This window comes from Delftia sp. HK171, from assembly GCF_001886655.1.
Lineage (GTDB): Bacteria > Pseudomonadota > Gammaproteobacteria > Burkholderiales > Burkholderiaceae_C > Comamonas > Comamonas acidovorans.
In genome coordinates this window covers 974,104-1,084,969 of the sequence record NZ_CP018101.1, presented here as the reverse complement: position 1 = coordinate 1,084,969, position 110,866 = coordinate 974,104, and the positions used below count along the sequence as shown (strand labels likewise).

Below are 110,866 nucleotides of genomic sequence, written 5' to 3'. Positions count from 1 at the left end.
GGTGGCCGACTTGCCGCCCAGCTCCAGCGACACCGGCATCATCTTGTCGGCCGCGATGTGGGCGATGTGCTTGCCCGTGGACGTGCCGCCCGTGAACGACACGCGCTTGACCAGCGGATGCTTGGTGATGGCATCGCCGATCACCGAGCCCCGGCCCGGCAGCACGCTGACCAGGCCCTTGGGCACGCCGGCCTCTTCGCAGATCCTGGCCAGCTCCAGCGCCAGCAGCGGCGTGGCCTCGGCGGGCTTGACGACCACGGCGTTGCCGGCGGCCAGCGCGGGCGCCAGCTTTTGCGCCTCGCTGGCGATCGGCGAGTTCCACGGCGTGATGGCCGCCACCACGCCCATGGGCTCGTACACGCTCATGGTCATGAAGTCGCCGCGCGAGGGCGTGATGGTTTCCTCCATGGTCTCGCAGGCGGCTGCAAAGAACTGGAAGGTGGCGGCGGCGCTGGCCACCAGCATGCGTGTTTCCTTGATGGGCTTGCCGTTGTCCAGGCGCTGCAGCTGGGCCAGGGGCTCGGCGCGCTCGCGGATCAGCTGGGCCACGCGGTGCAGCACGGCCGCGCGCTCATGGGGCTTTTTCTGGGCCCAGCCGCTGGTGCGGAAGGCGTGGTCGGCCTTCTGGATGGCCTCCTCCACATCCTCCAGGCTGGGCGCGCGCAGGCGGCCCACCACTTCGCCGGTGGCGGGATAGAGCGTGGTGGATTCGCCGCCGCCGCCCAGGCGCCATTCGCCGGCGATATTGATGGGGAGCAGTTCCAGGTTCGACATGGTGAGCCTCTCTCGTTCGTTCGAATCCAGCCGCCTCAGGCGGCCTTGGTGGCCGTGCTGGTGGCCGGGATCTGGTCCAGCTTGTTCACGGGCGGGCCCGAGAACGTGGCCTTGAAATTGCCGATGGCGCGCATGTCGATCTCCAGCAGGAAGGGGCCCTTCTTCGGCCAGGCCGAGGCCAGCACGGCGGGCAGCTCGTCAAGGTTCTGCACGCGGGCATGGGGCAGCTGGATGGAAGCGCACAGCTGCGCGTAGTCGGGCGTGTGCAGTTCCACATAGCAGCGGCGGCCGCCGTAGGAGGCGTCCTGGATGTTCTGGATCACGCCGTAGCGCTGGTCGTTCATCAGCACGATCAGGGTGTCGCACTCTTCCTGCACCAGCGTGGCCAGCTCGCCCAGGTTCAGGATGAAGCCGCCATCGCCCGCCAGGCCCAGCGTCTTGCGGCCCGAGCCGCTGACCGCCGCGCCCACGGCCGCGCCGATGGCCATGGGCATGCCCATGCCGATGCCGCCGCCCGTGGCGTGCACGCCCGCGTTGGGCTCGAAAAAGCGCAGCTCGCGGTTGCCCCAGGTGCTGTTGGAGACGGTCACGTCACGCACCCAGTTGAAGTTGCGGCCCACGGCCTTTTGCAGCTCCTGCACCAGCACGCTGTACGGGCCCAGGCCGTCGCGCATGGTGGCCACGGCCTCGTCGTGCACCTGGCGCAGATCGGCCAGCAGCTCGGGGTCGGCCTTGTAGCCGCGTGCCTCCAGCCGGTCGGCCAGGCCCGTCAGCGCCAGGGCCGAGTCGCCGCAGACAAAGCCGTCATCGGCATAGCAGCGGCCCTGCTGGGCGGCGTCCACATCGATGCGCAGCAGCGGGCGCGGCAGCTTCAGTTCGTACTTCAGCGTCTCATTGCTGCGCAGGCGCGTGCCCACGGCCAGCATGGCGTCGCAGCGCTGGTAGAAGGCCTCCACGGGCTTTTGGATGTTGTAGGCGCCCAGCGAGGCCGGATCGTCCTCGGCCACGATGCCGCGGCCCTGGCCCGTGCTGACGATGCCGAAGCCCAGCGCCTTCAGACGCTGCACGGCAGCGACTGCGTGGCGTGCGCCGCCACCCAGCCACAGCAGCGGGCGGCGTGCCTTGGCCAGCGTGTCGGCCAGCGCATCCAGCGATGCCTCGCTGGGTGCCAGCACGGCCACCGGCAGCGGCGACAGGTCGGCCGGCATGTCGATCACGGTCTGCTGGATGTCGATGGGAATCTCCACGCTCACCGGGCCCGTGGGCGCGGTCATGGCGGCCTGCACGGCGGCCTTCAGGGTGGACAGGCAGGTCTCGGCGCTGCGCACGCGGAACGCCGCCTTGGACACGGCGCCCAGCATGGTCAGCTGGTCGGGCGCCTCGTGGATGTACGACAGCTTCTGGTCCAGGTACTGCGTCTCGATCTGGCCCGTGATGTGCAGCAGCGGCGTGCCGGCCGTATAGGCCTCCACCAGGCTGCCCGCAATGTTGCCGGCGGCCGGGCCGGTGCTGGTGATGCACACGCCCAGGCTGGAGGTGGAACGCGCGCAGGCATCGGCCATGTTGCCGGCGCCGGCCTCGCCGCGCGCCATCACGAAGCGGACATGGCCGCGCGCATTCATCGCGTCCAGGATGGGCATGTTGTGGATGGAGATCACCCCGAACGCGGCCTGCACGCCGCAGTGTTCGAGGAACTGGGCCACAACGGCGCCGACGGTGATTTTGGATGCGGAAGAAGTCATGTTCTGCTTTGAATCGGGTGAAGGGGCTGGAGCACTACGCTTGCCGTGCAAGACCACCGGAGACGTCGATGTGGCTGCCGGTCGTGTAGGAGGACAGGGGCGTGGCGAGATAGAAGATGGCGCGCGCGGCCTCGTCGGGCGAGCCCAGGCGGCCCAGCGGAATGGACTTCTTGCGGGCGAGGTCGGCGCTCCAGGCGTTCCAGTCCTGGCTGCGGTCCTCGCGCGCCTCGAAGCGGCGGCGCCACTGGCCGGACTCGATCAGGCCGACCAGGATGCCGTTGACGCGCACGCCCTTGGGCGCGAACTCGGTGGCCATGGAGCGCACCAGGTTCTTGAGGCCGGCGCGCGCGGCCGAGGTGGCCACCATGTGCGGCTCGGGCTGCGAGGCCAGCAGCGAATTGACGCAGACGATGGCCGGCTGCGCCGTGCGCTCGAGCTGCGGCAAAAAGGCGCGCGTGGGATGCAGCACCGAGAAGAACTTCAGGTGCAGCTCCTCGGTCCAGGCCGCATCGTCGGTGCTGGCAAACGTCGAGACCCGGCCCTGGCCCGCGTTGTTCACGAGGATGGAGGCCGGACCCAGCGCAGCCTCGCTGTCGCGCGCGAATTGCTGCACCTGGGCGGCGTCGAGCACGTCGCAGGCCTGGGCGAACAGGCGGGCCTCGGGATGGCGCCCGCGCAGCTGCTGCACGGCCTGCTCCAGGCGTTCGGCGCTGCGGCCGCACAGGGCGACACGCGCGCCCTGCGACAGCAGCAGATCGACCGTGGCCAGGCCAATGCCCGAAGAGCCGCCGGTGACGACGGCCGTGGTGTCCTTAAGTTGGGAATCAAACATGGCCGCCTCCTGCGCGCCGGGAATTGAGGGAAAGCAGCTGTGCCGTCTGCGTTTGCGTTTGCGTTTGCGGGCGGTAGTTCAGCAGCTCGGACAGCTCGGCCGCCGCGTCGCAGACGCCGGCGATCAGGGTCTCGGCACGGCCCTCCTCCACATGGGGCGCGGGGACCGTCGTGCCCAGCGCCGCCACCACGCGGCCGCTGTGGTCGCGCACGGGGGCGGCGATGGTGCAGATGGAGCTTTCGTAGAAGCCTTCGCTGAACACATGGCCGCGCTCGCGGTCGGCCTCGACCAGGTTGAACAGGTCCAGCACCGTGCGCGGCGTCTTGGGCGTGTGCGCTTCCAGGTGCTCTTCGGGATAGAGCGCGCGCAGCTCGGGCAGGGACAGATCGGCCAGCAGCACGCGGCCCAGGGCCGTGGCATGGGCGGGCAGGCGCGTGCCCACGCGTACCGAACTGGTCAGCGGCGTGGGCGGCGTGACCTTGGCCACGTAGACGATGGAGCGGCCGTCGCGCACCACGATGTTGCAGGGATAGCGGATCTCGCCGCACAGCCGCGCGATCACGGGCTGGCCCAGCTCGGTCAGGTCCATGGACGACAGGAACTCGAAGCCCAGGCGCAGCACGGACAGGCCCAGCCGGTAGTCATTGCTGCCCTCGGCACGCTGCAGAAAGCCCATGGCCTCCAGCGTGTTGAGCATGCGGAAAATCGTGGCGCGCGGCAGCTGCAGGCGGCGGGCCAGCTCGGGCGCGCCCAGCGTGGCATTGCCGCGCCCGAACTCCTGCAGCAGGCGCAGGCCGCGCTCCAGCGCGGGCACCATGTACTTGTCGGCGCCGTTGTCCGCGCTCTCGGCGCTCTCGGCATTCCCGGAAGGGGTGGTGTCGTTCATGGCGAAACCCCTTCAATTCATGACGAAGCCGCCGTTGACGGGCAGCACCTGCCCCGTCACGAAGCGCGCGCCATCGGACAGCGCATAGGCCACGGCGCCCGACACATCCTCGGGCCGCTGCTCGCGCTGCAGCGCACGCTGGTCGATGTACAGGCGGTGGCGGTGCTCGGGCACGTATTCCGTGGCCTCCACCAGCACCAGGCCCGGCGCCACGGCGTTGATGGTGATGCCGTCGGCCCCCAGCTCGCGTGCCATGGAACGCGTCATGGCCATCACAGCGCCCTTGCTGGCCACATAGGCCATCAGGTTCGGGGCGCCCCACATCGCGGTGTCGGACGCCAGGTTGACGATGGCGCCCCGGCCGCTGTCGCGCAGCGCGGCGCGGCAGGCGCGCGTCATCAGCCACACGCCGCGCACGTTCACGTTCATCACCTGGTCCCACTTGTCCAGATCGATGTCGTCCATGCCCTTGCCGCCCGAATCGGTCACGGCCGCGTTGTTGACCAGGCCGTCCAGCCCGCCCAGCGCCTGCACGGCCTGCTGCGCGCAGCGCTCTATCGACTCCGGATTGCCGGCATCCAGCCCGAAGCCATGGGCCTCGAAGCCCTGCGCACGCAGCCGGGCCACGGACTCGGCCAGCAGCTCCTCGCGCAGATCGGCCATGGCGACACTCGCGCCCTGCTCGCAAAAGGCCTTGGCGAACGCAAAGCCCAGGCCGCGCGCCGAGCCTGTGACGAGGATGCGGCGGCCGGCAAGCTGGCCTGTGGAGGGCGTGGTGTTCATGGCGTACCTCAATCGAAGGGGGTTTGTGTCTGTTTCAAATTTGAAATGACACTTTTTTCTTGAAACAAGCGTGAGTTTAGGACTGATGGTTCGGGGTGGGATTGGGGAAAACACGGAGACGTGTGGGAAATGGATGACAGAGGTGTGTCTGGGTGTGTGTTTTTCGGGGTCTTTTTTGATGCTTCCTTGATGCTTCCTTGGTCTGCTTTGGACGCATGCCCGGCCTGCGGGCAGAGGCCGGGTTTCGGCCCGGCGGCCGACCGACTTTCTTGCCGCGCGGCAAGAAAGTCGGCAAAGAAACGCGCCCAAATGCCCGCGACCCCTGCGCTTCGCTCCGGGGCAACCTGCGTCGTGGCGGTTGCGGGGTTCGCTGCGGAACTCGCTGCGTTCACTGCGTGAACTCCGCTCAGACAACCGCAGCGAGTCAGTTGACGAAGCAGTCCTGTCCTTCGGCAGGACTGCAACCCCGCAACCACCACGCCGCAGGCGCGTTCATACGGGGAGTGGATACGGGCCGTCGCTTCGCTCGGCCTGGGGTTTGAGGCGGGGTTGTGGAATGCCTCTATGATTTCGGTGGCCCCCTGTTCCGGGGCTGGTGCTTCAAAACACCTTTTCTCAAAGCGGTGCGGCCTCTCCGTTAACGAGGCCTTGTCACGTCTGAATCACTGGACAGTGGGCGCATGCCCACGTCCCTGCGGTTACGGGCGGGATGGGGCTACCCGTAAGGGCGTCCGCACGGCTTTGAGCGTGTTTTGAACATCCCGTCCACCTTCTTCGTGCGTCAAAACGCGGATTTGGTGGTTTCACGTCTCTCTCAAAGGAGCACGGAAACATGAGCGATCAACAGCATCCTCTGCCCGCCCACGCCAGCATCGAGCAACTGGCCCGCACCCTCACCGAAACCAACAGCTGGGTCCGCGAGGCCTGCAATGAGATAGGGGCTCTGGCCCAACTGGCCCTGGCCAGCCTGCATGCGCCGGAGGACTACCAACGCCCGCAAGCCCTGGCCCACGCCCTGCGCACCATCCGCGACGCCGCCGAGTCCCTGACCGACTACGTGCAAGGCGAAGCCAGAGCCGCAGGCTGCGACGCCACGTACCGCGCCAGCACATAGCCAGGCCGAGCGCAGCGAAGGCCCGAGCAAACTCCCCGTATGTCAGCGCCTGCGTCGGGCCGCCTGCGGGGTTGACCTGCAGCGCAGCGAAGGGGTCGCGGGCATTCGGTTGCCGTCTTTGACCTGACCTTTCTTGGCGAATCAAGACGGGCCATCGGCTGCCGGGCCAGGAACCAGGCATCAAAACCAAGCAATCGCAGTGGCAGGAATTCGCCTCGCGTCCAGCGTCAAGGCTTTGGCCTCCGATGACACACGGGCTACACGGTCATCAGTAACGACACGCAGCAAAATAGTACTTTTTTAGATACACTTTTCCGATGGAAGAGCCCATTCTTTCCGTTGTCTTCTACCGATCCGATGCCGGCAAGGAGCCCGTGCGTGACTGGCTTCGTGAACTTACGGTGGAAGACCGCAAAGCCATCGGCGCCGATATCAAGACAGTCCAGTACAACTGGCCTCTGGGCATGCCGGTAGTACGCAAGATGGAGCCAGGACTGTGGGAGGTGCGGTGCAGCATTGCCGATGGCATCGCACGTGTCCTATTCACGGCCCAGAATGGAAAAATGGTTCTGCTGCATGGCTTCATCAAAAAGTCGGCCAACACCCCCGGGCCGGATCTGACAACTGCCAGAAACCGGCTCAAGAAGCTGAGGAATACCCCATGAACAAACATCTAGGCAGCAATTTCGATGACTTCCTCGAAGAAGAAGGCCTGCTTGAGGAGGCCACAGCTATCGCAGTGAAGCGGGTGATTTCCTGGCAATTCGCACAGGCGATGAAAGCCCAGAAAGTCAGCAAGACCGAGATGGCGACACGCATGCGCACCAGCCGCATGGTGGTGAACCGCCTGCTGGACGAAAACGACACCGGCGTCACCCTGGCCACGTTGGCCCGCGCCAGCGTGGCGCTTGGCACGGCTTTGCACTTTGAACTGGACGATGCGACGGTTCTCCAGGCATCAGCGGCATAAAAGCACTACCGCTCAGCGCTGCGCCGACAGCCGCCGCAAAAATCCATCCACCACCCGCAACGCATACCGACTAGCCACCACCCTCACAAACTCCGCAAAGTCCAAATGCGCACTGTCATCCGCCCGATCGGAAACAGTCCGCATCGCAGCAAACGGCACGCCATAGTCCAGGCAGGCCTGCGCCACCGCAGCCCCTTCCATCTCCACCGCCAGCACCTCATGCCCTGCAGCACGCAGGCCCTGCGCCAGGGCGCAAGAGGCGCCCGCCGTACCCACGAACTGGTCACCGCTGGCAATCAGCCCCTGGTGCGCGCGCGGCGCCGTGGTGGCGTGGGCGGCGCGCAGGTCTTCGCCCGCCTCGGCCACGCAGGCCTGGGCGGCCGCCAGCAGCGCGGCGGTCATTTCGGGGTCGCAGGGCAGGCGCGTGCGGCCGTAGCCAGGCATTTCCCAGCGCGGGAAGATGGGCGAGGCGTCCAGGTCGTGCTGCAGGTATTCGTCGGCCACGACGACATCGCCCACGCGCACGCCTTCGCCCAGGCCACCGGCCACGCCGGTGAAGGCGATGCGGCGCACGCCGAAGCGCTCGATCAGTGCCGTGGCCGTGGTGGCCGCCGCCACCTTGCCTATGCCCGACAGCGCGCAGACCACGTCGTGCCCATGCAGGCGCCCGCGCCAGAACATGCGGCCGGCGTGGGCCGTGCCCTGGGCGTCGGACATGGCATGGACCAGGCCTTCCTGTTCCTGCGGCAGGGCACTGAGGATGGCGATGGTCATGGTGGCTTCTCTTTCAACGTTTCAACGGCACAGGCAAAAAGCAAAGGCGGCCCGGAGGCCGCCTGCGGGGCGAAAGCGCCCATTGTGCCGCGAGCCTGTGCCCGGTGCGGCTCAGATGGCGATGGCCGTGGCCTGGTTGAGCACGGCGCGCACCACGCTGTAGACGGTGAGGGCCGAGGTCTTGGGGTTGGCCTCCAGCGGCTTGCCGCGCATGGTCAATTCCATGGAACCGAAGGCGCCGCGCGCGGCCACATGGTGCACGTTTTCGTCCACTGCCGGGTCGGCGTACAGGCGCACCGTGGTGCGGTCCAGGCCCATGCCGGCCAGCGACAGGGTGGCGGCCACGTTGGCGTTCTTGGGGTAGAGCTGGGCGGCCTCGCGCGCGCTGCCTTCGAAGATGCAGAAGGCTTCCTTGAGGCTGGCGAGGTCGCAGCGCTGTTCTGCGGGCGTGCCGGTCCAGGCCAGGGGCGGCTTGCGGCCGGTGTAGACCACTTCGTCCAGGCCGCCGATGCGGGCTGCGGCCAGCGCATCCACGCCGCCGATGGCGCCCGACAGCAATTGCACCTGGGTGTCTCCGGCCTCGGCCGCCGCCTGCACGGCCTCGGCCATGCCCGGGGCGCTGAGTGCGCCGATGGAGGCCACGACGGCAGGAATGCCGCGCCGCAGGGCGGGCAGCACATGCTCTTCGATGGCGGCATGGCCCGCGCACTCCACGATGAGGTCGGGCCGGTCTTCGGCCGCCAGCGCAGGCAGTGCGCGCGCCTGGGGCGCATGCCGGGCCAGGGTGGCGCGCACGGCGTCCGTCACTTCGGGCACAAGCACCCAGCCCACCTGCACCGCGGCATGGCCCTTGAGCAGTTCGAGCACGCTGGCGCCAATCGCACCGCAGCCAATCACAGCAATATTCATCGTCATTTCTTTCTGAGCAAGAACGCGCTGAAGGCCGGTGGGGGCACCGTCTCCTCAGCGCAGAAAACCAGGATGCTGGGTGCGCAGGTGGCCCGTCAGTTCGACGGCGGCCTCGCGCACCTGTTCCACCCAGTGCGCCATGCGCCCGGGTGCGATTTCGGTAAAGGCCACGGCCATGCCCAGGCCCGCGATGATGCGGCCCTGCGCATCGCGCACGGGTGCGGCAATGCTGGAGACGCCGGGCTCGTAGAAGCCCTCGCCCATGGCGTAGCCGCGCTCGCGGTCCTGCAGCAGCAGCTGCTGCAGTTGCTGCACGTCGCGCGGGGTGCTTTCCGAGAATTGCGGCAACTCGCTGCCGCCGAAGAGTTCGCGCAGCTGGTCTGCGTCCATGTCCTGCAGCAGGGCGCGGCCCAGCACGGTGGCATGGGCCGGCAGGCGCGAGCCCACGCGCACGGCGCCCTGGAAGGCGCCGGCCGGCGCAATGCGCGCCACGTAGACCACGGAGGTGCCGTCCAGCAGCGCCAGGTTGGTGGTGAAGCCCAGGCGCTCGCACAGCGCCTGCAGCACGGGCTCGGCCAGCTGGGCCAGCGGCTGGGTGGACAGGTAGTCGTAGCCCAGGCGCAGCACGGACAGGCCCAGCCGGTACTCGGTGCCCGAGCGTTGCAGATACCCCATGTTCTCCAGCGTCGTCAGCATCCGGAACACCGTGGAACGCGGCAGCGCCAGGGTGCGCGCCAGGTCGGGCGCGCTCCACACGGGCTGCGAAGGCGTGAAGCAGGCCAGCAGGCGCAGGCCGCGCTCCAGCGCGGGGACGGTGTAGCGGTCGTTGTCGTTCGAGAGGGTTTCGGAGGTGTCGCTCATCGCAATTCGGGCCGGTAGGCCATCAGGTCAGCAGGGTGGCCAGCCTCTGTGCGACATCCGCAGGTTGTTCGACGACAGAGGCATGGCCGGCTGCCGCAAGCGTAACGTACCGCGCGCCCAGCCTTGCGGCCCAGGCCGCGCAGGCAGCGGGCGGCGTGACCACGTCGTGCTCGCCCACCCAGACCTCGACCGGCATGGCCAGTTGCCCCGCCGCCTGCCCCAGGTCACTGCCGCACAGCAGCTCCACGGCCTGGGCGTAGCCGGCAGCATGCAGGCGCGCCGTGTTCCAGCGCACCCATTGGCGCACGGGCTCGGGCGCGGCGGGCGAGACCAGGCGCTGGTCGATGGCGGCGGCCAGGCCTTCGATGCCTTTTTCCTGCAGGGCCGCAAGACGGCCCTGGCGTACCTTGGCCTGCTGCTCGCCCATGCCGGGTGCGCCATAGCCGCCAGCGGGGCTGATCAGCACCAGTTGCTGCACGCGCCCGGCACCGGCCTGCACCGCCCAGGGCGTGCCCATGAGCGCACCCAGCGAGTGGCCCACCAGCAGGCAGCGGCGCACGCCCAGCGCCTGCAGCGACTGCTCCAGCACGCGGGCGTAGTCGGCGCCCGTGGGCACGGCGGGTGCCAGCGGCGTGGAGCGGCCATAGCCGGGCGCGTCCCAGGCCAGCACGCGCGTGCGCGGCGCCAGCGCCAGGGCCACGTCCATCCAGGAGGCGGCGCCCGAGCTGATGCCGTGCAGCATCACCACGGCAAAGTCCGAGGCCGTGTCGCCGGCCTCGCGCCAGGCGGCCTGAGCGCCACCGGGCAGGGCGATGAGGTGTTCGGGGAACTGCGCCTGAAGGCGCTGTTCCATGCGCTGCAGCGTCTGCGCGGTCATGGCAGGCCCGCTACTCAACGTTTGATTTTTGCCAGAGGGTGCTCGGGCGGGTATGTGGGCGTGATGGGCTTCTTGGCGCCCAGCATCACGCACATCAGCGCGTCTTCGTCGCCGATGTTGATCTCCTCGCGGTACACGCCGGGCGGCACGGAGACCACGTCGCGGTCGGTGAGGATGGTCTCGAAGCGCTGGCCGTCCTTCTCCAGCACGAGCTTGAGCTTGCCGCGGATCAGGAAGAAGACTTCCTCCACATCGGTGTGCAGGTGCGAGGGGCCTTCATTGCCAGCTGGGATGACCATGGTGGAGAAGGTGAAGTTCTCGGACGGGATGGTGTTGCTGTCCGCAGCCACGCCCGTGCCGCCCGTGCCGATGTAGCGCATCTGGCCACGGCGGTACTTGGGGTCGAAGTCGGCCTGGAACTTCAGCGCGTCGAAGTCGTACTTGCGCGTGGAAAACCGCGCCACGCGCGACTCCATCCATTGTTCGAAGCTGGAGCCTTCGGGCTGGTCCCAGGTGCGGGGCGTGTTCTGAGCGGATTCGGACATGTGTCTCTCCATCAACGTCGGTGGACATGGCGGGGAAGGTGCCATTTGTTTTATCCATGAATCACAGTTCATGGGGTAAAACAATTATAGGAAGATTGATCGCACGCAACAAGGGCCACATGCGCAGCGGCATGTGGCCCCTTTGCTGCCCAGTCTGTTGAGGGAACAGCGATGCGGGTGCCTCAGGCAGCCATGCTGCGCCGCCCAGGCCGAAAGCCCGCCTGGCTGGCCGGCCAGACCACGGACAGGCAGGCCAGTGCCAACACCGCCAGCGCCCAGGGCAAGGCGCGGGCACCCAGCCAGCCCAGCAGCAGTCCACCCGCCACGCCGCCGCTCGCCACGGCCAGGTTGAAGACCGTCACCAGCATGGACTGGGCGACGTCGGCGCCCTCGCCTGCCGCATCGGCCAGCGCGGTCTGAAGCAGCGTGGGTGCGCCGCCAAAGCTCAGCCCCCAGGCCGCAACCCCGATCAGAACGGCCACGGCCGACTGCCCGGCCAGCCCCAGCACCAGCGCAGACACGGCGAACAAGGCCAGGCTCAACACGGTGAGCGCGCGCAACCAGCGGTCCACCAGCAGGCCCGTGAGCCAGATGCCGGCAATGGCCGCAAGGCCGAACAGCAGCAGCACCACATCCACCCTTTGCCCCAGCCCTGCAGAGACCAGGAAAGGCGCGATGAAGGTGTAGAGCATGTTGTGGGCCAGCATCCAGCCGAACAGCGCCAGCAGCACGGGACGCACGCCGGGCACGAGCAGGATGCGCGCCACGGGCTGGCGTTGGTGCGCCGTCTGCCCGGCGTAATCCGGCACACCCAGCCGCACCCAGGCCAGCAGCAGCAGGCACAGCGCCGACAGCGCCCAGAACACGCCGCGCCAGTCGAACAGGCTGCCCAGCCAGGCGCCCAGCGGCACGCCGGCCGCCAGGGCCAGCGGCTGGCCCACGCCCGCCACGGCCAGTGCACGCCCCTGCAGATGCGGCGGCACCATGCGCCGCGCATAGCCGGCCACCAGCCCCCAGATCACGCCCGCAGCCATGCCTGCGGCAAAGCGGGCGACCAGGGTCAGGCCGTAGTGGCCGGACAGCGCGGTGAGGCTGTTGAAAAGCAGCAGCCCGCCCACCGCCGCCATGAACAGCGGCCGGCGCCTGAGGCCGCGCGTGGCGGCCACGACGGGAATGGCGGCCAGTACCGAACCCAGCGCGTACAGCGTGACCATCTGGCCGGCCATGGCTTCGGACACTGCCAGTCCCGTGCCGATCTGCGGCAGCAGGCCGGCCGGCAGGGTCTCGGTCATGATGGCCAGAAAGCCTGCCATCGCCAGGGCCAGCAGCCTGCCCAGCGGCAGGCCCGTGTCGCCGGAGGTGTCCATGGGCTGGTTCATTGCCTTGTCCTCGCTGCGCATCTCAGGCATGGGAGGCTGGATGGGATGCCAGGTGGGATGCCGCCATGTCCTTGTCGCCATGCCCGGCGGCCAGCGCGCGCTCGAAGCGGCGCAGCCCGGCCTGGGCGCCATCCAGCAGCAGGCCTGCGCCGGCTGCGGCATCGGCCACCAGTTGAGCGTCCTTGACGGCATTGGCCACGGTGAAGCTGGCGTCGTAGCGGCCTGACAGCATGGCAGCGGCCTTGGCCTGGAAGAAGCCGCTGTCCATGGGCCCGTCCGTGACGGCATCGACCACCAGGGCCGGCTCTATGTCCAGCCCCTTGGCCAACGCCAGGCTTTCGGCCAGGCCATGCGTGAGTGCGAAGGCCCAGTGGTTGAGCGCCAGCTTGAGCCGGCTGGCGGCGCCTGCCTGCTGCGCAATCCACAGGCTGCGTTTGCCAATGGCATCGAACACCGGCTGCACCTGGCCGCGCTGCGCCAGCGGGCCTGCGGCCAGGATGACCAGCTGGCCCTGCTCGGCCGGCTGGCGCGTGCCCTGCACGGGGCAGTCGTAGAAAACCAGGCCATGCCGATCGGCGAACTGCGCCAGCGGCGCGATGGCGTCCACACCCACCGTGCTCAGTTGCAGCCACAGTGTGCCCGGCTGCAATGCGGGCGCTGCAGCCTGCATGGCCTGCAGCACGGCCGGCCCGTCCTTGAGCACAGTGACGACGATGCGGGCGCCACGCACGGCGTCGGCCGCATCGCCACAGGCCTGAACGCCGTCGGCCGCAAGGGCCTGGGCCTTGGCGGCCGTCCGGTTCCAGGCGCGGACGGTGAAGCCCTTGCGTTGCAGGTTGCGCGCGACGGGCGCACCGATCAGGCCCGTGCCGAGCACGGCAATGGTGGTTTGAAGGTTTGAATGCATGGGAACTCCAGGGTGATGAGAGAGTGAAACAGACACGGAAAACCGAAAGCCGGATTACTGGAACGATCATTCCAATTCAAGGAAAATAAAAACCCGCAACGGCACGAAATGCGCGCGGCGGGTGACGGGTGGCCGGCTACTGCGCCTGCAGCGCCATGTCGACCACGTCGACCACATCCATCAGGCACTGGCGGCGCTGCGGCGCGCTGCTGCCCTTGCCCAGCACGCGCAGGCCCTGTACGGTGTTCAGGACGAAGCGCGCCAGGGCGCGCGGCTTTTTGCTGTCGGTGATGTCGCCTTCCTGCTGGCCGCGCAGGATGAGCTTTTCCAGCGCCTTTTGCAGGCGCTGGAAGTTGCCGGCCACCCTCTCGGCCACGGCCTCGTCATGGCCGGCCAGCTCCAGCGCGGCATTGGCGACCAGGCAGCCACGGCGCCCGGCATCGCTCAATTCGTCCTGCACGATGCGCAGCAGCAGCTGCCGCACCAGGTCCCGGGCGCGCCCCGGGCCGGACAGCAGTTCCACGTTGGAGGTGGTCACGGCCTCATAGCGGCGCAGCGCATGCTGGAACAGCCCCTGCTTGTTCTCGAAGGTGCCGTACAGGCTGCTGCGCGACAGGCCCGTGCCGTCCACCAGGTCCTGCACCGAGGTGGCCGCGTAGCCGCGCTGCCAGAACACCTGCATGGCGGCGTCTGCGATGTCATCGGGGTCGAAGTCCTTGGTGCGCATGGTGGCTCATTGAATTGGAACGATCATTCCACTCAATGTAGGCGGCCGTGTCACGGCTGTCAAGATTGCGCCAAAGGGCCTTCACTCGCAGGGAATTTCCAGCCCGACCTTCACGCGGTCCAGCGCCACGATGGTCTTGAACCATTTGACGTTGGGGTTCTCGGCAAACAGGCGCCGCGCCAGGGCCTCGTACTCCTGCATGGTGGCCACGGTGAGCACGAGCACGAAGTCCACCTCGCCCGTGACGTAGTAGCACTGCTGGACCTCGGGCACGGCGAAGTGCGACTTCATGGCGTTGAGCGCGTCGATGCTGGTGCGCTCGGTCATGACCTCCACGATGATCGTGATGGGCCGGCCCACGCGCGTGGGGTCCACGGTGGCGGCCTGGCCGGTGATCACGCCTTCGGCCTGCATGCGCTTGAGGCGGCGCTGCACGGCGGCCGTGGACAGGTTGACCTGCTCGGCCAGCAGGCGCAGCGGCACCGTGCTGTCGCGCTGGACGATGGCCAGGATGGCGCGGTCGAAGCCGTCCAGGTCGGCCAGGTGAGCAGGGTGGGCGGTGTGCTTGGTCATGGGAAGCGAGGACTTTTGGAGGGTGAGAAATTTTCTCGCAAACACCCCCAATTCAGAGACCAAAAAACAGGTTCCGCGAAATAGTATTTCTTCGTTTTCCGCATCCAACGCATGCGGACCCGCCTGCCGAGAAAGCCCATCCCATGGCCACCCTGCTCCACCTGTCTCCCGTGTTTCTTGTGATGTCCATGCTCATGGTCTTGCGCCGCCCGCCTGTGCAGGCGGCCATGGCCGGGGCGGCGCTGGTCGCCCTGCTGTGGCTGGTCGATGCCTGGATGGCGACGGGCACCGCCGCTTCCGGCGCCGCCCTGGCCGCAGCGCGCGACACGGGCGTGCTGTTCCTCAGCACGGCCTTCGTGATCGTGCCGGGCCTGGGCTTTGTGATCCTCATCGAACGCATGGGCGTGAACCAGGCGCTGAGCCAGTGGGTGCGCTCGCTGGGCCTGGGGCCGGCCGATCAGGTGGTGTTCATCGTGCTGGGCCTGGCCCCGCTGCTGGAGGCGATGACGGGCTTTGGCGTGTCGCTGATCGCCACCGTGCCGCTGCTGCTGAGCCTGTTCGAGCGGCGCGCCGCACTGCGCATGGCGCTGGCGGGCATGGCCATCATGCCCTGGGGCACGCTGGGCCTGGCCACGGTGATCGGTGCCTCGCTGGCCCATGTGGACGCGGCAGCGCTGGCCGCTGTGTCCTCGCTGACCAGCGCGCCGGTGTTCCTGATACTGGGCGCCCTGTCCCTGCACTTGGCCGGCGAGCGCGGTGCGCGGGCCTGGCTGCTGCTGGGCGGCTTTGGCCTGCTGTTCGTGGGCGTGCTGCATGGCATCAGCCGCTGGCTGGGTCCCGAGGTGGCGGGCGTGGGCGCAGGCCTTGCGGTGGCGCTGGGCATGCTGGTGCGCGCACTGCGCATGCGCGGCCGTGCCCAGGCGGCACCCGGCTGGCCGCGACAGGCCTGGCCGTATCTGGCGCTGGCCCTTGCCATCGTGCTGCTCAAGCTGCTGGCCCTGGCCACGCAGTGGGACCAGCGCTGGATCTTGCAGGGCGCCCAGGTGGCCTGGAAGCCGCTGGCCTCGCCCGGCGTGGCGCTGACCCTGGTGCTGGCCCTGCTGCTGGCGCGCGGGGCCGGCCGTGGCGTTGCCCTGGCTGGTGCTCTGGCCACCCGCGCCAAGCGCCCGCTGCTGACCATCTTCTTCTTTCTGGCCATGTCCCAGATGATGGTCAAGGCTGGTTTCCTGTCCGGCCTGGTGCAGCTGCTGGCCGAGCTGGCGCCCGCTGCCCTGGCGCCCATCGTGGCGGCCTTCGGCGCGCTGGCCGGCTACATGACGGGCTCCAACGTGGGCGGCAACGCGATCTTCATGCCCGCCATCGCCCTGCTGCCCGAATCCTCGCGCCTGCTGCTGGCCGCCGTGCACAACAGCGCCGCCGGGCATGCGGCACTGGGCTCCCTGTCCATCGTGATGCTGGTGCTGGGCCTGGCACGGACCAATGCCCAGGAAGAAGGCGAGCTGGTGCGCTTCGGCTTTGCGCTGGCGTGTGCCAATGCGGCTTTGGTGGCGTTGGCGGCCTTGGTTGTGGGTGGGGTGGGGGTGGTTTGATACTCGTTAAACAGTATTTTTCCGTCAATAAATTCAATAATTTTGAGAATTTGCGTCAATTCTGTCTGTTCATTTGCACAAGCTTCCAGTTTTCCGACAAGCCTTGTGCCTCGCCAATGCATGGATTATTGAAGTTTTGCGACATTTATTTAAGTAAATGCAATAATTTCCGTCAATCATCCAAGCGCTGGTCCACCAAACCATGAAGAAAACGTCAATCCTCGATGACACGCTTTTGCTCAACGCGGAGCTCACGGCTGCGCAGCAGCGAACGGTGCAGCGCCGGGTGGCAAACGGCGAGCTATTCCGGATTCGCGCGGGCGTGGCCACCTCCATCGGCAAAGAGTCGGAATGGCCTGCGCTGCTGAGCCGCAACCTCACGCGGATCGTGGCGGCATTTGCACCTCAAAGCGTGCTCAGCTTCAACACTTGGTTCACTGGCGGCCGCACGGTCCGTGGGGAAGTCCACCTGGTGGGAGAAGCGCGCAAGACGGTGAGGCTGCCCGGCCTGACCCTTCAGGTCTGGCAAGGGGCGCCTTGCCAACCCGGCGATGTGCCCATGAGCGGCCGCCCTGTCTACTTCGCTTCGCAAGAACGAGGGCTGCTGGAGAACCTGTGGCGCAATGTGGGTTCCAGGGCTGCGGGCAAGGCCGGAGTGGAAGAGAAGCTTCTGGAAATCTGCGATGCGCGGGGCGAGAAAGCGCTGAACCAGCTGCGAGACCAAGCTCGCGCGATTGCGCCTGCGCTGGGTCGCCAGGCAGAGATGGCAACGCTGGAGAACCTCATCGGAGCGATTTTGAGCACACGGTCACCCGCCCATCTTCTGACGGACAAGGCCAAGGCGCGCCGGGCAGTCCCGCCTTACGACAGCGACCGCATGGGCCTGTTCGAGACTCTGGCTGCGCATCTGCGCAGCACGGAATTTCCCCGCATCCCTTCGGTCGCACGCAGCGATGCCGCAAAACGCCATTTCGCCTTCCTGGAGAGCTACTTTTCCAACTTCATCGAAGGCACCGAGTTCGAAGTCTCTGAAGCACGCGGCTTCGTGCTGCAGGGCGTTCCCATCGAGCACAGGCCCCAGGACTCTCACGACATCATCGGGGTCTACGAGCAATGCCTGAGCCCCAGCTGGTCGACCCTGACCTTGCCGGCCGGCGAGCCCGTGCTGCAGCAATTGCAGGATCGCCATGCCTTGCAGATGAAGTACCGCCCCGAGGTCGCCCCAGGCGCTTTCAAGCTCAAGGCAAACCAGGCCGGCAACTCTGCCTTTGTGCTGCCCGGGCTCGTGCGCGGGACCCTGATCGAGGGCAGCAAGCTGCTTGCCAGCATTCCGGAAGGCTTGGCGCGTGCGCTGTTTTCCATGTTCCTGGTGGCCGAGGTCCACCCCTTCGACGACGGCAATGGCCGGCTGGCGCGTCTGGTCATGAACGCTGCGCTGACCCTGGTCGATGAATGCCGGATCATCATCCCGACGCTGTACCGGGAAACCTATCTGGACTGCCTGCGCCGCCTGACCAGAGAGGCCGACCCTGTGCCGTTCGTGAAGGCCATGACGCACATCCAAAGCTGGACCAGCCGCTTCGACTATGAAGACTTGGACCAGGTCATCGCGGCGATGCAGTCGTGCAACGCCTTCGAGCGTTCGCTGACGCAATACAAGCTCAACATGCCTGCGTCACGCGAGTAAGAACTCCCAATGAAAAGAGGCGCCGCAGCGCCTCTTTGCAAACACGGCAAGCCGCCCGCGTTACTTGCTGTCGCGCAGCTCCCGGCGCAGGATCTTGCCGACCGGGGTCTTGGGCAGCTCGGTGCGGAACTCGATCACGCGGGGCCGCTTGTAGCCCGTGAGGTTGTCGTGGCAGAAGTCGCGCACGGCCTGTTCGGTGAGGCTGTCGTCCCTGCGCACGATGACCAGCTTGACGGCCTCGCCGGTCTTCTCGTCGGGCACGCCGACCACGGCGCATTCGAGCACGCCGGGGCAGTTGGAGACCACGTCTTCCACTTCATTGGGATAGACGTTGAAGCCGCTGACCAGGACCATGTCCTTCTTGCGGTCCACGATCTTGAAGTAGCCGCGCTCGTCCATGGTGCCGATGTCGCCGGTGCGGAAATATCCGTCGGCGGTGAAGACCTTGGCGGTTTCGTCGGGGCGCTGCCAGTAGGCGGCCATGACCTGCGGGCCCTTGATGGCGACCTCGCCGCGCTCGCCGATGGTGGTCACGTCGTTTCCTTCGTCATCGACGAGCTTCATCCAGGTGCTGGGCAGGGGCACGCCGATGGTGCCCGAGAACTCGGTGGAGTTGACGGGGTTGCAGCTGACCGAGGGACTGGTCTCCGACAGGCCGTAGCCCTCGCAGATGGGGCAGCCGGTCTTTTGCAGCCACAGCTGGGCCACGGCGCTTTGCACCGCCATGCCGCCGCCGACCGAGACCTTCAGGTGCGACCAGTCCACGGTATTGAAGTCCGGGTGGTTGGCCAGGCCGTTGAACAGCGTGCTCACGGCCGGGAAGCTGTGAAAGCGCTGCGTGGACAGTTCCTTGAGCGTGGCCTTGAGGTCGCGCGGATTGGGAATCAGGATGGTTTTGCCGCCCGTGCGCATGGACAGCATCATGTTCACCGTGAAGGCGAAGATGTGGTACAGCGGCAGCGCGCAGATGCTGGTGGGCTGCTCGCCGGCCGGCACCTTGCCCATGGCGGGCTGGTTCCAGGCCTCGGACTGCAGCACGTTGGCGATGATGTTGCTGTGCAGCAGCACCGCGCCCTTGCTCACGCCCGTGGTACCGCCCGTGTACTGCAGCAGGGCCATGTCGGAGGCCTGCAGCTGCGGCGCCTGGAAGGGCGAGCGCATGCCCTTGGACAGCGCGTCGTTGAAGCGCACGGCCCCCGGCAGCGAGAACGGCGGCACCAGCTTCTTGACCTTGCGCACCACGTAATTGACGATGGCGCCCTTGAGCATGCCCAGCTGGTCGCCCATGGTGCACAGCACCATGTGCTGCACGGGCGTGGCGGCCTTGCAGGCCTGCAGCGTGTGGGCGAAGTTCTCGATGATGACGATGGCCTTGGCTCCCGAGTCCTTGAGCTGGTGCTCCAGCTCGCGCGCTGTGTACAGCGGGTTGACGTTGACCACGACGAAGCCCGCACGCAGCACGGCGGCCACGGCCACGGGGTACTGGGGAATGTTGGGCATCATCAGCGCCACGCGGTCGCCGCGGGCCAGGCCCAGGCTCTGCAGATAGGCGGCGAAGGCGCGGCTTTGCGCATCGACCTGCGAGTAGGTCAGCTCCTTGCCCATGAAGGAATAGGCCACGCGGTCCGCGTAGCGGCTGAAGGCCTCCTCCATCAGGGCCACCAGCGAGGGGTATTGGGAGGGATCGATGTCGGCGGGCACACCTGCCGGATAGGCACCCAGCCATGGGCGGTCACTCATGCTGCTCGTCTCCTGGTTTCTCGATTGAACGTGCATTCTCATAAAAAGCACGGTCGTTCGATACTGTGATAACCCTAGTACTACCCCTAGGGTCACCATTGCGTTGCTCCAGGTCAAAGCCCGCCGGGCCGCGCAGGCCCCCGATCCCAGCCCCGTTCAATCCCAGGCGGGAGCCAGGCCGTCAGGGCTGACCTGGCGGTCGCCGCATTCCAGCGCGGCGATGCGCTGCATGTCTTCGGCGCCCAGCACCAGCTGGCAGCTGTCCAGGTTGGCCTGCAGGTGGGCGCGCTGGGTGGACGAGGGAATGACGGCATAGCCCATGGCCATGGCCCAGGCCAGCGCCACCTGGGCGGGCGTGGCGCCGTGGGCGGCGGCGATATCGGCCAGCACGGGATCGGCCAGCAGCTTGCCGTAGCCCAGCGTCATGTACGAGGTGGTGTGAATGCCCTGCTGGCGTGCGAAGTCGGTGACGGCGCGGTTTTGCAGATAGGGGCTCAGTTCGATCTGGTTGGTGGCGATGTTCGCGGCGCCCACGGCGGCAATGGATTGCTGCAGCAGCGCGATGTTGAAGTTGGACACGCCGATGTGGCGCGTCAGCCCCTGCTCCCTGGCGCGCATGAGCGCGCCCAGGCTGTCCTCCAGCGGCACGCTGCGCGAGGGCCAGTGGATCAGCGTCAGCTCCACATGGTCGGTGCGCAGGGCTTCAAGGCTGCGCTCCAGGCTGGGGATCAGCGCGTCGGCGGACAGGTTCTCGGTCCAGATCTTGGTGGTGAGAAAGAGCTGATCGCGCGGCACGGCGCTGGCGGCGATGGCGGCACCCACATCGGCCTCGTTGCCGTAGATCTGGGCGGTGTCGATGGCGCGGTAGCCCACCTCCAGGGCCTGGCCCACGGAGTGGCGCACCACCTCATCCTTGAGGCGGAAGGTGCCCAGGCCGAACGCGGGCACCACGGAAGCGAGAGAGGCAGTCGATGTCATGCAGGTCTTTCAAAAAAGCAAACAAGGCGCGGAACCACGCCCCGAAGACTGCAGTCTGGCGGGTTAACGCTTGCAGATAAAGCCTGGTATCAGCAGAAAATATTTGACGCTGCAGCAACAATTGCGCCAAGCTGGCGCCCCATGAAAACCACCCTGGACGAGTTGCAGGCCTTTCGCGCCGTGATCGACTGCGGCAGCATCACGGCGGCGGCCGAGCAGTTGGGACAGACCACCTCGGGCATCAGCCGCAGCCTGTCGCGCCTGGAGAAAAAGCTGGCCACCACACTGGTGCGGCGCACCACGCGCAGCCTGGAACTGACCGAGGAAGGCGAGCGCTTCCTGGCCCGCGCGCGCGAGGTGCTGCAGGCCCTGGACGCGGCCGAGGAGGAACTGGCCGCGCGGCGCCAGGCGCCGGCCGGGCTGCTGCGCGTCAACGCGGCCTCGCCCTTCATGCTGCATGCCATCGTGCCGCTGGTGGGTGAGTTCCGCGCGCTCTATCCGCTGATCACGCTGGAGCTGAACACCGATGACCTGCACATCGACCTGCTGGCCCAGCGCACCGACATCGCCATCCGCATCGGCGAGCTGCGCGACTCCACGCTGCATGCGCGACTGCTGTGCCACAGCCTGCTGCGCGTGCTGGCCAGCCCCGCCTACCTGCAGGCCCATGGCCCCGTGGCGAGCGTGGCCGCGCTGGCGCGCCACCAGCGCATTGGCAACAGCCAGGTGCCGGGCCTGAACCACTGGCCGCTGCGCACGCCCGATGGCGGCGACCGCTGGGATGCCGCGCCCCAGCTCACGGCCTCCAGCGGCGAGACCATGCGCCAGCTGGCCCTGGCCGGCCAGGGTGTGGTCTGCCTGGCCGACTTCATGACCGTGCGCGACCGCGCCCAGGGCGAGCTGGTGCAGGTGCTGGCGCGCGAGACCGTGCAGCAGCGCCAGCCCATCCACGCCGTCTACTACCGCAACACGGCGCTGGCCGCGCGCATCACGGCCTTCCTGGACTTTCTCGCGCAGCGCATGGCGCAGTCCTGAGGGCCGTGTGACGTCCGCCTGAACGGCTTGATCGGCCCGTTCGGCTTGTGCATGCAGGGCGCATGCATATGCGTTTTGCTTCGTTGCCGCAGGGCTGGCGGTTTTACAGAATCCGGGATTCGCCGCAGCAGGCATGGGCCGGCTGCGGCCGGAGACCGCCTTGCCCCACCTGATCGAAAGCTTTGCCGACATGGCGCCCTTCGTGGCCCTGCGGCGCGACCTGCATGCCCACCCCGAGCTGGGCTTCGAGGAACACCGCACCTCGGCCATCGTGGCCGAACGCCTGGCCTCCTGGGGCGTGGAGGTGCACACCGGCCTGGCCGGCACGGGCGTGGTGGGCGTGGTGCGCGGCAGGCATACGGACGCACGCCACGGCACGCGCACCATCGGCCTGCGCGCCGACCTGGATGCGCTGCCGCTGCAGGAAGAAAACCGGTTCGCCCACCGCTCGCAGCACGCAGGCCGCATGCATGCCTGCGGCCATGACGGCCACACCACCATGCTGCTGGCCGCGGCCTGGCATCTGGCGCGCACGCGCGACTTCGCGGGCACGGTGCACCTGATCTTTCAGCCGGCCGAAGAGATGGGCAAGGCCGGCGCACGCAGGATGATCGACGAAGGCCTGTTCGAGCGCTTCCCCTGCGATGCGGTCTTCGCACTGCACAACTTCGCGCTGGACCGCGTGGGCAGCTTCGCGCTCAACCCGGGCGCGCTCATGGCCTCCAGCAACACCTTCCGCATCGTGCTGCACGGGCAGGGCACGCATGCCTCGCTGCCGCACACGGGCACCGATCCGGTGGCCGCCACCATTGACCTGGCCCAGCAGCTGCAGACCCTGGTCGCGCGCCATGTGGATTCGCGCGAACGCGCGCTGCTGGCGGTCACGCAGATCCAGGGCTCGGACGCGCCCAACGTGATTCCCGACAGCGCCTGGGTGGGCGGCACGGTGCGCACCTTCTCCGTGGCGGCGCTGGACATCCTCGAAGCCGCCCTGCGCCGCCAGGCCGAGCACACGGCCCTGGCCCATGGCTGCAGGGCCGAGATCCATTTCCGGCGCGCCTCGCCGCCGCTGGTCAACCACGCGGCCGAGGCCGCCTTCGCCGCCGCCGTGATGCGCGAGGTCGCGGGCGACGGCGCCGTGGACACGCAGTTCCCCGGCGTGTTGGCGGCCGAGGACTTCGCCCACATGCTGCAGGCGCGGCCCGGCTGCTACGCCTTCATCGGCAACGGCCAGGGCGATCACCGACTGCCCGGCCATGGCGACGGCCCCTGCCTGATCCACAACCGCTCCTACGACTTCAACGACGACATCCTTGCCATCGGCGCCAGCTACTTCGTGCGGCTGGTGGAGCGGTGGCTTGCCGTCACCCAGGACACTTCCCCATGAAAACCTCTCATCCTTCTCCCGTCACCCGCCGCGTTCTGCTGGCAGCAGCCCTGGCCCTGGGACTGGCACCGGCCGTGCATGCCGAACGCGTGATCCGCATCGTCGTGCCCTTCGGCGCAGGCGCCACGCAGGACACGGTGGCACGCACTTTCAGCAATGAACTGGGCCAGGCCCTGGGCGCCACCGTGGTGGTGGAAAACCGGGCGGGCGCGGGTGGCAGCGTGGGCACGGCCCAGGTGGCCAAGTCCGCGCCGGACGGCAACACCCTGGTGCTGGCTGCGGCCAGCCACAACCTGGCCGGCCATCTGTACGCGAAGCTGCCCTATGACCCGCTCAAGGACTTCGTTGGCGTTTCCTTCCTGGGCCGCACGGGCTATGTGGTGGGCGTGCCGGCCGCCTCGGGCGTGCAGACCCTGGGCGAGCTGCTGCAGCGCGCCAGGGCCCAGCCGGGCCAGCTCAACTATGCGTCGGCCGGCAATGGCAGCGCCTCGCACCTGGCCTCGGCCTCGCTGGCCGCGCAGGCGGGCATCAAGCTGCAGCACATCCCCATGAAATCCACGGGCGATGCCACGACCGAGCTGCTGGCCGGCCGCGTGCAGCTGGTCACGGGCGCCACCATCGGCATGCTGGCCTTCCAGAAGGATCCACGCGTCAAACTGCTGGCCTACTCGGGCCAGCAACGGTCGCGCTTCCTGCCCGATCTGCCCACGGTGGCGGAGTCCGGCGTGCCCGGCTATGCCTTCGACTCCTGGCTGGGCCTGCTGGCCCCGGCCGGCACGCCGCCCGCCGAAGTGGAGCGCATCAACACCGCAGTGCGCAAGGTGCTGGCCGAGCCCGTGGTCCAGGAGCGCCTGGCCCGCGTGGGCGTGGAAGCCGCCACCCTGCCGGCCGCCGAATTCCAGCGCCTGCTCAAGGACGACTGGGAAGCGTCCGGGCGCATCGTCAAAGCGGCCGACGTGCGCATCGAATAGTCACCCAGGCCAATAGTCACCCAGGCCGTCACAGCAGCTTGGTGCCCAGCGGCACCTCGCGGTCTGGCACGCACAGCGCCACCTCGCCGTTCTCGTTGTGGAATCCCGTGACCAGGCATTCCGAGCGCATGGGACCGATCTGCTTGCTGGGAAAGTTCAGCACGGCCACCACCTGGCGGCCTATCAGTTCCTCGGGCCGGTACAGCGCCGTGATCTGGGCGCTGGATTTGCGCAGGCCCAGTTCGGGGCCGAAATCGACCTGCAGCACATAGGCGGGGCGGCGCGCCTCCTTGAACACCTGGGCGTCCACGATGCGGCCCACGCGCAGCTCCACCTTGAGGAAGTCGTCAAAGCCAATGGTCTCGTGCAATGCGGATGAAATAGTCATGCGGCCATGATGCCGCGCCGCCGGTGCCGGCTCTGTCGAGCAACGCTTGCAGTGCGGAACAGTGGCGGGCTCACGAACGCGCGCAGGCATGCGCCAGCCGTGCCATCGCTTCCTGCTGCGGCAAATGCGTGAGGGCCTTCGCCGCCGGCAGGTGCACAGAGCAGAAATAGGCCAGTCCCCGCGGATGGGACAGCATGCCGGCCTGCTCGGCGCAATGGTCGGCAAAGCACAGCCAGTCTCCGTGCAGCGGACCGGGTTCCTGCGTCGGGTCCTTGTTGCAGACGCTGCAAAGGGCGGGTTGCATGGCGGTCGAATCACGGGAGTTGAACAGGCCGCCAGTGTCGCAGCCTCCATGAAAAAGGCCGGCATCGCGTCCGATGCCGGCCTGATGCGGGGCCCTTCGACAGGCCCCGCAGCGGTTCGCGCCAGGATTACTTGGCGGCGACCACGCGCACCATTTCCAGGCACTTGTTCGAGTAGCCCCACTCGTTGTCGTACCAGGACACGACCTTCACGAAGGTCTTGTCCAGGGCGATGCCGGCTTCGGCATCGAACACCGAGGTGCAGGACTCGCCGCGGAAGTCCGTGGCCACGACCTTGTCTTCGGTGTAGCCCAGCACGCCCTTGAGCGCGCCTTGCGACTGGGCCTTCATTTCGGCGCAGATCTCTTCGTAGCTGGCTTCGCTGTTCAGCTCCACCGTCAGGTCCACCACCGACACGTCGGAGGTGGGCACGCGGAAGGACATGCCGGTCAGCTTCTTGTTGAGCTCAGGAATCACCACGCCCACGGCCTTGGCTGCGCCCGTGCTGGAGGGAATGATGTTTTCCAGGATGCCGCGGCCGCCGCGCCAGTCTTTGTTGCTGGGGCCGTCCACGGTCTTTTGCGTGGCGGTGGCAGCGTGCACGGTGGTCATCAGGCCGCGCTTGATGCCCCACTTGTCGTTGAGCACCTTGGCCACGGGAGCCAAGCAGTTGGTGGTGCAGGAGGCGTTGGAGATCACGTCCTGGCCGGCGTAGGTCTTGCAGTTCACGCCGAAGACGAACATCGGGGTGCTGTCCTTGGAAGGCGCGGACATGATGACCTTCTTGGCGCCGGCAGCCAGGTGCTTGCGTGCGGTCTCGTCGGTCAGGAACAGGCCGGTGGCCTCGATCACGATGTCGGCGCCGACTTCGTTCCACTTCAGGTTGGCGGGGTCGCGCTCCTGCGTCAGGCGGATGGTCTTGCCGTTGACGATCAGGTTGGAGCCCTCCACCGAGACCTCGCCCTTGAAACGGCCGTGCACGCTGTCGTACTTGAGCATGTAGGCCAGGTAGTCGGGCTCGAGCAGGTCGTTGATGCCCACGACTTCGATGTCGCTGAAGTTCTGCACGGCAGCGCGGAACACCATGCGGCCGATGCGGCCGAAGCCGTTGATACCGATCTTGATCGTCATATTTGCCTCTTGGATTGACGGATTGCGAAAAACGGAAAAACTGAAACGGTGAGGGCCAGGCCGGGCCTGGCGGGCGGCAAAAAGGGGCCACAGGCCCCTTCTCGCAGCTTTACTTGCCGGCGCGCTGCAGCGCAGCCTGCACGGTGTCGGCCACGTTCTCGGCCGTGAAGCCGAAGTGCTTGAACAGCACGGGCGCTGGGGCCGATTCGCCGTAGGTGTCGATGCCGACGACGGCGGCGCAGCCGTACTTCCACCAGAAGTCGGTCACGCCCATTTCCACGGCGATGCGCGGCAGGTTGGCCGGCAGCACCTGGCTCTTGTACTTGGCGTCCTGCTTGTCGAAGGTGGTGGTGCTGGGCATGGAGACCACGCGCACGGCGACCTTGCGCTCGGCCAGCAGCTTCTGGGCGGCCAGGGCCAGTTGCACTTCGGAGCCGGTGGCGATGATGACGGCCTGGGCCTTCTTGTTCAGGCCGACGGCCTTGGGCTCGGACAGCACGTAGGCGCCGCAGGCGATGTCGTCCAGCGCGTCTTCGGTCTTGGCTGCGTAGGCCAGGTTCTGGCGCGACAGCAGCAGGGCCGTGGGCTTGTTCTTCTGGCTCAGGGCCACGGTCCAGGCGACGGCGGTTTCCGTGGTGTCTGCAGGGCGCCAGACATCCAGGCCAGGGATCAGGCGCAGCGAGGCGGCGTGCTCGATGGACTGGTGGGTGGGGCCGTCTTCGCCCAGGCCGATGGAGTCGTGCGTGAAGACGTGGACCACGCGCTGCTTCATCAGCGCGGCCATGCGGATGGCGTTGCGGCTGTAGTCGCTGAAGGTCAGGAAGGTGCCTGCGTAGGGGATGTAGCCGCCATGCAGGGCGATGCCGTTCATGATGGCTGCCATGCCGAACTCGCGCACACCGTAGTTGATGTGGCGGCCGATCTTGCCGTCTTCGGTCAGGACCACGGCACCCTTGTCGTCCACGCGCAGCGAAGGCGTGCTCTTGGTGTTGGTCAGGTTGGAGCCGGTCAGGTCGGCCGAGCCGCCCAGCAGTTCGGGCAGGGCTGCGGTCAGGCCTTCCAGGGCCAGCTGGCTGGCCTTGCGGCTGGCCACGGTGGCGCCTGCGTCATGCGCGTCGGAGGCGATCTGCGCGGCGATCTCGCCGAAGTTGGCAGGCAGGTCGCCGGCCATGCGGCGCGTGAAGTCGGCAGCCAGTTCGGGGAAGGCCTTGGCGTAGGCGGCGAACTTCTTGTTCCAGGCCGCTTCGGCCTTGGCGCCGGCGGCCTTGGCATCCCAGTCGCCGTAGACGCTGGCGGGGATGTCGAAGGGGCCGTGCTCCCAGCCCAGGGCCGCGCGGGTCAGCGCGATTTCCTCGGCGCCCAGGGGCTCGCCGTGGGCCTTGGCCGTGTCCTGGCGGTTGGGCGAGCCCTTGCCGATGCTGGTCTTGCAGCAGATCAGCGTGGGCTTGGAGCTGTTCTTCTTGGCAGCGGCGATGGCGGCATCGAGGGCCTGGACGTTGTGGCCGTCCACGTCGCGGATCACGTTCCAGCCATAGGCTTCGAAGCGGGCGGGCGTGTTGTCGATGAACCAGGGGGCGACCTTGCCGTCGATGGAGATGCCGTTGTCGTCGTACAGCGCCACCAGCTTGCCCAGCTTCCAGGCGCCGGCCAGGGCCGCGGCCTCGTGGCTGATGCCTTCCATCAGGCAGCCGTCACCCAGGAACACGTAGGTGTGGTGGTCGACGATGGCGTGGCCGGGACGGTTGAATTCGGCAGCCAGCAGCTTTTCTGCCAGCGCGAAGCCCACGGCATTGGTGATGCCCTGGCCCAGCGGGCCGGTGGTGGTTTCCACGCCGGGGGTGATGCCCACTTCGGGGTGGCCGGCCGTCTTGCTGTGCAGCTGGCGGAAGTTCTTGAGCTCGTCGATCGGCAGCGCGTAGCCCGTGAGGTGCAGCAGCGCGTAGATCAGCATGGAGCCGTGGCCGTTGGACAGGATGAAGCGGTCACGGTCAGCCCATTGCGGGTTGACGGGGTTGTGCTTGAGGTGACGGCTCCACAGTGCCACGGCCATGTCGGCCATGCCCATGGGGGCGCCGGGGTGGCCGGAGTTGGCTTGTTGAACGGCATCCATTGCGAGTGCGCGGATCGCATTCGCCATTTGTTGAGTGTTGGCCATCAGGGCGCTCCGTGAAGGAGGGGGTAATCAGAATAAGCCGACCATTTTAAAGGACTGGGGTTTTCGGCTCCCGGGCGCGGGGCAATGGCCGCTGGCAATGGTCTACAGTTGCCCTCCATGACCGCCCAGCCCATCCCGCCGTTCCCCGCCGCCAAGGCGCTTTCCCTCACCGAACAGCCGCCTGCCACGCTGCTGGCCGCAGGCCGTGGCGAGCGCATGCGGCCGCTGACCGACACCACACCCAAGCCCCTGCTGCAGGTGCAGGGCCAGCCGCTGCTGCAGCACCACATGCAGGCGCTGGCCCGGGCGGGCGTGCGCCGCGCGGTGGTCAACACGGGATGGCTGGGCGCGCAGATTCCGGCGCGATTCGGCCCCCAATTCGTGCCTGACAACGGGGGCGAGCCGCTGCATCTGGCCTATTCCCCCGAGCCCGAGCAGGCGCTGGAGACCGCCGGCGGAATTGCGCGCGCGCTGCCGCTGCTGGGCGATGTGTTCTGGCTGGCGGCCGGCGACGTCTACGCGCCCGACTTCGATTTTCCGTTCGAGGCCGCCCGGGAATTCGCGGCCAGCGGCCGCCTGGCCCATCTGTGGCTGGTGCCCAACCCCGAGCACCACCCGCGCGGCGACTTCGGCGTGGACGAACTGGGCCTGGCCTGCGACTGGCCCGAGGGCGATGCCCGCCCGCGCCAGACCTACGGCACCATTGCGCTGCTGCGCGCCGAGCTGTTTGCCGCGCCCTGGTGCGACATCCCGCCCGGCAACCCCGAGGGATGGCGCGTGCCGCTGGTACTGCTGCTGCGCCGCGCCATGGCGGCCGGCCAGGTGGGGGCCAGCCTGTACACGGGCCGCTGGACCGACGTGGGCACGCCCGAGCGGCTGGAACGCCTCAACGCGCCGGGCTGATACACCGCGCGTCGGTGAGTGCGGCCTGGCGATCGGCGGCTTGGCGCCCTGCCCGCTGCACCTGCAGGCAGCGGCGGGCGCTTCGTGATAGCGTCGCCGGTTCGGCGCAGCGGCGCGCCAGAAAGCCTTTCGATGAGCGTGATCCAGTATGTGATGTTCCTGGCCCTGGTGGGCCTGGCGACGTTTTGCCAGAACCTGACGGGCTTTGCCTTCGGGCTGATCTTCGTGGGCGTGGCCGGTGCCACGCACCTGATGGGCATTGGCGATGCGGCCAACGTGGCCTGCCTGCTGTCCGTGGTCAACGGCGTGGCCTACCTGCGCGCCCACCGCCAGGTGCCGCAGTGGACGCTGCTCAAGCCCATGCTGATCAGCAGCGTCATCGGCGTGATCGGCGGCGTGCTGCTGCTGCAGTGGCTCAGCGGCAATGCGCTGAGCGGGCTGCGCATGCTGCTGGGCCTGGCCATCGTGGCCTGCGCGCTGTTGCTGTTGCTGCAAAAGCAGGTCAACGCGCAGGTGTCGGGGCCGTTGTCGCTGTGGGTGGCCGGTGTGGCATCGGGGGTGCTGGGCGGGCTGTTTGCCACGCCGGGCCCGCCCATGGTCTACCACCTGTACCGCCAGCCGCTGGACCGCCTGGTGGTGCGCCAGTGCCTGTTTGCCATGTTCCTCACCTGCGCGCTGCTGCGCCTGGTGATGGTGGCCTGGGAGGGCGAGATCACCGCCAGCGTGCTGCTGGCGGCGGCCCTGGCCTTTCCCGTGGTGACGGTGGTGACCTGGCTGCACATGCGCCATCCGCCCGCCCTGCCCAAGCGGCTGGTCGAATGGATGGTCTGCCTGCTGCTGGTGCTGTCGGGCACCAGCCTGCTGGTGTCGGGCTGGAACGCCAGCCACCCCCAGCCCGTGGTGCCCGATGACGAGATGGCCATGGCCGTACCCCAGCGGACCCCGGCCGCAGCCCCCGCGCAGCGCTGACAACAAAAAAGCCCGCCGGGCGGACCGGCGGGCTTTTTTTGAAGGGGAAGGAACCGATCAGTTCACGACCTGCTGCAGCGAACCGGCAGCGTACTTGGCGGCCATCTGCTCCAGCGTGTAGCCCTTGATCTTGGCGCCCTGGCCTTCGCAGCCGAACTCGATGTAGCGGGCCTTGCAGATCTGCTTGGCGGCTTCGCGGGCGGGCTTGAGCCATTCGCGGGCGTCGAACTTCTCGGGGTTCTCGGCCAGGAACTTGCGCACGGCGCCGGTCATCGCCAGGCGGATGTCAGTGTCGATGTTGATCTTGCGCACGCCGTGCTTGATGGCTTCCTGGATTTCCTCGACGGGCACGCCGTAGGTTTCCTTCATGGCGCCGCCGTACTGGCGGATGATTTCCAGCAGTTCCTGGGGAACGGAGGAGGAGCCGTGCATGACCAGGTGGGTGTTGGGCAGGCGCGCGTGGATTTCCTTGACGCGCTGGATGGACAGGATGTCGCCCGTGGGCTTGCGCGTGAACTTGTAGGCGCCGTGGCTGGTGCCGATGGCAATGGCCAGCGCGTCCAGCTGCGTGGCCTTGACGAACTGGGCCGCTTCCTCGGGGTCGGTCAGCAGGGCCGAGTGGTCGAGCACGCCTTCGGCGCCCACGCCGTCTTCCTCGCCGGCCATGCCGGTTTCCAGCGAGCCCAGGCAGCCGAGCTCACCTTCGACGGTGGCGCCCAGCTTGTGGGCCATTTCCACGACCTTGCGGGTCACGTCCACGTTGTATTCGAAGGAGGAAGGCGTCTTGCCGTCTTCCATCAGCGAGCCGTCCATCATCACCGAGCCGAAGCCCAGGTTCAGCGCGCCCTGGCAGATGGCGGGCGAGGTGCCGTGGTCCTGGTGCATGACCAGGGGGATGTGGGGATACTGCTCGGCAGCGGCCTGGATCAGGTGCTTGATGAAGGGCTCGCCGGCGTACTTGCGGGCGCCTGCGCTGGCCTGCAGGATGACGGGCGCGCCCACTTCGTCAGCGGCCGACATCACGGCTTGCACCTGCTCCAGGTTGTTGACGTTGAAGGCGGGAAGACCGTAGCCGTTTTCGGCAGCGTGGTCCAGCAGTTCGCGCATCGAAACGAGAGGCATGTGTAGGGTCCGTATCAAGTTGTTGAGAGGGGGATGCCCCTGCCGCATGGCAGCCGCCGCTGCGTCATGGGTGCGCTGCGGGGCCACGGCCGGGGGATCGCGGCAGTAACCGCTTGGTAACTGGCGATTTTAACCAGCTGCCGCCAACCCTGTCCCGGGCATTCCCATGCGGTAGCAGGTCGTGAAGCCTTCGGGCGGCGCGGCCTCGCCAAAGCTTCCCTGGTGGGCGCGCAGCACGCGCGCCACGATCTCGTGGCCCAGGTGCAGGCTGTCCACGGGCGCTGCCGCGCGCTCGGCGCCATCGCGGCGGCCGTCGCTACGGCGGCCGTCGTCGCAGACCTGCAGCCAGACCTCGCCGTCGGGCCCCTGCCCGGCCTGGACTTCGATCTGCGTGCCGTGCGGCGTGTGCTTGAGGGCGTTTTCCACCAGATTGCGCAGCGCCAGCTCCAGCAGCACGGCATTGCCCATCACGCCCAGTGCCTCAGGCGCCTGCACGGACAGGCTGCAGTCGCGCTGCCAGGCCGCCTGCGCATGGGCGGCCACCACCTGCCGGGCCAGCGCGGCCAGGTCCACGGGCACGGGCGGCTCGGCCAGCATGGCGCGGCCGGCGCGCGCCAGTGCCAGCAGCTGGCTGAGCACATGGCCGGCATGCAGCGCGTCCCGGCCTATCTGCGCCAGCGCCTGGCGCTGGGCCGGGGCGTCCATGGCACCGGCCGGCGCATCGCCCAGGGCCCGCGCCTGCAAGGCGATGGAGGCCAGCGGCGTGCGCAGTTCATGGGCCACTTCGTTGGCCAGGCTGCGCTCGCGCTCCAGCGCCTCCTGCTGGCGGTCCAGCAAGGTGTTGATGGAGTTCACCACGGGCATGAATTCCCGCAGCGCGTGGCGGTGCGAGACGCGCTCGGCCTGGGCCAGGTCCAGGCGCTCCACCTCGCGCGAGAGTTCGTTGAGCGGCCGCATGCCCCGGCGAATGGCCAGCCCCAGCGCCAGCGCCACCACGGGCAGCAGCCACAGGCCGGGCTCGACCATCTGGCCCGCAATGTCGTCGGCCAGTTCGTCGCGCTCCTGCAGCTCGATCATCACGCTGACCTTGCGTGCGTGGTCGCGGCTCCACTGGGTGAAGCTGCGCCAGGCACGGCGCTCCGGGCCCAGGCGCAGGGTGGCAAAGCCCTGCTCGGTGTCGAAGGAGGGCTCGGGCGCATCGCCCGTGCGCGAGATGAGCCGGCCCGAGCCATCCCACAGGGCCACGCTCAGCGACTGCTGGTAGTCGTGGGCCATGAGGCCGGGGGGCTCATGCACGGGCGTGGCTGCTCCCTGGCCTACGGCGCCTGCGACTTCCAGGTTGAGCACCAGCGCAGCCACGCCGGCCAGGTGGCCGTCGGTGAGCTCGTCTGCCTCATGCACGCCGGTCTGGTAACCCAGCGCCACGAAGCTGGCCCAGACCACGACCAGCGCGCCCAGCATCCAGGCCATCAGATGCCAGATCAGCGAGGGGCGGCGGTCCGGCGCGGTGCTCATGTGTTCTCCACGGGCAGGAAATAGCCCACGCCACGCATGGTGACGATGCTGGCATTGCCCAGCTTCTTGCGCAGGTGGTGGATGTGGACTTCGACGGCATTGCTTTCCACGGCCGTGCCCCAGCTGTAGAGGTGCTCTTCGATCTGCTGGCGCGAGAGCACGCGCCCGCGCGCCTGCAGCAGCACCCAGAGCACCGAGAACTCGCGCGGCGACATCTCCACCAGCTTTCCGTCGCGGCGCACGGTGCGCGCGGCCGGGTCGACCTCCAGCTCGCCATGGCGGATCACGGGTGCCGCCTGGCCGCCTGCGCGGCGCAGCATGGCGCGCAGCCGCGCCTCCAGCTCGTCGATGTCGAAGGGCTTGACCAGGTAGTCGTCGGCACCCAGGTCCAGCCCGGCGATGCGCTCGCGCACCTGGTCGCGCGCGGTCAGGATGAGCACGGGCGTGTTGGGGTCCGGCAGGGCCTGGCTGTCGCCACCCGGGCGGCGCGGGCCCCGCAGGCGGCGCAGGATTTCGCTGCCGTCGCCATCGGGCAGGCCCAGGTCCAGCAGCACGGCGTCGAAGCGCTCCATCTCCAGCGCATGCCAGGCCTCGGCCACGGTGGCGCACACATCGACCGCATAGCGGCGCTGTTGCAGATTGGCCTGCAGGCCTGCGGCAATGCCCGCGTTGTCTTCGACGACCAGTATTCGCATGCGCGCATTGTGCAATGACCGCTGCCGGCTGCGGCGCCAGACGATGGCCGCACGCCGGGGCATGCGTTAAGACGGGTTTAAGCCGCGCTTCTCATGCTGCCGGCCATGCCGACACCTGAACCCCGAGATTTCTCCGCAGCCCCCGCGCAGGGCCCCTCCTTCAAAAGCACCCTGCTGTGGACCCTGGCGGCCCTGGCCGTGGTCCTGGCCTGGGATGCCAGCGCCCTGGACCTGTCCATGGCCCGCTGGTTTGGCGGCGCCGATGGCTTTGCGCTGCGTTCGGACTGGTTCTTCGTGAACATCGCCCACGAAGGCGCACGCCGCCTGGCCTGGCTGGTGGTGCTGGGCCTGACGCTGTGCGTCTGGCGGCCCGTGGGCCCGCTGCGTCTGCTGCCCCATGGGCGGCGCGTGCAGCTGGTGGCGGGCATCTTGCTGTCGCTGGCCCTGATCTCGCTGCTCAAGTACACCAGCGCGACCAGCTGCCCCTGGGACCTGGCCGAGTTCGGTGGTGTGGCGCGCCATGTCTCGCACTGGTCGCTGGGCCTGGCCGATGGCGGGCCGGGCCGCTGCTTTCCCGCAGGCCACGCCTCGGCAGGCTTCGCCTTTCTGGCCGGCTATTTCGCGCTGCGCCGCCATGCACCGCGCGCAGCCTGGATCTGGCTGGCCGTCTCGCTGGCCGCAGGCCTGTCGATGGGCCTGGCCCAGCAGATGCGCGGCGCCCATTTCATGAGCCACACGCTGTGGACCGGCTGGCTGTGCTGGACGGCTGGCTGGCTCTTCGACCTGGCGGTCACGCGTGCGCTGCGCACCCGGGACAGCGCGCCTGACTCCCTGTGGCCCGCCGCCAGCCTTCCGCCTTCCGCACCCTGATCGAGCATTGCCATGCTGCCCCTGGACCCCGCCCTGTTCACACTGCTGAACGCCAACGCGCAAACGCCCGCCATCTCGATCGAGGCGGCGCGCGCCATCTCCTCCTGGCTTCCCTCGCTGTGCGCCGTTCCCGTGATGGCCGGGCTGCTGCGCGGCTCGCCCGCCCTGCGCCGCACGCTGGTGCTGGGCCTGCTGTCCATGCTGGCCGCCTGGGCCGTGGCGCGGCTGATCCGCTGGGGCTTCCCAGCGCCGCGTCCTGCCCAGCTGGGCATGGGCGTGCAATGGGTGGAACACGCGCTGCGCTCCAGCTTTCCGAGCATGCACGCCACGGGCGCCTTTGCCCTGGCCCAGGCGCTGACCCTGGGCTGCACGCGCCACCGCCGCTGGGTCATGGTGTCAGCCTGGTCGCTGGCCCTGGGCATGGGCTGGAGCCGCGTGCACCTGGGCGTGCACTTCCCGTCCGATGTGGTCGGCGGTGCCATCGTGGGCATCTGCAGCGCCACCCTGGTCTGGAATGCCGCGCTGTGGCGCCGCCGTGCAGGCGGGCCGCTGCTGGCACGCCTGGGCTCAGGCACGCTCTGAAACAAAAAACCCGGGAAGGCCTGTGGGCCTGTCCCGGGTCGGGTTCAATCACTGACGCGCAGCGGATGCGTGCGCATCAGTTCACACGACATATCTTGAGCATGTTGGTGCCACCGGGCTGGCCCATGGGCTCGCCGCAGGTGATGGCATAGACATCGCCGCTTTGCACGATGTTGCGCGCGCGCAGATGGCCTTCGGCCTGGTCCAGCGCGGTGTCGCGGTCGGCGCTGGTGTCCATGAGCAGGGGGCGCACGTTGCGGTACATGGCCATCTTGCGCTGCGTGGAGATCTTGGGCGTGAGCGCGTAGATGGGGATGTGGATGCGGTGGCGGCTCATCCACAGCGCGGTGGAGCCGCTGTCCGTCATGGCGACGATGGCCTTGGCGCCCAGGTGGTGGGCCGTGAACAGCGCGCCGATGGCGATCGACTGGTCGATGCGCGAGAACTGGCGGCCGGTGAACTCGGCATCGCTGTCCGGGTCTTCGGCGGCTTCTGCGGCGGCGCAGATCTTGGCCATTTCCTGCACGGTCTCCAGCGGGTACTTGCCGGCGGCGGTCTCGGCGCTGAGCATGACGGCGTCCGTGCCGTCCAGAACGGCGTTGGCCACGTCGCTGACCTCGGCGCGCGTGGGCACGGGGTTGGTGATCATGCTCTCCATCATCTGCGTGGCGGTGATCACGAACTTGTCCATGTCGCGCGCCATGCGGATCATCTTCTTTTGCAGCGCGGGCACGGCCGCGTTGCCCACTTCCACGGCCAGGTCGCCACGGGCGACCATGATGCCGTCGGAGACATGCAGGATCTCTTCCAGGCGCGGAATGGCCTCGGCACGCTCGATCTTGGCGATCAGGCCGGGCTTGTGGCCGTACTGGGCAGCAGCCACGTTGCACAGCTGGCGCGCCATCTCCATGTCGGTGGCGTTCTTGGGAAAGCTCACGGCCACGTAGTCGGCCTGGAAGCTCATGGCGGTCTTGATGTCCTCCATGTCCTTGGCCGTCAGCGCCGGGGCCGTCAGGCCGCCGCCCTGCTTGTTGATGCCCTTGTTGTTGGACAGCTCGCCGCCCAGCTTCACGGTGGTGTGCACCTCGTCACCGCGCACATGGTCCACGGTGAGCACGATCAGGCCGTCGTTGAGCAGCAGCACATCGCCGGGCTTCACGTCGCGCGGCAGCTCCTTGTAGTCCAGGCCCACGCCGCCCAGGTCGCCGGGCGCTGTGCGCGATGCGTCGAGCACGAAGCGCGCGCCGGGCTCCAGCATGACCTTGCCTTCGGCGAACTTGCCGACGCGGATCTTGGGGCCCTGCAGGTCGGCCATGATGGCCACCTCACGGCCTGCGCGCTGGGCCGCCTCGCGCACCATGGTGGCGCGGTCGATGTGGTCCTGCGCCTTGCCGTGGCTGAAATTCAGGCGCACCACGTTGACGCCTTCACGCACCATCTGTTCCAGCAGTTGCGGGTCGCTGGAAGCGGGGCCCAGGGTGGCGACGATCTTGGTGGCACGGCGGACTTGCATGGAATGTCTCTCGCTCAGGGTTTGTAATCGGGTTTCAATTCTCACACGAATGCGGTTACATGAAGGCAACATTCCGGCATGTGGCCAGGGGCTGAAAGCCAGGCCCCAGGCACCCCGCAGATCGCGCAGGCGCGGCACGCAGCGCATCGCAAAGCACCGTGGCGTCTGGCCTTTGCCGCTATGGGTTTTGATGCTGCAGCGCAGCATCGCCGGTGCAGGCACGCCGCCATGCCTGCCGCCTGTGAAAGCAGTTTTGCCCGGGACGTTCGCAATGCCTGCCGCCCGCGTGTCGAACCCGCGACAGCCTCGCGCCCCTCCTGGCGTTTGAATGCCCTGCGCGCCTTGTTCGACAAACCAACGACAGGAGACAAACATGGGACATGCTCACGACCATGGACACACGCACGACGACGCCCCGCTGATGGAGGATCTGCTCAGGAACGCCCCCAGCAACTGGGGCCGCTGGGGACCCGACGACGAGGTCGGGGCGCTGAACTTCCTCACGCCCGCCGAGGTGCTGCGCGGCGTGTCCCACATCCGCTCGGGCGAGACCTTCACGCTGCAGCGCCTGATCGGCGACCCGCGCGGCGATCCGGTCTGGCCCGGCCGCACACCGGCCGAGCGCACCATGGTGTTTGACGAGTCCAGCTGGGACGGCCCCGATGCACCCCGGTTCCCCGGCGGCCTGCACTATGCCGATGACAAGCTGGACGCCTTCCTGCAGGGATCGACCCAGTACGACGCGCTGGGCCATGTCTGGTACGGCGGGCGCATCTGGAATGGCTATGACGCACGCACCACCGTCGGCGGGCTGGACAAGGCCAGCGTGGAGGCGCTGGGCGCGCGCGGCATCGTGGGGCGCGGCGTGCTGCTGGACATGGCACGCCACCGCGGCAAGGCAGCGCTGGAGCGTGCCGAGACCTTCACGCACGAAGACCTGATGGCCTGCGCCAAGACCCAGGGGCACACCATAGAAAAGCACGACATCCTGATCGTGCGCACCAATTTCCTGTCGGGCTTCTACGAAGACCAGGCGAGCTTCTACAACGACTTCTGCGAGCCCGGCCTGACCTACTCGCCCGAACTCGTGGACTGGTTCCATGCGATGGAGATCCCCAACCTGGTCACCGACACCATCGCCAACGAAGTCACCATGGACCCCGTGCACGGCGTGGCCCTGCCGCTGCACTGCGCGCTGATGCGCAACCTGGGCGTGACGCTGACCGAGATCTGCGACCTGGAGGCCCTGGCCGACAGCTGCGCGCACGACGGCCGCTACACCTTTCTGTACGTGGCCGCGCCGCTGAAGATCCACCGCGCCACGGGCTCGCCCGTCAATCCCGTGGTGATCAAATGAGCGCGGCCCCATCGCACGACAGGCCCTGGCTGGGCCTTTACGCGCCGGGCCAGCCGGCCGAGATGCGGCCGCAGTTCAGCAGCATGCTCGACCTGTTCGAAGCCTCGCTGGCTGCGGCACCCGGCTGCGCCATCGTGCGCTACTTCGACGGCGGGCTGAACCTGCGCGAACTCGACCAGGCCGCCAGCGCGCTGGCCCATGCGCTGCAGGTGCGGGGCTTTGCGGCCGGCGACCGGCTGGCCCTCTATACGCAGAACAATCCGGCCTTCGTCATCGGCCTGGTGGCGGCCTGGAAGCTGGGCGGTATCGCCGTGCCGGTCAATCCCATGAACCGGCAGCGCGAGCTGCACTACATCCTGCACAACGCGGGCGCCCAGGCCCTGCTGTGCCTGGACCAGCTGTACCTGGACGTGGCCCGCGAGGTGCATGCGGCCGGCGGCCTGCCGCTGGCCACCGTGGTCACCACATCGGCGCTGGACTGGCAGACGCGCGGCGATGCGCGCGTGCTCGGCGACGGTCCGCGCCTGCCCGTGGCCGATGGCACGCTGGACCTGCTTGCGCTGGTGCAGGCCGGCGGCCAGCCCGCGCCGCTGGCGCGCCGGCCCACGGCGGGCGATACGGCCGTGATCACCTACACATCGGGCACCACGGGCCAGCCCAAGGGCGCCATGAACACGCACGGCAACCTGGCCTTCAACGCCCAGACCTACCGCGACTGGATAGGCATCACGGCGGACGACAGCGTGCTGGGCCTGGCGCCGCTGTTCCACATCACCGGCCTGGTCGGCCATGTGGCCCTGGCCCTGCTGGTGCCCTGCCCGCTGGTGCTCAGCCACCGCTTCCATCCCGCGACCATGCTCGAATCCATGCGCGAGCACCGGCCCAGCTTCACCATCGGCGCCATCACCGCCTTCGTGGCGCTGATGAACCACCCGGGCGTCTCGCGCGAGGATTTCCGCAGTTTCAAGGCCTTGTACTCGGGCGGGGCGCCCATTGCGCCGGCCGTGATCCAGGCCTTCGAGCAGCTGTCGGGCCTGGTCATCCACAACGCCTTCGGCATGACCGAGACCTGCTCGCCCACGCACTTCGTGCCGCTGGGCGCGCGGGCGCCGGTGGACCCGGCCTCGGGTGCGCTGTCCATCGGCGTGCCGGTCTATGGCACGGTGGTGCGCATCATCGACGACCAGCACCGCGAGGCCGCGCCGGGCGAGATCGGCGAGATCGTCTCGGCCGGCCCGCAGATCATGTCCGGCTACTGGAACCTGCCCGAAGCCACGGCCGACGCCATGTTCGAGGGCGGGCTGCGCACGGGCGACGTGGGCTTCATGGACGAGCGCGGCTGGTTCTACCTGGTGGACCGCAAGAAGGACATGATCAACGCCGCCGGCTACAAGGTCTGGCCGCGCGAGGTCGAGGACGTGCTCTACACCCACACCGCCGTGCGCGAGGCCGCCGTCATCGGCGTGCCAGACGACTACCGGGGCGAGACCGTCAAGGCCGTGGTCTCGCTGAAAGCGGGCCGGCAGGCCGCGCCCGAGGAACTCATCGCCCATTGCAAGGCACACATGGCCGCCTACAAGGTGCCGCGCATCGTCGAGCTGCGTGAGGAACTGCCCAAGACCGTGACCGGAAAGATTCTGCGCAGGCAGCTGCGCTGAGTCCTCCTGCATCGCTCTGCAGAATCAGACGGGGCCGCATTGACCCGGCAGGCGGCCCCTCTCTAGCATCGCCTGTTCATATCTGCGGCCCCCCGGGTTCGCAGGCAGCAGCCAGAACATCCGGTGCCCCTTGGTTTCGCATGCTCAGCCAACCCATCCACCGCTTTGCCATGCCACCAGAAAATCCAACATGCTCGACCGGCGACATTTTGTTCTGAGCGCCCTCGCCTCCTCGGCCCTGACCGCCTGCAGCGGCGGCGCACCCGCCAACCGCTACCTCCAGACACCCCTGCTCGCCAGCCATGCTGGCTACGGCGCGCGCTTCACGGAACCCGACTTCGTCAACGGCTGGGGCATTGCCATCCGCCCGGCCGGCGCAGGCGGCCATTTCTGGATCGGCGGCGGTGGCACTTCCTGGCAATTCCTGGGTGACGTCTCGCGCTCGTCCGAGCCGAGCCTGCGCACACTGCGCCAGGACGGCCTTCGCAAGGTGGCCGTGCCCCAGTCGGACTCCCGGATCGACGACGGCAGCGCAGGCAAGGTCACTGGCGTGGTCTACCACGGCGCGCCCCTGGAATCCCACCTGTTCCGCGTGCGCAGCCAGCCCGCAGGCGGGCGCCTGCTCGACGGCGCGGCGCGCTTCGTCTTCGTGACCGACAGCGGCAGCGTCAGCGCCTGGACCGAGCGCGACGCCGAGACGGGCGCCATCGTGCGCGTGGACGGCCCAGCCGTCGAGGTCTTCGATGGCACGGGCCGGGGCATGGCCTTCTTCGGCGCGGCCCTGCATACGGGCCGCTGGGACCGTCTGTGGCTGGCCGATTTCGGCGATCAGCCTCAGATCCGCACACTGGACGCGCAGTGGCAGCTCACCCCCACCCAGGGCTTCGTCAACCCCTTCGCCAGCGGCCCTGCCGGCGTTGCCAGACCTGGCGATCCCGTGCCGTTCAACATTCAGGTTGTCAACGACGGCTCAAGAGACCGCGTCTTCGTGCTCTACGCCATGAGCCAGCCTGACCCCGAGGACGCCGGCGCCTTCTTCGCGGGTGAGGAAGATGCCATGGATGCAGAGCGCGAGGCCGCAACCGGCAACCGCCCCGCGCGCGGCAAGCTGGCCGAATTCGATCTGGACGGCCGCCTGCAGCGGATCTATTCAGACGATGGCAGGCTCAACGCGCCCTGGGGCGTGGCCATCGCACCGCCCGACTTCGGGCCGCTATCGGGCCGGTTGCTGGTGGGCAACTTCGGCGGCGCGGGCCGCATCTGCGCCTTCGACCTGGACAGCGGCAGCTACGTGGACGAGCTGCGCGATGGCCAGGATCGCCCGGTCGCCATACCGGGCCTGTGGGCGCTGCAGTTCGGCAACGGTGTGGCCCTGGGCGACAGCAATGCCCTGTACTTCGCGGCCGGCCCCAAGGATGAGACCGAAGGCTTGTTCGGCTCGCTGAGGTTTGGCTAGAGTCACACCAGCCCGTGCGAGAGCAGATAGGTGATCGCATGGGCCACCATGGCCGCCTCCAGGCCATAGCGCCAGAACAGGAAGCCGCCCACGGCGCCGTGGACGATTTCGAACAGCAGCAGCTGCAGCACCAGCCCGTCCGACAGGCCGCCCCAGGTACCCCAGGCCAGCGCCAGCTGCAGCAAGCCCCAGAGCAGGGCCGACAGCATCACCGACCACCAGCCCAGCATCCAGCCCGGGCGGCGGTCGGTGCGCCCGCTCAGCCGCCACAGCAGCCACATCACCAGCGTCATGCCGCCCAGGCGCATCACCAGCTCGGCCGTGATGCCCGCGTACAGGATCTTGGCGCCCAGCGGCATGGCGTAGACGGGATCGATCAGGGTCAGGTCGTCGGGCCAGGCCAGGGCCAGGGTCACCAGCCAAGCCGCGCCGACCACGCCGCCAGCCAGCCCCGGCAGCGTGAGGTAGCGCACGGCGCGCTGGGGCGAACGCCCGGCCACCCAGGTGGTCAGCAGCGGTGCGGACAGGCCCAGCCTTGGCCCCAGCCACACCCCGACGCCCACGGGCAGGGCCAGCAGCGCGGCCATCACGCCAATGCCGGCCAGCGGCGTGGCCAGCGGCTCCACGGGCAGGCCCAGCAGGCGCATCCAGTCGGGCAGCACGAACCAGGCCATGGCCGCCACGCCGGGCAGGCCCAGCAGCCAGAGCACCGTGAAGATGCGCCAGCTCAGCCGTGGCAGCGCGGGCGGGACATAGGCCGATGGGGCGGGCATGAGGGTGGACACGGGGCCGGTGGTGGGCAGGCTGGCGTTGTCAGTCACGCATCAAGGCTTCTATCTCGTCGGGCTCCACGGGCACGCCGCGCGTGATCAGCTCGCAGCCCGTCTCGGTGACGATGGCATCGTCCTCGATGCGGATGCCGATGTTGTGGAACTGCTCGGGCACGCCGGCTGCAGGGCGCACGTAGATGCCCGGCTCGATGGTGGTGCACATTCCCGGGCGCAGGATGCGGCTGGGGCGGTTGGTGATGGTCTCGCCCGACAGCGGGTCCTTGCGCTCGTGCGACTGGCCCAGCTCCGAGGGCTCCACATAGCTGCCGCAGTCGTGCACGTCCATGCCCAGCCAGTGGCCCGTGCGATGCATGTAGAACTGGAAGAAGGCGCGCTGCTCGATCACGTCCTGGGCATTGCCATAGACCTTTCTGTCCAGCAGGCCCAGGTCCAGCATGCCCTGCGCCAGCACGGCCACGGTGGCGTCGTGCGGATCGTTGAAACGCGCACCGGCGCGCGTGGCCGCCACGGCGGCCTTCTGGCTGTCCAGCACCAGCTCGTAGAGCGCGCGCTGCGGGCCGGTGAAGCGGCCATCGGCGGGGAAGGTGCGCGTGATGTCGCTGGCGTAGCCGTCGAGCTCGCAGCCAGCGTCGATCAGCACCAGCTCGCCCGCGTGCACGGGCGCCTTGTCGGCCTGGTAGTGCAGCACGCAGGCGTTGGCGCCGGCCGCCACGATGGAGCCGTAGGCCACGTACTGCGAGCCCTGCTGGCGGAATTCATGCAGCAACTCGGCGTCCAAGTGGTATTCGCGCACCTCCTGGCCTGCGCGCAGCATGCGTGCCGAGCGCTGCATGGCACGGATATGGGCCTGGGCGCTGATGGCGGCGGCGCGGCGCATGATGTCCTGCTCATGCGCGTCCTTGACCAGGCGCATCTCGTCCAGCAGCGTGCACAGGTCGCCCTGCTCGGCCGGGCACAGCGCGCCGAAGCGCACGCGCGCGCGCACCTGGCCCAGCCAGCCTTCCACGCGCACGGCCAGGCCTTCATGCGTGGCGAACGGATACCAGAGGCGGCCCCGGTTCTCCAGCAGGCGGGGCAGGCGCGTATCGATCTCGGCGCTGGAGAACGCCTGGCTCACGCCCAGCGTGGCCACGGCGGCCTCGGGGCCCAGGCGGATGCCGTCCCAGATTTCGCGCTCCAGGTCCTTGGGCTGGCAGAACAGCACGCTGGTGCCGTCGGCGGCCAGCACCAGGCAGGCATTGGGCTCGGCAAAGCCGGTCAGGTAGTAGAAGTAGCTGTCGTGGCGGTACAGGTAGCCGGTGTCCCGGTTGCGCTGGCGCTCGGGAGCGGTGGGAATGATGGCGATGCCGCCAGCGCCCAACTGGGCGGCCAAGCGTGCGCGGCGTTGAGCGTAAACAGATGTCATACAGCTATCGTACTGCCGTCCGGGGTTCTCCACAGTCCCCTGAACAGGGGAACTTGGGGGTCGGACATCAGGCGTCAGGCTGGATTCAGTGCAGGCGCCGTCACTGCCCCAGGGCGCGCCGGTTCCAGGGCGCCTTCATCAGAACGCGCGCCAATCCGCAAAAGCCCGTGGCACCGGCCACGAGCAGGCCGCAGCCCACGAAGGCCGACAGCAGGTGCCACCACGGGGACACCGTGGCGCCGAGCACGGCGCCCAGCAGCGCCAGCCCGCCCGCGCCCAGTTGCACCTGGCGCTGCAGCTCCAGCGGCTGGCGGCTGTCGCGCAGCACGGGCAGGCCTTGTGCCTTCCAGGCGTCCAGGCCGCCGTCGAGCACATGGCCGGCACAGCCGGGCGGCAAGGCTGCCGCCAGGGCCTGGGCGTTGAGGCGCGTGCGGTGGCCGGAACGGCAGTGAAACACCACGGCGGCGGGCGCGCCGGCCAGGGCTCCCGCCGCCAGGCGATCCATGGGCAAGCTGCGGGCGCCGCCTATGCGTTCGCGCGCATGTTCGTCCGGCGCGCGGATGTCGATGAGCCAGGCGCCCTGCTCCTGCATCTGGCGGGCGGCTTGGGAGGAGACGGAGGAAAGGGACATGGATCAGCTCCTTGGGAACAGAGGATTTCAGGCGCAGAAGATGCTCTTGAGCGTGGCCACCAGCTTTTGCACATCGGGATTGGCGATGCGGTAGTACAGCGTCTGCGACTCGCGGCGGTAGGCAACCAGACCCTCTTCGCGCATGCGGGCCAGGTGCTGGGACAGGGCCGACTGGCTCAGCGGGATCTGCTGCAGCAATTCGCCCACGGACAGCTCGCCATGCTCGATCAGCAGGCACAGCACCAGCAGGCGGTTCTCGTTGCCCACGGCGCGCAGCAGCGCGGCGGCACGTGCAGCACCCTGCTGCAAAAAGGCCTGTTCGGGAGAGAGCGTCGGTTCGGTCATGGTTGATCAAGAACAATCTAATTTAGCAAATTCTAATATAATTGCCGACAGGCTGCACATGAGCCATCGAACCAGGAGTGCCCTCATGACATCACCGCTGCGCATTGCACCGTTCTTCGACGCCAACACCCACACCGTGACCTACCTGGCCTGGGACGCGGACACGGCCGATGCCGCCGTCATCGACCCCGTGCTCGACTACGACCACGCCAGCGGCCAGGCCCACACCGGCTCGGCCGATGCCGTGCTGGACGCCGCGCAGGCCCAGGGCCTGCGAGTGCGCTGGATTCTGGAAACCCATGCCCATGCCGATCACCTCAGCGCAGCCCCGTACCTGCGCGAGCGCACGGGCGCCCCGATTGCCGTGGGCGAGCACATCCGCGAGGTGCAGCGCATCTTCCGCCCCGTCTTCAACCTGCCCGCGTCCGGCGGCGACCAGCCCTTCGACCGGCTGCTGGCCGACGGCGACAGCCTGCCGCTGGGCGGGCTGCGCATCGAGGTGATGCACACGCCCGGCCATACGCCGGCCTGCGTGTCCTACCGCGTCGCGGACGCGGTCTTCGTGGGCGATACGCTGTTCATGCCCGACTACGGCACGGCGCGCGCCGACTTCCCCGGCGGCGATGCGGGCACGCTGTTCCGCTCCATCCAGCGCCTGCTGGCCCTGCCGCCCGCAACGCGATTGTTCATGTGCCATGACTACAAGGCGCCGGGCCGCGACCGCCATGCCTGGGAAACCACGGTGGACGCGCAACGCGCCGGCAATGTGCATGTGCACACGGGCGTGGACGAGGCCAGCTTCGTGGCCATGCGCAACCAGCGAGACGCCACGCTGTCCGCGCCCGCCCTGCTGCTGCCCGCCATCCAGGTCAACATGCACGCAGGCCATTGGCCTGCGGCCGAGGCCAATGGCGTGCACTACCTCAAAATCCCGCTGCGCATGAAGCATCGGCCCCGGGCAGCGGACGCAAAGCAGGCGTAGAGTCGTCCGTTGCCTCTCCCACCCCTCTTGCGACACCCCAGGACAAAGGACCTTCCATGATCCACAGCGCCCACGCCACCAGCACGGACACCCCCTATCGCGTCACGCTCGGCGACCCCCAAGGCCACAGCTGGCATGTGGACGAGCCCGCGGACAAGGGCGGCGGCGACACGGCGCCCAACCCGCTGCAGCTGCTGCTGTCGGCCCTGGGCGCCTGCACCACGGTCACGCTGCAGATGTACGCGGCGCGCAAGCAGTGGAAGCTGGAGCAGGTGGACGTGCAACTGCGCCTGAACCCCGAAGGCACGCCCGCCAGCGGCAACCTGATCGAGCGCCAGATCACGCTGCAAGGCGCGCTGGACGACGAGCAGCGCCAGCGCCTGCTGCAGGTGGCCGAGGCCTGCCCCGTGCACAAGCTGCTGGCCGGCGAGGTACACATCCAGACCGCGCTGCAGCTGCCGGCCTGAGCGTGCGCCAAGCCACCATGCAAAAAGCCCTGCAGCTGTCAGGCCGCAGGGCTTTTGGGAGTGGATGGGGACATGGCCGGCGTCAGGCTTGGCTGACCTCGATCTCCCCGGTATCGACATAGAGCTCGAACTCGCGCTTGGCCAGCGACACGGTGATCGGCTGCTCGTCCTGGGTCCAGGACAGCACATAGCTTCCGATGGCCGTGGCCACCTGCACACGGGTGCCGCGCGGAATGTCTTCCAGGGGGCCGTCGCCTACCCGGTGCTGCACATTGCCGGTGACCGTGGCTTCGAACTTCTCGGGGAATCGCTGGACTTCCACGGCGCTCTGGACCGCCTCTTCAGCGGCTTCGGCTTGCGTCTGTACGGATGTATTCATGGCGTTTTCTCCTGTAAGAGTGAGGCCGGCGCTCGCCAAAATGGCGGGCGCCGGTCCGTTCTTCGAATGTAAACAATGTTCCTGAGAACGCGCTGTCAGCGAACAGGCCCAATCGATGCGAGCCGCGTTTGCCTGCTGCGCCGCCCTGCACGACACTGGTGGCTTCCCCCACGAAACAGGCCGATCCGACCATGTCCGACACGTCCCAGCCCCACTCCCAACCCCAGCACCTGCCCACCCGCACCGCCGATGTGGGCGGCATTCCCATCCAGCGCGCCATTCCCCAGCGCGCACTGCGCAAGGTCGGCGCCTGGTGCTTTCTCGACCACGCCGGTCCTGCCGACCCCGCGCCACCGGGCATGCAGGTCGGCCCGCATCCGCACATCGGCCTGCAGACCTTCACCTGGATGATCCGCGGCGAAGTGCTGCACCGCGACAGCCTGGGCCACACCCAGATCATCCGCCCCGGCCAGGTCAACCTGATGACGGCCGGCCACGGCATCGCCCACTCCGAGGAAAGCCAGACGCCCTCGCACATCCACGCCGCGCAGCTGTGGATTGCGCTGCCCGAGTCGCACCGCAACGGTCCGCCGCGCTTCCAGCACTACCCCGAGCTGCCCAGGACCACGGTGGGCGACTTCACGGCCACGGTGCTGGCCGGCGAAGCGCTGGGCCTGACGTCGCCGGCCGAGGTGCACACGCCCCTGATGAGCGTGGACCTGCATGCGGACAGCGCGGGCAATGGCAATGCCGTCGCCACGCTGCCGCTGCGCGCCGATTTCGAGCATGCCGTGCTCAGCCTGGAAGGCAGCGTGAGCGTGAACGGCCAGCCCCTGCCGGTGGAGGAACTGCTCTACCTGCCCCTGGGCACGGCCTCGGTCGCCATCGAGACCACGCCCGGCAGCCGCCTGCTGGTCATTGGCGGCGAGCCCATGGATGAAGCCATCTTGCTGTGGTGGAACTTCGTGGCCCGCACCAGCGAAGAAATCGCCGAGGCCCGCGCGCAATGGGAAGCGGAGGCCGCTCAGGATGCGCAGGCCCTGCCCGCAGGTGCGGCGCGCCGCTTCGGGCCGCCGCTGGCATCGCCCCTGAAGCCGCTGCATGCGCCTTCGCTGGATGGCGTGGTGCTGCGCGCCTCGCGCTGAACGCGCTTGCTGCGGCGATCGACCTGCAGCCATGGCCCTGCCCAACAAAAAGGCGCCCCCAGTGGGGCGCCTTGCCGTTTGTGTTGCGGGAATTTCGAGGGTCAGGCCGGGCTGGCCGCATCCACCTCGGTGCCGTCTTCCACGCCGCGAACGCTCTCGCGGCCGTTCTTGTCCTTGAGCTTGCCCAGGTCGGTCTCCACGGCCCGCTTCAGCTTTTCAATGGCCGCGTTGAAGGCATCCTTGACCTTTTCAGCCTCGGCGTTCACGGCGATCGGCGGGCGGCCATTGGCCCGGGTCTCCAGAACGCAGCGCTTGCCGGGAGCGCCGGAGGTCTTGAGCGCATCGACGCCGGTGAGGAAAACCTCCACGCGTACCACGTAGTCCTTGAATCTCGCCAGCTTGGCGTTGATCTCTTCCTGCGCCCATTGCGCCAAGGACTCGCCACCCTGGATCGAATCGTCGGCATGAACCTGAACTTGCATGCATATCCTCCTAGTCGCCAAAAGCCGCACCACCGGCGCGGCGGGGTTGTCGGGGCCATTGATGAACTGGCGAATCCATCGTAACGCCATGCGGGCTGCCTGCACAGCAAGTCGCACCCTGCGTCGTCAGGTTTTTCGCGCTGCAGCATCCGCAGCCCCAACCCCTGCCTACAGGCTACACCCGCGGGCGGGGCGCCTGCACGAATGGACCGAAAAAGCTTGAGATGCCTCAAGACAACTCTTGCATTCACCTACACCTATTTGCAGTGATGGCCCTGCGCCGGTCGCGGGCGTTCAACCCCTTCCTACAGGTCGCAGGCACGATTGGGCTTACAACGTGGTCATCAGGACTTTCCCCTTGCCCACCACCCCATGAGCCCACTTGCCTCACGCCGCCTCAAGATCGGCCTTTCGGCCTGTTTCTCCCATGCGGACCCGCAGCGTCCGCTTTTCACGGGCAAGACGCTGCAGTACGTGGAGCAATCGATAGCGCACTGGATCATGTCGGCCGGCGCCATGGTGGTGATGGTGCCCTGCCCCACAGGAGAGACCGCGCGCGGCGACGTGACGCTGGAGCACTATGCCGAGTGGCTGGACGGCGTGGTCATGCACGGCGGCGCCGATGTCTGGCCCGGCAGCTATGGCGAGGAGCCCATGCGCCCCGAATGGCTGGGCGACCGCGTGCGCGACCTCTACGACCTGGCCGTGGTCGAGGCGTTTTCCCAGGCCGGCAAGCCCATCTTCGGCGTCTGCCGCGGTCTGCAGCTGATCAACGTGGCCTTCGGCGGAACGCTCTACCAGGACATCGAGACCCAGGTGCCCGGCTCGCAGCTGCACCGCAATCCCACCGAGTACGACCGCCACTACCACGACATCGCCATCGTGCCCGGCAGCCGGCTGGAGGCGCTGTACCCCACGCTGGACCGCGCACGCGTGAACAGCATCCACCACCAGGGCATCAAGGACGTGGCGCCCGAGTTCGATGTGGAGGCCTGGAGCCTGCCCGACCGCATTCCCGAGGCCATCTTCCGCAAGCCCGGCACGCTCAAGAGCTATATCGCCGCCACGCAGTGGCACCCCGAATTCCAGTTCCGCAACCCGGACACCAGCACGCTGGATGACAGCGTGCTGCTGCGCGACTTCCTGGCCGCCTGCTCACGCGCCCGCGTGAGCCCGGCCGTGAGCCACAGCCCCTTCCAGATCCGCAACCGCGCCGCGCGCCTGCTGCGCCGCGCCTTGCTTCGCAGGCATTGACGGCCCGGCGCCGCCAAGCGCCTGCGCCACCACCTGCCGCAACTGCCCGCGCAGCCACGCATGGGCGGGATCGGCCTGGTGGCGCGTATGCCAGATCATGAACATGGGCAGCGGCGGGCAGTCCACGGGCACGGCAAAGCTGGCCAGCGATGACAGGGCCGTGCGGCCCAGCAGCGACGGCGCCGTCGCCAGCAACGGCGTGCCGCGCACGAAGGCGGCCAGCGCCGCAAAGCCCGGCACGCGCACGGCAAAGCGGCGCTCCAGCCCGCGCGCCTGCAGTTGCAGGTCCAGGTCCAGCGCCTGGCGGTCGGCATAGGCCACGGTGGCGTGGTCGGCGCGCAGATAGTCGGCCAGGCTGGCCGGCGGCTGTCGCACGGCGCTGTCATAGAAGACTGCGTACTCATCGCTGAACAGGCGCTTTTGCACGATGTCCGTGGCATCGGGCGGGCGCGGGCTGATGGCCAGCAGGCAGGCATCCGAGCGCAGCAGTTCGGCATCCGGCGCGCCGCTGTCGATCACGCGCAGCACCGTCCCGGGCGCGGCTGAGCGCAGGCGCCGGGCCAGCGCGGGCAGCAGCAACTCGCGCTGCAGGTCGTTGGCGGCAATGGTGATCTCGGCACGCCAGTGCGCGGGGTCAAAGCTGGGCCCCTGGCCGAACTGCTGCATCTGCCGCAGCAGCTCGCGCGCCGGTTCCTGCAGCGCGAGCGCATGGGCCGTGGGTGCAATGCCCCGCCCCTGCCGCACGAACAATCGGTCGCCCGTGATGGCGCGCAGCTTGTCCAGCAGATGGCTGACGGCCGACTGCGTCACGCCCAGGCGCTGCGCCGCCGCCGTGACGCTGCCGGTCTCCAGCACGGCCAGCAGCAGTTGCAGCAGCCGTCCGTCCAGCTGCGATCCATCGATTTGTCTCATGCATTCCATGATTGGCCGCCGCTTTATCTTTGGCAACGCGGGCCGGACACTGCCGCTGATCCAACGCAAATACCGGAGACAAAACATGGCCGATCAGCCGCAGATTCCCGGCACCACCCTGTTCGATGGCAGGCAGGCCCGCAAGGGCTATGCGCTCAACAGCATGTGCTTTTCCTTCAACGAGCTGGCCAACCGCCAGGCCTTCCTGGCCGACGAGGAGGCCTATATGCGCAGCTACGGGCTGAACCAGGAGCAGGCCGATGCCGTGCGCGCGCGCAACGTGCTGCAGATGATCGCGGCCGGCGGCAACGCCTACTACCTGGCCAAGCTGGCCGGCATCTTCCACCTGGACATGCAGGACATAGGCGCCCAGCAGACCGGCATGACCAAGGCCGAGTTCCAGGCCCTGCTGCGCTCGCACGCCTGAGCCCCGCCGCAGCCCACACGCAAGACACAGCACAGGAGACACCCACCATGGCACATCTCATCGGCGGCCTCGGCACCTCGCACATTCCCGCCATCGGCAACGCCATCCACAAGGGCCTGCAGAACGAGCCCTACTGGAAGCCCTTCTTCGACGGCTTCCCGCCCATCCGCGAATGGCTGGCCGCGCAGCGCCCCGACGTGGTGGTGATGTTCTACAACGACCACGGCCTGAACTTCTTCCTCGACAAGATGCCCACCTTCGCCGTGGGCGCGGCCGAGCGCTACTGCAACGCCGACGAAGGCTGGGGCATTCCCACGCTGGCACCGCTGCGCGGCCACACGGAGCTGTCATGGCACCTGATCGAGTCCCTGGTGGGCGAGGATTTCGACGTGGTCAGCTGCCAGGAAATGCTGGTGGACCACGCTTGCACGCTGCCGCTCAAGCTGTTCTGGCCCGAGGGCGACTGCCCTGTGGCCGTCGTGCCGGTGTGCATCAACACCGTGCAGTTCCCGCTGCCCTCGGCGCGCCGCTGCTATGCGCTGGGCCAGGCCGTGGGCCGGGCCATCGCGCGCTGGAACAGCGACCAGCGCGTGGCCGTCATCGCCTCAGGAGGCCTGTCGCACCAGCTCGATGGCGAGCGCGCGGGCTTCATCAACAAGGCCTTCGACCTGCAGTTCCTTGAAAGCATGGCCACCAATCCCGAATGGGCCACGCAGTTCAGCGTGCATGAACTGGTGGAAAAGACCGGCACCCAGGGCGTGGAACTGCTGATGTGGCTGGCCATGCGCGGCGCCCTGTCCGCGGCTGCGCCCGGCGTGCGCCGCGTGCACGGCAACTACCACATACCGATCTCCAACACCGCCACGGCGCTGCTGGCGCTGGAGGCGGTCTAGTCGGAAAACACAAAGGCCGCCGGGCATGCCAGGCGGCCTTTGTGCTTTGCGGGGCCGTGCGGACCGGGTGTATCCCGGCCCTGCCTCTCAATGGTGGTGGCCGTGGCCGCCGTGCACGTGGCGGTGCTCGATTTCCTCGGGCTTGGCCGCGCGCACTTCGGTGACCTTGCAGGCAAAGTGCAGCGACATGCCGGCCAGCGGGTGGTTGCCGTCCAGCAGCACCACGGGGCCCTTGATCTTGACCACGTGGTAGATCTGGGGCTGGCCCTGGTCATCGGTGCCGCGCAGCTGGCCGCCGACCTTCACGCCGGGCGGGAACTCGCCCTTGGGAATGGTGCGGGTCAGGCTCTCGTCGCGCGCGCCGAAGGCGTCTTCCACGGCCAGGTCCACGGTCAACGTGTCGCCCACGGCCTTGCCGTCCAGGGCGGCTTCCACCTTGGCGAAGATGTTGTCGTAGCCGCCGTGCAGATAGGCCACGTCGCCCTTGTCGAGCAGTTTGCCCAGCTTGTCGGTGATCTTGTAGTTGATGGTGACGGCGGTGTCTTTGGTGATGTTCATGGCAAAGGCCTTGGAAAACCGCAGCGCAGAAGGCGCGCCGCGCAAAGCTGCCATTGTCGGCGACCTGGGGCATTCCAGCGTCGCGGCCGTGGGTTCACCGGCCGCCCAACCTCAAGCCAGGCACTCGCGCGCGCATTCGAGCAGGCTGCGCGCCCAGCGCGCGCGGGCCGAGGTGTTCAGCCACAGCAGGCCGACCTTGCGCGCATCGGCGGGGCGGGAGCCGGCGCCGTCCGCTGCGGCGCCGTGCTCGGGCAGCGCCAGCACGCGCACGTCGCGGCCCTGGGAGAGCACGGGGCCTATGTCGGGCACCAGGCCCACGCCCAGGCCCTGGTCCACCATCATGGCCACGGCCAGCACCGAGTTCAATTCCATGCGCTCCAGCGGCGCAATGCCCTGGGCGCGCAGGTAGCGGTCGGCCAGCCGGCCACCGGCCAGGGATCGGTCGTAGCGCACCAGGGGCCGGGTGCGCAGCAGGGCCAGCGGGTCCTGCTGCGCATCCCGGGTGCGGCACAGCACGACCAAAGGCTCCTGGCGCAGCTCGGCCCAGCACACGGTCTTGGGCAGGTCGAACGAGGGTTGCAGGCAGATCAGCACGTCCAGCTCGGACTGGACCAGGGCCGTGTACAGCTCGGGCGTGAGGCCGGCGCGCACGCTGATGCGCACCTCGGCGTGGCGCGCCACGAAGGCCCGCATCACGGCGGGCACAAAGCCGTGCAGCGCCGTGTTCACGGTGCCCAGCCGCAGCTCGCCGCCGTCCGCGTCCGAGGCCACCCATTCGCGCAGGCCCTCGAAGTCCTGCAGCAACTGGCGACCACGCTCGAACAGCCGCTCGCCCGCCTCGGTGGCGCGCACGCTGCGGCCATGGCGCACCAGCAGCGGCGCGCCCAGCTCGCCCTCCAGCACGCGCATCTGCTGGGCAATGGCCGAGGGGCTCAGGTCCAGCTGGCGAGCGGCCTCGGACATGGAGCCGGTGTCCACCACTCTCAAGAAATTGTGTATGTATCTCACGTCCATTTCACACATTTTCTTGAATCACAACGCAGATGCAACTGCTGTTTTCCCAGGCTGTGCTGCACCACACTGCGTGACAACGACTATTTCAGGAGACAGACGCATGGATTCCCGGCCCACCTCTCAAACCGCTCAAGCCTCTCAGACCTCTTTGCCGCGCCGGATGTGGCTGTCCACCGCCGCCGCCGCGCTGGCCGCCTGTGCGCTGCCGGCCTGGGCCCAAAAGCGCGGCAGCCGCCTGGTGGTGCCGTTTGCGCCAGGCGGCGGCAACGATGTGTTTGCACGGCAGATGGCGCATGGCCTCAACGAGTCCTTCGGCTACGGGATGATCGTGGAGAACAAGGCCGGCGCGGGCGGCAACCTGGGCACGGAAGCCGTGGTGCGTGCGGCGGGCGACGGCAGCACCTGGCTGCTGGGCCACACGGGCACGGTGTCCATCAATCCCTCGCTGTATCCGGGCCTCAAGTTCAATGCGGCCACCGATCTGCAGCCGGTGGCCATGTTCGCTTCGTCGGCCCTGCTGCTGGTGGTGCCGGCTTCCTCGCCCGTGCGCAGCGTGGCCGATCTGGCCGAGCAGATGCGCAAGCGCAGCGGCGAGATGAACTACGCCTCCAGCGGCTCGGGCACGGGCGGCCACCTGACGGGCGAGATGTTCGCCCACGCGCTGGGCGCCAAGGCCATCCACGTGCCGTACAAGGGCACGGCCCCGTCGCTGACCGATCTGGTGGGCGGCAATGTGGACTTCAGCTTTGGCGTGATTCCCGCGGCCATGGCCCTGGTGAAGGCCGGCAAGCTGCGCGCCCTGGCCGTGACCGGCGCCAAACGCCAGCCCCAGCTGCCCGACGTGCCCACGGTGGCCGAGTCCGGCGTGCGTGCGCTGGCCGACTTCGAGAGCTCGCTGACCTACGGCATCCTCGCGCCCAGGGGCACGCCTGCCGAGACGGTGCGCGCGCTGGGGCGCGACATCCTCAAGGTGGCGTCTGCCGAGTCCTTCCAGTCGCGCCTGGGCATCGAGGGCGCCGTGCCGCTGCTGGGCGATGGCGCGCAGTACGCGGCCCGCATCCAGGTGGAGAGCGCCAAGTGGGCCGCCGTGATCAAGGCCTCGGGCGCCACGGCCTGAGACCGGCAAGGACAGCATGTCATTGGTGAAGGACTATCTGGGCCCCGCCGACAGCGGCCACTGGTTTGCGGACGCGCGCTGGCTGCAGGCGCTGCTGCGCTTCGAGAGCGCGCTGGCCCAGGCCCAGGCCGACTGCGGCCTGGTGCCGCGCCCGGCCGCCGAGGCCATTGCGCGCGCCTGCGCGCAGGCGCCGCTCACGTGCGAAGGCGTGGTGGAGCAGGCACGCGCCAGCGGCGCGCTGGGCCTGGCCGTGGTGCGGCCGCTGCAGCAGTGGCTGCAGGCCCACGCCCCCGAAGGCATGCCCTGGCTGCACTGGGGCGCGACCACGCAGGACGCCGTGGACACGGCGCAGGCCCTGCTCACGCAGCAGGCCCTGCAGGCGCTGCTGGCCGAGCTGGGCGCGCTGCAGTCCGCACTGCAGGCCCTGGCCCGCACGCACGCGGCCACGCCCATGCTGGCGCGCAGCCTGCTGCAGCCCGCGCAGATCACCAGCTTCGGATTCAAGTGCGCGCAGTCGGCTGCCGCCGTGGGGCGCAGCATCGAACAGTTTGAAAGGCTTGCCACCGCTGCGCTGTGCGTGCAATTGGGCGGCGCCGTGGGCAATGGCGCCGTGCTGGGAAGCCACCGTGCCGAGGTGGAGCAGGCACTGGCCCGGCGCCTGGGCCTGTCGGCCTGCGGACGCAGCTGGCATACCCAGCGCGACGACTGGATGCGCCTGGCCATGGAGGCCGCCGTATGCGGCGGCAGCCTGGCCAAGCTGGCCAAGGACTGGTCGCTGATGGCGCAGTACGAGGTGGGCGAGGTCAGCGAGGCGCCGCGCGGCAGCACCTCCAGCGCCATGCCGCACAAGCGCAATCCCGTGCACCTGATGCAGGCGGTGGCACAGGCCCAGGCCATCCCCCAGCTCGCGGCCCTGCTGCTGGGCTGCATGGCCCAGGCCCATGAGCGCGCGCTGGGCGAGTGGCAGGCCGAGGTCGCGCACTGGCCCGACCTGTGGCGCCATGTGCATGGCGCCGCCGCCGCATTGCGCCAGGCCGCGCAGTCGCTGCAGGTGCATCCGCAGCGCATGCTGGGCCATGTGCGGGGCCTGCACGGACTGGTGTTTTCAGAGGCCTGCGTGCACGCCATGGCGCCCTGGACGGGCAAGCCCGAGGCCCTGGCCGCCGTGGAGCTGCTGGCCCCGCAGGCGCTGGAGCAGGGGCGCGAGCTGCGCCTGCTGCTGGCCGAATGGGCCGCGCCCCGGCTGGACGAAGCAGCCTTGCAAGCGCTGCAAGATGCGCTGGCCCGGGCCTGCGACCCGGCACGCGCCGTGCAGGCATCGCATGATGCGTGCCTGGCGCTGCTGGCAGCGCCGCAGATCCACGCCAATGCCCATTCCCATGCTTGACACAGGAACCCCCGCCATGACCGAACCTTCCGCCGACGCCCTGCAGCGCGGCCTTGCCAACCGCCGCCGCGTGCTGGGCGATGAATGGGTGGACCAATCCGTGGCGCGCGCCAACGAACTGAATGTGGAGTTCCAGCGCATGATCACGGCCTATGCCTGGGACGGCATCTGGAGCCGCCCCGGCCTGGAGCGCCGCACGCGCCGCATCATGGTGCTGGCCATCACGGCCTCCATGGGCCGCTGGGAAGAGTTCGAGCTGCACATCCGCACGGGCCTGCTGGCCGACCCGGCCGACGCCGAGGCCGCGCCGCTGGATCTGGACACCATCCGCGAAGTGCTGCTGCAGACCGCCGTCTATGCCGGCGTGCCCGCAGGCAACACCGGCATGGCCATCACGCTGAAGATCCTCAAGGAGCTGGGGCGCACGCCCGCGCCGGCCAGCTTTCATCCACCCGCAGACACGGCCTGACGCGGCCTGACCGGACTCAGGCGGCCGGAGGCTGCTCCTCGGCCGCAGCGCCCGGGTAGCGCGCAAAGCGCCGGTTCTCTGCGCCATGCACCGGGTCCTGCTCGGCCCAGGGCCATCCGCCGAACTGGGTGCGCCGGTAGTCCTGCATGGCCTGCATGATTTCCTGCTGCGTGTTCATCACGAAGGGGCCGTACTGCGCCACGCTCTCGCCAATGGGGCGGCCTTGCAGCACCAGGCATTCCACGGCGTCGGCGCCGCTGTTGTGCAGTTCCCAGTCCTGCGTGGCATCCACATGCAGGGCCGCATGCTGGGCCAGCGCCGTGGGCCCGACCTGCAGTGCCTGGCCTGCAAAGAAATACAGCATGCGCTGCGTGTCCGCACCGGCTGCGCGCGGCAGCGTCCAGCGCGCGCCGGGCTCCAGGCGCAGCGTCCAGATGGCCACGTCGCCCTCGGGTTGCGAGGCCCAGGATTCGGGCGGCGGCGGCAGGGCGGCCGCCGTGCCGGGCAGGCTGCCTGCGACCACGGTGACCACGGTCCTGCGGCCTGCGGCGTCTGCGTGCTCCAGGCGCGGGATGCGTTCGTTCCAGAACATGGTGAAGTGCGGCTCCACCATCTTGGAGCGCGCAGGCAGGTTCAGCCAGATCTGGAACAGCTCCAGCGGATTGGGCGCGTCGCTGTTGAGCAGCGGGAACATCTCCGAATGCTGGATTCCCTTGCCGGCCGTCAGCCACTGCACGTCGCCGCCGCCAAAGCGCGCAGCCGCGCCCAGCGAATCGGAATGGTCGATCAGGCCCTTGCGCACCAGGGTCACGGTCTCGAAGCCGCGGTGCGGGTGGCCGGGAAAGCCCGGCACGCCATCGCCGTGGTACATGGAAAAGCCGTCCTTGCGGCTGAAGTCGCTGCCCATCTGGCGGCCTTCCAGGTCCACGGCCTGCACGCCCAGGCGGCCATCGCTGGGCGGATAGGCATCGTCATGGTGGGCACAGAACAGGAAGGGGTCCATGGTGGGCCACAGCGGGCCCAGCGGCTGGCTCTGGAGGACGGGGGTGGTGGCTGCGGTCATCGTGGCTCCTGTGAGGCTGCGCCCGCAAGAAAAAGGGGGCGCTGCATTCTCGGACAGATGCGGCCCCCGCGCCCGTTTTGAAAGCCACCATGGCTGGGACAGTGCGGCCCAGGAATGCAACGCCCGCCGGGTCAGTTGCGCGGCGGCGTCACCAGGCCCTTTTGCACGGCCGGGCGCGCCACGAAGGCGGCCAGCACGCGCTGCAGCTCGGGAAAGCGCTCCCAGCCCAGCAGTTCGGCCGCGTTGTAGCCCTGCTCCACCACCATGTTGCGCACCCAGGGCCACAGGGCGATGTCGGCAATGGTGAACTGCTCGCCCATCACCCAGGCGCGGCCTGCGAGGCGGCGCTCCAGCACACCCAGCAGGCGCACGGACTCGTTCACGTAGCGGTCGCGCGGGCGCTTGTCCTCGAAGTCCTTGCCGGCGAATTTGTGGAAGAACCCCAGCTGGCCGAACATGGGGCCGACGCCACCCATCTGGAACATCAGCCACTGCAGCGTTTCATAGCGCGCTGCCGGGTCGGCGGGCAGCAGCGGGCTGCCGGACTTCTCGGCCAGGTAGACCAGGATGGCGCCCGACTCGAACAGCGCCAGCGGCTTCCCGCCCGGCCCCTGCGGGTCCAGGATGGCCGGGATCTTGTTGTTGGGGAAGGTGTCCACGAACTCGGGCGAGAGCTGGTCATTGCTCTCGAAGCCCACGCGGTGCGCCTCATACGGCAGGCCCATCTCCTCCAGAGCGATCGACACCTTGACGCCGTTTGGCGTGGGCAGGGAATACAGCTGGATGCGGTCCGGCTGCGTGGCCGGCCACTTGCGCGTGACGGAAAAGGCGGAAAGCGGATTCTGTGAAGTCATGGGGCACCTTGAAGGCTGGACGGGTTCGCCAAGAAATCGATGGCCGCTGCATCGTAACGTTCGGCGCCCAGCCATGCTTGGCACGCTAAATAATGGCGGACCCGGCCCTGCCGCCGGGTCATAACAATCAACGGAGACATGCATGACAAGACATTCCACCCGCCGCCACGCACTGGCCCTGCTCGGCACCACCGCCGCCGCCTGGGCGGCCCTGCCCCTGGTCGCCACAGCGGCCGGCTACCCCGAGCGCCCCGTGACCGTGGTCGTGCCCTACTCGCCCGGCGGCGGCGTGGACATCATCACGCGCCTGGTCACGCCGCCCATGGCCGAGCTGCTGGGCCAGTCCCTGGTGGTGGACAACAAGCCCGGCGGCGGCACCAACATCGGCATGGGCGCGGTGGCACGCGGCGCGGCCGACGGCTACCTGCTGCTGACGGCCTCCAACACGCTGACCACCAACAAGGCGCTGTACGCCAAGCTCAATTTCGATCCGCTCAAGGACCTCATCCCGGTGGGCCGCATCGGCGAGGCGCCGCTGGTCGTGGTGGTCAACGCCAAGTCGCCCCACAAGAACCTGGCCGAACTGATCGCCGCCGGCAAGGCCAAGGCCGGCGCGCTGTCCTATGGCACGGCTGGCGTGGGCAGCTCGGGCCACATGGCCAGCGCCCTGCTGGAGCGCGCAGGCGGCTTCCAGGCCGTGCACATCCCCTACAAGGGCGGCTCGGCGGCCGTGACCGACCTGCTGGGCGGGCGGCTGGACTTCATGGCCATCAACCCGCTGGAGGTGGCAGGCCATGTGGGCAGCGGTGCGCTGCGCGCCCTGGCGGTGCTCAACCACAATGGTTCGCGCCTGTTGCCGGGCGTGCCCACGGCACGTTCGCTGGGCGTGAATGTGCAGGCCACCGTGTGGTGGGGCCTGGTGGCGCCGGCCGGCACGCCGCCGGCCGTGGTGCAGGCGCTGAACCAGGCTTTGAACAAGAGCCTGGCCCAGCCCGCCGTGCAGCAGAAGCTGGCCGACATCGGCGCATCGCCCATGGGCGGCACGCCGGCCGAGTTTGGCGCCTTCATTCAGGCCGAGAGCGCCGAGCTGGGCGAGGTGATTCGCGCGGCCAATATCCGCGCGGACTGAGGCGCGGGCGAAGGGAAGGACGAAGGCGCGCCGCTGCGCTCAGCGCGGCGCGACGGGCTTCTGGACCAGGGCCACGCTCAGGCCGTCCGGCGTCACCGTGATGGCGCCGGGCTCCATGTTCAGCGAGTCCATCAGGGCCAGTTCCTTGTCCTGCAGCTGGTAGAGCACGAGCTGGCCCAGCGCCTGCTCGGCCAGCGCGCTGGCGTAGGTGGTGAGCATGTCGCTCATGGCGGGCGCCAGGTCATTGATGACCAGGCTGTTGACCTTGATCTGGTGGGCGCGCAGCGTGCGGTCCGTGGGCTCGTAGCGCAGCGCGAAGTCCAGGTTCAGATGGCCGCCATAGCCCTGCTTGAGCACGGGCCCCGACAGATCGGCCTGCAGCACCGCATTGAGCGCGTTGCGCTCGGGCAGCAATCCCAGCACCGGCGAATGCAGCTTGAGCTGCAGCATGCCGGCCACGGGGAACTGCCGGGGAAAGCGCTGGGCCACCACCTCCTGCAGCCTTTGCCGCGAAACCGAGACATTCCCAGGTCCGGACTTTCCCGAACATCCGGTCGCGGCCAGGCTCCAGCCCGCTGCCACGACCATCAACAAAAAGCGGCGATTCATCACGACAGCACAAGCCTCAGAAAGCCCGACACGAAACCCTGAAGCGCCATGCATGCCATACGCATGGCGCTATGTTTTTTGAGAGCGACATTGTCCCGCCAGGGGCTATTCCCTGTCCCTGCAGTGGGTGTTGCCCGGCACCTGCGCGCAGCCACTTCGAGAACGAAACGACATAGCAGCTAGTGCCCGCCGGACATAGGCAGTACCGGCTCCCATACGGAAACTCGGCCGCTCGCAAAGTTCCCGCCTTCCAGAAGAAATCAAGGAGACACCATGAAGAAGAACATCGCCCTCGCCCTGCTGGCCACAGGCTGCGCGGCCGGCCCCGCCCTGGCGCAATCCACCAGCAGCGTGAGCCTGTACGGCATCATCGACGTGTCGGTGCGCGCGCAAAGCGGCCTGTCGGGCGCCAATGCGCCGGCTGCGGGCAGCATGGGCTCGGTCAACAGCGGCGTGGGTCCCACCAGCCGCTGGGGCATACGCGGCAGCGAGGACCTGGGCGGCGGCCTGCGCGCCATCTTCAACCTCGAATCCACGCTGGGCGCCGACGTGGGCGGTATCGGCGGCGTGGCCGGCACCTTCGACCGGGCGGCCATCGTGGGCCTGGCCGGCCACTGGGGCGCGGTCACGGCTGGCCGGCAGAACACGCTGATCTCCGACTCCGTGGGCCTGGTCGATCCCATCGCCCTGCGCTTTGCGGGCCTGAACCCCAACATCCAGGTCACCAGCCTCACGGGCCACGGCCTCAACAACGAATGGGGCGCCACCAACACCAAGGTGGGCTCCAACCGCGTCAACAACTCCATCAAGTACTCGGGCAGCTTTGGCGGCCTCACGGCGCGCGCCATGTACAGCTTCGGGGAGACCGGCGTGTCGGCCTCGCGCCTGGACACGCGCGGCCTGGGCCTGGACTGGCGCCAGGACGATCTGGTGCTGACCAGCGCCTACACCCAGTTCCACGACGCCAGCGGCCGCACGCTGGACGCCGCCAACATCGGTGGCGCCTGGAGCCGTGGCGACCTGCGCCTGATGCTCAACTACGGCCGCAACAAGGCCGAGACCAGCGACACCGCGAAAACCACGAACAAGATCCTGGCGCTGGGCGCACGCTACGCCATCACACCCGTCATCGGCCTGAACGGCGGCTACTACAAGGTGGACCGCGAGCGCACGGGCCAGGGCGACGACGGCTTCCAGCGCCTGATCGGCTTCGTGGACTACCAGCTGTCCAAGCGCACCAGCCTGTTCCTGGAACTGGACACGACCAAGTGGAAGAACGGATACCAGGGCGCAGGCAACAAGACACGCGCCAGCGGCATCAGCCTGGGTATCACGCACAATTTCTGACCCCCTGAGCGGCTGGCGCCGCTTCCCCCAGGGGACGACGCCCTCGGCTAGGCGCCCCCGCCGCGAGGCGGCTCTTGCTCGGCGTCTCTGAGTTGGAGCACGCCAGTTTCACAGGCTGTGATCGTGATTCGCAGACCTGCAAGCCGCCGCGAAATCCAGCTTTGCCGCGCCCTTGGGCGCGGTTTTTTTATCTATTCATATATCCATTCATGGATTTGCACAAATCCTTGATTTTCAATAAATTAACCCCTTGTTTCATCCATTCATGAATTGATTCCCCATGGCCACTGAAGACCTCTCCCAGCAGGTGCTGGCAGCACTGCGCCGCCAGGGCGGTGCGCTGGCGGCGCGCGAGTTGCAGCAGATGCTGGGCGTGAGCCAGCCCACGGTGTCGCGCGCACTGGCACCGCTGATCCAGTCGGGCCAGGTGCGCAAGGTGGGGGCGGCGCGCACGCAGCGCTATGTGCTGCCGCGCCAGGTGGCGGGCGTGGGCGCCGAGGTGGCCATCATGCGCGTGGACACCGAAGGCCATGCATCGCCCTTCGGCCGCATGATCGCCCTGCACGGCGGCGGCTTCTGGGTGGATGAGGCCGACGGCCTCAGCGAGCAGCACGACGGCCTGCCCTGGTTCCTGGACGACATGCGGCCCCAGGGCTTCATCGGCCGCAGCTTTGCGCACAGCCACCCCGAACTGCAGCTGGGCGGCGACCCGCGCCAGTGGGGCGAGGACGATGTGCTGCGCGCCCTGGCCCGCTTTGGCGAAGACCTGCCGGGCAACCTCATCGTGGGCGAAGCCGCCTTCGAGCGCTTCCACTCCCTGCCCGCGCGCACGCTGCGCGCCGCCTCTGCGGCCGACTATCCGCGCCTGGCCATGCAGGCCATGCAGGGCACGCATCCGGGCTCGTCGGCGGGCGGCGAGCAGCCCAAGTTCTGCTGCATCACGGCCGGGCGCAGCGTCATCGTCAAGTTCTCCCCGGCAGGCAACGCGCCGGCCGAGCAGCGCATCCGCGACCTGCTGGTCTGCGAGCACTTGGCGCTGCAGACCCTGGCCGAAGACGGCCTGCCCGCAGCGCGCACGCGGCTGTTCCTCGATGGCGGCCGCGCCTTCCTCGAATCGGAGCGCTTCGACCGCAGCCAGCCGGCGCCGGGCGATGTGCCCGTCTCACAGGCCCACCCGGGCAGCAACCCTGGACGCATCGGCATGGTGTCCCTGCAGGTGCTCAATGCCCAGTACGTGGGCGAGGTGGACAACTGGGCAGCCACGGCCAACCGCCTGGCCGCACGCGGCCTCATCACCGAGGCCGACGCGCGCAGCCTGCGCCTGCTCGAAGCCTACGGCCAGCTCATCGCCAACACCGACCGGCACTACGGCAACATCTCCTTCGTGCTGCCGCAGCCCCATGGCGACTGGGCGCTGTCGCCCACCTACGACATGCTGCCCATGCTCTACATGCCCATCAACGGCGAGATCGTGGAGCGCGACTTCGGCGCCCAGCCCCAGCGACCCACGGCCGCCACGCTGGCCGAATGGCCGCATGCCCAGGCGCTGGCACGCCGCTTCTGGCAGGCCGTGGCGCAGGATGCGCGCATCTCCGGGGACTTTCGCAACATTGCCACGCGAAATCTTGAATTCATGAGTGCCTGATTGAAAGGCACCAGCAACGAGATCCGAATACCAATCTGTGGATAACACCTGTAATTTCTCTTGAAAAACCTGTGCACATTCTCTTGAAAAACATTTGCACAAGCTGTGCTTTGTCTGCGCAAAACCTGCCATCCACAAGGGCAGTACGCTACCGCCTGCACAATCGAAGGCTTCCTCATCCGACAAGAGCCTGGCCACCGATGACAAGCATTGCCCCTTCTCACGCCGCAGACCCACGCATCGCCGACGTGCTCAGCTACTGGCTGGGCTCCGCGCATCCCGACAACGCGGGCGCCCTGGCCTGCAAGAACCTGTGGTTCATCAAGTCCGATGCCACTGACGACCAGATCCGCGAGCGCTTCGGCGCCCTGGTCGAAGATGCACTGGCCGGCCAACTGGACGGCTGGGCCGGCACGGCGCTGGGGCGGCTGGCGCTGATCGTGTTGCTGGACCAATTCACGCGCAACCTGTTCCGGGGCACGGCACGCAGCTTTGCAGGCGACCCGCAGGCGCTGCAACTGGCGCTGGACGGCATCGCCCTGGGCCATGACCGGCATGCCGACCTGCCTGCCGTGGCGCGCATCTTCTGCTACCTGCCGCTGGAGCATGCCGAAGACCTGGCCCTGCAGGACCGCAGCGTGGCTGCCTTCCAGGCCCTGGCCGACCAGGCCGGTGACGCTGGCGGCGAGGGCGTGCGCGAGTTCCTCGCCGGCACGCTGGACTACGCCCACCGGCACCGCGACGTCATCGTGCGCTACGGCCGCTTTCCGCACCGCAATGCCATCCTGGGCCGCACCAGCACGGCCGAGGAACTGCAGTACCTGTCCCAGCCCGGCTCAGGGTTCTGAGAGCGCAGCGGATCTCCTTCACCCACAAAAAAAGGGAACGTGCCAACGTTCCCTTTTTTGCTTTCGGCGCGCTGCCGGCATTCAGGCCGGCTGCGCCTGCGGCTGGCGCTCGCTGCCCTTGCGCTCGCCATCGCGCATGCGCAGCGCCCAGCGCTCGATCGTGTAGAACGACAGCGCCGACAGCGCCACCGAGATCGCCAGGCCCAGCGCCACCACCACGGGCCACGAGAAGTCGGCGCGCAGATAGCGCACCACCGGGTAGTGCCAGAGGTAGACGCCATAGGACAGGCGGCCCAGCTTCACCAGCGTGGGCGACGACAGCATGTCGAAGACCAGTCCCGAGCCCTGGCTTGCCGCCACCAGCAGCACCACGGCGGCGCATTCCACCACGGTGATGCCCCAGACCATGGCGTCCTGGTTGTCCCATTGCAGCGCCATCAACAGCGGCACGGCCAGCGGCACCCACATGGCGTGGTGCATGCGCGCCTTCAGTGCAGCGATGAAGTCGGGCCGCTCGATCATCACCGCCGCCAGCAGCGCACCGGCGAACAGGCCCGAGGCACGGGTGTCGAAGCGAAAGAAGATCTCATAGAAGTGCTGGCCCTGGTCCACCCAGTACACGCGCCACAGCCAGCTCAGCGCCCACAGCAGGGCAATCGGGCGCCACAGACGGCCCGGCTTGGAAAAGCGCAGCAGCAGCACCAGCAGCGGTGGCCAGATCAGGTAGAAATGCTCCTCCACCGACAGCGACCACATGTGCAGCAGCGTGTCCGGGCTGTCGAAGAAGGCGATGCCGTAGTCGGCCAGATAGAGGATGGAGACCAGCGCATCGGTGTAGATGTCGTTCAGGTCCGGCCACAGCAAGGGCGCGAAGATGCAGTACGCGCCCAGGAACAGGGCCAGCGCCGGCATCAGGCGATAGAAGCGGCGGCGGTAAAAGCGCCAGAAGCCGATGCGGCCTTCGGATTCGTTCTCCATCAGCAGCAGCGAGGTGATCAGATAGCCGCTGAGCACGAAGAACAGGTCCACCCCGAAGAATGCGCCATCAAACAAAGGCGCATGGGAGTGCGACAAGATCACCAACAGGATCGCCACGCCCCGCAGCCCGTCAAGGGCGGGGTTGTAGTGCAGTTTGAAATCCTTGACCACCAAAACCGGACACCTTTCCAACGCCGGGGCATACGCCCCGGGCCATGAACAAACCCCATGAAAAATGGAGCACGCGGACATGGCGCAGCCGTCCCCGGGAGGGTCGCAACGCATGGTCCAGCGCGATAAGAGAGACGGCACGCCCCAAGGTTCCCGGCGGATGCTGTGACCAGCAATCCGCGAGCCGCGGCTGCGGCGCACCCTGGAGGATGCGGGCCGCCTCTACGGGCGGCCCTGCGTGCACGAACATGCCCTGCAGTACAGGGCAATGGCTGATGAATTTCAGCGAAATCCGATTTTAGCCATCACCGCCTGCGGGCCAGGTTCGATGGGCATTCGGCCTGGAGTCCCGGGTCACCCCGCCCCGCCGCCTGTCCACCTCTCATCGCACGCCGCGAGTATGGGCAGCGCACCGCGGCCGGAACGTAACAGGAAGTTGTCGCCGACGCTGCTGCGCCCGGCCTCACGCCACCCTGCGCCGCCCTGTTGAGCCACTGGCGAACACAGGGCAAGGGGAGTTGGATGCGCTGTCAACAATTTGGAACAAAACGCCACCAATCCCAATGAATACCAGCATCTTCCGCTATCGTTTTTAACAAACAGGCGGACAAACGGAAGAGATCGCGTCCTGCAGACCACGGCGCGCGTCACTGCCTGTCTGCACCGGCTGCTGGTTCTTGGCCCGCAGATAGTGCTCGGTGAACAGCGCCAGGTAGCTCTCCAGCGCGCGGCCTGCGCGCCGGTCGCCGCCGTCGCCCGTCAGCTCCAGGCACAGGGCCGCCACCTCGCTGGTGCAGAAATGGTCTTCGCGCTGGGAGCGGCGCAGACGGTACTGCGAGACCTGATCCGGGTGCAGGCTCAGCACCGGAAAGCGGTCCAGGTAAGGGCTCTTGCGGAACATCTTGCGCGCCTCGGGCCAGGTCGCGTCCAGCAGGATGAACAGCGGGCGCCGGCCCGGGTCCGGTTCGGTCCCGGCCTGGGCTCCGGCCCGGGGCACCGGCAGCGCATGCACCACGCGCTGCGGCGGCTCCACGAACTCGCCGGGAAACACCACATAGGGCTGCCACTGCGGATCATCGAGCAAGGCCAGCAGGCCCGCATCGGCCTCGGTGCGCGCCCAGCCGAAGGCGTGCGTCTGCTCCACCACATCGGCGATCAGCCAGCCCGTGTTGCTGGGCTTGAGCGGCTCGGCATCGTGCATCAGCAGGCAAAAGCCCGCCCGCGTCGGCAGCATGGGACGCAGCGCGCAAAGGCAGTGCGAAGGCCGCAGCCGGCAACCCTCGCAGCGCTCACCGCGCGGCCCGCCGCGTGACAGAAACGGCCGCGTGCTGCGCGCCAGCCGCTGCGTGCGCAGCCGCGAGACTGCATGCGGCGCCACGCCGGAGTCCACGCCGCGCAGATAGGACAGAGGCACGCAGGCATCCTGCGCCGAAGCAGGCACAGCTGACATTTCCAGGCTCATCCCACGCTTTCCAGCTCGAACAGCGGCAGCTCGGCGCGGCGGCTCAGCCACACGCCGCCTCCCAGTTCCTTGAAATGCTCGGCCAGCCCGCGCCGGTACAGATCCGCCCGGTGGCGGAACAGGCGCGGATCGGTCAGATCCTCATCGATCACGCCGCGTTCGTAATCCTCGCGCGCCACCGCCTCCACATACAGACCGCCTCGGCTCAACCGCCCCAGATTGGCCAGCGCGCGCTTGAGATCCGGCGGGCTCAGATAGGGCAGCACGCCCTGGCAGATCACCAGATCGAAGGGCTCTGCAGGATCATGCGCCGCATAGTCCACCACCGAGCCGCGCTCCCAACCGAAGCGCCCGCACAGGTACTCGCTGAACTCCACGCCGTGGTAGCTGGCACCGGGGAAGTGGCGCTGCACCGCCTCGCGCCACAGACCGATGCCGCAGCCTACATCCAGCACGCGGCGCACGGGCACGCGCACATAACTCAGATAGGAACAGACGAAAGCGCCCAGACGGTTCACATGCTCGGTATCGACCACGCTGGTCTTCTTGTCGAAGTAGTAGCGCTGGTAGTACGCCTCGTCGAACCACTGGTCACTTGCTGATTGCACGCATTCTCCTTGGGGGTGAGCGCCCGGCGGGCGCGTTCGGGCGGGAGTATGGCGCAGAGGGGTTTGTATATGCCGGGATGCGGTATTCGCTCAGGCCTTCGGCGGCCGATGCAACAGGCACAGCTTGTTGCCATCCAGATCCCGCACATAGGCCAGGTACAGCCGGCCACCGGGCGAAGCCTCGCGCCAGCCGGGCGGATCCTCGCAGGTCACGCCCCCGGCTGCCACGGCGGCGGCATGGGCCGCGTCGGCCTGCTCGGGCGACTGCGTCGCAAAGCCAATGGTCGCGCCATTGCCGTGGCAGGCAGACTCGCCGTTGATCGGTGTGGAAATGGCAAACGTGCCGCCCGCGCTGCGGTAGAAATAGCGGTTCTTGTTGGCCATGCCCGGCGCAACGCCGAGCGCGCCCAGGAATGCGTCGTAGAACTGCTTGGATTTTTCGAGGTCGTTGACCCCGACCATGACGTGGCTGAACATGCCTGTGTCTCCTTGGTTGATGCGAACCGGGATGTTAGCTGCGGCACGCCGTCCTGCTGTCACCCATGCGCGCCAGCGACCATACTGTCGCCCCCGCCACAGCCGGCGGACATTGCACCGATACCGCGATACCGAAACCATGCGCCTTCTTCACACTTCCGACTGGCACCTGGGCCAGCACTTCATGGGCAAGAGCCGCCAGGCCGAGCACGCTGCGCTCATCGACTGGCTGCTGGAGCAGGTCGATACCCAGGCGGTCGATGCCGTGCTCATCGCGGGCGATATCTTCGACACCGGCGCGCCGCCCAGCTATGCGCGCGAGCTGTACAGCCAGCTGGTGGTGCGCCTGCATGCGGCGGGCGTGGCCCTGTTGCTGCTGGGCGGCAACCACGACTCCGTGGCCACGCTGGCAGAGAACCGCGAGCTGCTGGCCTGCCTGGACACCACCGTGGTTGCCGCCGTGGGCGAGACGGCCAGCCACGTGGTCGAGCTGCCGCTGCGGCGCCGGCCGGGGCAGCCGGCCGCGCCCGGCTGCATCGTCTGTGCCCTGCCCTTCATGCGCCCGCGCGACCTGGTGCTGAGCCAGCCCGGCCAAAGCGCCGAGCAAAAGCAGCAGGCGCTGCAGGCCGCCATCGAGTCGTGCTACCGCAGCGTGCACGACGCCGCCATGGCACGCCGTGACGCGCTGGCCGCCGCATCCGGCCAGCGCCTGCCCATCATCGCCACGGGCCATCTCACCACCGTGGGCGCCAGCAGCAGCGAGTCCGTGCGCGAGATCTACGTGGGATCGCTGGACGCCTTCCCCACCTCGGCCTTTCCGCCCGCCGACTACGTGGCCCTGGGCCACATCCACCAGCCGCAGAAAGTGGGCGGCCTGGAGCACATCCGCTACAGCGGCTCGCCCATTGCGCTGAGCTTTGACGAGGCCCGCCAGTCCAAGCAGATGCTGCTGGTGGACCTGGGCCCCGAAGGGCTGCAGGCCGTCACACCGCTGCCCGTGCCCTGCTTTCAGCCCATGGCCTCGGTGGCAGGCAACCTGACCGCCTTGCCGGATCTGATGCGCGCCACCGCCCAGGCCGGCAGCCCTGCACGGCCCGTGTGGTTGGAGGTGGTGGTGGAGCAGGACGACTACCTGCCCCAGCTCACCGACCGCGTGCAGGCCCTGGCCGACGAGCTGCCCCTGGAGCTGCTGCGCGTGCGGCGCCAGCGCGGCCGGGCGGTGGCCGGCATGGCCGCCGCCGCCGGCGAGTCGCTGCACGAGATCAGCCCCGCCGACGTCTTCGAGCGCCGCCTGGCGCTGGAAACACTGGAGCCCGGCCTGGCCCAGGCCCTCACCCGGCGCTACCAGGAAGTGGTGGCCGGGCTCGATGCGCCCCAGCCAGGCGCCGGCGAACACGGCGAGGAGGCCCGCGCATGAAGATCCTTACGCTGCGGCTCAAGAACCTCAACTCGCTCAAGGGCGAATGGCGCATCGATTTCACGCAGGCACCGTTCGCGGGCAACGGCCTGTTCGCCATCACCGGGGCCACGGGCGCGGGCAAGTCCACCCTGCTCGATGCCATCTGCCTGGCGCTGTACCACCAGACACCCAGGCTGAACAACATCTCGGCATCGGCCAACGACCTCATGACGCGCCACACGGCCGACTGTCTGGCCGAGGTCGAGTTCGAGGTCAAGGGGCAGGTCTACCGTGCCTTCTGGAGCCAGCGCCGCGCACGCGACAGGCTCGATGGCGCGCTGCAGGCGCCCAAGGTGGAACTGGCCCGGGGCGACGGCAGCATCCTCAGCAGCCAGACGCGCGACAAGCTGGAGCAGACCGCCGCCATCACCGGCCTGGACTTCGAGCGCTTCACCAAGTCCATGCTGCTGGCCCAGGGCGGCTTTGCGGCGTTCCTTGAAGCCAATGCCAACGTCCGCGCCGGCCTGCTGGAAGAGCTGACAGGCACCGAGATCTACGGCCTCATCTCGCAGAAAGTCTTCGAACGCGCCCGCGATGCGCGCCAGCGCCTGGACCAGCTCAAGGCCCAGGCCGATGGCGTGGAGTTGCTGACGCCCGAGGCGCGCGATGCCCTGCAGGCCCAGGCCGACAGCCTTGTGACGGAGCAGGCCGCGCTGCAGGCCGACTACCTGCGCACCCAGGCCCAGCACCAATGGCAGCAGCAACTGGCCCAGGCCACCCAGACACTGCAGGCCGCCCGCACCGGCTGCGCAGACGCCGCCCAGGCACTGGAGCAGGCCACGCCCGAACTGGAAAGCCTGGCCCATGACGAGCCCGCGCAGGCGCTGCAGCCGCTGCACCAAGTCTGGCAGCGCAGCACCGTCGCCTGCGATGACAGCCGCCAGCAACTGCAGCAACTGCGCGAGCACGAACAGCAGACCCAGGCCCGGCTGCTGCTGCAGCACCGCCATGCCCAGGCCCTGTCCGCCCGCCTGGCCCAGGCTGCGCAAGACACCCTGGCCCGCCAGCAGGCCGAGCACCAAACGCTGGAACAGTTCTGCACCCACCATGCAGCCCATGCCCTGCTGGGCGAGCGCCTGGGCAGCTGGCGCCAGCAGTTCAAGCTGCGCGCCAGCCAGCAACAGCAAGCGGCCAGCCAGCAGCAGGCCCTGCGCAAGCTGGATGCCGAACAGGCCCGCATGGCGCAAAGCGCCGAAGCCGGCGCGGCCCAGGTCCAGGCCGCCACCGACGCACAGGCCCGCGCCAGCGCCACACTCCAGCACGCACAGGACGAACAGGCGCAGCGCCTTCAAGGCAGCGGCGGCATGGCCGAGCTGCGCGCGCGCGAGCAGGCAGAGCAGGACCGCCTGCACCTGTGGCGCCAGGCAGAAACCCAGGCCGCGCAGCGCCGCGAACTTGCGCGCCAGCGACAGACACTGGCCCGGGAATTGCGCGAAGGAACAGCACTGGCGCAGCAGCAGACGGACACCTGGCAAGCCCTGCGCACGCGCTACATAGACGTGCGAGAACAGGTCCGCGACAAGCAAAAACTGCTGGCCCAGGAGCAGCGCATCCAAAGCCTGTCCGAGCACCGCCACGCCCTGCAGCCCGGCCAGCCCTGCCCGCTGTGCGGCGCGCACGAGCACCCGGCCGTGGCCGCCTACGAAGCGCTGGACGCCTCGGCCACCGAAGCCGCGCTGCGCCGCAAGCAGGATGAACTCGACGCCCTGCAAACCCAGGGCGAAACCGCCCGCGCCACGCTGGCCGCCACCACGGCCGCGCAGGCTGCACGCCAGCGCCAGGCCGACGGACTGGAACAGGACATCGCACGCTGGCACGACACATGGAACGACACATGGCAGGGCCTCACGCAACCCCTGCAGCTCGCGCCAGACAGTTGGCAACAGGCCGACACCCTCGCCGCATCGGCCCAGGCCTGCGCCCGCCAGCTGGACACGCTCAAGCGCGCCGTGCAGGCCGCCGAGCAAGGCGAGCAGGCCGTGCAACAGGCCAAGGACGCTGCCCAGCACAGCCGCCAGTCACTGCAGACCGCGCAAGGCCAGCTTGCGCTGCAGCAGCAGGCCCTGGCCGACCACAGCGCACGCCGCGAAGAACTGCAGCAATCCATCGCCGGCCTGCAGGCCGAAGCCCAGGCGCTGAACGCGCAGTTGCAGGCCTCACTCGGCGAGGCCGGCCACACCCTGCCCGACGACGCCCAGCCCTGGCTTGAAGCGCGCGAAGCCGAATGGCAGCACTGGCAACAGGCCCGGCACGACCTGCAGCAACTGGCCCAATCCATGGCCTTGCAGCGCAAGGAATGCGAGGCGGCCGAGGCCGATGCGCAGCGCTGGAAAAAACAGTCGGAAACACAGTGGGAGGCACAGTGGGAGGGGCAGAGAACGGCGCAGCCCCATCCCGCCGATACGGCTGTGGCAGAGCCGCCTTCACTGCCCTTGCCGCCCGTGGAACAGCTGCCGCAGGCCCTGGCCGAATGCGCCAACGACATCGCCGCTCTCACGCGCCAGCAGGATGCCCTGCAAGGCCAGCAGCAACAGGCCCAGGCCACGCTGGCCCGCCAGCGCGAGGAAGCGGCCCAGGCCGAATCCGCATGGCAGGCCGCCCTGGCCGCCAGCCCCTTTGCTGACGAATCCACCTACCTGCAGGCCCTGCTGCCCGCACCCGAACGCCAGCGCCTGGCCACGCTGCGCCAGCAACTGCAGGCGGCACAACAGCGCGTGGCCACCCTGCTGGAAGCCGCGCAGCGCGAGCACGCGCAACTGCAGGCCCAGGCCCTGACCGACCTGGCACCCGAAGCCATACAGGCCCTGCTGCAAACACTGCAGGAGCGCCATACGGCACTCAGCGAACAACTGGGCGGCGCCCGCACCCAGCTGGCCGACGACCAGCGCCGCCGCCAGGGCCAGCAGGCCCTGTTCGAGCACATCGCCGCCCAGGCCAGCGACAGCGACCTGTGGCAGCACTTGGACGGCCTCATCGGCTCGGCCAAGGGCGACAAATACCGGCGCTTCGCCCAGGGCCTCACCCTGGACCACCTGCTGCACCTGGCCAACCTCCACCTGGCACGCCTGCACGGCCGCTACCTGCTGCGCCGCAAGCCCGAAGGCGAGCTGGAACTGGACATCGTCGACAGCTGGCAGGGCGACACCCCGCGCGACACGCGCACGCTATCGGGCGGCGAGGCCTTCCTCGTCAGCCTGGCCCTGGCCCTGGCGCTGTCCGACCTGGTCAGCCACAAGACCTCCATCGACTCCCTGTTCCTCGACGAAGGCTTCGGCACGCTCGATGCCGACACGCTGGAGATCGCGCTCGACGCACTCGACCGGCTCAACGACAGCGGCAAGATGATCGGCATCATCAGCCACGTGGAGGCGCTCAAGGAGCGCATCGCCGTGCAGGTGCGGGTGGAGAAAGGCGGTGGCGTGGGGCATTCGAGGCTGGTGGTTTCTTCGTGATCCGAATCGTTTCAAAATCTCTTAGGCTGTTGTTTTTAAAAGAATTTCGGTATAAAAGAGAAATTCTCAAAAAAATACCGAAATGCAAGACCTCCAGCCATCAGCGGCCCGCCAGTACATAGACGCCGTATCCACCTTCGAAGCCCTGGAAGAAGCCCGGGATGAAGGGGCTCAAGTACGCGGTGGCATGTATTGGCATGCGGGTCCGGCGTCGTCTCCTCAATCCAGCTACCTGATCCGCACCACGCCTGCGGGCGCCGAAACCAGCCTCGGTCTTCGCACGCCGGAAACCGAAGCCATCTATGAACGCTTCATGCAGCGCAAACAGGAAAGCGCCGAGCGTTTGGCCGGGCTCAAGGCCGCATTGGCCCAGCACCAGCGACTGAATCGTGCGCTGCGCGTAGGCAGGGTGGACCCGCTGGTGGTGGAGCTGCTCAACCGTCTGTCGATCACCGGGCTGAGTCCGCACTTTCGCGTGGTAGGAACGCATGCGCTTTACGCGTACGAGGCAGCAGCCGGCTTGCGGCTACAGGCAGATGCCCTGGCCACGCGCGACATGGACCTGTTGTGGGATACCCGCAAGCGGCTGCAATTTGCCACGCAACTCGCCCGCGTAGACAGCTCCATGCTCGGCGTACTGAAGAAGGTGGACAGCACGTTCCGCCTGCGCAAAAGCCAGCTCTACACGGCCGTCAACAAAGACGGTTTTGAAGTGGACATCATCCGTCGCGAACGTGTGGCAGACGATCCCCACCCCATCAAACTCAGCGACGCCGAGGAAGACTTCTGGGTGGCCCAGGCCAGGCGTGCCAACGTGCTGCTGGATGCGCCACCGTTTTCAGCCGTCATCGTCGCCAGCAATGGAGCCATGGCGCGCATGCATACCGTCCACCCGGCAACCTTCGTCGCGTTCAAGCGATGGATGGCCGGCCTGCGCGAGCGAGAGGCCATCAAGCGCAGGCGAGATGTACTGCAAGCGGACGTGGTGCAAGCGCTGGTGGACGGGTACTTGCCTCCATGAGTGCTTTCGGATACGTCTGAGACCTGTGCAATCTGTGAGCAGGCAGGTCTGGGCTCAACGCGCATACGGGAAGTCATTGCGCGCCACTGCTCTGCTCGCAGGCTGCAGCTCAATACGGAACTGTCACCAAACTGCCTCCCAACGCCTGCACCATCCTGCGGGCACGGCCTGCGTGGCCGCCGTTCACTCCTTTTCAAGGACCGTTCCATGCAAGTGCGCTTTCCCAATCCCTTCGGCCTGGCCCTGCCCGACGCCCAGGCGGTGCGCGAATACCAGGCCGCGCAAGGCTTCTCCGACGCCTACGCGCAGTTCCTGATCACGCAGAACGGCCTGGACTTCGACCGGCTCGAAGCGGCGCCCGACCGCGAGGACTACCTGCAGGCCGACGACGAGACCGGCGACAACCACGCCTGGCTGCGCACCCTGCACCACTTCCGCGCAGGCTCGGAGCACTGCGACGTGGAGGACCACCAGCGCGAGAACCTGTTTGCCGCGCACTTCATGGTCATTGGCCATGACCCCGGCGGCAACCCCTTCGTGGAAGTGCTGCACGGCGCCTTCAAGGGCCGCATCGGCAGCCTGGACCATGAGCTGTTTGCAGGCTGCGAGGACCTGGAGCAGTTCCTCGAAGAAATGGAACTGAGCGGCTTTGCCGCCGCCAGCGTGGACGACCAGACCGACATGCTTTGCGACGAAGACCAGGGCCTGATCTGGTTCCACGCCAGCAGCATGGACAGCTTCGTGCAGCAATGCGTGTTCTGCGACGAGGACGGCTCGGGCTTCGTGGTGGACGAGCCGGGGTTGGAAGAGGATTGAGCCACGGGGCGGGGAGGCCGGTGCTCGTGCGCAAGGGAAACCACTGCGCATTGGCATGACCGGTGGCTTGGCGTTCGCTTGCGGTTGCTCGCAACCGGCCAATCAGGCATGCCAGAATGCCCGGCGCCTTTGCGGCCATCGTCATTGCATCGGGATCAGGCAGCCGGCCTCTTCGGATTCAGGACCTCCACATGCGAGCAAAAAAGCTGACAACCCTGGCACTGGCAGCCTGCATTCCTCTGTGGAGCCTCGCCACGGAAATCATTTCTCAACCCGATGAACGCGCCTTGCGCGAGGAATGCAGTGCCCACTCCCAGGCCGGAATGCGAGACTGCCTGGCGCGCAGGCTCGCAGACAGCCACAAGGCATTGAAGCAGGCCGAGGAACAGGCAGCCAGCGCACTGGGGCAATGGGATGAGGATGCCAAATATGCCTCCCAGGCCAAGGCCAGGCTGTCCGCCTCCGGCAAGGAGTTCACGCAGTACCGCGATGCCCAATGCAGCTGGCTTGCTTCTCTGGCTGGCGGCGCAGCCGGCAACGCGACGGAGATCAGGCGCCTGTCCTGTGCTGCAGCACTGAACTTCGGGCGAGCCGCGCAGCTGCGCGACGCCACATCCGAGCTGCCGTTGAAATAGCACGGAGCGCCCGATGCGGGCGCGCCTGAGGTGCATGTCAGCGGAACTTCACCGGCTGCACGCCCCGGTGCTTGGGCCTGACCACCACGGTGCCCGCAATCTTGTCGTGCCAGCCTTGTTTGCGCGGGTCAAAGGCCACCCAGATCAGCCCCAGGCACAGCGGGATGATGGACACGAAATAGGCCAGGTAGCGAATGATGGCCTGCCGTGTGCTCATGTCCGCGCCGGTCTGCGCGTCCACGATCCTGGCGGCGATGAGCATCTTGCCCGGCGTGGCCTGTTTCTTGATCCAGAAGATGACGACGGCGATGGCAGGCAGCACCCAGGAGATGACGAAATCGGCCGGGCCGTGCAGCAGTTTTTCGGACTCCAGGTATTCCCAGCCATAGATGGAGATCAGGGCCGGAAGCATGAGCACGAGCAGGATCACGGTGTCGATCAGCGCGGCGCCGGTGCGGGCCCAGAAGCCCACGTATTCGAGATCGTCATCCTGCATGGTGCGCCCTGGTTGGCATATGAGGCTGCCAGTGTGCCACCTCGGTGCCCCGCCAGAAATGCCGCGCAAGGCCAGGGCCTGCGCGGCAGGGTTGCGGCGGCCTGTCGATCGAACTATCGATCGAATACCGCCTGCAGGTCCTTCTGCCCCGTCACGCCGGACTGCAGCGCCAGCATCAGCAGGATCCGCGCCTTGGGCGCGCGCAGATCGTCGGCCATGACGGCGCCGGCCTCGAACGAGGTCTTGCCGCCGCCCTCGAAGCCGTAGCTGGGCATGACGCGGCCGTTGTGCACGCGCGTGCTGACGACCACGGGCACGTTCTTGCCGATGGCGTACTTGGCGGCATCGAGCATGGCGACGTTCATGTTGCCCATGCCCAGGGCGTCGATGACGATGCCCTTGACGCCACGGTCCACCGCTTGGCGAACGGCCTGGCCGTTGGCGCCGCCGTACATGGGGAAGATTTCCACCTCGGGCATGGTCTGCGCCTGGATGGGCAGGTGCTGGCGGCGCGCGGGGGCGGAGGCGAAGTTCACGCGGTCCGGGTAGACCTCGCCCAGAAAGCCGAACTCACCCGAGCGGAAGGTCTCCACGTTGGCCGTGTGTGTCTTGGTGACGTAGCGCGCGGCGTTGATCTGGTTGTTCATGGCCAGCATGGCGCCCTTGTCGCGCGCCTTGGGGTCCACGGCGATGCGCACGGCGTTGAGCAGGTTGCGCGGCCCGTCGAAGTCGGACACCGAGGCATTGCGCTGCGCGCCTATGAGCACGACGGGCTTGGACGACTGCACGGTCAAATCCAGCCAGAAGGCGGTTTCCTCCAGCGTGTCCGTGCCGTGCGAGACGATGGCGCCGGCCACCTCAGGGCGGGCCAGCGCGGCCTGTACGGCCTGGGTGAGCTGCACCCAGCGGGCCGGGTCCATGTAGTCGGAGGGCACGTTGGACAGGTTGTTGACCTGGATGCGCGCGTACTTGCCCACGTCGGGCACGGTGGCCAGCAGGTCGTCGCCCGAGATCGCGGGCACGGGCGCGTTCTTGACCGGGTCGATCTTCATGGCGATGGTGCCGCCCGTGGCAATGAACTGGACCACGGGCTTTTCCTGGGCGGCGGCGCTGGTAGCAATCATGGGCAGGGTGCAGGCAGTGAGCAGGGCGAGGGCGGTGCGGCGGAAGGCTTTCACGGGTGTTGTCTCCTTGTTGTGATGTCAAGGAGCATGCTAACCATGGCGTGCGGCCGGCCCGCGCTGCCGGCCCTGCGTGAAACCCCGATGGACAGGCGCGATCAGCGCGCATCAACGCATCAAAGCGCCAGCGCGGCCTCGATGTCCGTGGACAGCTTGGCCGGCGCATCCTGCGGCGCATAGCGGCGGATGACCTGGCCGTCGCGGCCAACGAGGAATTTGGTGAAGTTCCACTTGATGGCCTTGGTGCCGAGCACGCCCGGCGCCTCGGCCGTGAGCCAGCGGTACAGCGGGTGGGCGTTGGCGCCGTTGACGTCGATCTTGCCCATGAGCGGAAAGCGCACGCCAAAGTTCAGGTCGCAGAAACTGGCGATTTCCGATTCGCTGCCCTTTTCCTGGGAACCGAACTGGTTGCACGGAAAGCCCAGCACCACCAGGCCGCGCTCGCCGTACTGCTCATGCAGCGCCTGCAGGCCGGCGTACTGCGGCGTGAAGCCGCAGGCGCTGGCGGTGTTGACGATGAGCAGCACCTTGCCGCGGTAGTCCGACAGGGGGACAGCCTGGCCCGTGATGGAGGTGGCCTCGAAGTCGTAGGCCGAGCGGGGTGCGGCGGCGGTGTCATTCATGCGGGTGCTCCTGGAGTGGAGCGCCCATGGTAGCGCCGGGATACCCAGGGACACCCAGGGGCGCGCTGGCCGGGCATGGGGATGCGGACTTGTCTCACAGACAGCAGGCGGCCAAAAACTTACCTTGGAAGGCAACAGGCGGGCATATCGGCCCGCCTGGTCCCGTTTCGCTGGCAGGTGTTTACAAGCCGCATAGGCGCATGCCTGCCGTAGTTTCCGTCCCACGATGAAGAGACCACGTATGAACCCCAACAGCACCCCCACGAAGCAAGCCAAATCCAACGCCGGCAACGGCCACCTGGCGCTGGACCCCAAGGCCCTGGAGGCCGCCAAGCACAGCCTGGACGATGGCGCCGTGACCCCGCACTTCGGGCCCTGGCGCGAGGACATCATCAAGCTGCTCAATGACTCGCTGGCCACCGAGCTGGTGTGCGTGATGCGCTACAAGCGCCACCACTTCACGGCCGTGGGCCTGGCTTCGCCCGCCATTGCCGACGAGTTCCTGGTCCATGCCAACGAGGAAATGGCCCACGCCGACAAGCTGGCCCAGCGCATCGTGCAGTTGGGCGGCGAGCCCGACTTCAACCCCCAGACGCTGACCCAGCGCAGCCATGCCGACTACAACGGCGAGATGGACCTGAAGGCCATGATCCGCACCAACCTGATCGCCGAGCGCGTGGCCATCGAGGCCTACAGCCAGATGATCGACCTGATCGGCGACAAGGACCCGACCACGCGCCGGCTGATCGAATCCATCCTGGAGCAGGAGCAGGAGCATGCGGACGAGCTGTCCGACTGGCTGGAGAAATAAGCACTTCCCGCCAGTACCCGCCAGCCCGACAATATCGGGGCTTGGCCCATAGGCAAGGCACCCCGCGCGAGCGGGGTGCCGTTTTTTTGGGCATTCTCTCGGCTTCGCGGAAATGGTCCCGCCCTATCGGCCCTGATGTCCTGTCATCAGGGCCGTCTTGCAATATGCGCTTTTCTTTCAATGATTTGAAGCTGCCCGAAGCTGTGCTCGCAGCCTGGCAAAGGCTGCTGGCCAGCCGCATCGGCCAGCGCGTGGCGGCCCTTCCCTGGTGGCACCGCTGGCCCACGCGGCGTGAATGGCTGCTGTTCGCCGCTGCGCTGCCGCTGCTGTTCGCGCTCTATGTGCTGGCCCTGATCCCGTTCACGCCCGGCATCCGCGACATACGCAAGGCCAAGCTGGAGCAGCCCGCCCAGATCATGAGCGCGGATGGCAAGCAGCTCGCACAGTTCAAGCGCAGCAACCGGCAGTGGGTGAAGCTCGACGAGATGTCGCCCTCGGTGATCAAGGCGCTGATCGCCACGGAGGACCACCGCTTCTACGAGCACCACGGCATGGACTGGCGGCGCACGCTGGGCTCGGTGGTGCACACGCTGCGCGGCGATCCGCAGGGCGGCTCCACCCTCACACAGCAGCTCGCACGCAACCTGTACCCGACCGAAATCGGCCGCGCGCCCACGCTCAACCGCAAGCTCAAGGAGGCGATCACGGCCTTCAAGATCGAGGCGCTCTACACCAAGGACGAGATCCTCGAGACCTATCTGAACACCGTGCCCTTTCTCTACAACGCCTTCGGCATAGAGATGGCGGCGCGCACCTATTTCGACAAGCCGGCCGCGCGGCTGACGGTGCTGGAAAGCGCCACGCTGGTTGGCATGCTCAAGGGCACGAGCTACTACAACCCCGTGCTCAACCCCGACCGCGCGCTGTACCGCCGCAACACGGTGCTGTCGCAAATGGTCAAGCGCGGCGTGCTGCAGGAGGCCGAGTTCGCCCAGCTCAAGAAGCGCCCCATGCGCATCAACTTCGAGCGCCAGGAAGAGCCCCTGGGCATGGCCCCCCACTTCGCGCAGCAGCTGCGCAAATGGCTGATCGACTGGGCCGACCGCAACGACTACAACATCTACACCGACGGCCTGGTGGTGCACACCACCATCGACTCGCGCCTGCAGAACTGGGCCAACCAGGCCGTGGCGCGCCAGACGCGCACGCTGCAGGGCGTGGCCAATGGCGCCTGGAGCCAGCGCGACGGCTGGAATGCCGCCAACCCGCTGGTGCAACAGCTGGTGCGGGAGACCCCCGCCTGGCGCGCGGCGCGCAAACGCGCGGACGGCCAAGGCAAGGACAAGGCAACGGACAAGGACAGCGAGGAAGACACCCTCAAGGCCCTGCTGGCCGACAAGGCCTTCATGAAACAGCTGCGCGAGGACAAGACCCGAGTGCAGGCAGGCTTTGTGGCGCTGAACCCGGCCACCTCCGAAGTGCTGGCCTGGGTGGGCAGCCGCGACTTCACGCAGGACGCCTACGACCATGTGCAGCAGGCACGGCGACAGCCCGGATCGACCTTCAAGCCCTTTGTCTATGGCACCGCGCTGCAGCAGGGCGCCACCCCCGACGACAAGCGCGTGGACGGCCCCGTGGAAATCAAGCTGCCCGGCGGCGAAGTCTGGCGCCCCACCGACGCCACGCCACCCACGGGCCGCGAGATGACGCTGCGCGATGCCCTGGCCTACTCCAAGAACACCATCACCGCCGAAGTCATGCAATCCGTGGGCCCCGCCCGCGTGGCGCGCCTGGCGCGCGCCCTGGGCGTGCGCCAAAGCCCGCTGGACGAAGTGCCCGCCCTGGCCCTGGGCAGCAGCCCCGTGTCACTGCTGGAGATGGTCAACGCCTATGCCAGCCTGGCCCACGGTGGCCGCTGGCTGCCGCCCATGATGGTCACGCGCATCGAGGACGCCGACGGCAAGGTCATCGCCGAATTCGCCCCGCCCAAGCCTGAGCGCGCGCTGGACGAAGACCACGCCTACGCCCTGGTGGACATGCTGCGCGCCGTGGTGGACAAAGGCACGGCCGTGGCCGTGCGCCAGCGCTACGGCATCCACGCCGACGTGGCCGGCAAGACCGGCACCACCCAGGGCAATGCCGACGGCTGGTTCATCCTCATGCACCCGGAAATCGTCACCGGAGCCTGGGCCGGCTTCAACGACCCGCGCATCACCCTACGCAGCGACCGTTGGGGCCAAGGCTCACGCAGCGCCCTGCCCATGGTGGGAGACTTCATGTCCCGCGCCCTGCGCAGCCCCGTCATCGACGCCAAGGCCCGCTTCGAGCCGCCCGAACAAAGCCACTGGTGGTCCGACATGGTCGGCCGCCTGCGCGAACGCATGCAGGACTGGTGGCCTGACCAGCCGCCGCCCGGCCAACCCACCACCCCGGAGCCAGCACCTACCCCGGAGCCCGCACCCGAGCCCACGGAGCCACCCGGCCCGGGCCTGTCGCCCGGCGAGGAAATCATAGAAAGCACCCCCGCCCTGCCCGCACCCAGCATCCCCCTCACCCAGGGCACGCTGGGCCCCACGGACCAGCGCGCAGTGCAGGAAGCCACCCCCGCCACACCCGCTCTGCCCGGCGGCGAAGACGCCCCCGCAGGCACCGGCGTGGTGATCACGCCGATCCAGCCCTGACCCGGCTGGCTGTTGGCTGTTGGCTGTTGGCTGTTGGCTGTTGGCTGTTGGCTGTTGGCTGTTGGCTGTCCCCAGCCTCCCCCCTTCTGCCCACGCCTGCGTTGGGCGGGATGCGGGGTGGCAGCCCTGCCGAAGGACAGGGCTGCTTCGTTGTCTAGCTTGCCGCAGTTGTTTGAACGGATTGCGCCGCAGGCGCAAGGAGTGAGTTCTGCGGCACACCCCGCATCCCGCCCAACGCAGGTCGCCCGTAGCGAAGCGAAGGGTCGTGGGCAGTGCGGGGCGCGCTTCTTTGCTTCCTTTCTTATCGCGCGATAAGAAAGGGAGTCGGCCGCCGGGCCGAAACCCGGCTCCTGCCCGCCGCAAAGGCAAGCAGCAAAAATCAGTCCAGAAGATCAGCCCAGATCAGGCAAGAAACCAAGTCACCGCGAAGTCCGCGTATGACTCACATTGGCATCCACAGTCCCAAACACCGTCACCCCACTGCCACTGGACGCCTGGCTCCCCGAAACATCCCCAGCCACCCCGCCCGCACAGCCAGCCAGCCCCACACTCAGGGCCACCAGCACCATCGCGGCCAGCCCACGCATGCCGTACTTCATCGCAATCTCCTTCATCTCCGGCGCAACCGACCGGCACAGCCCATGTTAGCCGCGCCAACCCGCCGCCCCGTGAGCGAAGGTAATCACCCTTCCAGGTAAAGCGCAGCCAGCCGCTCACGTGCAGCGCTGTCGATGCCCAGCGCATCCCGCAGATACCCCTGCATTCCACCGAAGTCGGCCCGCACCATGTCGGTGGCCGCCGCCAAGTAGGACGCCTGCACGCGCCACAGCACATCCATCACCTCGGCCGGCATGGGAGCGAAGGTGGTGGCGGGGCGCTGGTAGAGCTGGTTGGTCAGCAGGTAGTCCTGCATCACGGTGTCCTCGTCCACGCCCAGCGCGGTGAGCAGCAGGGCGGCGGCCCAGCCCGTGCGGTCCTTGCCGGCCGTGCAGTGGAAGACCAGCGGGTCCTGGCTGTCCAGCAGCAGTTGGAACAGCTGTGCAAAGCGTGGCGCGTAGTCGTGCACGAAGCTGCGGTAGGTGTCCTGCATCAGCTCCTCGGCATGGGCGGCCGTGAGGTCGTTGCCTGCGGCAATCAGGGCGCTGGCGCGTTGCACCACGGTGGGCTCGACGATGAGCGCATGGCGGGCAATGCCCGGCCACTCGTAGGCCAGGTGGGCGCTTTCCATCTTGCCCCGGAAGTCCGCGCTGCGCGCGAGCTTCAGGCCCTGCAGCACGTCCAGGTCCGCTGCGCTGAGGCCGGCCAGGTGGTCGGCACGGAACAGCGTGCGCCAGCGCACGCGCCGGCCATCCAGGCCCGTGTAGCCACCGAGGTCTCGGAAGTTGGAGGCGCCGTCCAGGCGGATGGAGCGCGAGGGCGCCGGGGAGGAAGCAGCGGCGGCGGCCGCTGCCGGGGTGAGCATTTCGGTATCCATGCCCGCTAGATTAGCCCAAGCATGTGTTGTCCCCGTGTCAGGCCGGCGACCCGCTCCGGCAAGGTGCAGAAGCGGGTCGCAGGATCAGGTCAGGCAGGCGCCTTACGCCAGATGCTTGCCGACGATGCCGGCCAGCTCGAACATGTTCACGCTGTCCTTGCCGAAGACGGGGCGCAGCTTGTCGTCGGCGCGGATGACGCGCTTGTCCTTGGGGTCCTGCAGGTTCTGGGCCTTGACGTATTCCCACAGCTTCTTGACCACCTCGGTACGCGCCACCGTGCCTTCGCCGATGACGGCGGCCAGGGCCGCGCTGGGCTGCAGCGTGCCGGCAGCCGGCTTGCGCGCGGTCTTTGTGGCGGTCTTGGTGGCCGTCTTTGCCGTGGTCTTGGCTGCGGCTTTCTTGGCAGGCGCCTTCTTGGCCGTCGCGCTCTTGGCGGCCGCCGTCTTGCGCGGCGGGTACTTGCTGTCGCGCTGCTCGAACTCGAAGTTGACCTTGCCGGCCGCGCCATCCCAGACCAGGAAGGCCTTGAAGCTGCGGCGCGTGCGGTTGGAGACGAACTTGTCCAGCAGGTCGGTCTTGCCGGTCTGCAGCAGCTTTTGCATCTGCTCGCGCTCTATGGGCTGCTGCAGGATGATCTGGCCGCTCTTGAAGTCGCAGCTGGGCGTGGCCTGGGTCAGCGTGGGCACGGCCTTGGCGCAGACGTAGTTGCTGCCGTGTTCGAAGACCGGCGCACCGCACTTGGGGCAGGGGCCCAGCGATTGCTGGCTGGCAAAGTCCACCAGCTCGCCCGTGTCTTCGGAGGCGGCGTCGTCGCCAAAGTCGAACTCGAGCTTGTAGTTGCCGCCTTCCTCATCGTGCACGATGGTGACCTCGGCCACGAAGGGCCAGCCGGCCTTGGAGCGAAAGCCGTCCAGCGGGCCCAGGCGGCGGTCGCGCAGCAGTTGCTCGGCCTCGGCCGTCTCGAAGGTGCGGCCTGCAGGCGACTTGGTGAACGAGAAGCCGCAGCCCGCGCCCTGTCCGTCGCTGCCCGTGCAGCCGTAGCGGCGGTAGTTCTCCTTGACCACGCCGCCGCAGTTGGGGCAAGGCGTGGACAGGGTGGCGTAGTCGCCGGGCACGGTGTCTCGGTCGTATTCCTTGGCCTTCTTGACCAGCTTTTCCGTCATGGACTGGATCTGCTGCATGAAGGCATCGCGCGAGAGCTGGCCCTTTTCCATCTGGGCCAGCTTGTACTCCCATTCGCCGGTGAGGTCGGCGCGCGAGAGTTCTTCCACGCCCAGGCCGCGCAGCAGGGTCATGAGCTGGAAGGCCTTGGCCGTGGGAATCAGCTCGCGGCCTTCGCGCAGCATGTACTTTTCGGTCAGCAGGCCTTCGATGATGGCCGCGCGCGTGGCAGGCGTGCCCAGGCCCTTTTCCTGCATGGCCTCGCGCAGCTCGTCGTCCTCGACCTGCTTGCCGGCGCTTTCCATGGCGCCCAGCAGCGTGGCTTCGGAGTAGCGCGCGGGCGGCTTGGTCTTGAGGCCCTTGGGATCGACCTGGCCGGCGCGCGGCTGCTCGCCGGGCTGCACCGCGACCAGGGGCTGGCCCTTGTCGCCGTCCTTGCCGCCTTCGACCTCGTTGGCGGCCTCCTTGCCGTAGATGGCCAGCCAACCGGGCTTGACCAGGATCTTGCCTTCGGTCTTGAAACTGTGCTGCTCGACCTTGCTGATGCGCGTGGTCACCTGGTGCTCGGCGCTGGGGAAGAACACGGCCATGAAGCGGCGCACGACGAGGTCATAGAGCTTTTGCTCGGCCTCGGACAGGCCGCTGGGCGCCTGCGTGGTCGGGATGATGGCAAAGTGATCCGACACCTTGCTGTTGTCGAAGATGCGCTTGGTCGGGCGCACGTAGTTCTCGTCCAGCGCCTGCTGGGCAAAGGGCGCCAGGTGGCGCATGCCGCTGCCGGCCAGCATGGCGAAGGTCTGGTGCGCCACGGGCACGTAGTCCTCGGGCAGGGCACGCGAGTCGGTACGCGGGTAGGTCAGGGCCTTGTGGCGCTCGTACAGGCTTTGCGCCAGCGACAGCGTGGTCTTGGCCGAGAAGCCGAACTTGCCGTTGGCCTCGCGCTGCAGGCTGGTCAGGTCGAACAGCAGCGGGCTGGCCTGGGACGTGGGCTTGGACTCCTCGGTGACCTGGGCCGGCTTGCCGCGCACGGCGTCGGCAATGGCCTGGGCGTCGCGCTGGTTCCAGATGCGGTCGGCGCGGGCTTCCGCATCCTCGCTCTTCTTCCATTGGGGATCGAACCACTTGCCCAGGTACTGGCCGGCCTGCGCATCGAAGGCAGCATGCACTTCCCAGTAGTCGCGGCTCACGAACTTGCGGATCTTTTCCTCGCGCTCCACCACCAGGGACAGCGTGGGCGTCTGCACGCGGCCCACGGTGGTCAGGAAGAAGCCGCCATCGCGAGAATTGAAGGCCGTCATGGCGCGCGTGCCGTTGATGCCCACCAGCCAGTCGGCCTCGGAGCGGCTGCGCGCGGCGCTGGCCAGGCCCAGCATCTGCGCGTCACTGCGCAGGTTCTGGAAGCCGTCGCGGATGGCCTGCGGCGTCATGGATTGCAGCCACAGGCGCTTGACCGGCTTGCCCAGGCCCTTGCCGTCGGGCTTGGCGCCTGCGGCGTACTGCTCGATCAGGCGGAAGATCAGCTCACCCTCGCGGCCCGCGTCGCAGGCGTTGATGAGTTCGGTGACATCCTTGCGCTTGGCCAGCTTGACCACGGCATTGAGCCGGCTCTTGGTCTTGTCCACGGGCTTGAGGTCGAAATACGGCGGAATCACCGGCAGGTTGGCAAAACTCCATTTGCCGCGCTTGACGTCGAATTCCTCGGGCGCCTGGATTTCCACCAGGTGGCCCACGGCGCTGGTCACGACGTAGTGCTCGCTCTCGAAGTATTCATCGTGCTTGTCGAATTTGCCCGCCACCGGAGTCAACGCGCGGACGATGTCCTGCGCGACCGAAGGCTTCTCAGCAATCACCAGGGTCTTTGTCATTGTGTGTACTCGTCATTCCCCGCAGGACCTGCATGTCGCAGCCTGCGCTTCTACAATCCATGGCTCACGCGTGTACGTACGTGTACGCGCACGCGCATGTGTGCCTATTCAAGTTATCAGAGAAAACATGCCCCGCACAGCTTTGGCCCCTTCCGGCGGCCGCCGTATCCAGACCCGCCGCTCGGGTGTCCATGGCAAGGGCGTCTTCGCCGCGCAGGATCTTGCCGAAGGCGAGGTCCTTGTCGAGTACGTAGGGGAAATCGTCAGCTGGCAGGAAGCCCAGGACCGGCATCCGCACGACCCCAGCCAGCCCAACCATACCTTCTACTTCCACGTGGACGAAGACCGCGTGATCGACGCCAACTACGGCGGCAACTCCTCGCGCTGGATCAACCACAGCTGCGCTCCCAATTGCTACACCGATGAGCGCGATGGCCGGATTTTCATCGTCGCGCTGCGCAACATCGCCGCCGGCGAGGAGCTGAGCTACGACTACGGCCTGATCATCGACGAACCCTACACCAGGAAGCTGAAGGCCGAGTATCCATGCTGGTGCGGCGCGGCAACCTGCAGAGGCACGCTGCTGGCGCCCAAGCGCGGCTGGCGCCCGCCCATGCCCGGCGATGCATTGCCGGCCAGCACAAAGCCGGCATCGGAACAATCTGAAAAGACAAAGCGGGCCAAAAAGCAGCCGGTCAAAGCGGAAAAGCCTTTGGAAAAGCATTTGGAAAAGGCCCCCCAAAAGCCAAAGAAAAAATCCCGCAAATCCTCCACAAAGGCCGGCGCATGATGGCATCGTCCCCCATTCACTGGCCTGCGGAATCGCTGTGGCAGGCCATCGAGCCGCAACTGCCGGGCTTTTCCGTGGAAATCGTGCCCAGCATCGGCTCGACCAATACCGAGCTGATGGCGCGTGCCCGCGATGGCCGCAACGAACCCGTGCTGCTGGTGACCGAAGTGCAGACCGCCGGCCGAGGCCGGCTGGGCCGCCAGTGGACCAGCGGCGTGGGCGATTCGCTGACCTTCTCGCTGGGCATGCCACTGGCGCCTGCCGACTGGTCCGGCCTGTCGCTGGCCGTGGGCCTGAGCGTGGCGCAGAGCCTGCAGCCGCAATTGCCTACCCCGGGCTCGCAGCGCCCGCGCATCGGCCTCAAATGGCCCAACGACCTGTGGATCGACGGCGACCGCAAGCTCGGCGGCATCCTGATCGAGACGGCCAGCTTTGTCGGCAGCGCCGCGCATGAGCCCGGCACGCCGCGCTACGTGGTCGTGGGCATCGGCCTGAACGTTCGCCCACGCCCCGGCGACGGCATGCGCACGCCCCCGGCCAGCCTGCTGGAGCTGGACGAACGCCTGGACGCACCCACCGCCCTGGCCTGCGTGCTGCCGGGCCTGGTCTCCGACATACAGACCTTTGCCGCCCAGGGCTTTGCGCCGCTGGTGGAGCGCTTTGCCCAGCGCGACCTGCTGCGTGGCCGCGCCGTCAATCTCAGCGATGGCGAAAGCGGCACGGCCGAGGGCGTGGGCCCCGATGGCGCGCTGCTGGTGCGCACGGCGCGCGGCCTGCAGGCCATCACCAGCTCGGAAATCAGCGTGCGCCCGGCTGCTGTAGGCTAGGGCGGGTGACTCATCACTAGGGCCCAAGAAACGACATGCTGCGAATCGCCTTCCTGCTGCTGGTGCTGGCCAATGCCGGCTACTACCTCTGGAACCACGGCCAGCTCCAGGCCCTGGGCCTGGCACCGCCATCCCAGACCGAGCCCGAGCGCCTGGGCCAGCAGGTGCGCCCGGAGGCGCTGAGCCTGCTGAGTGTGGACAACGCGCCGGCCCCCTCCTCGGCCACCCCGGGCACGGCGCCTGCAGCCCCTGCCGCACCCGCGGCACCCGCAGCACCTGCGGCTCCTGCAGGTGGCGAGGAACCCGCCGCATCGGCTCGCCCCGAGAAAGCTGCGGGCCAGCCCACCAGCTGCCTGGTGGCCACGGGCATCGAAGACCGCCATGCCGAGGCGCTGCGCCGCGGCCTCATCGCCCAGGTCGCCAGCGACCAATGGGACCTGAGCAGCACGCACCAGCCGGGCCGCTGGATGGTCTACATGGGCAAGTTCCCCGATGCCGAGTTCCTGGAGCGCAAGCGCGCGGAACTGCGTGCACGCAAGATCGACTTCGACCGCGCAGGCGGCGCGCTGGAGCCCGGCCTGTCGCTGGGCCGCTTCTCCTCCGAGGAAGCGGCCACGCGCGAGCTGACCAACGTTGCGCGCCAGGGCGTGCGCACGGCCCGCGTGGTGCAGGAGCGCCCCGACATCACCCTCTACACGCTGCGCCTGCCCCAGGCCACGCCCGCACTGCGCAGCCAGGTCGAGTCCATGGGCGGCAAGGCCTTCGAGGGCAAGCCGTTCAGGCCCTGTTGAGCCCCGCGAGGGCACGATGAAAAAAGGCCCGCGATCCTGTGATCGCGGGCCTTTTGCATTTCACTCGCAGGGGCTTCAGAGCGTACGCGGATCGGTGGCCATCAGCTGCTCCACCAGCACCTTCAGGTCGGTGGTCAGGCGCAGGTAGCCGGCCTGGTCGAGATCCAGGGTCTGCTCATTCATGTAGAGCTTGCGGTTGATCTCAATCTGGATGCTGTGGCGGTGCTCGGCGGGCTTGCCGTAGCGGCGCACCAGCTCCACGCCCTTGTAGGGATGGTTGTAGTCCACGCTGTAGCCGCGCTCGCGCAGGAAGGCGCAGATGCGCTCGGACAGCGCCGGGCTGGCCGTGCTGCCGTCGCGGTCGCCGATGACGAAGTCGGCATGGACCAGGCCCGGGTGCAGCGTGGCATGGCTGGCTGCGACGGAAGGCATGGAGTGGCAGTTGATATGGATGCTGTAGCCATGGCGCGCATGGGCGCCGTCGATGGCGCGCTCCACGGCGGCGTGGTAGGGCTTCCAGCAGCGCTCGATGCGCTGCAGCAGTTCAGCGGCGGGCAACTGGCGGTCATAGATGGGCACGCCCTCATCGGTGAACTTCCAGATCAGGCCCTTGCCCAGGCGCACCTTCTGCAGCACGACCTGGTCGGTGGTGACGGGCAGCGGCCACTCGCCCTCGATCATGGTGGTGTCGATCTCGGTGGTGTCGCGATTGGCGTCCAGGTAGATGCGCGGGAAATGCGCCTCCACCCAGCTCACGCCCAGGCCCGGCGCAAAGGCGTAGATCTTCTCCACATGCGTGTCCTCGGCCTGGCGCAGCGTGGCCAGCGGCAGGCAGGAGCCGAAGTCCGCCGGGTAGACCGTGCCGCTGTGCGGCGAGTCCAGCACCACGGCACTGGCGCCGGCAAGGCTGGTGACCATGGGCGGCGCGGCATCGGCCGCGCCGGAGCCTGCCGCGCCGGGCAGGGATTGCAGGAAGTTCTGACTGATCAGTCGCAGGACGGGATGCATGAGGAAGTGGTCTATCTCGGTTACGCATTGCACCGCTGCGCTGCGGCCAGCCCGCCATGAAACTGGCGCGTCCCAGGCCAGGGACGCCGAGCAAGGGCCGCCCCGCAGCGAGGGCGTCGTCCCCTCCCGCGAAGCGAGAGAGGGGGAAGGCGCGAAGCGCCTCAGGGGGAGCCTTTAATCCAGCTGGATCTGGGCCGTGGCGGCAATCTTCTTCATCTTGGCGACTTCGCTGGCGATCTGCTTGGTGAAAGCGTCGCTGCTGGTGCCGGAGATATACAGGCCCTGGGCCGCCATGCGCTTTTGCACGGCTGGGTCCTTGAGCGCGGCCGCGATGGCCTTTTGCACGCGGGCGATCTGCTCGGGCGGCGTGCTCTTGGGGGCCACCAGGCCGAACCACGAAGGATCGTTCAGGTCGGCATGGCCGGCTTCGGCGTAGGTCTGCACGTCGGGCAGCACGTCCAGGCGCTCATGCCAGGACACGGCCAGGGCCTTGACCTTGCCGCCCTTGATGTGGGGCAGCGAGGAAGCCACCTGGTCGAAGTACACGGGCACCTGGCCGCCGAGCACATCGTTGATGGCCGGGCCTGCACCGCGGTAGGGAATGTGCTGCATCTCGGTGCCCGTGCTCTTCATGAACTGGGCGCCCCACATGTGGCCGATGGTGCCGTTGCCGGGTGTTGCGAAGCTGACCTTGCCGGGGTTGGCCTTCAGGTACTTCACGAACTCGGCGAAGTTGTTGGCGGGCACCAGCTTGGGGTTGATCACGATCACGCCGGGCGCCTTGACGATCTCGGTCACGCCGACGAAGTCGTTGATGGCGTCGTAGGGCAGCTTCTTGAACACGGCGGGGTTCACGCCGTGCGTGGACAGCGTGGCGATGCCGAAGGTCACGCCGTCGGTGGCACGCGCCACTTCGGCCATGCCGATGGAGCCGCCAGCGCCGGCCTTGTTCTCAATCACCACGGCCTGGCCGCCCAGCAACTTGGGCAGCACGTCCTGCATGTTGCGCGGGACCATGTCGGTGGAGCCACCAGCAGGGAACGGAACGACGATGCGCAGGGGACGGGAGGTGTCCTGGGCGAAGGACATTCCAGGAACGACAGAAGAAGCGGCGATGGAAGCAAGGAAATGACGTCGTTGCATAGGATCTTTCTTACAAACAAGTTCAGATTAAAAGAAATCTGCTCACAAAAAAAGCAAATACTGTGCCTGTTAATATTCCAAACAGGAATACTTTCATCATATCCCTGTCATGAGTTTGCGCCGCCTCAACCCGCCCACGCATCTGCTGCGCGCTTTCTCCACCGTGGTGCGCTTCGGGGGCGTCTCGCGCGCGGCCGAAGCCTTGCACCTGACGCAAAGCGCAGTCAGCAAGCAGATCCAGGAGCTGGAGAAATGGGTGGGCGTGCCGCTGTTCGAACGCGAGCGCAAGCGCTTGAGGCTGACGCCCGCGGGCGAGCGCTATGAGCGCGCAGTGCGCGCCCTGCTGGGCCAGTTGGAGGCAGCCACCCTCGAACTCATCACCAGCGATGACAGCCGAGGCGCGCTGCACCTGTCATCGCTGCCGACTTTCGCTGCCAAGTGGCTGATCCCCAGGCTGCCCCAGTTTCAGCAGCGCTATCCACAGATCACGCTGCACTTTGTACCCTACGTACACAGCTACCAATTTGACAGTCCGGGGCTGGACTGCGCAATTTTGTTTGGCGACGGGCACTGGAATGGCGCGCATGCCCACTATCTGGTGGGCCGCCAGGTGGCGTTGATCGCACCGCCGCGCGGTGCGGGCCCCGAGGCACGCATCACTACCCCCCAGGACGTGGCGCGCTGCACCCGGCTGCGCCATGTGACCATTCCCGATGCCTGGGCGCGCTGGAGCGAGGCCCATGGCGTCAACGGCATCAGCCCCCTTGCGGGCCCGCAGTTCGACCAGTTCCAGACCATCATCCGCGCCGTGATGGCCGGCATGGGCATCGCCCTGGTGCCACGCTGCCTGGTGCAGGACGAGATCGCGGCCGGCCTGGTGAACGAGCCCCTGCCCCAGCACGGCTACCAGAGCGCCCTGGGCTACTGGCTGTGCTATCCGGCCGACCGTGCCAACCACGGCACCCTGGGCATCTTCCGCAACTGGCTGGTGGACCATGCCGCGCAGACGCCGGGACGGATCGCGGTGGCGCCTGTGGCTCCCGGGGAATCTGCGGCAGCCGGGGAAGCCCCGCCACCTACGCCGCAGGCTTGGGCGACGGCGGCGAGCGCAGCGCCGTGAAGCGCACGCTGAAACGCGCACCCGGCGGCTGTTGGCCAGGATGCGCATCTTCCAGCACCACCTGGGCGCCATGCTGGCGCGCGATCTCCAGCACGATGGGCAGGCCCAGGCCCGAGCCATCGGCCTCCGAGCCCAGGACCCGGTAGAACGGCTGGAACACCAGCTCGCGCTCGGCCTCGGGCACGCCCGGTCCCGAATCCTCCACCTGCAGCAACAGGACCTGGCCGAAGGGATCGGCCAGCACGCGCACCGTGACCATGCCGGGCCGGCTGCTGCTGGAAGGCGTGTAGTTGATGGCGTTGTCCACGAGGTTGCGCACCAGCTCCGTCAGCAGCGTGGCGTTGCCCTGCAGCCAGACGCCCGTGGCCGATGACTCGGCGCCGTCGTATCCCAGGTCCACATGCTTGTCCATGGCGCGCGGCAGGCAGTCGCGCACCACGTCGGTGACGATGCGCACCAGGTTGCAGGGCTGCATGGCCAGGCCGCGGCCCACGCCGGCGCTCTCGGCGCGCGCCAGCGACAGCAACTGGTTCACCGTGTGCGTGGCGCGGATGCTGGAGCGCGCGATCTGTGCCAGGGACTGCCGCAACTCCTCCGTGCTCACGCCCTCGCGCTGGGCCAGTTCGGCCTGCATGCGCAGCCCGGCCAGCGGTGTCTTGAGCTGGTGGGCCGCGTCGGCCAGGAAGCGCTTTTGCGTGGCCAGCGAATCACCGAGCCGCCCCAGCAGGTCGTTGACCGAGTCCACCAGCGGCACGACTTCCAGCGGCACGTCCTTGTGGTTGATGGGCGAGAGGTCCTCGGGCCGGCGCGCGCGGATGCGCTCCTCCAGCCGGTGCAGCGGCTTGATGCCGCGCGCCAGCGCCAGCCACACCAGCAAGGCGGCCAGCGGCAGGATGACGAACTGGGGCAGCATCACGCCCTTGATGATTTCCGTGGCCAGCACGCTGCGCTTTTCGCGCGTCTCGGCCACCTGGACCAGGGCCTGGGGCTCGTCTGGCAGGGGCATGCGCACCCAGACATGGGCCACGCGCAGGTCAATGCCGCGAAACTCCGCATCGCGCAGCTGCACGGCCCCGCCGGTCGGTGCACCGCCGGGCGATAGATCGCCGGATGGCGGATCGTCGGACTCGGGCGGCAGCGGCAGATCGCGCTCGCCGGCCAGGTATTCGCCCTTGACGCCCAGCACCTGGAAATACACGGTGTCCGACTCGTCGGCGCGCAGGATCTCGCTGGCCGATTGCGGCAGGTTGAACAGCACCTTGCCCTGCTGCACCATCACCAGCTGCGCCAGCGCCTGGGCGTTGTACTCCAGCGCGCGATCGAACGGCTTGTTGGCCAGGCCCTGGGCCACCAGCCAGGTCAGCGCCAGGCTCACGGGCCACAGCAGCAGCAGCGGCGTGAGCATCCAGTCAAGGATCTCGCCGAACAGTGAGCGCTGTTCACGCTGGAAGATTTTCATCGGCGGGCAGCCCTCACGACGGGTTCACGGCCCCGTGGCATCCGCCACTATGCGCAGGCAAGCCAACCCGGGCCTGACAGCCAGGGCCGCGGCCTCAGGAAGCGATCTTCTCAAGGCAGTAGCCCAGGCCGCGCACGGTGGCAATGCGGATGGGGCCGCGCTCTATCTTCTTGCGCAGGCGGTGGATATAGACCTCGATGGCGTTGTTGCTGACCTCGTCGCCCCATTCGCACAGGCGCTCGACCAACTGGTCCTTGCTGACCAGCCGGCCCGCACGCTGCAGCAGCACTTCCAGCAGGCCCAGCTCGCGCGCCGACAGCTCGACCATCTTGCCGTCGATGGTGGCCACGCGGCCGGCCTGGTCGTAGACCAGGGGGCCGTGCTTGATGGTGCTGCTGGCGCCACCCATGCCGCGCCGCGTGAGCGCGCGCACACGCGCCTCCAGCTCGGACAGCGCAAACGGCTTGGCCATGTAGTCGTCGGCGCCGTAGTCCAGCCCCTGCACGCGCTCTTCCACGCTGTCGGCCGCCGTGAGGATGAGCACCGGCAGCGCATCGCCCCGGCCGCGCAGCTTCTTGAGCACTTCGAGCCCGTGCATCTTGGGCAGGCCCAGGTCCAGGATGAGCAGGTCGAACTCGCTGCTGGTCATCAGCGCGGTATCGGCCTCGCTGCCGTTGGCCACATGGCTGACCACGGCGCCCGAGCCGCGCAGGCTGCGCAACAGACCATCGGCCAGGACCTGGTCGTCTTCGGCAATCAGAATGCGCATGGGGTTGTCTCCTGAAATACAGACGCGCTCTGGATGTTGGAAATGCGCGCCTTTGATTCCTAGGATTCTAGGATGCGCCCCGCCCCACGGGCAGGGACCTTACCCGAGTGAGCCGCCGCCCGCATAGGCCTCCAGCCCCAGCGCCACCACGGTGGCGATGTCGTCGCCGACTTCCTCGCGGAACTCTGCCTCGGCCTGGGACACGGCGTCATGGAAAGCCTGCAGCCATGCCAGGCCCGCAGGCGTGAAGCGGATGCGGCGTGCGCGCGCATCGCGCTCGTCGCTTTCGCGCGTGACCAGGCCCCATGCCTCGCACTGGGCCACCAGGTCGCCCATGGACTGCTTGGTCATGCCAGCGCGCTCGGCCAGGTCGGTGAGCCTGTCGCCAGCCAGCGACAGATGACGCGTGATGTGGATGTGGGCCGCACCCACCTTGTCGCGCGCCGCAAGATTGGACAGCGCCAGCGGCACCTCCACATCGCGCGCCATGAGCTGCAGCACACGCGCGTCGAACCGCCGCATGGCATGGCCGAGCAGGCGGCCCAGGTGGGTCTGGCGCCAGGCATCGGCGGGCGGCGTGACGGGGGAAAACTCACTCATGGATGCATTGTGGAGGCAAATCCAACAAGTCAGGAAAACTGACTAAAAACACCAACAAAACAAACCAACAAGCCCATAAACTACTGTTCAAGCATCCAGCCTGAATGCAAATACAGAGCTAAAACCCCAGCCAACCCAGGAGTCCGCATGAACACCGCCGTCACCACCGCCAACAGTGAAAAAGCCAAGGCCCTGCAGGCCGCACTCGCCCAGATCGAAAAGCAGTTCGGCAAGGGCACGATCATGCGCCTGGGTGAAGGCGAAGCCATCCAGGACATCCAGGTCGTCTCCACCGGCTCGCTGGGCTTGGACATCGCCCTGGGCGTTGGCGGCCTGCCCCGTGGCCGCGTGATCGAGATCTACGGCCCTGAATCCTCGGGCAAGACCACGCTGACGCTGCAGGTCATCGCCGAAATGCAAAAGCAGGGCGGCACCTGCGCCTTCATCGACGCCGAGCACGCACTGGACACCAGCTACGCCCAGAAGCTGGGCGTGAACCTCAACGAAGTGCTGATCAGCCAGCCCGATACCGGCGAGCAGGCCCTGGAAATCGTGGACAGCCTGGTGCGCTCGGGCGCCGTGGACATGATCGTCGTGGACTCGGTGGCCGCCCTCACACCCCGGGCCGAAATCGAAGGCGAGATGGGCGACCAGCTGCCCGGCCTGCAGGCCCGTCTGATGAGCCAGGCGCTGCGCAAGCTGACAGCCACCATCAAGAAGACCAACTGCATGGTCATCTTCATCAACCAGATCCGCATGAAGATCGGCGTGATGTTCGGCAGCCCCGAAACCACCACGGGCGGCAATGCGTTGAAGTTCTACGCCTCGGTCCGCTTGGACATCCGCCGCACCGGCACCATCAAGAAGGGCGACGAGGCCATCGGCAACGAGACCAAGGTCAAGGTCGTCAAGAACAAGGTCTCGCCTCCGTTCAAGACCGCCGAGTTCGACATCCTCTTCGGCGAAGGCATCTCGCGCGAAGGTGAAATCCTGGACATGGGCGTCAACGCCAAGATCCTCGACAAGTCGGGCGCCTGGTATGCCTACAACGGCGAGAAGATCGGCCAGGGCCGCGACAACGCCCGCGAATTCCTGCGCGAGAACAGCGGCCTGGCCGTGGAGATCGAGAACAAGGTGCGCGACAGCCTGGGCATCGCCCTGCTGCCCACGGCCGGTGGCGATGCCCCCGAAGCCAAGGCCGCCAAGGCGGGCAAGGCCAAGGCCGACAAGGACGGCGTGATCGAAGCCTGAGCGGCCTGACCCCTCACTGCAGGCGCCGCCGCGCCTGCACACACTGTGTTTGCCATCTTGGCGCAGGCTCACGTCTGCGCCTTTTTTATCGCCGGGACGCCCCAAGGCAAAAAAGCGGCCCCCTTGGGGGCAGCGGACCTTGCGCAGCAAGGGGAGCGTGGGGGCCTTTTTTATTCGGGACGATTCAGGAGACATTGCCGCATGGGATTCGCCAAGCTGTCGCTCAAGGGCCGGGCGCTCAAGCTGCTGGGCCAGCGCGAACATTCACGGCTGGAGCTGGAACGCAAGCTCGCCCCCCATGTGGAGGAAGGCGAAGACCTGGGCGCCATGCTCGACGCGCTGGAGCAGCGCGGCTTCATCAGTGCCCAGCGCGTGGCCGAGTCCGTGCTGCACCGCAAGGCCGCGCGCTTTGGCACGGCACGCGTGGTGCAGGAGTTGCGCAACAAGGGACTGGACGACGGCCTGGTGCGCGCCGCCGCAGAGCAACTGCGTGCCACCGAACTGCAGCGCGCCCTTGCCGTATGGCGCCAGCGCTTCGACGCACCACCGGCCACACCGCAGGAACGACTCAAGCAGATGCGCTTTCTGGCTGCGCGCGGTTTTGGAGGAGAAATTGCGAGCAAGGTGCTGCGGGGCCGCAGCGAAGACTGGGATGCAGGAGCAGAGGACGAAGGCTAGTCTGCGCGCCGGGTCGCACCCCAGCACACCAGCGACCCCACGGTCACCAGCACCACGCCCTGCCAGAAGCCCCAGCCCGGCTGCACCTGCAGCCAGGCACTGGCCAGCAGCGCCGAGAACACGGGCGTGAAGTACGACGCTGCAGCCATCACGGCCAGATGCCCGTGCTGTATGCCGTGCTCCCAGCAGCTGTAGCCCAGGGCGGTGAGCCCGCCCACGGCCAGCAATTGAAGCACCACGGTGCCCGACCATTGCATGCCGCCTTCACCGCCCAGCCACAGCCATTTGATCCACAACGCCAGCGCGGTCCATATCAGGAAAAGGCCCACGGCATTGTGGCCACCGCCCCAGCGCCGCGCAGCCAGCGAATAGCAGGGCCACAGCAGGGCCGCGCCAAAAGCGAGTCCATACGCCAGCGGGTTGGACAGCATGTGGTCCGCCATGCCCCGCAGTTGCAGCGAGTCGCCGCCCAGCACGCGCGTCAGCCCCCACAGGCACAGCAGCACGCCAGGCCACAGCCACCAGCGCGCATTCTGCTGGCGCAGCAGCACGGCCAAGACGATGGTCAGGCTGGGCCACAGGTAATTGATCAGCCCCAGCTCCAGTGCCTGGGCGCGGTCCTGCGCCAGGCCAATCGCCAGCGACAGGCAGATCTCGTAGACCGCAAACAGCAGGCCGCAGCCCCAGAAGTAGGCCGGATGCATGGCCCGCCACTGCGAGGGCCTGGGCAGGCCGCGCACGGCGGCCACGCACAGGGCGCTGACCGTGTAGAGCATGGCTGCGCCGCCCACGGCGCCCAGCGGCTCGGCCACCGAGCGCATCAGGCCCACGGTGCAGCTCCAGCACACCACGGCCAGCAGTCCGATGGCGGTGGCCCGGCCGGCGGCCACGGGGGAGTTGTTCTGCGGGGAAGACACGTCGATGGCTGCGCGCGGCAGATCAGTGCGGCTGCAGCAGCTGGCGCAGCGAGTGGTACAGCGCATCCGAGCCATGCGCGGTGTTGTCCGCATCGAACGAGAACTCGTTGCTGGACTGCGTGCCCGTCGCATCCTCGGGCCGGGCTTCCATGAAGAAGGACAGGAAGCGCGCGCCCTGGCGGCGGTGCATGGTCAGCACTTTCTCCAGCCGCTGCGGCGACAGGGCCACCAGCGGATGGAACTCCGTCACGCCATAGGCCGTGTGGCCATAGCGGCGCAGCATCTGGCCGACCAGCGGGCCGTAGGTATCTTCGCCGTACAGGCTGACACCCAGGGACAGCCCCGGCATGCGCTGCAGGCTGCGCTCCACGGCATAGCGGTTGGCATCCCAGCTCGGATTCGCATGGGGGTTGAGCTGGTGGGCAAAGCGAGGAACCCGGCCCAGGCAGCCGTGGCCGATGTGCTCGGAAAAGCCCTGGATGTAGTCGGCCACCTGCTGCTCGCGGAAATCGTTCCAGTCCGTGACCAGCGGGTTGTAGAACAGCGCCAGCCGGTCCTGCGGACTGTCCACCCAGAATTCCACGCCGTCCGGCAGCCTGCCGAAGTCGGGCAAGGCCTCAGCGGCATGGGGCCTGGGCTCACCCTGGTTGCGGTCCATCACGGCGATCTGGCGCGTGGCCAGCAGGCCCAGGCTGCGTCCCCCGGCCTGCAGCACCACGTCGATGCGGTGCAGGCCCTCGCCCAGCGCCGGATAGCGGATGTCGGCACGCCAGCCCACATCGGGCGTGAGGAACCCGGGCTTGGCCTGAGCCACGTCCTGGCGGTGCATGTGCACGGGGGCGTGCGAGTAAGGATGCCCGTCCACGAAGACGGCCACGGCCAGCTGCTTTTGCAGCTTCGCATCGGGCGAGTGGACCCAGCCGGACACGGGCACGGTGCCGGCCGCATAGCTGTCGATGTGCTGGAAGAAGTTCTGCAGCGGCTCGCTGCGGATGTTGCGCGATGGCGGCTCGACCGCGTCGAAGCTGGCAAAGCCGGACTTCAGATGGGCATTGAGCCGCGCGATGTCGCCATAGCGCTGGCGCAGGAATGCATGGAAGCCCGCCACGGAGGCCGGGCTGTAGTCGGTGACCGCATAGCCTTCGGCCGCGAACCCCATGCCGGCCTCGAATCCCGGGAACAGCTGGTGCGTCTCGCCCAGCACGGTGAGGGCGCGCAGCTGGTGCATGGCGGCATCGCCTGCGGCGCATATGCGCTCGGCCAGGGCATCGACGACCAGTTTGCGCACGCGCGTGACTTCGTTGTCCTGCCGCGCGACCGACCACGGGAAGATGCGCGCGCCCAGATAGCTGTCCAGCGGCAGTGGCCCCTTGGGTGTCCACGCAAGATTGGCGGGATCGGCGGCCAGGCGCTCCTCGGCCTTGGAGTGCACCTCGAAATGCGTGGCGAACAGATACAGCACCACGGGCCGGTGCGCCTGCGCCACCGTGCGCACCACGCGGTCCAGCGCCTCGCCCCGGACCTCCCAGGCCTGGCCATTCCACTGCACATAGCGCAGCAGCGGCACGCTGAGCGTATAGCCCAGGTCCAGTTCGCCCTGGGGCCGGCCCAGGCGCTGCAGCGTGGCTTTCACCATTTCTGCGGCCGAGCCCTGCGGACCCAGGCAACTGGCGGGTATCTGCTGAAATTCCCTGGGGAAGTCCTCGCGCAGCCCGTTCTGCACCAGACAGGCCTCCATATTGCCCAGCAGCGGACTCAGCAGCAGGCGCGATGAAGACGGCAATGCAGGCCGCAGCTTCCAGGCAAACACAACGACCAGCAGGCACAGCACGGCCAGGGCCAGGACATGACCCCAGACCGGACCGCGCCGGCCCGGCAAGGACGGGGGCGCGGGGGGCCTCACAGGCCCAGCATGATCTGCAGGTTCTGCACGGCGGCGCCGCTGGCGCCCTTGCCCAGGTTGTCCAGGCGGGCGATCAGCGCGGCCTGGCGGTACTGCTCATTGGCGAACACGCGCAGCTCCAGCTTGTTGGTGTCCGTCAGCGTGTCGGCGGCCAGCTTCATGTCCTCGGTGGGCGGCAGCACCGACACCCATTGCTCCGGCGTGTTGGTGGCCGCGTAGTGGGAGGCCAGCGCATCGTGCAGGTCAGCCGCCTTGGGCGCGCCCGGCAGCAGGTCCAGATGCAGCGGCAGCTGCACCAGCATGCCCTGGCGGAAATTGCCCACGGCGGGAATGAACACCGGGCGGCGCGTCAAGCCGGTGTATTGCAGGATCTCGGGCATATGCTTGTGCGTCAGGCCCAGCGCGTAGGCCTCGTAAGGCGCGGCCGTGCCGGCCTCATAGGCTTCGATCATGCTGCGGCCGCCGCCCGAATAGCCGGACACCGAGGGCAGGCTCAGGCCGTGGTCGGCAGGGATGAGGCCCGCGGCAACCAGCGGGTGCAGCAGCGCGATGGCTCCCGTCGCATAGCAGCCGGGGTTGGACACGCGCTTGGCAGTCTTGACCGCCTCAAGCTGGCCGGCACGCAGCTCCGGAAAGCCATACACCCAGTCGGGCGCCACGCGGTGGGCCGTGGATGCATCGATGATCTTGATAGTGCGGCCGGTCTCGGCCTCGATGGAATCGACCATGGCCACGGTCTCGCGCGCGGCATCGTCATGCAGGCACAGGATGACCAAGTCCACGCCGGCGATCAGCGCACGCTTGGCGGCAGGATCCTTTCGCAGCTCGGGGGCAATGCTGACCAGCTCCACGCCGGACAGATCGACCAGACGCTCACGGATCTGCAGCCCTGTCGTGCCTGCTTCGCCATCGATAAAGACTTTTGCCATCGCTGTATTTCTCCTGCTGCGCGGCCCTCCTGGAGCCGCTGCGGCACCATTGCCGCGTTCCAGCTGCGGATTCTCACCGAAACCGGGTCCCCCTGCGCCCGTTGTCGCAAAACGGTTGGCAGCGGCGACCAAGGGCGCGCTGACATGCGCCTGTTACAAACGGCGGGCAACGCCGTCTGCAGATCCTCTATAAGACAAAAGAGCTGTGGCGCCTGAAAGAAATGTCGGGAAACCGTCTTTTCCCTGACATATCAATGCATTGCACAGTTCCTGACATGCTGCTTGGCCCGCAGGAAATTGTGGATTCTGCGCATGGGGGCGTGTCGGATGGCGCAGTGCAGCATGGTACATTCGGCGATTGCCAGGTCACTCCGCCTTGAGGCAGCACCCCAGGGCTACCGGGTCAATCCCCCCCTATTTGTTTGAGAGAGACATCATGAAGATTCATGAATACCAAGGCAAGGACATCTTGCGTCAGTTTGGTGTGCCTGTACCTCGCGGTATCCCTGCGTTCACAGTGCAAGAGGCCGTCGAGGCCGCCCAGAAGCTCGGCGGCCCCGTGTGGGTCGTGAAGGCCCAGATCCACGCTGGTGGTCGCGGCAAGGGCGGCGGCGTGAAGGTCGCCAAGACCATTGACGACGTCAAGGCACTGGCTGGCCAGATCCTGGGCATGCAGCTGGTCACGCACCAGACCGGCCCCGAAGGCCAGAAGGTCCGCCGCCTGTACATCGAAGACGGCGCCGACATCCAGAAGGAATACTACCTGTCGTGCGTGACCGATCGCGGCACGCAGAAGGTGGCCTTCATCGCTTCCAGCGAAGGCGGCATGGACATCGAGGAAGTGGCCCACTCCACTCCCGAGAAGATCATCACCATCTTCGTTGACCCCCTGGTCGGCCTGACCCAGGCCCAAGGCGAAGAACTGGCCAAGGGCATCGGCATGCCTGCCGACTCCACCGCCCAGTTCATCGACATCTGCCAGAAGCTCTACAAGTGCTACATGGACACGGATGCCTCGCTGGTCGAGATCAACCCGCTGAACCGTGACAGCAAGGGCAACGTGGTTGCCCTGGACGCGAAGTTCAACTTCGACGCCAACGCCCTGTTCCGCCTGCCCGAAATCGTGGCCCTGCGCGACCTGGACGAAGAAGATCCCGCTGAAGTCGAAGCCTCCAAGTTCGATCTGGCCTACATCTCGCTGGACGGCAACATCGGCTGCCTGGTCAACGGTGCAGGTCTGGCCATGGCCACCATGGACACCATCAAGCTGTTCGGCGGCGAGCCGGCCAACTTCCTGGACGTGGGCGGCGGCGCCACCCCCGAGAAGGTCACCGAAGCCTTCAAGATCATGCTCAAGAACCCCAAGGTCGAAGGCATTCTGGTCAACATCTTCGGCGGCATCATGAAGTGCGACACCATCGCCACTGGCGTGATCACTGCCTGCAAGGCCGTGAACCTGCAAGTGCCCCTGGTCGTGCGCATGAAGGGCACGAACGAAGAACTGGGCAAGAAGATGCTGGCCGAGTCCGGCCTGCCCATCATCAGCGCCGACACGATGGCCGAAGCGGCCACCAAGATCGTCGAAGCCGTCAAGTAAGCAGGCCCGGAGAAAACACCATGTCGATCTACATCAACAAAGACACCAAGGTCATCACCCAAGGCATCACGGGCAAGACGGGCCAGTTCCACACTGAAAAGTGCATTGAATACGCGAACGGCAAGAACTGCTTCGTGGCCGGTGTGAACCCCAAGAAGGCCGGCGAAAAGATCTTCGACGTGCCAATCTACGCCTCCGTCAAGGAAGCCGCGCAAGGCACGGGCGCCACGGTCTCCGTGATCTACGTTCCCCCCGCAGGCGCTGCCGCCGCGATCTGGGAAGCCGTGGAAGCCGACCTGGACCTGGCCATCTGCATCACCGAAGGCATCCCCGTCCGTGACATGCTGGAAGTGCGCAACAAGATGCGCGCCAAGGAAGCCGCAGGCGGCAAGCGCACCCTGCTGCTGGGCCCCAACTGCCCCGGCCTGATCACGCCCGACGAGATCAAGATCGGCATCATGCCCGGCCACATCCACAAGAAGGGCCGCATTGGCGTGGTCAGCCGCTCCGGCACGCTGACCTATGAAGCCGTGGCACAGCTGACCGAACTGGGCATTGGCCAGTCGTCGGCCGTGGGCATCGGCGGTGACCCGATCAACGGTCTCAAGCACATCGATGTGATGAAGGCCTTCAACGACGATCCCGACACCGACGCCGTCATCATGATCGGCGAAATCGGCGGTCCCGACGAAGCCGAAGCTGCCCGCTGGTGCAAGGACAACATGAAGAAGCCGATCGTCGGCTTCATCGCTGGTGTCACCGCCCCTCCCGGCAAGCGCATGGGCCACGCCGGCGCGCTGATCTCCGGCGGTGCCGACACGGCCGACGCCAAGCTGGCCATCATGGAAGAGTGCGGTTTCGTCATCACCCGCAATCCTTCCGAAATGGGTCGCCTGCTCAAGGGCCTGATCTAAGCGGCACCGGTTCTGCGCGACATCCTGGGGTTCGCCCCAGGAAAAAATTACGCAGAATTACGAATCGGTAAGGCGGCAAGTCCGCCCTACACTGACGACTCCAAAAAAGAAAAAGCGCCAGAGGCCACCGCCCTGGCGCTTTTCAACTCATAACAGTGGAGAAACCATGGAATACCTGCAAAGCGCCGATTTCTGGATCGGCCTGTTGAAGATCGTCTGGATCAACATCATTCTGTCTGGCGACAACGCCGTCGTCATCGCCCTCGCAGCACGCTCGCTGCCCCCCGCACAGCAAAAGAAAGCCGTCATGTTCGGCTCCGGCGCCGCCGTGGTGCTGCGGATCATCCTGACCGTGGTCGCGGCCAAGCTGCTGGAGCTGTCCTTCCTGCAGATCGTGGGCGGCTGTCTGCTGCTGTGGATCGGCTTGCAACTGCTGACCGGCGAAGAAGATGATGAAGGCGAATCCAAGGGTCACGGCAGCATGATGGTCGCCATCCGCACCATCCTGATCGCCGACCTGGTGATGAGCCTGGACAACGTGATCGCCGTGGCCGCCACGGCGCAGGGCAACATGGTCCTGCTGATCCTGGGCCTGGCCATCAGCATCCCGCTGGTGATCTTCGGCTCCACGCTGATGATCAAGCTCATGGAGCGCTTCCCCGTCATCATCACGCTGGGCGCTGCCCTGATCGGCTGGGTCGGCGGAGAAACCATCGTCAACGACCGCCTGCTGCACGACTACGCCATCAGCCACCCCTGGCTGCACTACGTGGCGGCTGCCGCTGGTGCCGTGCTGGTCGTCGGCATTGGCAAGCTCCTGCAGTCGCACTCCGGCGCCAAGCACGCGGCACAGGCCTGATACCACCGCAGGCGGCGGCCCCTCGCCACCTCCACAACGCACTGCCTCGGCAGTGCGTTTTTGCTTTGTGAGGGTCCGTTCTTGATGTGGCGTCAAGCTGACGAGCCGCTACACCGGCCCATTCTTGGCACTTGGGAGCACTGTTTTCAATTACGCTGTGCACCGGCTTCACCATTGCATCTGCACACAGGGACTGATGGCAACACCGCCGCGCCCGCCCTTCGCCACCATGCCCAGCGCACCCAAGACCCCGGACCAGCCCTGCCGACAGGCAGTCCCTGCGCAACACTGCGCCATGGTTGCGCGCACCGATGTGGGCCGGCGCCGTGACAACAACGAGGATGCGGTCACCATCCACCCCAGCGCCCAGCCCTGGCCCATTGCGGTGCTGGCCGATGGCATGGGCGGCTACAACGCCGGCGAAGTCGCCAGCGCCATGGCCATCAGCCTGGTCTCAGTGGCACTGCAAAGCGTAGCCACCGAGGCACCGGCAGCCAACACTCCGCAAGCCCGCAAGGAATTGCAGCAGTCACTGGCCAATGCCTTGAACCTGGCCAACGCCGCCATTCTTACGGCTGCCCGGGAAACACCGGGCTGCCGCGGCATGGGCACCACCATCATTGCCGCAGCCCTGCTGCCAGGTCTGCTGATGCTCGCCCACCTTGGCGACTCGCGGGCCTACGGCTGGCGCGAGGGTCAACTGCTGCGCCTGACCCGAGACCACACCTGGCTCCAGGAAGAAATCGACGCAGGCCGCATCCAGGACCACGAAGCTCGGCAATCCGGCCTGGGCCACCTGCTCACCCAGGCCCTGGGCGTCACGCCGGACGTCACTCCCGATTTCAATGAATGGCCGCTGCAACCCGGCGACCGCATCCTGCTGTGCTCCGACGGCCTCACCGACATGCTCGATGACCAAGCCATCGCCGCCCTGTTCACCCAATCCAGCCCGCTGCCCGTCTTGCTGACCTCGCTGCTCGCCGCCGCCAATGAAGCCGGCGGAAACGACAACATCAGCGCAGCGCTGATCGAGATACAGGCCAGCCCGCCCCCTACAGCCAGCACTTCCCTCGATTGAGCCCCACACAGCGATCGACGGCAGATCCCAACCGATGGACGCGCTTGCCTGCACCGCCCTTGCAGGTTCCAATTGTTAAAAATGATTGCAAATCCAACAATCAGGAAAAGACAATCCATAGTCTGTATCAAATACGATGGCAGACCTCTGCGCGCGCAGGCCGCAGACATAATATTTAGATACACCCCAGCTCCGGATCGCCCAGTGGATGGGTGCAAGCCGGGCATAACAAAGGAACTTTGAGCATGCCGACCCTGGTCATCTCCATCGACGGCGCCGTCATCAAGGAAGTGCAGCTGACCAAGGAGCGCACCACGCTGGGACGCCGCCCCTACAACGACATCGTGATCGACAACCTCGCCGTCAGCGGCGAGCACGCCGTCCTCAGCATCGTCGACGGCACCGTCATCATCGAAGACCTGCGCAGCACCAACGGCACCTATGTCAACGGCCAGCCCATACTGCGCCAGACCCTGAACCACGGCGACCTGCTGGACATCGGCAAGTACAAGATACGTTTCGTGCAGCAGCAAGTCAGCGCCTCCTCGCGCTCGGCACTGGCGGCCATTGCCGCAGCAGTGGAGGCAACCCGCCCAGCCCCCTTGGCGGAAGACCTGCCATCGCAGTTCAGCACCCAGACGCCCTCAGGCTTCGACCACACACTGCCGCCTTCGATGGCTGGCTTGGCCACGCGCCAGGCTGCCATCCGCATGCTCAACGGCAACGCCGCTGGCCGCGAAGTCCCCTTGGTCAAAGTCGTCACCACCCTGGGCAAGCCCGGCGTGGCGGTCGCCTCCATCACCCAGAAGCACCACGGCTTCGTGCTCGCCCAGCTGGAAGGTGACGCCCTCAGCCTCAAGCTCAACGGCCAGGAAATCGGCCGCCGCGCCATGCCGCTGCAGCACGGAGACACGGTGGAGCTGGCAGGCACGCAGATGCAGTTCCTGGTGGCGTGAGGGACCCTCTTGATCCACTGACAAGGTTCGCTGTTGCTTCGTTGGCAAGCTCACCATCCTTGACAAAAATGTCACGCAAAATTGGATCGATTTGTCAGAGAATGTCGATCAACCGTGTAATTTGCAACCAAACAATACACATGCGCGAACCTTGGCCTCAAGGCGCAATTGGCACGGCTCTTGCTCGATAGAGCATGCAATCAACCCCCTATGAGGAGAAGTTCATGAAGCGTTCCATCCAGCAAGGTTTTACCTTGATCGAATTGATGATCGTTGTGGCGATCATCGGCATTTTGGCAGCCGTTGCGCTGCCGGCATACCAGGACTACACCAAGCGTGCACGCGTTTCAGAAGGTCTGGTGCAGGCGGGCGCTGCGAAGCAAAATGTTGCGGATATTGCCGCAAAGGGTGCTGTGGCAGCCGATACAGAAGGCTATGGTTCTGGATATGTCCCCCCCACGACATCGGACAACGTGCTGGGCTTGGCTGCAGTAGCTCCCGCTGGTTATCTGAATACTACAACCGCTGTCGGCACCGCACTTCGTATTGAACCCGCCAATGGAGAGATCACCATCCCCTACAGCACACGAGTGGAAACCGCTGGCTCCAATTTGCTGGTTCTGATTCCTTATGTCGGCCCTGTCGGTACCGAAGTGGCTCTGCCTGTCGGCACTGGCGCCTTTACTCCTCCGAACGACAGCATCAAGTGGAAGTGCCGTGCCGCTGGCGCTACATCCCCCTTTGCCGTTGCTCTTATCAATGCTGCTACGCTCCCCATGAAGCTTGCGCCCGCAGAGTGCCGTTAATTCTAGAGAATCCATCGATCTGCTAAAGGGGAGTGCTTGGCACTCCCCCTTTTTTATTGATGATGGAATGATCTCCACCATATTATTATCCAATAATCCCACCCAAAGCACCATTCATGCAAGTTCGGCCTAGAATCAAGTTTGCGCTGCGAGCGGCCCTGCTGCATTTTTTGATCAGCCTGAGTATTGCTGCCATCGCGGGTTTTCTTGTTTTTTATCTGTGGTTCCCTTATCCCTACAGGGAACTGGCGGGTGGCAGCTCCCTTTTCTGGCTTGTAGTTTGCGTGGATGTGGTGTGCGGCCCTCTGCTGACTGCCGTTCTATACGCGCCAACCAAGCCACGACGCGAGTTGTTGCAGGATCTGGGACTGATTGCACTGATACAGCTGGCCGCCCTGATTTACGGCTTGCATGCCCTGTGGCAGGCGCGCCCCGTCTATCTGGCATTCGAGGTGGATCGCCTGCATGTGGTCACATATGCAGATATTCAGAAGGAAAAGCTGAAGACTGGTGAAAATCGGCTGCATGACCTGTCCTGGCGAGGCGTACGGCTAATAGGAACAAGAGGCCCTGTCGATAATGAAGAAATGATGCAAGGCTTGGAACTTTCGCTGCAAGGCATTGACCCCGCATTTCGCCCGGATTGGTGGACCAGCTATGCGTCCGTCGTACCCCAGGTCAAGTCCAAAGCATACCCCTTGGACCTTCTGTTGAAGAAAAATCCGGTGAATGCAGACAAGATCGAAAAGGCCGTCATTGAAAGCAGGCAATCTTCCGAAAATCTGCTCTGGCTCCCTGTCACGAGCTACCGCGCCACGGACTGGGTGGCCTTGCTAGACAAAGCAAGCGCACAGCCGATTGCATTCGTGCATGTAGACGGATTCTGACCAGACCACGCCAGTGGCGGCTGGTTACGCCACAAAATCCCCCGACTTCCCTCCGCGCTTTTCCAGCACCCTGATCCCCTCCATCACCATGCCCTTGTCCACCGCCTTGCACATGTCATAGACGGTGAGCAGGGCGACCTGCACGGCGATCAGGGCCTCCATCTCAACCCCCGTAGGTCCTACCGTTTCCACGGTTGCCACGCAACGAACGGAAGATACATCTAGCAACGGATCAAACTCCACTGCCACCCGCGTCAACGCCAGCGGATGGCACAGCGGAATCAGGTCACTGGTCTTCTTGGCAGCCATGATGCCGGCGATGCGCGCAATGCCCAGCACGTCGCCCTTCTTGGCGGTGCCGCTCTGGATGATGGCCAGGGTGGCGGGCTGCATGGTGATGCGGCCTTCGGCGACCGCGATGCGGTGGGTGGCAGGCTTGGCGCCGACATCGACCATGTGGGCCTGGCCCTGGGCGTCGAAATGGGTGAGGGAAGACATGGCAACTCCAAAAAATGCACGGGCCGGTCTACGGCAGTCCTGACACGCTGGTCAGTCCTGCCGTGAACGTTCGGCGAACCGAGGCATCATAGTGGGGTGTTTCACCGCCCCGTGCCGATGCACGGGCCCGGCCCCTTGGTTCTTACCTGCCCATGCGCCCATCACGCCTGAAGACACGTATCGCCGTCGGCCTGCAGTTGCTGGCGGCCTCTCTCACCATCGCAACGCATGCCCCCGCACAGGCCCAGTTGCGCCTGCCCACGCTGGGCGACGGCGCGGCCACGACGACCAGCGACGAGCGGCGCCTGGGTGACCGCATCATCCGCTCGCTGTACCGCGATCCGGACTACATCGACGATGCGGTACTGCAGGAATATGTGGAAGGCATCTGGCAGCATCTGGTCGATGCGGCACGCACGCGTGGCGAGCTGTCGGATGAGCTGGAAGAGCGCTTTGCCTGGGAAATCCTGCTGGGGCGGGACCGATCGGTCAACGCCTTTGCGCTGCCCGGCGGCTATCTGGGGGTGCACCTGGGCCTGATCGGCGTGGTGAGCACACGCGACGAGCTCGCATCGGTGCTGGCACACGAGCTGAGCCACGTCACGCAGCGCCATATTGCGCGACTCATTGCCCAGCAGGGCAAGCAGACGCCGCTGATGATCGGCTCGATGATTCTGGGCGCCCTGGCCGCCAGCCGCAGCCCCGATGCCGCCATGGCCATGATGATGGGCGGCCAGGCGCTGGCCGTGCAGAACCAGTTGAATTTTTCGCGCGACATGGAGCGCGAGGCCGACCGCATGGGCTACGGGCTGATGGCGCCGGCAGGTTTCGCGCCGCAGGGCTTTGTGACCATGTTCGACAAGCTGCAGCAGGCCAACCGCCTGAATGACAACGGCAGCTGGCCCTATCTGCGCAGCCATCCGCTGACCACGGAACGCATGGCCGACATGCATTCGCGCCTGCCGCGTGGCGTTGCGCCTGCGCCAGCACCATCCCTGGAACACGTGATGATGGCCGCACGGGCCCGCGTGCTGTCGCGCCCCGGCGTGGATGTGCTGCGCCAGTGGGCCGAGCAGCCGCGCTCCACCAGCTTTGGCAGCCAAACCCAAACCCAGCAGGTGGCGCAGCTATATGCCGCCACGCTGAGCGCCGTGCAATTGCGCGATTGGGCCGAGGCGCGGGAAATGTCCGGGCGCCTTCAAGTGGCAACCGCCGCAGATGCCAGTGCCCAGCGGCAGGCCAAGCTGCTGCAGGCCGAACTGGAGCTGACGGCCGGCAAGCCCGGTGCCGCGTTGCAGGCGTTGCCACCGCTCTACCTGCCGGCAGCTGCGCCTGCCCAAGCTAATCCCACGGAATCCATCCCCGCCAAGACAACGGAGAGCGGCCCCAGCCTGGCCACCGTCAATGTGGTCGAAAACCGCGCCGTGCGCAGGCCGGAATTGCTGATGCGCACACAGATCCTGCTGCGCGAGCAAGGCGCCGCCAGCATGGCGGGCCCGCTGCAGACCTGGGTGACGGACCACCCGCGTGATGCCAGCGCCTGGCAGTTGCTGGCCCAGGTGCAGCGCGCCCAGGGCCAGGAGTTGCGCGCGCTGCGCGCCGAGGCCGAGGCCCAGGTCGCGCACTACGACTACGCGGCGGCAGTCGACCGTTTCAAGGCCGCGCAGGACCTGGCCCGCAAGGGCGGGCCCAAGGTGGATTTCATTGAAGCCTCCATCGTGGACACGCGGCTGCGTGCCGTGGAGGAGCTGCTAAGGGAACAGGCGCGCGAGAAGTGATTCGATGGCCAGGCCCAGCAGCGAGTAGATGAGCGCGCCTAGCATGGCCGCCCAGAAGCCCGCGACGTGAAAGCCGCTGAGCAGGCCTGAGGCTGCCCAGAACATCAGTCCGTTGACCACGAAGAGAAACAGCCCGACCGTCACGATGGTCACGGGCAGCGTCAGCACCACGAGGATGGGGCGCAGCACCGCATTGAGCAGGCCGATGACCAGCGCCGCGATCATGGCCGAGCTGAAGCTGTTGACCTGCACGCCACCATAAAGATAGGCCACGACCAGCAGGGCACCGGCGCTGAGCAGCCATTTGATCAGGATTTTCATGCGGGCAGCATAGCAGCAGCCGGCAGATCCGGGTTGAGGCGGCGCACTGGAAACCGTGTACCGGAGAGCCCCATGAAAAACGGCATCCCGTTTTTCGGGATGCCGCCCTGAAAGTGATCGCCTGACCAGAGCGGCCAGGCAGACGCCAGCCTTTAGATCATCGCTTCCTCGAACACCAAGCCCATCAGCGCGCCGATGGCCGCCAGCGTTCCCGGAAGATTCCAGCGCCGGCCCAGCGGGGCGGCAGGCGCCACGGCGGGAGCCGTAGCTTCCTGCTTGGGGCGGCGTGCATCGACGATCTGGGCCGTGCCGTGCTCCTGCTGGAGCTGGGCCACCAGTTCGGCCAGCGGGCCCTTGGCCAGCACCGGCGTGATCCTGCCAGCGCTGTCACCGAACACCGGCAGCAATTGGGCGAACAGCTTGTCCGCCCACTTGCCGCGCCAGCTTTCGCGCGCGCTGTGGCTCACCCATTTGCTGACCCGGTGGGTAATGCGCGGTGCGCAGGCCACCAGCAGCCAGTGCGAGGCCTGGGCCTGCGGCGAGGCGGCCAGGGCCTGTACCAGAGGCAGAGCGTAGGAAGCGTCATCCACGTAGACGATGATGGGGTTCAAAGCAAGTCCTTGTCGAACTGGGTTTGCGGGAGAGGGGGAGGCAGGCGGCCGAGGCCGCCCTTGCCATGGATTGTCGCGAATCGGCGCGGGCGGCCCATCGGGCCAACCCGGCGCCCACCTCAACTTTTCAGCGGATCAGGCTCCGTGGGCACCGGCCTTGGGAGCAGGACGGCGCGAAGCGATGTACTTGCCCAGTGCCAGCACCAGCAGGGCTCCGAACACGCTGGCACCGTACTTGAGCATGTCGGTCTGGGGCAGCTTGACCATCCAGTCCCACTTCTCCGTATTGGCGAAGACGGGGTCGGTGACCAGCATGCCGCCGGCAATCCAGCCCAGCAGCATGCCGCCGGCCACGATGATGATGGGGAAGCGCTCCATCAGCTTGATCACGAGCTGCGAGCCCCAGACGATGATGGGGATGGAGATCAACAGGCCCAGCACGACCAGCAGCATCTGGTGCTCGCCCGAGCTCTGGGCAGCGCCGGCGATGGCGATCACGTTGTCCACGCTCATCACCAGGTCGGCAACGATGATGGTCTTGATGGCGGCCAGCAGCTTATCGCTGCCCTGGATGTTGTCGTGGCCGTCTTCATCAGGGGCAATCAGCTTGATGCCGATCCACACCAGCAGCAGTGCGCCGACGAACTTCAGGAAGGGCAGCGCCAGCAATGTCATCGCGAAGGCGATCAGGATGACGCGCAGGATGATGGCACCCGCCGTGCCCCAGATGATGCCCTTCTTGCGTTGCTCGGGCGGCAGCTTGCGGCAGGCCAGCGCGATCACGACCGCGTTGTCGCCGCCCAGCAGGATGTCGATGATGATGATTTGGCCCAGGGCCACCCAGAACGGGGCGTGAGTCAGAAAGTCCAAGTCCATAAGGTCCTCGCTGTTGAGTAAGGCCGGCGAGAACTCCTCCCTCCTGGAGAAACACCCACCGGCACAGAAAGACCGATGCAACGCCGCAGCGCCTACCCGGGCAAGGACATGCCTGGCTCAGGGGAGAACACATTGATCGACCGTCATCAGGTCCATCAAAGGTCTTGCTCGGCTGCGGTATGCACCGCAACCCGGAAGGCCGGAAGCTTGCGCTTCGTATTGACGACCATTCCGATGCCGGCACGGTGGCTTTGCAAAAACCACCCACGCCGGCAGAGAGCTACTCCCCTTCGAACCTGTGGATTGCAACACAAAGCCGCCACGGCACGCAAGTGAAAAAACCCTTCATTTCCACGGGAAGCACAAGTCGCGCATCCCCCAGACCATTCATCTGCCTACCTCAAATGCTTCACTATCCATAGCAACCCTTGAACCAACGGAGTGTTGCAGCCGTGCCCGACCGTGCGCGGGCAGGCGTCTTATCATCGCTGTCCCTTCCCCCTGACCGTCCATGACCGCACTGCACATCACCGACATCGAAGCCGCCATCAACTACTGGCGTGAGCGCCATCCGTCCCCGGACGGCGTGCTGCTGCAGCCCGAAGTACGAGCCCTGGCCGAGGTGTACGCGCTGATGATCTTCTGGCATGAGAGCGAAGTACAGGTTGAGGGCTTTCCCTCGCACGCCATGGCGGCCTGGCTGGCCTGGTACGACACCACGCCCGATACGCCCTGCATCGCCATCTGCTCCACCAGCCAGGGCGACGAAAGATGCAAGGGCTGCGGCCGCAGCTTTGACGAAGTGCAGCTGTGGACCGCGATGGAGCCGGCACAAAAGCGGATGGTCTGGCGCAGGATCACGGCAGAGGGCGACTCCTGGCGTTTCACCCGCTATGCAGAACGTGCGGCCGAGCGCACGGACACATCGCGTGACTCTGGCTGATTGCTGGTTGATTGCCAGCTGATCTGCCGGATACCGCACCGGACCAGTGCGATGTTCCAGACGGCCTAACATCGGCCGCCATGCTGCAGACCGCCGCTTACCGCCCCAGCCACCTCCGCCTTTGCTTGCGCCTCACGGCACGTGATGCGGGCGAGACGCGCGTGCCGGCCGGCAAGGCCTGGCCCGCCACAGCCACGCGCCTGCGCGAGCGTGATGCGGCACGGCTGAACATCGGCCCCCGACAGGCCGCACGGTCTTGATGCGCTGCCCTGCGCGGAACCGGGCAGCGTCGCTTCACTGAATCCGCTCTTCTTGCGCCGCCTTCATCCCTGGGCTGAAGGCGGTTGGATTTTCACGCGTCTGCCCGGCCTCAAGG

The 110,866-nt window shown here is 67.3% G+C and carries 108 protein-coding genes (1 of these 108 cut by a window edge); 51 read left to right on the top strand and 57 right to left on the bottom strand.

All coding sequences use genetic code 11. The annotated features are described in order from the left end of the window. The 5 genes in view from BO996_RS04940 to BO996_RS04920 are tightly spaced (at most 35 nt apart) and all read right to left on the bottom strand, a layout consistent with a single transcriptional unit that may run on beyond the window. Positions 1 to 774, bottom strand: partial view of an aldehyde dehydrogenase gene (locus BO996_RS04940; protein WP_071954167.1) — the 5' portion only. It extends 702 nt beyond the left edge of the window; only the first 774 of its 1,476 coding nucleotides appear in the window; it begins with the start codon at positions 772 to 774; its stop codon lies off the left edge, out of view. A 35-nt stretch (positions 775 to 809) separates the two neighbouring features. Continuing rightward, positions 810 to 2,516 (bottom strand): thiamine pyrophosphate-binding protein, encoded by a 1,707-nt coding sequence (locus BO996_RS04935; protein WP_071954166.1) that lies wholly within the window; start codon positions 2,514 to 2,516, stop codon positions 810 to 812. A 34-nt stretch (positions 2,517 to 2,550) separates the two neighbouring features. After that, positions 2,551 to 3,348, bottom strand: a complete 798-nt coding sequence (locus BO996_RS04930) for an SDR family oxidoreductase (protein WP_016452046.1) — start codon at positions 3,346 to 3,348, stop codon at positions 2,551 to 2,553. Then, positions 3,341 to 4,234, bottom strand: a complete 894-nt coding sequence (locus BO996_RS04925) for an IclR family transcriptional regulator (RefSeq protein WP_013804509.1) — start codon at positions 4,232 to 4,234, stop codon at positions 3,341 to 3,343. The genes BO996_RS04930 and BO996_RS04925 overlap by 8 nt, the downstream gene beginning before the upstream one ends. Positions 4,235 to 4,246: 12 nt before the next feature. Beyond that, a complete protein-coding gene (locus BO996_RS04920; RefSeq protein ID WP_071954165.1) occupies positions 4,247 to 5,017 on the bottom strand; it encodes an SDR family oxidoreductase in 771 nt (256 codons plus the stop codon). Positions 5,018 to 5,849: 832 nt separating this feature from the next. Here BO996_RS04920 and BO996_RS04915 point away from each other — a divergent pair. From BO996_RS04915 to BO996_RS04905, 3 genes are all read left to right on the top strand, one after another. Continuing rightward, the gene (locus BO996_RS04915) at positions 5,850 to 6,131 is read left to right on the top strand and encodes a hypothetical protein (protein ID WP_071954164.1); all 282 of its coding nucleotides are present in this window, start codon (positions 5,850 to 5,852) and stop codon (positions 6,129 to 6,131) included. Between the two features lie 317 nt (positions 6,132 to 6,448). Then, positions 6,449 to 6,796: a type II toxin-antitoxin system RelE/ParE family toxin gene (locus BO996_RS04910; protein WP_071954163.1), complete on the top strand. Its 348-nt coding sequence runs from the start codon at positions 6,449 to 6,451 to the stop codon at positions 6,794 to 6,796. After that, positions 6,793 to 7,101 carry an XRE family transcriptional regulator gene (locus tag BO996_RS04905; RefSeq protein WP_013804512.1) on the top strand — a complete coding sequence of 103 codons (309 nt, stop codon included), beginning with the start codon at positions 6,793 to 6,795 and terminating at the stop codon, positions 7,099 to 7,101. Before BO996_RS04910 ends, BO996_RS04905 begins: the two co-directional genes overlap by 4 nt. A gap of 12 nt (positions 7,102 to 7,113) precedes the next feature. Here BO996_RS04905 and BO996_RS04900 read toward each other — a convergent pair whose 3' ends face one another. From BO996_RS04900 to BO996_RS04860, 9 genes are all read right to left on the bottom strand, one after another. Then, positions 7,114 to 7,875 (bottom strand): 5'-methylthioadenosine/adenosylhomocysteine nucleosidase, encoded by a 762-nt coding sequence (locus tag BO996_RS04900; RefSeq protein ID WP_071954162.1) that lies wholly within the window; start codon positions 7,873 to 7,875, stop codon positions 7,114 to 7,116. Positions 7,876 to 7,986: 111 nt separating this feature from the next. Beyond that, positions 7,987 to 8,784: an aspartate dehydrogenase gene (locus BO996_RS04895; protein ID WP_071954161.1), complete on the bottom strand. Its 798-nt coding sequence runs from the start codon at positions 8,782 to 8,784 to the stop codon at positions 7,987 to 7,989. 54 nt (positions 8,785 to 8,838) lie between these two features. Then, positions 8,839 to 9,645 (bottom strand): IclR family transcriptional regulator, encoded by an 807-nt coding sequence (locus tag BO996_RS04890; protein ID WP_012202883.1) that lies wholly within the window; start codon positions 9,643 to 9,645, stop codon positions 8,839 to 8,841. A gap of 22 nt (positions 9,646 to 9,667) precedes the next feature. After that, positions 9,668 to 10,522 (bottom strand): alpha/beta fold hydrolase, encoded by an 855-nt coding sequence (locus BO996_RS04885; protein WP_071954160.1) that lies wholly within the window; start codon positions 10,520 to 10,522, stop codon positions 9,668 to 9,670. Positions 10,523 to 10,536: 14 nt separating this feature from the next. After that, positions 10,537 to 11,067, bottom strand: a complete 531-nt coding sequence (locus tag BO996_RS04880) for a cupin domain-containing protein (protein WP_012202881.1) — start codon at positions 11,065 to 11,067, stop codon at positions 10,537 to 10,539. Positions 11,068 to 11,249: 182 nt separating this feature from the next. Then, positions 11,250 to 12,446, bottom strand: a complete 1,197-nt coding sequence (locus tag BO996_RS04875) for an MFS transporter (RefSeq protein WP_071957026.1) — start codon at positions 12,444 to 12,446, stop codon at positions 11,250 to 11,252. Positions 12,447 to 12,468: 22 nt separating this feature from the next. Continuing rightward, complete coding sequence (locus BO996_RS04870; protein WP_071954159.1) at positions 12,469 to 13,353, bottom strand: NAD(P)-dependent oxidoreductase; 885 nt, start codon at positions 13,351 to 13,353, stop codon at positions 12,469 to 12,471. Positions 13,354 to 13,489: 136 nt separating this feature from the next. After that, positions 13,490 to 14,080 (bottom strand): TetR/AcrR family transcriptional regulator, encoded by a 591-nt coding sequence (locus BO996_RS04865; RefSeq protein WP_013804518.1) that lies wholly within the window; start codon positions 14,078 to 14,080, stop codon positions 13,490 to 13,492. Positions 14,081 to 14,161: 81 nt separating this feature from the next. Then, positions 14,162 to 14,653, bottom strand: a complete 492-nt coding sequence (locus BO996_RS04860) for an Lrp/AsnC family transcriptional regulator (RefSeq protein ID WP_016449824.1) — start codon at positions 14,651 to 14,653, stop codon at positions 14,162 to 14,164. A 143-nt stretch (positions 14,654 to 14,796) separates the two neighbouring features. Here BO996_RS04860 and BO996_RS04855 point away from each other — a divergent pair, with 143 nt between their 5' ends. Both BO996_RS04855 and BO996_RS04850 read left to right on the top strand, forming a co-directional pair. Continuing rightward, entirely contained in the window at positions 14,797 to 16,242 is a 1,446-nt protein-coding gene (locus BO996_RS04855; RefSeq protein ID WP_071954158.1) for an L-lactate permease, read from the top strand. 235 nt (positions 16,243 to 16,477) lie between these two features. Next, complete coding sequence (locus tag BO996_RS04850; protein ID WP_198041269.1) at positions 16,478 to 17,929, top strand: Fic family protein; 1,452 nt, start codon at positions 16,478 to 16,480, stop codon at positions 17,927 to 17,929. Between the two features lie 60 nt (positions 17,930 to 17,989). Here the strand turns inward: BO996_RS04850 and BO996_RS04845 are convergent, their stop codons facing one another. Then, positions 17,990 to 19,669 (bottom strand): long-chain-fatty-acid--CoA ligase, encoded by a 1,680-nt coding sequence (locus BO996_RS04845; RefSeq protein WP_043825436.1) that lies wholly within the window; start codon positions 19,667 to 19,669, stop codon positions 17,990 to 17,992. Between the two features lie 156 nt (positions 19,670 to 19,825). Continuing rightward, on the bottom strand, positions 19,826 to 20,647 hold the full coding sequence (gene dkgB / locus BO996_RS04840; RefSeq protein WP_071954156.1) for a 2,5-didehydrogluconate reductase DkgB: 822 nt from the start codon (positions 20,645 to 20,647) through the stop codon (positions 19,826 to 19,828). 141 nt (positions 20,648 to 20,788) lie between these two features. Between dkgB and BO996_RS04835 the strand changes: the two genes are divergently transcribed. From BO996_RS04835 to BO996_RS04825, 3 genes are all read left to right on the top strand, one after another. After that, positions 20,789 to 21,682 (top strand): LysR family transcriptional regulator, encoded by an 894-nt coding sequence (locus tag BO996_RS04835; RefSeq protein WP_071954155.1) that lies wholly within the window; start codon positions 20,789 to 20,791, stop codon positions 21,680 to 21,682. Between the two features lie 133 nt (positions 21,683 to 21,815). Then, complete coding sequence (locus BO996_RS04830; RefSeq protein ID WP_071954154.1) at positions 21,816 to 23,069, top strand: M20 aminoacylase family protein; 1,254 nt, start codon at positions 21,816 to 21,818, stop codon at positions 23,067 to 23,069. Further along, on the top strand, positions 23,066 to 24,040 hold the full coding sequence (locus tag BO996_RS04825; RefSeq protein WP_063327476.1) for a tripartite tricarboxylate transporter substrate binding protein: 975 nt from the start codon (positions 23,066 to 23,068) through the stop codon (positions 24,038 to 24,040). The genes BO996_RS04830 and BO996_RS04825 overlap by 4 nt, the downstream gene beginning before the upstream one ends. A gap of 28 nt (positions 24,041 to 24,068) precedes the next feature. Here the strand turns inward: BO996_RS04825 and BO996_RS04820 are convergent, their stop codons facing one another. The 4 genes from BO996_RS04820 to tkt all read right to left on the bottom strand — a co-directional run bounded on the left by BO996_RS04820 (position 24,069) and on the right by tkt (position 28,016). After that, the gene (locus BO996_RS04820) at positions 24,069 to 24,428 is read right to left on the bottom strand and encodes a tRNA-binding protein (RefSeq protein ID WP_071954153.1); all 360 of its coding nucleotides are present in this window, start codon (positions 24,426 to 24,428) and stop codon (positions 24,069 to 24,071) included. Between the two features lie 70 nt (positions 24,429 to 24,498). After that, the gene (locus tag BO996_RS04815) at positions 24,499 to 24,732 is read right to left on the bottom strand and encodes a hypothetical protein (RefSeq protein WP_071954152.1); all 234 of its coding nucleotides are present in this window, start codon (positions 24,730 to 24,732) and stop codon (positions 24,499 to 24,501) included. A 127-nt stretch (positions 24,733 to 24,859) separates the two neighbouring features. Continuing rightward, a complete protein-coding gene (gene gap, locus BO996_RS04810) occupies positions 24,860 to 25,861 on the bottom strand; it encodes a type I glyceraldehyde-3-phosphate dehydrogenase (protein WP_012202871.1) in 1,002 nt (333 codons plus the stop codon). 109 nt (positions 25,862 to 25,970) lie between these two features. After that, entirely contained in the window at positions 25,971 to 28,016 is a 2,046-nt protein-coding gene (gene tkt, locus BO996_RS04805) for a transketolase (RefSeq protein WP_012202870.1), read from the bottom strand. Positions 28,017 to 28,133: 117 nt separating this feature from the next. On the opposite strand from tkt, the gene BO996_RS04800 reads away from it, so the two are divergent. Both BO996_RS04800 and BO996_RS04795 read left to right on the top strand, forming a co-directional pair. After that, the gene (locus BO996_RS04800) at positions 28,134 to 28,919 is read left to right on the top strand and encodes a nucleotidyltransferase family protein (RefSeq protein ID WP_071954151.1); all 786 of its coding nucleotides are present in this window, start codon (positions 28,134 to 28,136) and stop codon (positions 28,917 to 28,919) included. Positions 28,920 to 29,051: 132 nt separating this feature from the next. Then, positions 29,052 to 29,888, top strand: a complete 837-nt coding sequence (locus BO996_RS04795) for a sulfite exporter TauE/SafE family protein (RefSeq protein WP_071954150.1) — start codon at positions 29,052 to 29,054, stop codon at positions 29,886 to 29,888. A gap of 57 nt (positions 29,889 to 29,945) precedes the next feature. Here BO996_RS04795 and fba read toward each other — a convergent pair whose 3' ends face one another. The 3 genes from fba to BO996_RS04780 all read right to left on the bottom strand — a co-directional run bounded on the left by fba (position 29,946) and on the right by BO996_RS04780 (position 33,220). Then, positions 29,946 to 31,010, bottom strand: coding sequence for a class II fructose-bisphosphate aldolase (gene fba, locus BO996_RS04790; RefSeq protein WP_013804528.1), 1,065 nt, complete (start codon positions 31,008 to 31,010; stop codon positions 29,946 to 29,948). Positions 31,011 to 31,139: 129 nt separating this feature from the next. Beyond that, positions 31,140 to 32,525: an ATP-binding protein gene (locus BO996_RS04785; RefSeq protein ID WP_043825424.1), complete on the bottom strand. Its 1,386-nt coding sequence runs from the start codon at positions 32,523 to 32,525 to the stop codon at positions 31,140 to 31,142. Beyond that, positions 32,522 to 33,220 carry a response regulator transcription factor gene (locus tag BO996_RS04780; RefSeq protein ID WP_071957025.1) on the bottom strand — a complete coding sequence of 233 codons (699 nt, stop codon included), beginning with the start codon at positions 33,218 to 33,220 and terminating at the stop codon, positions 32,522 to 32,524. Before BO996_RS04780 ends, BO996_RS04785 begins: the two co-directional genes overlap by 4 nt. Before the next feature lie 93 nt (positions 33,221 to 33,313). Here BO996_RS04780 and BO996_RS04775 point away from each other — a divergent pair, with 93 nt between their 5' ends. Further along, on the top strand, positions 33,314 to 34,090 hold the full coding sequence (locus tag BO996_RS04775; protein WP_071954149.1) for a phosphatase PAP2 family protein: 777 nt from the start codon (positions 33,314 to 33,316) through the stop codon (positions 34,088 to 34,090). Positions 34,091 to 34,102: 12 nt separating this feature from the next. After that, positions 34,103 to 34,672 carry a phosphatase PAP2 family protein gene (locus BO996_RS04770; protein ID WP_071954148.1) on the top strand — a complete coding sequence of 190 codons (570 nt, stop codon included), beginning with the start codon at positions 34,103 to 34,105 and terminating at the stop codon, positions 34,670 to 34,672. A gap of 76 nt (positions 34,673 to 34,748) precedes the next feature. On the opposite strand, the gene pyk is transcribed toward BO996_RS04770, so the two are convergent. Beyond that, entirely contained in the window at positions 34,749 to 36,185 is a 1,437-nt protein-coding gene (gene pyk, locus BO996_RS04765) for a pyruvate kinase (protein ID WP_012202862.1), read from the bottom strand. Between the two features lie 373 nt (positions 36,186 to 36,558). Here pyk and BO996_RS04760 point away from each other — a divergent pair, with 373 nt between their 5' ends. The 3 genes from BO996_RS04760 to BO996_RS04750 all read left to right on the top strand — a co-directional run bounded on the left by BO996_RS04760 (position 36,559) and on the right by BO996_RS04750 (position 40,656). Then, complete coding sequence (locus BO996_RS04760) at positions 36,559 to 37,542, top strand: cyclase family protein (protein ID WP_071954147.1); 984 nt, start codon at positions 36,559 to 36,561, stop codon at positions 37,540 to 37,542. Beyond that, positions 37,539 to 39,200 carry an AMP-binding protein gene (locus tag BO996_RS04755; RefSeq protein ID WP_071954146.1) on the top strand — a complete coding sequence of 554 codons (1,662 nt, stop codon included), beginning with the start codon at positions 37,539 to 37,541 and terminating at the stop codon, positions 39,198 to 39,200. The genes BO996_RS04760 and BO996_RS04755 overlap by 4 nt, the downstream gene beginning before the upstream one ends. Positions 39,201 to 39,390: 190 nt before the next feature. Continuing rightward, complete coding sequence (locus BO996_RS04750; RefSeq protein ID WP_071954145.1) at positions 39,391 to 40,656, top strand: TIGR03118 family protein; 1,266 nt, start codon at positions 39,391 to 39,393, stop codon at positions 40,654 to 40,656. Positions 40,657 to 40,658: 2 nt separating this feature from the next. On the opposite strand, the gene BO996_RS04745 is transcribed toward BO996_RS04750, so the two are convergent. The 4 genes from BO996_RS04745 to BO996_RS04730 form a co-directional block, all read right to left on the bottom strand. Next, a complete protein-coding gene (locus BO996_RS04745) occupies positions 40,659 to 41,477 on the bottom strand; it encodes a hypothetical protein (RefSeq protein WP_012202858.1) in 819 nt (272 codons plus the stop codon). Beyond that, entirely contained in the window at positions 41,470 to 42,852 is a 1,383-nt protein-coding gene (locus BO996_RS04740; RefSeq protein WP_012202857.1) for an aminopeptidase P N-terminal domain-containing protein, read from the bottom strand. The genes BO996_RS04745 and BO996_RS04740 overlap by 8 nt, the downstream gene beginning before the upstream one ends. A 100-nt stretch (positions 42,853 to 42,952) precedes the next feature. Further along, complete coding sequence (locus BO996_RS04735; protein ID WP_071954144.1) at positions 42,953 to 43,483, bottom strand: rhodanese family protein; 531 nt, start codon at positions 43,481 to 43,483, stop codon at positions 42,953 to 42,955. A gap of 27 nt (positions 43,484 to 43,510) precedes the next feature. Next, positions 43,511 to 43,828 carry an ArsR/SmtB family transcription factor gene (locus tag BO996_RS04730; protein WP_071954143.1) on the bottom strand — a complete coding sequence of 106 codons (318 nt, stop codon included), beginning with the start codon at positions 43,826 to 43,828 and terminating at the stop codon, positions 43,511 to 43,513. Positions 43,829 to 43,913: 85 nt separating this feature from the next. On the opposite strand from BO996_RS04730, the gene BO996_RS04725 reads away from it, so the two are divergent. Continuing rightward, complete coding sequence (locus tag BO996_RS04725) at positions 43,914 to 44,810, top strand: MBL fold metallo-hydrolase (protein ID WP_071954142.1); 897 nt, start codon at positions 43,914 to 43,916, stop codon at positions 44,808 to 44,810. Positions 44,811 to 44,866: 56 nt separating this feature from the next. Continuing rightward, positions 44,867 to 45,277 (top strand): OsmC family protein, encoded by a 411-nt coding sequence (locus BO996_RS04720; protein WP_012202853.1) that lies wholly within the window; start codon positions 44,867 to 44,869, stop codon positions 45,275 to 45,277. An 82-nt stretch (positions 45,278 to 45,359) separates the two neighbouring features. On the opposite strand, the gene BO996_RS04715 is transcribed toward BO996_RS04720, so the two are convergent. Beyond that, positions 45,360 to 45,656 (bottom strand): hypothetical protein, encoded by a 297-nt coding sequence (locus BO996_RS04715; RefSeq protein WP_012202852.1) that lies wholly within the window; start codon positions 45,654 to 45,656, stop codon positions 45,360 to 45,362. A 191-nt stretch (positions 45,657 to 45,847) separates the two neighbouring features. On the opposite strand from BO996_RS04715, the gene BO996_RS04710 reads away from it, so the two are divergent. Then, positions 45,848 to 46,801 (top strand): pirin family protein, encoded by a 954-nt coding sequence (locus BO996_RS04710; RefSeq protein ID WP_071954141.1) that lies wholly within the window; start codon positions 45,848 to 45,850, stop codon positions 46,799 to 46,801. A gap of 101 nt (positions 46,802 to 46,902) precedes the next feature. Here BO996_RS04710 and BO996_RS04705 read toward each other — a convergent pair whose 3' ends face one another. Further along, positions 46,903 to 47,283 carry an HPF/RaiA family ribosome-associated protein gene (locus tag BO996_RS04705; RefSeq protein WP_012202850.1) on the bottom strand — a complete coding sequence of 127 codons (381 nt, stop codon included), beginning with the start codon at positions 47,281 to 47,283 and terminating at the stop codon, positions 46,903 to 46,905. 372 nt (positions 47,284 to 47,655) lie between these two features. On the opposite strand from BO996_RS04705, the gene BO996_RS04700 reads away from it, so the two are divergent. After that, positions 47,656 to 48,537 (top strand): gamma-glutamyl-gamma-aminobutyrate hydrolase family protein, encoded by an 882-nt coding sequence (locus tag BO996_RS04700; protein ID WP_012202849.1) that lies wholly within the window; start codon positions 47,656 to 47,658, stop codon positions 48,535 to 48,537. On the opposite strand, the gene BO996_RS04695 is transcribed toward BO996_RS04700, so the two are convergent. After that, positions 48,439 to 49,458 (bottom strand): LysR family transcriptional regulator, encoded by a 1,020-nt coding sequence (locus tag BO996_RS04695; RefSeq protein WP_071954140.1) that lies wholly within the window; start codon positions 49,456 to 49,458, stop codon positions 48,439 to 48,441. The genes BO996_RS04700 and BO996_RS04695 overlap by 99 nt on opposite strands. 76 nt (positions 49,459 to 49,534) lie before the next feature. Between BO996_RS04695 and BO996_RS04690 the strand changes: the two genes are divergently transcribed. After that, on the top strand, positions 49,535 to 49,876 hold the full coding sequence (locus BO996_RS04690; RefSeq protein ID WP_012202847.1) for a protocatechuate 4,5-dioxygenase subunit alpha: 342 nt from the start codon (positions 49,535 to 49,537) through the stop codon (positions 49,874 to 49,876). A gap of 47 nt (positions 49,877 to 49,923) precedes the next feature. Then, complete coding sequence (locus BO996_RS04685) at positions 49,924 to 50,769, top strand: class III extradiol dioxygenase family protein (protein ID WP_047326366.1); 846 nt, start codon at positions 49,924 to 49,926, stop codon at positions 50,767 to 50,769. Between the two features lie 87 nt (positions 50,770 to 50,856). On the opposite strand, the gene BO996_RS04680 is transcribed toward BO996_RS04685, so the two are convergent. Beyond that, positions 50,857 to 51,327, bottom strand: coding sequence for an FKBP-type peptidyl-prolyl cis-trans isomerase (locus BO996_RS04680; RefSeq protein WP_071957024.1), 471 nt, complete (start codon positions 51,325 to 51,327; stop codon positions 50,857 to 50,859). 111 nt (positions 51,328 to 51,438) lie between these two features. Beyond that, positions 51,439 to 52,341 (bottom strand): LysR family transcriptional regulator, encoded by a 903-nt coding sequence (locus BO996_RS04675; RefSeq protein WP_034389832.1) that lies wholly within the window; start codon positions 52,339 to 52,341, stop codon positions 51,439 to 51,441. Positions 52,342 to 52,441: 100 nt separating this feature from the next. On the opposite strand from BO996_RS04675, the gene BO996_RS04670 reads away from it, so the two are divergent. Genes BO996_RS04670 through BO996_RS04660 form a run of 3 tightly spaced genes read left to right on the top strand, consistent with a single transcriptional unit; the run spans position 52,442 to position 55,314 of the window. Then, positions 52,442 to 53,458: a Bug family tripartite tricarboxylate transporter substrate binding protein gene (locus tag BO996_RS04670; protein ID WP_043825399.1), complete on the top strand. Its 1,017-nt coding sequence runs from the start codon at positions 52,442 to 52,444 to the stop codon at positions 53,456 to 53,458. 16 nt (positions 53,459 to 53,474) lie between these two features. Beyond that, entirely contained in the window at positions 53,475 to 54,845 is a 1,371-nt protein-coding gene (locus tag BO996_RS04665; protein ID WP_071954139.1) for a lyase family protein, read from the top strand. A gap of 16 nt (positions 54,846 to 54,861) precedes the next feature. After that, entirely contained in the window at positions 54,862 to 55,314 is a 453-nt protein-coding gene (locus tag BO996_RS04660; RefSeq protein WP_013804545.1) for a carboxymuconolactone decarboxylase family protein, read from the top strand. A gap of 16 nt (positions 55,315 to 55,330) precedes the next feature. On the opposite strand, the gene BO996_RS04655 is transcribed toward BO996_RS04660, so the two are convergent. Together BO996_RS04655 and BO996_RS04650 are read right to left on the bottom strand one after the other, a co-directional pair. Continuing rightward, positions 55,331 to 56,377, bottom strand: coding sequence for a pirin family protein (locus BO996_RS04655; RefSeq protein ID WP_012202840.1), 1,047 nt, complete (start codon positions 56,375 to 56,377; stop codon positions 55,331 to 55,333). Positions 56,378 to 56,508: 131 nt separating this feature from the next. Further along, on the bottom strand, positions 56,509 to 57,231 hold the full coding sequence (locus tag BO996_RS04650) for a glutathione S-transferase C-terminal domain-containing protein (protein WP_071954138.1): 723 nt from the start codon (positions 57,229 to 57,231) through the stop codon (positions 56,509 to 56,511). A gap of 142 nt (positions 57,232 to 57,373) precedes the next feature. On the opposite strand from BO996_RS04650, the gene BO996_RS04645 reads away from it, so the two are divergent. After that, positions 57,374 to 58,360, top strand: coding sequence for a Bug family tripartite tricarboxylate transporter substrate binding protein (locus tag BO996_RS04645; protein WP_012202838.1), 987 nt, complete (start codon positions 57,374 to 57,376; stop codon positions 58,358 to 58,360). 39 nt (positions 58,361 to 58,399) lie between these two features. On the opposite strand, the gene BO996_RS04640 is transcribed toward BO996_RS04645, so the two are convergent. Continuing rightward, on the bottom strand, positions 58,400 to 58,969 hold the full coding sequence (locus BO996_RS04640) for a DUF1439 domain-containing protein (RefSeq protein ID WP_065346849.1): 570 nt from the start codon (positions 58,967 to 58,969) through the stop codon (positions 58,400 to 58,402). Between the two features lie 273 nt (positions 58,970 to 59,242). Between BO996_RS04640 and BO996_RS04635 the strand changes: the two genes are divergently transcribed. From BO996_RS04635 to BO996_RS04625, 3 genes are all read left to right on the top strand, one after another. After that, on the top strand, positions 59,243 to 60,316 hold the full coding sequence (locus BO996_RS04635; RefSeq protein WP_043825391.1) for a porin: 1,074 nt from the start codon (positions 59,243 to 59,245) through the stop codon (positions 60,314 to 60,316). A gap of 280 nt (positions 60,317 to 60,596) precedes the next feature. Further along, complete coding sequence (yjjJ, locus tag BO996_RS04630; RefSeq protein ID WP_071954137.1) at positions 60,597 to 61,961, top strand: type II toxin-antitoxin system HipA family toxin YjjJ; 1,365 nt, start codon at positions 60,597 to 60,599, stop codon at positions 61,959 to 61,961. Between the two features lie 200 nt (positions 61,962 to 62,161). After that, positions 62,162 to 62,809: a DUF924 family protein gene (locus tag BO996_RS04625; protein ID WP_013804552.1), complete on the top strand. Its 648-nt coding sequence runs from the start codon at positions 62,162 to 62,164 to the stop codon at positions 62,807 to 62,809. 81 nt (positions 62,810 to 62,890) lie between these two features. Here BO996_RS04625 and BO996_RS04620 read toward each other — a convergent pair whose 3' ends face one another. The 4 genes from BO996_RS04620 to BO996_RS04605 form a co-directional block, all read right to left on the bottom strand. Next, the gene (locus BO996_RS04620; RefSeq protein WP_071954136.1) at positions 62,891 to 64,039 is read right to left on the bottom strand and encodes an acyltransferase family protein; all 1,149 of its coding nucleotides are present in this window, start codon (positions 64,037 to 64,039) and stop codon (positions 62,891 to 62,893) included. A 511-nt stretch (positions 64,040 to 64,550) separates the two neighbouring features. Continuing rightward, entirely contained in the window at positions 64,551 to 65,408 is an 858-nt protein-coding gene (locus BO996_RS04615; protein WP_156897926.1) for a tRNA-uridine aminocarboxypropyltransferase, read from the bottom strand. Positions 65,409 to 65,416: 8 nt separating this feature from the next. After that, positions 65,417 to 66,028, bottom strand: a complete 612-nt coding sequence (locus BO996_RS04610) for a class I SAM-dependent DNA methyltransferase (protein WP_013804555.1) — start codon at positions 66,026 to 66,028, stop codon at positions 65,417 to 65,419. A gap of 90 nt (positions 66,029 to 66,118) precedes the next feature. Continuing rightward, a complete protein-coding gene (locus BO996_RS04605; protein ID WP_013804558.1) occupies positions 66,119 to 66,505 on the bottom strand; it encodes a VOC family protein in 387 nt (128 codons plus the stop codon). 139 nt (positions 66,506 to 66,644) lie between these two features. Between BO996_RS04605 and sbcD the strand changes: the two genes are divergently transcribed. The 5 genes from sbcD to BO996_RS04580 all read left to right on the top strand — a co-directional run bounded on the left by sbcD (position 66,645) and on the right by BO996_RS04580 (position 73,888). Further along, positions 66,645 to 67,922 (top strand): exonuclease subunit SbcD, encoded by a 1,278-nt coding sequence (gene sbcD / locus BO996_RS04600; RefSeq protein ID WP_071954135.1) that lies wholly within the window; start codon positions 66,645 to 66,647, stop codon positions 67,920 to 67,922. After that, entirely contained in the window at positions 67,919 to 71,416 is a 3,498-nt protein-coding gene (locus BO996_RS04595; RefSeq protein ID WP_071954134.1) for an AAA family ATPase, read from the top strand. Before sbcD ends, BO996_RS04595 begins: the two co-directional genes overlap by 4 nt. Before the next feature lie 82 nt (positions 71,417 to 71,498). Next, positions 71,499 to 72,437 (top strand): GSU2403 family nucleotidyltransferase fold protein, encoded by a 939-nt coding sequence (locus BO996_RS04590; protein WP_034366888.1) that lies wholly within the window; start codon positions 71,499 to 71,501, stop codon positions 72,435 to 72,437. 207 nt (positions 72,438 to 72,644) lie between these two features. Then, the gene (locus tag BO996_RS04585) at positions 72,645 to 73,253 is read left to right on the top strand and encodes a hypothetical protein (RefSeq protein WP_071954133.1); all 609 of its coding nucleotides are present in this window, start codon (positions 72,645 to 72,647) and stop codon (positions 73,251 to 73,253) included. Positions 73,254 to 73,369: 116 nt separating this feature from the next. Then, positions 73,370 to 73,888, top strand: a complete 519-nt coding sequence (locus BO996_RS04580; protein ID WP_232240466.1) for a lysozyme inhibitor LprI family protein — start codon at positions 73,370 to 73,372, stop codon at positions 73,886 to 73,888. Positions 73,889 to 73,925: 37 nt separating this feature from the next. Here the strand turns inward: BO996_RS04580 and BO996_RS04575 are convergent, their stop codons facing one another. From BO996_RS04575 to BO996_RS04565, 3 genes are all read right to left on the bottom strand, one after another. Continuing rightward, the gene (locus BO996_RS04575) at positions 73,926 to 74,384 is read right to left on the bottom strand and encodes an RDD family protein (RefSeq protein ID WP_012202823.1); all 459 of its coding nucleotides are present in this window, start codon (positions 74,382 to 74,384) and stop codon (positions 73,926 to 73,928) included. Positions 74,385 to 74,497: 113 nt separating this feature from the next. Next, positions 74,498 to 75,562, bottom strand: a complete 1,065-nt coding sequence (locus BO996_RS04570; protein WP_013804565.1) for an asparaginase — start codon at positions 75,560 to 75,562, stop codon at positions 74,498 to 74,500. 119 nt (positions 75,563 to 75,681) lie between these two features. Then, positions 75,682 to 76,188, bottom strand: coding sequence for a glutathione peroxidase (locus tag BO996_RS04565; protein WP_013804566.1), 507 nt, complete (start codon positions 76,186 to 76,188; stop codon positions 75,682 to 75,684). Between the two features lie 241 nt (positions 76,189 to 76,429). Here BO996_RS04565 and BO996_RS04560 point away from each other — a divergent pair, with 241 nt between their 5' ends. Beyond that, entirely contained in the window at positions 76,430 to 76,999 is a 570-nt protein-coding gene (locus BO996_RS04560; RefSeq protein WP_013804567.1) for a ferritin-like domain-containing protein, read from the top strand. Positions 77,000 to 77,163: 164 nt separating this feature from the next. Next, entirely contained in the window at positions 77,164 to 79,680 is a 2,517-nt protein-coding gene (locus tag BO996_RS04555) for a penicillin-binding protein 1A (RefSeq protein ID WP_071954131.1), read from the top strand. A gap of 682 nt (positions 79,681 to 80,362) precedes the next feature. Here BO996_RS04555 and BO996_RS04545 read toward each other — a convergent pair. Together BO996_RS04545 and BO996_RS04540 are read right to left on the bottom strand one after the other, a co-directional pair. After that, complete coding sequence (locus BO996_RS04545) at positions 80,363 to 81,142, bottom strand: tyrosine-protein phosphatase (protein ID WP_043825450.1); 780 nt, start codon at positions 81,140 to 81,142, stop codon at positions 80,363 to 80,365. 114 nt (positions 81,143 to 81,256) lie between these two features. Then, the gene (locus BO996_RS04540; protein WP_071954130.1) at positions 81,257 to 84,181 is read right to left on the bottom strand and encodes a DNA topoisomerase III; all 2,925 of its coding nucleotides are present in this window, start codon (positions 84,179 to 84,181) and stop codon (positions 81,257 to 81,259) included. Positions 84,182 to 84,308: 127 nt separating this feature from the next. Between BO996_RS04540 and BO996_RS04535 the strand changes: the two genes are divergently transcribed. The 3 genes from BO996_RS04535 to BO996_RS04525 are packed head-to-tail and all read left to right on the top strand — an operon-like array spanning position 84,309 to position 86,589. Next, a complete protein-coding gene (locus BO996_RS04535) occupies positions 84,309 to 84,971 on the top strand; it encodes an SET domain-containing protein (RefSeq protein WP_071954129.1) in 663 nt (220 codons plus the stop codon). Further along, positions 84,968 to 85,798 (top strand): biotin--[acetyl-CoA-carboxylase] ligase, encoded by an 831-nt coding sequence (locus BO996_RS04530; protein ID WP_071954128.1) that lies wholly within the window; start codon positions 84,968 to 84,970, stop codon positions 85,796 to 85,798. Before BO996_RS04535 ends, BO996_RS04530 begins: the two co-directional genes overlap by 4 nt. Before the next feature lie 35 nt (positions 85,799 to 85,833). Beyond that, positions 85,834 to 86,589 (top strand): sporulation protein, encoded by a 756-nt coding sequence (locus BO996_RS04525; RefSeq protein ID WP_071954127.1) that lies wholly within the window; start codon positions 85,834 to 85,836, stop codon positions 86,587 to 86,589. A gap of 75 nt (positions 86,590 to 86,664) precedes the next feature. Here the strand turns inward: BO996_RS04525 and BO996_RS04520 are convergent, their stop codons facing one another. Next, on the bottom strand, positions 86,665 to 87,597 hold the full coding sequence (locus BO996_RS04520) for an N-formylglutamate amidohydrolase (protein WP_071954126.1): 933 nt from the start codon (positions 87,595 to 87,597) through the stop codon (positions 86,665 to 86,667). Positions 87,598 to 87,771: 174 nt separating this feature from the next. Continuing rightward, a complete protein-coding gene (locus BO996_RS04515) occupies positions 87,772 to 88,740 on the bottom strand; it encodes a Bug family tripartite tricarboxylate transporter substrate binding protein (RefSeq protein ID WP_012202811.1) in 969 nt (322 codons plus the stop codon). Between the two features lie 109 nt (positions 88,741 to 88,849). On the opposite strand from BO996_RS04515, the gene BO996_RS04510 reads away from it, so the two are divergent. Continuing rightward, positions 88,850 to 89,860: a LysR substrate-binding domain-containing protein gene (locus BO996_RS04510; protein ID WP_034389800.1), complete on the top strand. Its 1,011-nt coding sequence runs from the start codon at positions 88,850 to 88,852 to the stop codon at positions 89,858 to 89,860. Here the strand turns inward: BO996_RS04510 and BO996_RS04505 are convergent. The 3 genes from BO996_RS04505 to BO996_RS04495 form a co-directional block, all read right to left on the bottom strand. Further along, a complete protein-coding gene (locus BO996_RS04505) occupies positions 89,817 to 91,319 on the bottom strand; it encodes a sensor histidine kinase (RefSeq protein WP_071954125.1) in 1,503 nt (500 codons plus the stop codon). The two genes, BO996_RS04510 and BO996_RS04505, sit on opposite strands and share 44 nt — an antisense overlap. A 94-nt stretch (positions 91,320 to 91,413) precedes the next feature. Continuing rightward, positions 91,414 to 92,088, bottom strand: coding sequence for a response regulator (locus tag BO996_RS04500; RefSeq protein ID WP_012202808.1), 675 nt, complete (start codon positions 92,086 to 92,088; stop codon positions 91,414 to 91,416). Positions 92,089 to 92,187: 99 nt separating this feature from the next. Beyond that, complete coding sequence (locus BO996_RS04495; protein WP_012202807.1) at positions 92,188 to 92,688, bottom strand: MarR family winged helix-turn-helix transcriptional regulator; 501 nt, start codon at positions 92,686 to 92,688, stop codon at positions 92,188 to 92,190. A gap of 147 nt (positions 92,689 to 92,835) precedes the next feature. On the opposite strand from BO996_RS04495, the gene recA reads away from it, so the two are divergent. After that, positions 92,836 to 93,939 (top strand): recombinase RecA, encoded by a 1,104-nt coding sequence (recA, locus tag BO996_RS04490; protein ID WP_012202806.1) that lies wholly within the window; start codon positions 92,836 to 92,838, stop codon positions 93,937 to 93,939. A 201-nt stretch (positions 93,940 to 94,140) separates the two neighbouring features. Beyond that, positions 94,141 to 94,617, top strand: a complete 477-nt coding sequence (gene recX / locus BO996_RS04485; protein WP_071954124.1) for a recombination regulator RecX — start codon at positions 94,141 to 94,143, stop codon at positions 94,615 to 94,617. On the opposite strand, the gene yddG is transcribed toward recX, so the two are convergent. From yddG to argC, 3 genes are read right to left on the bottom strand one after another with little or no spacing between them, the layout of a single operon-like run. Further along, positions 94,614 to 95,534: an aromatic amino acid DMT transporter YddG gene (gene yddG / locus BO996_RS04480; protein ID WP_071954123.1), complete on the bottom strand. Its 921-nt coding sequence runs from the start codon at positions 95,532 to 95,534 to the stop codon at positions 94,614 to 94,616. The genes recX and yddG overlap by 4 nt on opposite strands. 22 nt (positions 95,535 to 95,556) lie before the next feature. Next, positions 95,557 to 97,413 (bottom strand): hypothetical protein, encoded by a 1,857-nt coding sequence (locus tag BO996_RS04475; RefSeq protein ID WP_232240465.1) that lies wholly within the window; start codon positions 97,411 to 97,413, stop codon positions 95,557 to 95,559. A gap of 20 nt (positions 97,414 to 97,433) precedes the next feature. Then, entirely contained in the window at positions 97,434 to 98,366 is a 933-nt protein-coding gene (gene argC, locus BO996_RS04470; RefSeq protein WP_071954121.1) for an N-acetyl-gamma-glutamyl-phosphate reductase, read from the bottom strand. 436 nt (positions 98,367 to 98,802) lie between these two features. On the opposite strand from argC, the gene sucC reads away from it, so the two are divergent. The 7 genes from sucC to tfpZ all read left to right on the top strand — a co-directional run bounded on the left by sucC (position 98,803) and on the right by tfpZ (position 105,463). Next, positions 98,803 to 99,963, top strand: coding sequence for an ADP-forming succinate--CoA ligase subunit beta (gene sucC, locus BO996_RS04465; RefSeq protein WP_071954120.1), 1,161 nt, complete (start codon positions 98,803 to 98,805; stop codon positions 99,961 to 99,963). Positions 99,964 to 99,983: 20 nt separating this feature from the next. Beyond that, on the top strand, positions 99,984 to 100,877 hold the full coding sequence (gene sucD / locus BO996_RS04460; protein ID WP_012202800.1) for a succinate--CoA ligase subunit alpha: 894 nt from the start codon (positions 99,984 to 99,986) through the stop codon (positions 100,875 to 100,877). A 166-nt stretch (positions 100,878 to 101,043) separates the two neighbouring features. Continuing rightward, positions 101,044 to 101,736 carry a TerC family protein gene (locus BO996_RS04455; protein WP_071954119.1) on the top strand — a complete coding sequence of 231 codons (693 nt, stop codon included), beginning with the start codon at positions 101,044 to 101,046 and terminating at the stop codon, positions 101,734 to 101,736. Positions 101,737 to 102,031: 295 nt separating this feature from the next. Continuing rightward, entirely contained in the window at positions 102,032 to 102,814 is a 783-nt protein-coding gene (locus BO996_RS04450; protein WP_071954118.1) for a PP2C family protein-serine/threonine phosphatase, read from the top strand. A 245-nt stretch (positions 102,815 to 103,059) separates the two neighbouring features. Further along, positions 103,060 to 103,770 carry an FHA domain-containing protein gene (locus tag BO996_RS04445; protein ID WP_071954117.1) on the top strand — a complete coding sequence of 237 codons (711 nt, stop codon included), beginning with the start codon at positions 103,060 to 103,062 and terminating at the stop codon, positions 103,768 to 103,770. A 224-nt stretch (positions 103,771 to 103,994) separates the two neighbouring features. After that, positions 103,995 to 104,576 (top strand): pilin, encoded by a 582-nt coding sequence (locus BO996_RS04440; RefSeq protein WP_071957022.1) that lies wholly within the window; start codon positions 103,995 to 103,997, stop codon positions 104,574 to 104,576. Between the two features lie 116 nt (positions 104,577 to 104,692). Next, on the top strand, positions 104,693 to 105,463 hold the full coding sequence (tfpZ, locus tag BO996_RS04435) for a TfpX/TfpZ family type IV pilin accessory protein (RefSeq protein WP_071954116.1): 771 nt from the start codon (positions 104,693 to 104,695) through the stop codon (positions 105,461 to 105,463). A 24-nt stretch (positions 105,464 to 105,487) separates the two neighbouring features. Here the strand turns inward: tfpZ and moaC are convergent, their stop codons facing one another. Beyond that, the gene (gene moaC, locus BO996_RS04430) at positions 105,488 to 105,961 is read right to left on the bottom strand and encodes a cyclic pyranopterin monophosphate synthase MoaC (RefSeq protein WP_071954115.1); all 474 of its coding nucleotides are present in this window, start codon (positions 105,959 to 105,961) and stop codon (positions 105,488 to 105,490) included. Positions 105,962 to 106,113: 152 nt separating this feature from the next. Between moaC and BO996_RS04425 the strand changes: the two genes are divergently transcribed. Continuing rightward, a complete protein-coding gene (locus BO996_RS04425) occupies positions 106,114 to 107,739 on the top strand; it encodes a M48 family metalloprotease (RefSeq protein WP_071954114.1) in 1,626 nt (541 codons plus the stop codon). On the opposite strand, the gene BO996_RS04420 is transcribed toward BO996_RS04425, so the two are convergent. The 3 genes from BO996_RS04420 to BO996_RS04410 all read right to left on the bottom strand — a co-directional run bounded on the left by BO996_RS04420 (position 107,713) and on the right by BO996_RS04410 (position 109,547). Beyond that, positions 107,713 to 108,060 carry a phage holin family protein gene (locus BO996_RS04420; protein ID WP_012202791.1) on the bottom strand — a complete coding sequence of 116 codons (348 nt, stop codon included), beginning with the start codon at positions 108,058 to 108,060 and terminating at the stop codon, positions 107,713 to 107,715. The genes BO996_RS04425 and BO996_RS04420 overlap by 27 nt on opposite strands. 152 nt (positions 108,061 to 108,212) lie before the next feature. Then, on the bottom strand, positions 108,213 to 108,671 hold the full coding sequence (locus tag BO996_RS04415) for a hypothetical protein (RefSeq protein ID WP_013804594.1): 459 nt from the start codon (positions 108,669 to 108,671) through the stop codon (positions 108,213 to 108,215). Positions 108,672 to 108,806: 135 nt separating this feature from the next. Then, on the bottom strand, positions 108,807 to 109,547 hold the full coding sequence (locus BO996_RS04410) for a TerC family protein (RefSeq protein ID WP_012202789.1): 741 nt from the start codon (positions 109,545 to 109,547) through the stop codon (positions 108,807 to 108,809). Between the two features lie 511 nt (positions 109,548 to 110,058). Between BO996_RS04410 and BO996_RS04405 the strand changes: the two genes are divergently transcribed. After that, entirely contained in the window at positions 110,059 to 110,490 is a 432-nt protein-coding gene (locus tag BO996_RS04405; protein ID WP_012202788.1) for a DUF3717 domain-containing protein, read from the top strand. Positions 110,491 to 110,615: 125 nt separating this feature from the next. After that, entirely contained in the window at positions 110,616 to 110,750 is a 135-nt protein-coding gene (locus BO996_RS29920) for a hypothetical protein (protein WP_256974509.1), read from the top strand. Positions 110,751 to 110,866 lie beyond the last annotated feature (116 nt).

Coding starts and splice junctions, on each gene's coding strand:
- BO996_RS04935 (WP_071954166.1), bottom strand. CDS start 2,516: ATGACTTCTTCCGCATCCAAAATCACCGTCGGCGCCGTTGTGGCCCAG.
- BO996_RS04930 (WP_016452046.1), bottom strand. CDS start 3,348: ATGTTTGATTCCCAACTTAAGGACACCACGGCCGTCGTCACCGGCGGC.
- BO996_RS04925 (WP_013804509.1), bottom strand. CDS start 4,234: ATGAACGACACCACCCCTTCCGGGAATGCCGAGAGCGCCGAGAGCGCG.
- BO996_RS04920 (WP_071954165.1), bottom strand. CDS start 5,017: ATGAACACCACGCCCTCCACAGGCCAGCTTGCCGGCCGCCGCATCCTC.
- BO996_RS04915 (WP_071954164.1), top strand. CDS start 5,850: ATGAGCGATCAACAGCATCCTCTGCCCGCCCACGCCAGCATCGAGCAA.
- BO996_RS04910 (WP_071954163.1), top strand. CDS start 6,449: ATGGAAGAGCCCATTCTTTCCGTTGTCTTCTACCGATCCGATGCCGGC.
- BO996_RS04905 (WP_013804512.1), top strand. CDS start 6,793: ATGAACAAACATCTAGGCAGCAATTTCGATGACTTCCTCGAAGAAGAA.
- BO996_RS04900 (WP_071954162.1), bottom strand. CDS start 7,875: ATGACCATCGCCATCCTCAGTGCCCTGCCGCAGGAACAGGAAGGCCTG.
- BO996_RS04895 (WP_071954161.1), bottom strand. CDS start 8,784: ATGAATATTGCTGTGATTGGCTGCGGTGCGATTGGCGCCAGCGTGCTC.
- BO996_RS04890 (WP_012202883.1), bottom strand. CDS start 9,645: ATGAGCGACACCTCCGAAACCCTCTCGAACGACAACGACCGCTACACC.
- BO996_RS04885 (WP_071954160.1), bottom strand. CDS start 10,522: ATGACCGCGCAGACGCTGCAGCGCATGGAACAGCGCCTTCAGGCGCAG.
- BO996_RS04880 (WP_012202881.1), bottom strand. CDS start 11,067: ATGTCCGAATCCGCTCAGAACACGCCCCGCACCTGGGACCAGCCCGAA.
- BO996_RS04875 (WP_071957026.1), bottom strand. CDS start 12,446: ATGAACCAGCCCATGGACACCTCCGGCGACACGGGCCTGCCGCTGGGC.
- BO996_RS04870 (WP_071954159.1), bottom strand. CDS start 13,353: ATGCATTCAAACCTTCAAACCACCATTGCCGTGCTCGGCACGGGCCTG.
- BO996_RS04865 (WP_013804518.1), bottom strand. CDS start 14,080: ATGCGCACCAAGGACTTCGACCCCGATGACATCGCAGACGCCGCCATG.
- BO996_RS04860 (WP_016449824.1), bottom strand. CDS start 14,653: ATGACCAAGCACACCGCCCACCCTGCTCACCTGGCCGACCTGGACGGC.
- BO996_RS04855 (WP_071954158.1), top strand. CDS start 14,797: ATGGCCACCCTGCTCCACCTGTCTCCCGTGTTTCTTGTGATGTCCATG.
- BO996_RS04845 (WP_043825436.1), bottom strand. CDS start 19,669: ATGAGTGACCGCCCATGGCTGGGTGCCTATCCGGCAGGTGTGCCCGCC.
- dkgB (WP_071954156.1), bottom strand. CDS start 20,647: ATGACATCGACTGCCTCTCTCGCTTCCGTGGTGCCCGCGTTCGGCCTG.
- BO996_RS04835 (WP_071954155.1), top strand. CDS start 20,789: ATGAAAACCACCCTGGACGAGTTGCAGGCCTTTCGCGCCGTGATCGAC.
- BO996_RS04830 (WP_071954154.1), top strand. CDS start 21,816: ATGGGCCGGCTGCGGCCGGAGACCGCCTTGCCCCACCTGATCGAAAGC.
- BO996_RS04825 (WP_063327476.1), top strand. CDS start 23,066: ATGAAAACCTCTCATCCTTCTCCCGTCACCCGCCGCGTTCTGCTGGCA.
- BO996_RS04820 (WP_071954153.1), bottom strand. CDS start 24,428: ATGACTATTTCATCCGCATTGCACGAGACCATTGGCTTTGACGACTTC.
- BO996_RS04815 (WP_071954152.1), bottom strand. CDS start 24,732: ATGCAACCCGCCCTTTGCAGCGTCTGCAACAAGGACCCGACGCAGGAA.
- gap (WP_012202871.1), bottom strand. CDS start 25,861: ATGACGATCAAGATCGGTATCAACGGCTTCGGCCGCATCGGCCGCATG.
- tkt (WP_012202870.1), bottom strand. CDS start 28,016: ATGGCCAACACTCAACAAATGGCGAATGCGATCCGCGCACTCGCAATG.
- BO996_RS04800 (WP_071954151.1), top strand. CDS start 28,134: ATGACCGCCCAGCCCATCCCGCCGTTCCCCGCCGCCAAGGCGCTTTCC.
- BO996_RS04795 (WP_071954150.1), top strand. CDS start 29,052: ATGAGCGTGATCCAGTATGTGATGTTCCTGGCCCTGGTGGGCCTGGCG.
- fba (WP_013804528.1), bottom strand. CDS start 31,010: ATGCCTCTCGTTTCGATGCGCGAACTGCTGGACCACGCTGCCGAAAAC.
- BO996_RS04785 (WP_043825424.1), bottom strand. CDS start 32,525: ATGAGCACCGCGCCGGACCGCCGCCCCTCGCTGATCTGGCATCTGATG.
- BO996_RS04780 (WP_071957025.1), bottom strand. CDS start 33,220: ATGCGAATACTGGTCGTCGAAGACAACGCGGGCATTGCCGCAGGCCTG.
- BO996_RS04775 (WP_071954149.1), top strand. CDS start 33,314: ATGCTGCCGGCCATGCCGACACCTGAACCCCGAGATTTCTCCGCAGCC.
- BO996_RS04770 (WP_071954148.1), top strand. CDS start 34,103: ATGCTGCCCCTGGACCCCGCCCTGTTCACACTGCTGAACGCCAACGCG.
- pyk (WP_012202862.1), bottom strand. CDS start 36,185: ATGCAAGTCCGCCGTGCCACCAAGATCGTCGCCACCCTGGGCCCCGCT.
- BO996_RS04760 (WP_071954147.1), top strand. CDS start 36,559: ATGGGACATGCTCACGACCATGGACACACGCACGACGACGCCCCGCTG.
- BO996_RS04755 (WP_071954146.1), top strand. CDS start 37,539: ATGAGCGCGGCCCCATCGCACGACAGGCCCTGGCTGGGCCTTTACGCG.
- BO996_RS04750 (WP_071954145.1), top strand. CDS start 39,391: ATGCTCGACCGGCGACATTTTGTTCTGAGCGCCCTCGCCTCCTCGGCC.
- BO996_RS04740 (WP_012202857.1), bottom strand. CDS start 42,852: ATGACATCTGTTTACGCTCAACGCCGCGCACGCTTGGCCGCCCAGTTG.
- BO996_RS04735 (WP_071954144.1), bottom strand. CDS start 43,483: ATGTCCCTTTCCTCCGTCTCCTCCCAAGCCGCCCGCCAGATGCAGGAG.
- BO996_RS04730 (WP_071954143.1), bottom strand. CDS start 43,828: ATGACCGAACCGACGCTCTCTCCCGAACAGGCCTTTTTGCAGCAGGGT.
- BO996_RS04725 (WP_071954142.1), top strand. CDS start 43,914: ATGACATCACCGCTGCGCATTGCACCGTTCTTCGACGCCAACACCCAC.
- BO996_RS04720 (WP_012202853.1), top strand. CDS start 44,867: ATGATCCACAGCGCCCACGCCACCAGCACGGACACCCCCTATCGCGTC.
- BO996_RS04715 (WP_012202852.1), bottom strand. CDS start 45,656: ATGAATACATCCGTACAGACGCAAGCCGAAGCCGCTGAAGAGGCGGTC.
- BO996_RS04710 (WP_071954141.1), top strand. CDS start 45,848: ATGTCCGACACGTCCCAGCCCCACTCCCAACCCCAGCACCTGCCCACC.
- BO996_RS04705 (WP_012202850.1), bottom strand. CDS start 47,283: ATGCAAGTTCAGGTTCATGCCGACGATTCGATCCAGGGTGGCGAGTCC.
- BO996_RS04700 (WP_012202849.1), top strand. CDS start 47,656: ATGAGCCCACTTGCCTCACGCCGCCTCAAGATCGGCCTTTCGGCCTGT.
- BO996_RS04695 (WP_071954140.1), bottom strand. CDS start 49,458: ATGGAATGCATGAGACAAATCGATGGATCGCAGCTGGACGGACGGCTG.
- BO996_RS04690 (WP_012202847.1), top strand. CDS start 49,535: ATGGCCGATCAGCCGCAGATTCCCGGCACCACCCTGTTCGATGGCAGG.
- BO996_RS04685 (WP_047326366.1), top strand. CDS start 49,924: ATGGCACATCTCATCGGCGGCCTCGGCACCTCGCACATTCCCGCCATC.
- BO996_RS04680 (WP_071957024.1), bottom strand. CDS start 51,327: ATGAACATCACCAAAGACACCGCCGTCACCATCAACTACAAGATCACC.
- BO996_RS04675 (WP_034389832.1), bottom strand. CDS start 52,341: ATGGACGTGAGATACATACACAATTTCTTGAGAGTGGTGGACACCGGC.
- BO996_RS04670 (WP_043825399.1), top strand. CDS start 52,442: ATGGATTCCCGGCCCACCTCTCAAACCGCTCAAGCCTCTCAGACCTCT.
- BO996_RS04665 (WP_071954139.1), top strand. CDS start 53,475: ATGTCATTGGTGAAGGACTATCTGGGCCCCGCCGACAGCGGCCACTGG.
- BO996_RS04660 (WP_013804545.1), top strand. CDS start 54,862: ATGACCGAACCTTCCGCCGACGCCCTGCAGCGCGGCCTTGCCAACCGC.
- BO996_RS04655 (WP_012202840.1), bottom strand. CDS start 56,377: ATGACCGCAGCCACCACCCCCGTCCTCCAGAGCCAGCCGCTGGGCCCG.
- BO996_RS04650 (WP_071954138.1), bottom strand. CDS start 57,231: ATGACTTCACAGAATCCGCTTTCCGCCTTTTCCGTCACGCGCAAGTGG.
- BO996_RS04645 (WP_012202838.1), top strand. CDS start 57,374: ATGACAAGACATTCCACCCGCCGCCACGCACTGGCCCTGCTCGGCACC.
- BO996_RS04640 (WP_065346849.1), bottom strand. CDS start 58,969: ATGAATCGCCGCTTTTTGTTGATGGTCGTGGCAGCGGGCTGGAGCCTG.
- BO996_RS04635 (WP_043825391.1), top strand. CDS start 59,243: ATGAAGAAGAACATCGCCCTCGCCCTGCTGGCCACAGGCTGCGCGGCC.
- yjjJ (WP_071954137.1), top strand. CDS start 60,597: ATGGCCACTGAAGACCTCTCCCAGCAGGTGCTGGCAGCACTGCGCCGC.
- BO996_RS04625 (WP_013804552.1), top strand. CDS start 62,162: ATGACAAGCATTGCCCCTTCTCACGCCGCAGACCCACGCATCGCCGAC.
- BO996_RS04620 (WP_071954136.1), bottom strand. CDS start 64,039: ATGTCCGCGTGCTCCATTTTTCATGGGGTTTGTTCATGGCCCGGGGCG.
- BO996_RS04615 (WP_156897926.1), bottom strand. CDS start 65,408: ATGTCAGCTGTGCCTGCTTCGGCGCAGGATGCCTGCGTGCCTCTGTCC.
- BO996_RS04605 (WP_013804558.1), bottom strand. CDS start 66,505: ATGTTCAGCCACGTCATGGTCGGGGTCAACGACCTCGAAAAATCCAAG.
- sbcD (WP_071954135.1), top strand. CDS start 66,645: ATGCGCCTTCTTCACACTTCCGACTGGCACCTGGGCCAGCACTTCATG.
- BO996_RS04595 (WP_071954134.1), top strand. CDS start 67,919: ATGAAGATCCTTACGCTGCGGCTCAAGAACCTCAACTCGCTCAAGGGC.
- BO996_RS04590 (WP_034366888.1), top strand. CDS start 71,499: ATGCAAGACCTCCAGCCATCAGCGGCCCGCCAGTACATAGACGCCGTA.
- BO996_RS04585 (WP_071954133.1), top strand. CDS start 72,645: ATGCAAGTGCGCTTTCCCAATCCCTTCGGCCTGGCCCTGCCCGACGCC.
- BO996_RS04580 (WP_232240466.1), top strand. CDS start 73,370: ATGCCCGGCGCCTTTGCGGCCATCGTCATTGCATCGGGATCAGGCAGC.
- BO996_RS04575 (WP_012202823.1), bottom strand. CDS start 74,384: ATGCAGGATGACGATCTCGAATACGTGGGCTTCTGGGCCCGCACCGGC.
- BO996_RS04565 (WP_013804566.1), bottom strand. CDS start 76,188: ATGAATGACACCGCCGCCGCACCCCGCTCGGCCTACGACTTCGAGGCC.
- BO996_RS04560 (WP_013804567.1), top strand. CDS start 76,430: ATGAACCCCAACAGCACCCCCACGAAGCAAGCCAAATCCAACGCCGGC.
- BO996_RS04555 (WP_071954131.1), top strand. CDS start 77,164: ATGCGCTTTTCTTTCAATGATTTGAAGCTGCCCGAAGCTGTGCTCGCA.
- BO996_RS04545 (WP_043825450.1), bottom strand. CDS start 81,142: ATGCTCACCCCGGCAGCGGCCGCCGCCGCTGCTTCCTCCCCGGCGCCC.
- BO996_RS04540 (WP_071954130.1), bottom strand. CDS start 84,181: ATGACAAAGACCCTGGTGATTGCTGAGAAGCCTTCGGTCGCGCAGGAC.
- BO996_RS04535 (WP_071954129.1), top strand. CDS start 84,309: ATGCCCCGCACAGCTTTGGCCCCTTCCGGCGGCCGCCGTATCCAGACC.
- BO996_RS04530 (WP_071954128.1), top strand. CDS start 84,968: ATGATGGCATCGTCCCCCATTCACTGGCCTGCGGAATCGCTGTGGCAG.
- BO996_RS04525 (WP_071954127.1), top strand. CDS start 85,834: ATGCTGCGAATCGCCTTCCTGCTGCTGGTGCTGGCCAATGCCGGCTAC.
- BO996_RS04520 (WP_071954126.1), bottom strand. CDS start 87,597: ATGCATCCCGTCCTGCGACTGATCAGTCAGAACTTCCTGCAATCCCTG.
- BO996_RS04515 (WP_012202811.1), bottom strand. CDS start 88,740: ATGCAACGACGTCATTTCCTTGCTTCCATCGCCGCTTCTTCTGTCGTT.
- BO996_RS04510 (WP_034389800.1), top strand. CDS start 88,850: ATGAGTTTGCGCCGCCTCAACCCGCCCACGCATCTGCTGCGCGCTTTC.
- BO996_RS04505 (WP_071954125.1), bottom strand. CDS start 91,319: ATGAAAATCTTCCAGCGTGAACAGCGCTCACTGTTCGGCGAGATCCTT.
- BO996_RS04500 (WP_012202808.1), bottom strand. CDS start 92,088: ATGCGCATTCTGATTGCCGAAGACGACCAGGTCCTGGCCGATGGTCTG.
- BO996_RS04495 (WP_012202807.1), bottom strand. CDS start 92,688: ATGAGTGAGTTTTCCCCCGTCACGCCGCCCGCCGATGCCTGGCGCCAG.
- recA (WP_012202806.1), top strand. CDS start 92,836: ATGAACACCGCCGTCACCACCGCCAACAGTGAAAAAGCCAAGGCCCTG.
- recX (WP_071954124.1), top strand. CDS start 94,141: ATGGGATTCGCCAAGCTGTCGCTCAAGGGCCGGGCGCTCAAGCTGCTG.
- argC (WP_071954121.1), bottom strand. CDS start 98,366: ATGGCAAAAGTCTTTATCGATGGCGAAGCAGGCACGACAGGGCTGCAG.
- sucC (WP_071954120.1), top strand. CDS start 98,803: ATGAAGATTCATGAATACCAAGGCAAGGACATCTTGCGTCAGTTTGGT.
- sucD (WP_012202800.1), top strand. CDS start 99,984: ATGTCGATCTACATCAACAAAGACACCAAGGTCATCACCCAAGGCATC.
- BO996_RS04455 (WP_071954119.1), top strand. CDS start 101,044: ATGGAATACCTGCAAAGCGCCGATTTCTGGATCGGCCTGTTGAAGATC.
- BO996_RS04450 (WP_071954118.1), top strand. CDS start 102,032: ATGGTTGCGCGCACCGATGTGGGCCGGCGCCGTGACAACAACGAGGAT.
- BO996_RS04445 (WP_071954117.1), top strand. CDS start 103,060: ATGCCGACCCTGGTCATCTCCATCGACGGCGCCGTCATCAAGGAAGTG.
- BO996_RS04440 (WP_071957022.1), top strand. CDS start 103,995: ATGAAGCGTTCCATCCAGCAAGGTTTTACCTTGATCGAATTGATGATC.
- tfpZ (WP_071954116.1), top strand. CDS start 104,693: ATGCAAGTTCGGCCTAGAATCAAGTTTGCGCTGCGAGCGGCCCTGCTG.
- moaC (WP_071954115.1), bottom strand. CDS start 105,961: ATGTCTTCCCTCACCCATTTCGACGCCCAGGGCCAGGCCCACATGGTC.
- BO996_RS04425 (WP_071954114.1), top strand. CDS start 106,114: ATGCGCCCATCACGCCTGAAGACACGTATCGCCGTCGGCCTGCAGTTG.
- BO996_RS04420 (WP_012202791.1), bottom strand. CDS start 108,060: ATGAAAATCCTGATCAAATGGCTGCTCAGCGCCGGTGCCCTGCTGGTC.
- BO996_RS04410 (WP_012202789.1), bottom strand. CDS start 109,547: ATGGACTTGGACTTTCTGACTCACGCCCCGTTCTGGGTGGCCCTGGGC.
- BO996_RS04405 (WP_012202788.1), top strand. CDS start 110,059: ATGACCGCACTGCACATCACCGACATCGAAGCCGCCATCAACTACTGG.